Below are 114,558 nucleotides of genomic sequence, written 5' to 3'. Positions count from 1 at the left end.
GGTCGGGGCTGTCCATCAGTTCCAGAAACAGCGCCCGTTCAACGCCCATGCCTTCGCCAATCGGCCGCCCCGCCGCCGCGATCGCGTCGATGCATTTCAACGGCGCCGCAAGCTGCGGCCGCTTGCCACGCAAAACCTCGCGCGCCGCATCAAGACGATCCGCATCGGCCCGAAACACAATCTCACCAGTCCGACGCGTCGGGAGCTCTTTGGCAAGGATGTCGCGGCCCAGTTTCAGCGCCGCGCCGCGCGGTGTGCCATAATCGAAGCCATCTATGATCCCGAGAGCGATCGCCTCGCCCACAGGCACATTACGTCCTGTCGTTATAATTTCGATAGCGCTGTCGAGCGCGATCAGGCGGGGTAACCGCTGCGTGCCACCAGCACCGGGAAGAAGCCCCAGCGTAACTTCCGGCAATGAAACACGTGCGCCGGGCATTCCGACGCGGGCATGGGCCGCAAGCGCCAGTTCCAGCCCGCCACCGATGGCTGCGCCGTGAATGACCGCGCCCACTGGCTTGACGTTCGATTCAATCGCGTTCAGCACATCTGGCAGAAACGGCCGCTTGGGCTTCTTGCCGAATTCGCGGATATCGGCGCCGCCCGACAGCAATTTCCCCACCCCGTAGATGCAGATGACCTTTACATCCTCATCAGCGTTCAGCACATCAATCGCGTCGAGCAAAGCTTGCCGCATCGCCGTGCCAAGCGCATTTACCGGCGGGCTATCAAGTGCGATCAGCCCGATATTGTCGGCGATCTCGATGCTCAGCGGTGTGTGTTCCGTGTAAGCCTTGTCCATTCCCAATTCTCCACCCCGATCACCAGCGACGTTTTGTTCGGCCTGAACAGCAGCCAATTTACGTTCGCTATGCAATCTGTATGTCCGCATAGCGAACATCGCTTAAAATTAACCTAGGGTCAAGATTTTCCAATCTTTTCAACGCAAGAATTCCAGATACTTGAGCAAATATCGGGGAATAGTCGCATATATCTGTTTGTAATAAATGGATTTTTATACATATTCGCGGCACGCTGACATGTGCCATTGCCGCAGATAAACAGCGTGCCGGCGAGGCAATTTTGTGTCGAGATCATGGAACGAAAGCCGCTCGAATGCGTTTCGTTCTAATTCGCAGTGCAAAACGAATGAACACAAAGCGAAATTGATTCGCCCCGAACTCTGTGTTAGCGCTGGCACACGGCGCGAGCGGGCGATAGAGAACTCAATTGTGACAGGATCGAATGGACGGTATGACAGGATGAACGAACTCAGCAATGAACCGCAAGGCGCTGAAGAGGGAGACCGACAGTTTGTCACAGCCCTTGCTCGCGGGCTGGATATCCTGACCTCCTTCGGAAAAACCGACCGCTACCTTTCGAACCAGGAAATCGCACAGCGAACCGGACTGGCGCGCCCGACCGTGTCGAGGCTGACCTATACCCTCATGAAGACGGGCTTTCTTATCCGAAGCGATGACAGCGGCGAATACCGGCTGGGACCGAAGGTTCTGCAACTCGGCTTCAGTGCACTGGCGGCAACGGATATCTCGGAACGTTTCAACGACCAGATGTCGGAACTGTGCCGGGGGCCGAACCCCTATATCACCGTCGCGCTTGCCGAGCGCAGCGGGACGCGCGCCGTGTATCTGGCGGTCCGCCGGTCGCGGCAGGCTGTGACGCTGTCCATCGACGTCGGCGCGCGCTTGCCGTTGTTCTATTCCGGGATCGGGCGCGCCATTCTTGCCGGGCTGAGCGAGGAGAAGCAGCAGGCGGTTCTGCAAAAAGCCATCGCCGAGTTTCCCGGCCAGCGCGAGCGGATGGAGCGCAGTCTGAATCAGGCGGTCGAAGACTATGAGCGCTATGGTTACTGCACCAGTTTCGGCGCATGGAAGCCCGAGATCAATTCGATCGCTGCTCCGCTTCGCTCTCTGGATGGATCGTCGGTCTATGGTGTGAATATTGGCGGGCCGTCCTTCATGATCTCGCCCGAGGAACTGCACGAACAATATGGCGACCGCCTGCGCAGCGCAGTGTCGGGTCTGGGCGCCACCTGACCCGGCGGGCGTACTGGCGCGCCGTTCACCCGTTCATGGCCTTATCAAGCCGTTCGACGACCAGACTGTTCAGCGACTGCGGACCGGGGCGATCAATGCCGTCCCAGCCGCGTTCAATGGCGCGGCGCGTCCCTATTTCGGATGCCTTGCTGAATGATGAAAGCTCATCCCAGGCGACCGGCGCGGCAACGGGCGCACCGGGTCGGGCGCGGACAGAAAACGGCGCGATGGCCGTTGCGCCACGTTCGTTACGCAGCCAGTCGACAAAGATGCGGCCCTTGCGCTTTGCCTTCGACATTTCTGCAATGAAGCGCGCCGGCTCGGTCTGCTCCAGCAGGGTCGCGACGCTGCGCGAGAAAAGCTTGACGGTATCCCAGCCGACCGTGCGGCGCAGCGGGACGACAAGATGTATCCCCTTGCCGCCCGACAGCATGGCCCAACTTTCCAGGCCAAGTTCGCGCAGCCGGTCGCGCAAGTCTGTGGCGGCAGCCTTCACGTCGCCGAAACCCAAACCTTCGTCGGGGTCAAGATCGAAGACCATGCGGTCAGGCCGATCCAGCCGGTCGCGCCGTGCGCCCCAAATGTGAAATTCGACCGTTCCCATCTGAACCGCGCTGACCAGCCCGGCGGCATTCGTGACATAGGCATAGGGCTCGGTCGTGCCGCTTTTGTCCGCAATCTCGACGGTTCGAATGGCATCGGGAAAGCCCTTGCCGGGGTGCTTCTGAAAGAAGCGTTCGCCCGCCATCCCTTCCGGCAGGCGCAGAAGCGACAGTGGGCGGTCCGCGACCTCCTGCAACATCGCGGGCGAAATCGCGTCGTAATACCGGGCAAGATCGCCCTTGGTCAGCACCGGGCTTTCGAAGATCTCGCGCGCTGCGCTGCTGACCGAAACGCCGGCGATATTCTCACGCTCATCCATCGGAACCTCCGCCTCGACCCGGACCTCGCTGGCTGGCTTATCTTCGCGAAGACCCAGAAACACCGCATGCCGCAGCCGCCCCCGCCGCGTCGTTTCCGCATATTCGACTTCTGCCACCAGTTCCGGCTTCACCCATGTGACGCCAGCAGTTTCTGATGCGGGGGCCGGGACCGTCGCGCTCTTGCGGGAAAGCGGGCGCAGGAACGCGGCAATTTCCTGCATCTGCGTTTCGTCAAAGCCGGTTCCAACCTTGCCGACATAGCGCAGGCCGCCATCGTCATCATGCGCCGCCAGCAGAAGAGAGGCGAAGGGGCGGGCACGACTTTCGCTGCGCAGCCAGCCCACGATCACAAATTCAGCACGGCGGCGGCACTTGATCTTCAGCCAGTCATCGCTGCGGCCGGACATATAGCGTGCGTCGCGTCGCTTGGCGATCAATCCCTCACCCCCGGCACCGCAGATCATCCGGAACGCGTCTGCCGGATCGCCCTGAATCAGCGGCGAAAGCTGCAGCGAACCCATCGGCGGCAGCTTCGCGAAAAGCTTCTCCAGCGTGGCGCGGCGCTTCGTCAGTGGCTCATCTCGCAGATCGGTGCCGTTCAGGGACAGAAGATCGAAGGCGACATAGCCAAACGGGCCACCGGACTTGATCGCGTCCTGCAATGCCCCGAAACCCTGCATCCCGGCACCCGCCACGATCTCTCCGTCGATCAGCGCCGACGCGCAGATCAGGTCGTCGAATGCGACCAGAAGCGAAGAAAAGCGATCCGACCAATCGTGCCCGTTCCGGGTATAGACGCGCGGCCCACCCTGCCCGACCGCAACAAGCGCGCGATAGCCGTCAAGCTTCAACTCGTGCCAGAACCGCGCGGAATCAGCCAGATCATCCGACAGCGAGGCAAGCTGGGGCGCCACCCGACCCGGTAACTTTCCGTCGCGATCCAGCGCGATCGGTGCGGCGTCCTGCCGGATCGCGCTGAAACTGCGTCCGGTCGAGACGCTTTTGCGATATCGCGCGACCGGATCACGCTGGTCCGCGGCCTCATCCTCGGCCTTGATGAGAAGCCAGTTCTCGCGCTTGCTGTCGGCGGGCCGGCGACCCTTCATTCTGACGAGGTTCCATTCACCCGTCAGCCGCCGCCCGAACAGCCGAAATCGCAGATGCCCTTTTTTCAGGCCACGCGACACCGGGTCAAGCGGCTGCCACCAGCCGATGTCCCACAGCATGACAGTTCCCGCACCGTAATTCCCTTTCGGAATCTCGCCCTCGAACCCGAGATAGCTGAGCGGATGATCTTCGGTCCGCACGGCAAGGCGCTTTTCGGATATGTCGAATGATGGGCCACGCGTAATCGCCCAGCTGAGCAGAGCGCCGTCCCATTCAAGGCGCAGATCCCAATGCAGTCTGGTCGCGCGGTGGTTCTGGATCGAATAGCGCAGTCCGGTGCCAGAGGGACGGCCTTCGCTCGCCGGCTCTGGTGTGCGGTCGAAATCGCGCTTCTCAAGATAAGTCCGCAGCCGCGCCATCAGGCCGACTTCGATTTTGCGCTTCCGCGCCCCGCCTTCCCGGACTTGCCGCCATCCTTCTTGAGGCTTTCCTTCAGCGCCGACATCAGGTCGACGACATTCTCGCCCGAGGGCCGCTCGACCTCATCCTCAACCTTGGCGCGCGGGCTTTTTTTGTTCTTGCGCTTCTTCTCGATCAGGTCGCGCAACGCGGCATCATAGTGGTCCTTGAAGGCTTCGGCCTTGAAGGGCGCGGTCTTTCGGTCGATCAGCTGAGTTGCGACCTCCAGCAAATCCTTGTCGATCTTGTCATCCTCGATCCCCGCGAACATCGGCTCTGCCGCGCGGATCTCGTCTGCATAGCGAAGCGTTTCCAGCAGCAGGCCGTCGCCGCAGGGCCGTATCGCACACAGATATTCGCGACCACGCATCGTCAACTGGCCGAGACCAGCCTTCTTTTCCGCGCGCAGCGCGTCGCGCACCACGCGATAGGCGTCCTCGGCCAGTTCATCCGTAGGGACAACATAATATGGCTTGTCAAAATAAAGCGGCGCGATCTCCGTCTGGTCGACGAACTGAACAAGTTCCAGCGTCTTTTTCGTTTCCAGCTTGATCGCGTCAACCTCGTCAGGGTCAAGAAGCAGATAGTTGCCGTCGTCCGTCTCAAACCCTTTCAGAATATCGTCTTTCTTCACGGGGCCGACGCCCGGAACAACCTTTTCATAGCGGACGGGCTTGCCGGAGGGTTCGTGAATCTGGCGAAACGAAACCCGCGCACCCGTCTTCGTTGCCGAATGAAGTTCGACCGGGATCGAAACAAGCGACAGACGAAGCTGCCCTTTCCAAACCGCGCGTGACGCCATGTGGTCCCTCTTTTTCTGGCCGAAGCGAACTGGCCCTGCCATCCGCACACAAGACGCGCGGCACATCATGCCGCGACAAAAACCAACCGGAACGGCGTGCAGAAGTTCCGCATCGCGCCTTAAGGACGACGCGCCGATCCGATGCGGCAGAAATTAATAAATGCCAATCCGCGCGCGGAGCGATTTACAGGAACAAACATCGAACATAAAATCGGAAGATGGCACAGAAAACGCTGCAACAGAAACTCGCGATCCTGTCGGACGCCGCGAAATATGACGCCTCCTGCGCATCGAGCGGGACGACGCGACGCGATTCGCGCAATGGCGGCATCGGCTCTGCCGGTGGGACAGGTATCTGTCACGCCTACACGCCCGACGGTCGCTGCGTGAGCCTGTTGAAAATCCTGATGACGAACTTCTGCATCTATGACTGCGCATTCTGCATCAACCGCGTCAGCAGTAATGTCGAACGCGCGCGCTTCACCCCGGAAGAGGTCGTGACGCTGACGCTGGAATTCTATCGCCGCAATATGATCGAAGGGCTTTTCCTGTCGTCCGGGATCATCAAAAGCCCGGACCAGACAATGGGCGACATCGTTCGCATCGCCCGGATGCTGAGGATGGACCACGGCTTCAAAGGCTATATTCATCTGAAAACCATCCCCGATGCCGCGCCCGAACTCGTGGCAGAGGCCGGTCTTTATGCCGACCGGCTGTCAGTAAATATCGAGCTGCCAAAGGATCACAGTCTTAAAGAACTCGCCCCAGAAAAGCGCCCCGAGACCATTCGCGCATCAATGGCCGATATGCGCCTGTCACGAGAGGCCGCCAAGGATCGCAGCTTTACCGGCAAGCGCGCGCCGAAATTCGCACCGGCCGGCCAATCGACGCAAATGATCGTCGGCGCTGACAAGACCTCGGATCGTGATATCTTGCGGACATCGGCCAATCTTTACGCAGGCTATGATCTGAAGCGCGTCTATTACTCCGCCTTCAGTCCTATCCCCGATGCCTCGGCAACGCTGCCGCTTATCAAACCGCCGCTTATGCGCGAGCATCGGTTGTATCAGGCCGACTGGCTGATGCGGTTTTACGGCTTTGACGCGGAAGAGATCGGCGGCGCACGCCCCGACGGAAATCTTGATCTGGAGATTGATCCAAAGCTTGCCTGGGCGCTTGCCAATCGCGCCCGATTTCCGGTCACCGTGGCGCACGCCCCCCGCGAGATGCTGTTGCGCGTGCCCGGTTTCGGCACCAAGACCGTCAACCGCATTCTGGCTGCACGTCGTTGCGGATCTGTCCGTTACGCAGACCTTTTGCGAATGGGCGCGATCATGTCGAAAGCACGTGCCTTCGTCTCGTTGCCCGATTGGCACCCCGGCGCACTGACCGACAGCGCCGATCTTCGGGCCCGCTTCGCGCCCGCGCCGGAACAGCTTTCGCTGTTCGGATGATCAGGGTCGATCTGCCCCGCTTCGATCGTTTCGAGGCATGGCGCAGCGCTGCACGTCGCCTTGCCGGGGCCGGCATTGCTGCTGCTGATGTCACATGGGCGGATCGGAACTGCGCCACGAATGATCTGTTCGGGTCCGACCCCCTGCCGCCTGAAAACGATCGCAAGATCGCGGTCAGCCGCGATTTCATCGCGCTTGCGCGCAGCGTCAGCTTTCATTCCGATCCTGAAAGATGGGCGCTGCTTCATGCTGCGTTAATGCGCTTTCAGGCAGATCGGAGGTTTATGTCGAACCCCGCTGACCCGATGGTCGTCCGCCTTCAGATGATGTCGAAATCGGTCCGGCGCGACATTCACAAGATGCACGCCTTCGTGCGCTTCCACGAAATGCCCTCGGACGGCCCGCGCCGCGCATTTGCCGCGTGGTTCGAACCCGAGCATCCGATCCTTCAGGTTGCCACACCCTTCTTCGCCAGGCGATTCGCCGATATGGATTGGATGATCGCCACGCCCGAGGGGGTTGCGCGCTTCGACGGAGAACTGCATTTCCTGGACCCTGTGGCGCGCCCGGATCTGCCGGCTGATGCCAGCCATGCGCTTTGGCAGACCTATTTCGCGAATATTTTTAACCCGGCACGGATCAATACGCAGGCGATGCGTTCGGAAATGCCGCTGAAATACTGGAAGAACCTGCCCGAAACGCGGCTGATCGCCGATATGCTTGCTGACGCGCCGCGCCGGGTCGATGCGATGGCTGCAGCGGGGGCAAGCAACGCGCCTGCCTTCGCCGCCAAAGTTACGGCAAGGCTGCGAATTCCCGCCGACGAAACCCCGCCTGAAACGATGGATGCGGCCCGCGATCAGGCGGCGCGCTGCACACGCTGCGATCTTTGTCACGCCGCCACGCGAACGGTTTGGGGCGAAGGAAATCCGAAGGCGGATCTGATGATCGTGGGCGAGGCTCCTGGCGATCAGGAAGATCTTCAGGGCCGGCCATTCGTTGGCCCCGCCGGCAAGCTTTTGCGCGACAATCTGGACCAACTTGGCATCGATCAGGATCGCATCTGGTTCACAAACGCGGTCAAACATTTTAAATTCGCCCCGCGCGGCAAACGCCGGCTGCACCAGAACCCCGATGCGGGCGAGATTTCGCATTGCCGCTGGTGGCTCGGCCTCGAACGGCGCTTTGTCAGACCGCGCTTAACGCTGGCCTTGGGGGCGAGCGCCGCATTCGCGCTGACCGGGCGGCGCGATCCGCTGTCACCGCGTCGCGGTAAGGTCGAGGTCGCGCTCGACGGTGGTGCTGTTTTACTGACATGGCATCCCAGCCGCATCCTGCGCCTTGCGGACACCGAGGCAAGCGCCGCATTAGAAGAATTCCGCAGCGATCTGCGCCTCGGCGCGCATCAGGCAATCGGCGGGCCCGGCCACTGACCACAGCGCAAATCGGTCACACGAAGACGATAGTCGCCATCAAAATTCACTTCTCAAGTTAATATATAAATTGACATAAGTAAATATTCTGATAGATCCTTGTGCAGCAGGGGGAGGCGAGGATGCGCAAGGTTCTGACGATCGGCGAAGTGCTGGTGGAAATCGTTGCGACGACGAAAGGAAACGGCTTCATTGAGGCTCAGCCTCTGATCGGGCCGTTTCCGTCCGGCGCACCGGCAATCTTCTTAGACCAGTTGGGCAAATTAGGCACGCCATGCGCGATCATCTCTCGGGTCGGTGATGACGATTTCGGGCATGTGAACCTGACGCGTCTGCGTGCGGACGGGGTTGATGTGTCCGGCGTGGAAATCGCGCCCGGCGAAAGCACGGGAAGTGCATTCGTGCGCTATCGCGAAGATGGTAGCCGGTCGTTCGTTTACAATATTCGTCACAGCGCCTGCGGAAACCTGAAGCCGACCGACGCCTCCGAGGCGCTTATAGAAAGCTGCGATCACCTGCATGTCATGGGCACGGCCCTATCCGCGCCGGGGCTGGGCGAGATGGTCATGGATGCTGCGCGACGCATGAAGGCGCGCGGCGGGACAATTTCGTTCGACCCGAACCTGCGGCCCGAAATCCTGAACAGTCCCGGCCTGCGAGAGCGGCTGGAAGCGGTGCTGGCCATGACCGATCTGTTCATGCCCTCGGGCGACGAGTTGTTCCTGTTCGAGCCGTCGCGGTCAGAGACAGATGCTGCAGAAGCGCTGCTCAGCCGGGGCATCCGCACAATCGTCCTGAAGCGCGGCGCGGGCGGCGCCAGCCTGTTTGAAGACGGCCTTCGCATCGACGCGACGCCCTTGACGGTCGAAGAGCTTGACCCGACCGGCGCCGGCGACAGTTTCGGCGGCGCGTTTCTCAGCTTCTGGCTCGCAGATGCGAAGCCGGAACTTGCGTTGCGCTATGCCAATGCAGCCGGTGCGCGGGCGGTGACAAGAATTGGTCCGATGGAAGGCACTTCGACCCGCGCGGAACTGGACGCCCTGCTGACCCTACAGAAAGGCTGAGACATCATGACCGACAACCCCCTGCAGGACATCGCCCAATGGCGCGGCCGTCCCGGCCCGTCGGGCATACCGTCGATCTGCACCGCCCATCCGATGGCGATCGAGGCCGCGATGCGCTGCACATTGCCCACGGAACTGCCCTTGCTGATCGAAGCGACCTGCAATCAGGTCAATCAGGACGGCGGCTATACCGGCATGACGCCTGAAGATTTTCGTGTTTTCGTCGAAAAAATCGCGACGCGCATCGGATTTCCCGCCGACCGGCTGATCCTCGGCGGCGATCATCTTGGGCCTAACCCGTGGAAGGACCAGCCCGCCGATCAGGCGATGGAAAAGGCCGAGGTCATGATCCGCGCCTATGCGGCAGCCGGGTTCACGAAGCTGCATCTCGACTGCTCGATGGGGTGCGCGGGCGAGGCGGTGGCGCTGGATGACACAGAAACAGCCGCGCGCGCGGCGCGACTGGCGGCGGCTGCCGAGGACGCACGGCCCGAGGGTGGGCTTCCACCAGTCTATATCATCGGCACCGAGGTTCCGATCCCCGGTGGCGCGATGGAAGAGATCGAAGGGCTGGAGCTCACCAGTCCCGATGCAGCCCTGACGACCTATGAGGTTCATCGCGAAGCCTTCACGCAGGCCGGGCTTCAGGAAGCTTTTTCCCGCGTGATCGGGCTGGTTGTGCAGCCGGGTGTCGAGTTTGGCAATCACAACGTCATCGGCTACGACCCCGACGCCGCGCAGGACCTCAGCAACGCGCTGCCGCGAATGGCCGGCCTCGTCTACGAAGCCCATTCCACCGACTATCAGACGCGCGAGGCACTGGCGGCACTTGTCGCTGACGGCTTTGCAATCCTGAAGGTCGGTCCCGGCTTGACCTTCGTATTGCGAGAGGCGCTTTACGGTCTGGACGCCATCGCCGAGGAGCTGTTTCCAGGCGCGCGCGCGCACCGACTGCGCGACGTGATGGAAGCCAGCATGCAGGCCGCGCCGAAAAACTGGGACAGGTATTATCACGGCAGCGACGCAGAGCGCGCATTGCAGCGCCATTTCTCATACAGTGACCGTATACGCTATTACTGGCCCGATCCGGCAGCCAGGGACGCAGTGGCAGAATTGTTCGATCTGCTCGGAGATCGGGACCTGCCCGAGACGTTGATCGGCCAATATCTTGGCGCGCTTTATGCGGATGTGCGCGCCGGACGGCTGGCACCGCGCGCGAATGATCTTGCCCTAGCCGCTGTCGAGCGGCTAACGCAGGACTACATATTCGCCTGCGGCGGTGCCTGACCGGCACCTTAGGATGGGAACAGACGGCATTGGCTTCGAGTAGCGCCACGGAAAAGGCCAGCGGCATCCGCACGATGGAAGATTTCGCGGCACATGTCGGCCTGTCGCGCCCGACGGTTTCCAAATATTTCAACGACCCCCAGTCCGTCCGCGAAAAGACCCGGAAGCGGATCGAGAAAGCGATCACGGATTCAGGCTTCAGGCCGAACATGTTCGCCGTGAACCTGAAGCGCCAGCGCACCAAGATACTGGGCGTCATCATCCCGAACGCGATCGACCCGTTCTATATGGAACTGACCCGCCGGATCGAGGAAATTGCCAGCGAAGCAGGTTATTTCGCCATTGTCCTGAGTTCCAACGGCAGCCCGGATCTGGAAGCCGAGGCGATTGAACGCTTTGAATCGATGAATGTCGCAGGTGCCATTGTCGCGCCATTGGGCCAGCCACGCGGGCAATCAAAGCTCGATTCCCTGGCCAGCAGAGTGCCATTGATCTATGTGGATGCCCCCGGCCATGAAGGCATGCCCTATGTCGGGACCGACAACCGGCAGAGCATGGGTCTGATCGTCGATTACCTGTGCCGCTCTGGAACGCCGCCGTGCTTTCTGGACATGCCCGATGTCAACCTGAATGCGCGACTTCGACGTGCAGCCTATGAACAGGCGATGGAACAGGCCGGCTTTGAGCCGCGCGTGCTGCCGGTTGCGCCGACAAAAAGCTGGGATTTCGAAGCCTTTGCCCATCGCGCGGTCAGCGAGCATCTTGCGGCCGGGCTGCCTTCATCGACATTGCTTTGCGCGAATGACCGCCTGGCGTTCGGCGCGTTGCTGGCCGCGTGGGAGGCCGGGCTGAAGGTCGGGCGAGACGCCGATTGTCGCCTGAGGATCGCAGGTCACGACGATCACCCGCTGGCGCGCTATACCTGCCCGCCGCTGACGACCGTCGCGCAGGATTACGCTGAAATCGCACGGCTCGCGACGAACCGCTTGCTGGAAAATCTGGGGGGGCAGGCTGCGGATAGTGCGACCGGGGCTTCGGGCGATGCCTTGTTGCTGAAGGCCAGCATCATGCTGCGCGCCTCTGCCTGAGGACGCGCGTCAGGATAGTTGCGCCTGTATCTTCAGACTGCCTGCAGGGGCACGGCTTGCCATTACCTCGGCCATTTCCGCCAGCGTCATCTTATGAGAGACGACGCCCGCAATCCCTGCCCCGAAGCTGCGGATCGCCGAAATCGCCTCGGGGATGTTGCGGTTCAGTGAATGGGTTCCGGCAAGGCGAAGCTGACGTCTGAACAGCTCAAACGGGCTGATGCTGATCTTTGCATCCGGCGGGCAGACGCCGAAGAACAGCACGCTGCCGCCGTCTGCGGAATAATCCACCAGCGACGCAGCCACATCGGGGCGTCCGGTGGCATCGACACAGATATCCATTTCGCGCCGCAATGCACGCATCGGATCGCCGCCGCTTTCCACGGCATCAAAGCCGAAACCGCGCGCCAGATCGAGCCGCGAGTGATCAATATCTGCCAGCGTGATCCGCGTCAGCCCCTTGGTCCGCAGCGCAATTGCAAGCAACAGACCGATCGGTCCCGCGCCGACAATCAGCGCCTCATCCTGCGGCTTCGGCGCCAGCGCGCCGACGCCGTTCAGAACGCAGCCCATCGGCTCGGCGAGTGCGGCCTGCTCGAACGGCAGATCGCCGATCAGGTGCAGGTTGCGCATATCGACCGCGCTGTATTCGGCAAAACCGCCATTCCGGGTGACGCCATAAGCGCCCAAGGTCGCGCAGAGGTTATGATTACCGCGCCGGCAAGCGCGGCATTCGCCGCAGGACAGGTTCGGATCGACAACGACATGATCGCCCACAGCGAAACCCGAAACCTCGCTGCCGGTCTGAACCACGACCCCGGCATATTCATGCCCCGGCACGACCGGAAAGGCCCCCGTGCCATAGCGCGCATGCATAACGTCGATATCCGTGTGGCACATCCCGCTGCTGCGCACCTTTATCAGAACCTCGTTCGGGGCGGGTTCCGGATCGGCAAGGTCGCAGAGCGTCACCTGCCCGCTGGCCGGAAAGGTTATGGCTTTCATGCAATAGTCCCGGTCAACTCATCCATTGTCCGCCATCGACATTGTAGCATTGCGAGACGATGTAATTGGCGTCGTCCGACGCCAGAAAGACGGCCATACCGGTCAGGTCATCCGGCGTCGCAAAGCGCCCGGCGGGCACACCGGCCTCGACCTCGGCCTTCTTCTGACCGGGCTGCTTTCCTTCCAGTTTCGCAAACATGGAATCGACATGCTGCCAATGCGCGCCATCGACGACGCCCGGCGCAATGGCGTTCACGTTGATGCCGTGTTTTATCAGGTTCAGCCCAGCCGATTGCGTCATGCTGATGACAGCGGCCTTGGTGGAACAATAGACCAGCACAAGCGGCTCGCCCCGCCTGCCCGCCTGACTGGCCATGTTGATGATCTTGCCGCCATGCCCCTGCGCGATCATCTGGCGCGCCGCCGCCTGCATGGTGAACAGCGTGCCCGCCACATTCACGGCATAGAGCTTGTCATAGCTTGCCCGCGTGATGTCGACCGTCTCGGCCGCATCGAACAGGGCCGCATTGTTAATCAGGATGTCCAGTTTGCCTGCCCGGTCCACGACCGACGCGATTGCCGCGTCGATGCTGTCCTGCTGACTGACATCAAGTTGCACCGCATATGCCGCATCGCCGATTTCGGCGGCTGCCGCCTTTGCGGCATCCAGATTGATATCGGCAATGGCGACAGTTGCGCCTTCGCGGATATAGGCTTCGGCGAAGCCGCGCCCGATCCCTTGTGCTGCGCCTGTTATGATCGCGGATTTTCCTTCAAGACGCTTCATTGCTCTCCTGCTCCTGTGTGGGGTCCGGGCGGTTTGACAAGCACGCCATTCAGGCGGCTGTCCCGTTTTGGGTGAACTTGCAGACGGGCGCGGATATCGCCCGGATTGCGTGTCGTGGCGCCGCCCGATCAGACGGGCGGCGCTGGTGTCACAGTCAGAACGGACTACTTCGGATAACCAGCACGTGCCATCTCGCGCGTCGCAACCGCCTGAGACGCCGCAAGTGCGTCCTCTGCCGACATCTGACCAGCAAGCGCGGCGGAAATATTCTGCCCGACACTTGTTCCAATTCCCTGGAATTCGGGGATCGAGACATACTGGATGCCCGAATAAGGCACAGGTACGGCAGTCGCGTCATCCGGGTTCGCATTTTCGATCGCGCTCAGCACCGTGGCGGCGAAAGGTGCTGCATCGACATAGTTCTGGTTATCGTATGTTGACTGACGCGTGCCGGGCGGAACCGCGACCCAGCCCTTTTCCTCGCCAACCAGATTCACATAGTCTTCGCTGGTCGCCCAGGCCACGAAGTCCTTCGCGACCTCTGCCTTGTTCGAACTTGCCGGAATGGCCAGCGACCAGGCCCAGAACCACGCATTCCCCTTGTCGACGGAGGCGACCGGCGCGACGGTGAAGCCGACGCTTTCGGCGACCTTGGACTGCGTCGGGTCGAACACCCTGCCCGCCGCCGAGGTCGCGTCAATCCATATCGCGCATTTGCCCGTCTGGAACAGCGCCTGATTCTCGTTGAACCCGTTAGACGTCGCGCCGGGCGGGCCGTAATTGCTCATCACATCAAGATAATAGGACAGCGCATCGGCCCAGGGCTGCTGATCCAGCTGCGGGGTCCAGCTTTCGTCGAACCAGATCCCACCATTCGTGTTCACCAGCGTGCCGAAGAAGGCCATATTCTCGCCCCAGCCGGGCTTACCGCGCAGACAGATGCCGTATTGTTCCTTGCTTTTATCGGTAAGCTTCTCTGCAAATTCGGCGATCTGCGCATAGGTCGGCTGATCGGGCATCGTCAGACCAGCCTCTTCGAACAGATCCTTTCGATACATGGTGAAGGAGCTTTCGGCGTAGAAGGGCAGCGCAAACAGCTGGCCGTCGCTTGAAAGACCGGCTTTGACCGCCGGAATCAGGTCGTCGTAATCGTAGCCCTCGATCCCGTCCAGTGGCGTCAGCCACCCCTGCTGGCCCCAGATCGGGGCCTCGTACGAGCCGATGGTCATGATGTCATATTGCCCGCCATTGGTGGCGATGTCGGTGGTCACACGTTCGCGCAGGATGTTTTCTTCCAGGGTCACCCAATTGATGGTGTTCCCCGTCTCTTCCTCCCATTTCGATGAGAGCTCCTGCATGATGATCATGTCACCATTGTTGACGGTGGCGATGGTAATGTTCTCGGCATGTGCCGCCAGACCGGCAGCCGTCAAAACGGTCGCACCGCAGAATGCTTTCTTCAATGTCATCGGATAGCCTCCCTTTCTCCTCTGCAGGCAAATTTTCAGATAAATGTTATCGCGTCAATATAAAAATTGACACGAGTAAATTTTATCAGGCACGAGACGTGCGATCTCCTTCGGCACACAGCGCGTATCAGGCCGATGATGCCACATGCGTTCACCATGCCATGACTTGAGCATGGCAGAGAAAACACGCCCGCTGCAACGGGGCGGAACGCAGGATGGCAGATCACGCGGGATTTTGCGCGCAGAAGGCCGCGACAGGCTGGTTGTCTGTGCGTGCGCCTGACCCGGCAAGGACCGGGTCCGTTAATTCACTCGGATGGAATGGCAGCGAATGGCGCGGGCGCGATCATCTGCGCCCGCCCCTCTGGTCAGGCCGTCAGTACGGGCTGTCCTCGAAATAGAAGTCCTCGGCATTGTCCGCGGTAATCAGTTCAGAGGCGATGATGAACTCTCCGCTGACCGGCGCCGCGCCAGAGACACCAAGCGCCGTCATCTCGATTGCGGTCGAGATCATGGCCGGCGGATAGGTCACATCGACCGGAACCGTCGTGTCATTGTCGCGGATACGGGCGACCATTTCCTTCATGCCCGCGCCGCCGACAACGATCATTTCACCCGTACGACCTGCCTGTTCGATCGCGGCAAGCGCGCCAACTGCCATATCGTCATCAGCCGCCCATACGGCGTCGATTTCTGGGAAGCGGGACAGATAGTCCTGCATCAGACCGAAAGCGGTGTCACGGTTCCAGTTGCCGTGATCCATGGCCAGAACCTCGATCCCCGAACCTTCCAGCGCGGCCTCAAAACCTGCGACGCGTTCGTTATCGACTTCGGAAGCGATGCCGCGCATGACGACGACCTTCGCGCCATCGTCGAGGTTTTCAGCGAAATAGGTGCCGGCGGTGCGGCCAAAGCTGTCATTGTCGCCCGCGACATAAAGGTCCTCGATCCCTTCCTGGGCCAGCCCACGGTCGACGACCGTGACCCAGACACCGCCATCGGCGACGCGCTGGATCGGGGCGGTCAGCGGCTCGGATTCGAAGGGCAGCACCACCAGCGCGTCGATATTCCGGGTCGCGACCATATCCTCGATATCAGAGACCTGCTGGCTGGGCCCCGACGTCGTCGTCAATACGAAGTCCAGATCGGGATTGGCCGCCTCAAGGCGCTCGATGGTGCGCTCGGCGTGGTAGTTCAGTGCTCCGGCCCAGCCATGCGTCGCGGCGGGGATGGAAACGCCGATCGTCTCTGCCAGCAATGGCGACGCAAACAGGCCGGTCAGGGCGGTCGCGGTAATCAGGGTCTTGTGCATTTGGTCTCTCCTCCTTGGATTTTCGTTATCGTGCGGGGCCGCTATTGCGTTGCAATACGACGGCCAGAATGATGACGACGCCCTGAATGGCACCGTTCAGATACGGGCTGACGAAGTCGGTCAGGTTCAGCAGGTTGCTGATCAGCGACAGGATCAGCACCCCGACCACGGTGCCCCAGACGCGGCCGAAGCCGCCCTTCAGCAGGGTGCCGCCGATAATGACCGCGGCAATCGCCTCAAGCTCCCACAAAAGGCCGGTGGTCGCCGAGGCAGAACCGAGGCGCGGCACATACATGACCACCGCGATCCCGACCGACAGCCCCAGCAGCACATAGGTTGCAAGCTTGACGCGCTGCACATGGACCGAGGAATAGCGCGCGACCTTTTCGTTCGATCCGATTGCCGCGCAATGGCGTCCGAACGCGGTATGGCGCATCACGATCTCGCCCAGGATCGCCAGCAGCGCGAATACGATGATCGGCCAGCTCAACCCCAGAATGCCGCCGTAATAGACCGGGCTGTATAGACTGCTCAGCCCGCTGCCGAGCGACAGCGTGCCGCCATCGGCCAGCCAGGTAATCAGGCTGCGATAGATGCCCATGGTCCCGAGCGTCAGGATGAATGCCTCGATCCCGGCGCGCGTGATCAGGATGCCGTTGATAAAGCCCGCCGCAAGTCCGGCACCCAAGGCCAGCACGATGCCCAGCAGGATCACGACGACGCTGTCGCCCATGCTGACGCTCAGCCAGTTCATCGCCATGATCATCAGCCCGGCGACGAAAGCTGCCATTGAGCCGACCGACAGGTCCAGCCCCCCGGCGGTAATGACAAAGGTCATGCCAATGGCGATGATGCCGATAAAGGCCGAGCGCGCCAGCACGTTGGTGACGTTGGAATAGCTGAGGAAATTCGGATTCAGCATGACCCCGATCAGGATCAGCACCACCAGTGCCACCAGCGGGCCGATGACCCGAAGATCAACCTTGCGGGCGCGCGCGGCACCGGTATTCGAGATACTTTCCGCGCTCATGCCGCGTTCTCCTTTCCGCTCTGCTCCATACCCATCGCCAGTCGCACGATCCCGTTTTCGGTCACGGCGTCGCCTGCCAGTTCGCCCGCGACGCGGCCCGCATGCATGACGACGACACGCGAGGCGAGGCCGATCAGTTCGGGCATTTCGGATGAGATGACGATGATGCTGCGCCCGCCGGCTGCAAGATCGGCGATCAGGTTATAGACCTGTTGCTTCGTGCCGATATCAATGCCCCGCGTCGGCTCGTCTATGATGACGACATCGGGGTCGCTGAGAAGCGTCTTGGCCAGCAGAAGCTTCTGCTGGTTGCCCCCCGACAGATCGCCCACCGCCATGTTGCGGGCCGGAACCTTGATGGCGAAATCCTCGATGGCGCGGTCAAGCGCCGCCTCCTCGCGCTTGCGGTCGATTAGCGGGCGGCCAAAATCCTTGAGCAACGGCAGGGTAAGGTTCTCGCGCAGCGATTTTTCCAACAGCAGGCCCGCGCCCTTGCGGTCTTCGGTCAGATAGACCAGCCCGGCTTTCATCGCCTGCGCAACCTGCCCGGCGGCCAGCGGCTGACCCTTCAGCATGACAGTGCCGGTGCGCGGGCGCAGCCCTGCAATCGCTTCTGCCAGCTCGGTGCGGCCCGACCCGACAAGACCGCCAATGCCCAGCACTTCGCCACGATGCAGGGTCAGGCTTGCATTCTCTACAACGCCGCGGACGCTGACATTGCTGACTTCAAGGATCGGCTCCGCCCCGCGGTCCGACTTGGGCGGGTAAAGGTCCGAAAGCTCGCGCCCGACCATGGCGGTGGCCATGTCATCCTCTGTCACGTCGTCGATCAGGTCCGAACGGACCATGATCCCGTCGCGCAGCACCGTCACCCGGTCGGCAATCCGCTTGACCTCGCCCAGCTTGTGAGAGGTGTAAAGGATTGCCACGCCCTCGTCGCGCAGACGTTCGACCTGACGAAACAGAACCTCTGTCTCGCGTTCGGTCAGCACCGCAGTCGGTTCGTCCATGATCAGCACACGCGCCTGACGCGAAAGCGCCTTTGCGATTTCGACCATCTGCTTTTCCGGGACAGAGATTTCGCTGACCGGCGTCGCCGGGTCCGCCCGGCTTTCCAGTCGCGACATCAGCTCTGCCGTGCGCGTTCGCATCGCGCGGTGATCCAGCCGCCAGCCGCGCTTCAGCTCTCGCCCCAGGAACACGTTCTGATCGACAGAGAGATGTTCGGCGAGGTTGAATTCCTGGTGGATCATGATGATCCCCAGATCCTCGACCTGATCGGACCCGGTAAACTCGATCGGTTTACCGTCAAGGATGATCTCGCCCCTGGTCTGCGACAGATAGCCGGCAAGAATTTTCATCGTCGTGGACTTGCCGGCACCATTCTCGCCGATCAGGGCGTGGACCTCGCCGGGGCGCAGCGCAAAATCCACGCCGTGCAGAACCTCGATCGGGCCGAACGACTTCGTCACGCCCTTCAGCGCAAGTATCGGCTCGCTCATGGCATCACCGTCACGAATGCCGCGTTTTGCGCGTTGGAACGGATGCAGGCGTCGATGAAGAACAGTCCCGTCAGCCCGTCATCGACGCCCGGTGTGGCCAATCCGTCAGGCGGGGCCTCGCCAGCCTGACGGGCGCGGATCGCTGTCGCGGCTTCGGCATAAATGTTTGCAAAGCCTTCCAGATAGCCTTCGGGGTGACCGGCAGGCGTACGGCTGAGACGCCCCAGCCCCTCGACCGTCTCCGGCCCATTGCGGCGCAGCTTCTGCGCTGGCTGGCCGAATGGCGTGAACCACAACGTTTCGGGCGTCTCATGCGACCATTCCAGACCGCCCTTGTCACCGTACACCCGCAGCTTCAGCCCGTTTTCGGTGCCCGGCGCGACCTGCGACGCCCAAAGCATCCCGCGCGCACCAGATGCATAGCGCATCAGGATATTGGCATTGTCGTCCAGCTTGCGACCGGGAACGAAGCTGGACAGGTCGGCGGCAATCTGGTCGGGCGCCATGCCGGTGACGAAATTCGCCAACTGGAAGGCATGGGTGCCGATATCGCCAATCGCGCCGCCCGCCCCCGCCTTGGCGGGATCGCCGCGCCATTCCGCCTGCTTGCTGCCCGACGCTTCCGTCAGCCAGTCCTGCGCATATTCGACCTGCACCAGCCGCAGATCGCCCAGATCGCCGCGTTCGATCATCGCCCGCGCCTGCCGGATCTGCGGATAGGCAGAATAGTTGTGGGTCAGCACGAAAAGCGCATCCGACTGGCGCACCAGTTCGGCAAGCTCATGCGCCTGTTCCAGCGATACCGTCATCGGCTTGTCGCAGATGACGTGGATGCCCTGCGCGAGAAACGCCCGCGCCGCGGGGAAATGAAGGTGGTTCGGCGTGCAGATGGTCACAGCCTCGATCCCGTCATCGCGCGCCGCCTCTGCACGCGCCATGTCGTCGAAGTCTGCGTAGCTGCGGTCCGAAGCGATACCCAGCCGGGCCGCGCTTTCGGCGGATCTTTCCGGTGTGGACGACAGCGCCCCGGCCACCAGCACATATTCGCCGTCCATCCGCGCGGCGATGCGGTGGACATTTCCGATCAGCGCGCCGGCACCTCCGCCGACCATTCCCAGTCTGATAGGTCTGTGTCTATCCACTCTTATCCCTCCAGGCCCAGCATCCGGCGGTTGGCTGCCGCGTCTGTGCCGCTGTCGGCGAAGTCGTCGAAACTGCGGTCTGTCACACGGATGATATGATCGCGCACGAACTGCGCGCCTTCCCGCGCGCCGTCTTCGGGGTGCTTCAGCGCGCATTCCCATTCGACGACCGCCCAGCCGTCGAAGTCATATTGCGTGAGCTTGGAAAAGACGGCCTTGAAGTCAACCTGACCGTCGCCGGGGCTGCGGAAGCGACCGGCGCGATCGCTCCAGCCCTGATACCCGCCATAGACACCCTGCCGGCCGGTCGGATTGAATTCGGCATCCTTGACATGGAACATGCCGATGCGCTCGGCGTAGATGTCGATATTTTCCAGATAATCAAGCTGTTGAAGGATATAGTGCGACGGGTCGTAAAGCATGCGTGCGCGCGGGTGCTGATCCACGCGGTCAAGGAACATCTCGAATGTGGTGCCGTCGTGCAGATCCTCTCCGGGATGGATCTCGAAACAGATATCGACGCCGCGTTCCTCGGCATGGTCAAGGATCGGGCGCCATCTGGTCGCCAGTTCATCGAATGCTGCCTCGACCAGCCCCGGTTGACGCTGAGGCCAAGGGTAAAGATACGGCCATGCCAACGCGCCCGAGAACGCGGCCATTCTGTCGAGGCCCAGATTGGCCGAGGCATCCACGGTTTTCGTGACCTGCTCGACACCCCAGGCTTGCCGAGCCTTGGGATTGCCCCGAACAGATGCCGGTGCAAAACCGTCGAACGCCTCGTCATAGGCCGGGTGAACAGCGACAAGCTGCCCCTGAATATGGGCCGAAAGCTCCGTGATTTCGACGCCACTTTTGCGGGCGCGGCCAAGCAGTTCATCACAGTAGTCTTGAGAGGTCGCAGCAAGATCAAGGTCCATCAGCGCCGCTTCGCCCGACGGCACCTGTACACCCAGATAGCCCTGATCGGCAGCCCATCGGGTTATCGCATCGAAGCTGTCGAACGGCGTTTTCGTGCCGACGAACTGGGCCAGAAACAGCCCAGGACCCTTGATCGTTTTCATATTCCCCCCGGTCTCCGCCCCAGAACCGATTCTTGATATGTAATCGGTTTCACGGCAATCTGTCACAGAATGAAAAGGTTTACAATACCCCCGTTTTCGCGAATCAATAGCCGACAGACACAAAGGGCAGCATCGCGTGACACAGCAGAAAAGACCGCCCAGAATTCACGACGTTGCGCAGCGCGCGGGCGTTTCGGTCGCGACCGTCAGCAGGGTTATGTCGAACCCCGCAATCGTCGCCGAGGCGACACGGATCGCGGTGGAAAGCGCGATTGCAGAGACTGGCTATACGCTGAACGTCACCGCGCGCAACCTGCGCCAGCAGCAGGTTGGCGCGGTGCTGGCGCTGGTTCCGAAGCTTGCCAATCCGTTCTTCTCGGTCATTCTATCGGGCATCGCGGACGTGCTGCGCGGAAAGGGCCTTAATCTTCTTGTGCTCGATACGATGGTGGGCGACGCGAATGCCCCGCAAGGCATCGGCAGCTATCTGACCCGCTCACATTCGGACGGTGTGATCGTTCTTGACGGCAGGCTCAGCCCGGATCTGTTCCAGAGGCCCAATTGTCCGCCGGTCGTGCAAGCCTGCGAATGGATCAAGGGGCTTTCCGCGCCGAAGGTTCTTGCCGACAATGCCGCTGGAAGCAATCTCGCGATACAGCATCTGGCAGGGCTGGGGCATCACGACATTCTCCATCTGACGGGGCCGCTGATGAACTCGCTGACCACATCCCGGCGCGCGGGCGTTCAGCAGGGGCTCGCCGAGGCCGGGCTGAACATCACTGCCGATGATCGCGTGATCCACGGCGATTTCTCGCTGCGCTCGGGCCACCAGGCGGCTCTGCAGATCCTGTCGATGACGACCATGCCAACCGCCGTCTTCTGCGACAATGACGAGATGGCAATCGGCCTGATGAACGGGCTTACCCAAGGCGGACGCCGCGTGCCGCAGGACATCTCGGTTGTCGGCTTCGACAATATCGAGATGTCCGCCTACACCCTGCCCCCGCTGACGACGATCCGCCAGCACCGCGCCGAGCTTGGCCGGCAGGCCGCCGAAACGCTGCTGGCACTGATTGAGGGCAAGGAGGGCGAGGAGGAAAAGATCCTGCCGGTCGAACTGGTGATCCGCGACAGCACCTCGGCGCATCCGGGTTGAACCTGTCCGTCAGCCCCGACCCTGATCATTTTGTTGAACACCGGCACCTGACCCATGAAGGATCAGATTTGCCGGGCCGCATTGACAGAACTCTGCCGCGACCCTAGTTAAACTGCATTCTCAGGGCGGGGCGGAACTCCCCACCGGCGGTCACAGCCCGCGAGCGCCTTCCGGAAGGAAGGGTCAGCAGATCCGGTGAAATTCCGGGGCCGACGGTTACAGTCCGGATGAGAGAGAATGGAGCGGTCGGACCAGCGGTCCGGGCGCTTTTGAAGCCCTGGGATCTTGTCATGTTGAAAGGACCTGGAGCTATGACAAAATCCCTTAAATTCGCCTTCATCAAGGCGCGCTGGCATGCCGATATCGTCGATCAGGCGCTCACCGGATTCGAGCAGCGTCTGCAGGAACTTGGCGTGACCGCCACGGTCGACAGTTTTGACGTGCCTGGCGCGTTTGAAATGCCGCTGCTGGCACAGAAGCTGGCGCAAAGCGGCGACTATGCCGCCGTCGCGGCGGCGGCTCTGGTGGTCGATGGAGGCATCTACCGGCACGATTTCGTCGCACAGGCGGTGGTGTCCGGGCTGATGGAGGCCGGCATGAAGACCGGCGTGCCAGTGCTTTCGGTTTCGTTGACACCACACCATTTCCAGCCCTCATCCGAACATCATGGCTTCTTCATGGATCATTTCGTGAAAAAGGGCCGCGAGGCGGCGGATGCAGCGGTGCAGATCGTGGCCTGCCATGATGGTCTGAAAGCCGGGGCGCTGGCAGCAGCGTGACGACGACCGGCGCCGCGCCCGCGGGCGCGGCACAGTGTTCAGGCGATAATGCCCTTAATCCCGTGCCATCGCTGTGCTCATGCTGTCACAAGGGAAGCGTGGGCCACAACGCTGGACGTCGTCCACGCTGTGGATGGACGGTCACCTGCTGTTGAGGGCGGAAGACGTTGCTGGCCGACGAGGGTTCAGGTTGTTGAGACAGGCCAACCTGCAGCTCAAGGAACGCCGTGACTGCAGGCCGCAGTTTCTCACCAGAATCCGCCGTTCGCGCCGGTTCATATGTTGAGACGACATCGACGAAATCGGCGCGTCCATAACGAAAGCATGAAAGCTGGTGGAGCCGAGGGGAATCGAACCCCTGGCCTCGTCATTGCGAACGACGCGCTCTACCAACTGAGCTACGGCCCCATCAGGCGGCTAATTGGACCCGAGCAAAGTTATTGTCAAGCCGCGAATCATGGCACTTGCGCCCCTTGCGCCGGCAGGCCATGACGTTCCCGAAAGGGGATCGTCATGAATATCGTGATACTCGGCGCGGGACAGGCGGCCGCGTCCTTGGCAGCGAAGCTTCGCGGGATCGGACATGATGGCGGCATCACCATCATAGGCGAGGAAGCGGCGTTTCCGTATCAGCGCCCGCCTTTGTCGAAGGCCTATCTTCTTGGTGACATGCCACTCGAACGGCTGACCCTTCGCGCTGATGACTGGTGGCAGGAGCAGGGGATCACGATGCTGACGGGGACACGCGCGACCCGGATCGACCGTATTGCTGGCCATATTGAGACGACGGCGGGGCCCGTGCCTTACGATCAGCTCGCGCTGACGCTTGGTGCGGTTCCGCATCGCCTTCCCGGACAGATTGGCGGCGATCTCGGCAGGGTTCACACGCTGCGCAATCTGGACGATATTGCGCAATTGCGACCGGACCTACAGGCCGGGCGAAGGCTTGTCGTCATCGGTGGCGGCTATATCGGGCTGGAAGCGGCGGCGGTCGCGCGAAAGCTGGGGCTTGATGTAACGCTGGTCGAGGCCGCCCCGCGTATCCTGGGACGTGTCGCGGCGCCCGAAACTGCGGACATGATCCGCGAACTGCATCGTGCGCATGGCGTCGACATCATCGAAGGCGCGAGCGTGAACCGGTTGCTGGGTGCGGACCGCGTCACCAGCATTGAACTGGCGGATGGGCGCAGCCTGCCCGCCGATCTGGTCGTGCTGGGGATCGGTATAGCGCCCGAAACAGGGCTGGCAGCCGATGCGGGTCTGGTGGTCGACAATGGCATCGCCTGCAATGCCCGCGGTCAGACATCCGACCCGGCGATCTGGGCTGCCGGCGATTGCGCATCCTTCCCGTGGCGCGGCCAGAGGATCAGGCTGGAAAGTGTTGGCAACGCAATCGACATGGCTGAACTTGTCGCCGACAACATGCTGGGCGCGGCGCGCGATTATGACCCCAAGCCCTGGTTCTGGTCCGATCAGTATGACGCAAAGCTGCAGATTGCCGGTCTGAATGCGGGCTATGACCGGACTGTATCGCGTCCGGGCGAAGGCGCCCAAAGCGGTTCGGTCTGGTATTACGCGCAGGACAGGCTGATCGCGGTGGATGCACTGAACGATGCCCGCGCCTATATGGTCGGCAAGCGGTTGATCGAGGCCGGGCGCAGCCCGGACCCCGCGCGGGTCGGCGATCCGTCCACGCCTGTAAAGGAGTTGCTTTGAGGATCATCGGCGGCAATCTTCGCGGCCTGAAACTGGCCGAAATCGGCGCGGGCGACCCGGCCGCGCATCTGCGGCCGACGACGGACCGGGTGCGCGAGACGATGTTCAATCTTCTCATCAACAGCCTTGGTATCACGATCAGCGGGCGTCGCGTGCTGGACCTGTTCGCGGGAACCGGCGCGCTCGGGCTTGAGGCGTTGTCGCGTGGCGCTGCGCGGGTTGCCTTCGTCGATGACGGCACCGCCGCGCGCGCCCTGCTTCGCAGCAATATAGAAAAAGCCCGCGCCATGGGTGTCACGGATGTCTGGCGACGCGATGCAACGCGTCTGGGTCCGAACCGGGGCTCAGGCTACGATCTGGTTTTCATGGACCCGCCCTATGGCCACAGCAAGGGCGAGGCGGCACTGCAATCAGCGATAGATGGTGGCTGGCTCGCGTCCGATGCGATCATCGTTTGGGAAGAAAGCAGTCCACCCCGCCTGCCCGGCGGGTTCGACCTTCTCGACCAGCGGCGCTATGGCGATACGCTTGTCACGATATTGCAAAGGCGCGCGGCGGGCTGACAGGCAGGCCGCGCGCCACAGCCGCGCTCAGTCGCGCAGCAGTTCGTTGATCGACGTCTTGGACCGGGTCTTTTCATCGACGCGCTTCACGATCACGGCGCAGTAAAGGTTGATGCCGTTCTTCGACGGCATGGAGCCCGCGACCACGACCGAACCGGCCGGAACCTCGCCATACATGACCTCGCCCGTTTCACGATCGACGATCTTGGTGGATTTGCCGATGAACACCCCCATCCCGAGAACCGAGCCTTCGCGGATGATGCAGCCCTCGACCACTTCGGAACGGGCACCGATGAAGCAGTTATCCTCGATGATGGTCGGACCTGCCTGCATGGGTTCCAGCACACCGCCGATGCCGACACCGCCGGAAAGATGGACGTTTTTGCCGATCTGCGCGCAGGAACCCACCGTGGCCCAGGTGTCAACCATCGCACCTTCATCGACATAGGCGCCCAGGTTCACGAAGCTGGGCATCAGCACCACGCCCCTAGCGATAAAGGCGGATTTGCGCACGATGCAGTTCGGCACAGCGCGGAAACCTGCCTCGCGCCACTGGTTGTCGCCCCAGTCCGCGAACTTGCTGTCGACCTTGTCCCACCAGCCGCCGCCCTGCGGGCCGCCCGACTGCATTTCCATGTCCTTGATCCGGAAGCCAAGCAGCACCGCCTTCTTGGCCCATTGGTTCACATGCCAATCCCCGCCACGCTTTTCGGCCACGCGAAGCGCACCGCTGTCGAGCGCGTTGAGGGTGTCCTCGATCGCCTCGCGCGTCTCGCCGGTGGTGGCGGGGGTGATCGCGTCGCGGTCTTCCCAAGCGGTCTCGATGGCCTTTTCCAGCGCGTCGTTCGACATGAATCTCTCCTCGGTCAGGGTGGAAACTGGTTGCACAGGGCTATAAGCGTGAGAGAACACTGGCGCAATGCGCCTGCCCCTATCAGAGGCCGACATGACCGAAGACGAAGCCCGCGCCCACCCCTTCCCGCATAGCCGCGAAGACGCCAAATCGGCCGAAAAGACCCCGGACACACCGCAGACCCGCGCGCCTGCCTACAAACTGGCCTTTGCGGATACAGAATTCCTGCTGCGCGAGGAGTTGCGAGCCGTCCGCCTGCAGCTGGAGCTGCTGAAGCCGCAGATGATCCTGGACGAACGCGGCATCGAATCGACCGTGGTGATGTTCGGCGGCGCGCGCATCCCGGCCCCGGACCACCGCGAGGACGCGCGCACCGAAGCGCTTGCGGAGATGTCGAAATATTACGAAGAGGCCTATGAATTCGCCAAATTGATGACGGAACGCAGCCTGGAAACCTATGGCCGCGATTTCGTCATCTGCACGGGCGGCGGGCCGGGCGTGATGGAGGCAGGGAACCGCGGCGCGCATGATGCCGGCGGGCAGTCGATCGGGCTTGGGATCGTGCTGCCGCACGAGCAGGCACCGAACGAATTCGTGACGCCGGACCTGTCATTCAACTTCCACTATTTCGCGATCCGGAAGATGCATTTCCTGCTGCGCGCGCGCGCCATTACGGTTTTCCCGGGCGGGTTTGGCACCCTGGATGAGCTGTTCGAAACACTGACCCTGATGCAGACCGGGCGTATGAAGCGCGTGCCGATGCTGCTGTTCGGTCGCGAATTCTGGGATCAGGTCATCAACTGGGAAGCGCTTGCCAAAGCCGGCACGATCAGCGAAGGCGATCTTGATCTTTTCCGCTATGTCGAGACGGCGCGCGAAGCTGTCGAGATCATCGACGATTTCGACCCGAACGGCTGCGACTGAGCGCAGGCGGCCCGGTTAAAACCTTCCGGGCCGCTTCCGATGCGTTCGGGCGGCTTCAGGCCAGTCTGTCGCGAAAGGCCGCAAAGACCTGTTCATAGACCGCGCGCTTGAAGGGCACGATCGTCTTGACAAGATCGTCTGCCCGCATCCAGGTCCATTTGTGGAACTCGGGATGCTCGGTCGCGATATTGATCTGCGCGTCGTCGCCGGTCAGACGCATCAGCACCCATTTCTGGCGCTGACCGCCATATTTGCCCTTCCAGATCTTGCCGACAAGTTCGGGCGGCAAGTCGTAATAGACCCAGTCTTCGGCCTCGGCCTCTATCTCGACCGACTCGGGGGGCAGGCCCGTTTCCTCGCCCAATTCGCGGATCGCGGCCTCGACCGGGGTTTCTCCCTTGTCGATACCGCCCTGCGGCATCTGCCACGCCTCGGCGGTGGTATCTATGCGCAGTCCGGCAAAGACGAGGCCGTCATCGTTGACCAGAACCACACCTGCGCAGGGCCGGTATGGCAGCCCTGCCGGGCCAAGCCGCGCGCCGCCATCCGCCTCGGTCATTGTGCGCCGGCCGGGGCTTCTGCAGCACCGTCGCCCGGTGCGGTGCCATCGTCCTGCATTTCCGGCGCGTCCGTGGCCGGTTGGCCTTCGGTGCCCGAATCCTCGCCGGTCACGGCGGGCTTTGCGCCTTCCGGCACGGCGTCGGCACTGAATTCGACCGCAGCCAATCCCTTGAGGATGTCGATGGCGTAGGCAAGCTGGTAATCCTCCTCGCGCAGCTTGGCTGTCGCCTCGACCTCTGCGGCTTCCTCTTCAAGCTGGCGCTTTTCCTCGTCAGAATAGCTGTCATTGTTCAGCGCCCCGCGCAGGTCGGCTTCAGAAGTGCTGAAGCTCGATTCCGTCCGGGGTGTGTCAGCTTCGGCATCCGTCGGTTTCGGCGTCGGTTGCGCGACCAGAATGTCGGGGTTGATGCCAAGCGCCTGGATCGAGCGGCCCGACGGCGTGTAATACCGCGCCGTCGTAAGTCGCATGGCGCTGTCGGATGTGACAGGCAGCACGGTCTGAACCGAGCCCTTGCCGAAGGATTTCTCGCCCACCACAATTGCGCGGCGGTGATCCTGAAGCGCACCTGTCACGATCTCGGACGCACTGGCCGAACCGCGATTGATCAGAACCACGATCGGCTTGCCGCCCGCCAGATCGCCCGGCGTCGCATTCCACGCTTCGCTCTCGTCCGGGGTCCGGCCCCGTGTCGAGACGATCTCGCCCTTGTCGAGGAACGCGTCTGACACATAGATCGCCTGATCCAGCAAACCGCCGGGATTGTTTCGAAGATCCAGCACGAAGCCCGTGACCTTGTCGATACCGCCAAGTTCCTCGACCGCTTTTTTCAGATCGGCTTCAAGTGACGACATGGTTTCGTCGTTGAAGGTCGCGATGCGCAGGACGACGGCATGGCCTTCGGTCCGGCCTTTCACCGCGGTCAGCTTGATCGTGTCGCGCACCATCTTCAGATCGAACGGCTCCTGCTCGCCTTCGCGCAGGATCGTGACAGTGACTTCCGAGCCGACCTCGCCACGCATCATGTCCACCGATTGGTCCAGCGTCAGGCCCATCAGCGGCTCGCCATTCACGTGGGTGATGAAATCGCCCGCCTTCACCCCCGCTTCGGCCGCAGGCGTGTCGTCCATCGGGGTGATGACCTTGACCAGCCCGTCTTCCTGGCTGACCTCTATCCCCAGCCCACCAAAGCTGCCCCGCGTCTGGGTCTGCATATCGGCGTAATCGTCTGCCGGCAGAAATGAGGAATGCGGGTCGAGCGATTGCAGCATGCCGTTGATGGCCGCCTCAATCAGCTTCTTGGGCTCTGTTTCCTCGACATACTGGCTGCGCACCTGTTCGAACACATTGCCGAACAGATCCAGTTGCTCGTAAACCGAAGTATTCGGCCCGGAATCCTGCGCCAGAAGGGGTTCGGCCAGTTGCGTTGTCAACAGCAGACCGGCCAAGCCTCCGCCTATGCCCGCGATCAGATATTTCTTCATTGCGTGTCCGCCTGTTCTTCTGCCTGCGTCTGCTTATCATCAACGATGTGATTGAGCACGAACCATTCCGCCGGGTCCAGCGTCTGCTTGTCCTTGCGAAGTTCGAGATAAAGGGTTTCCGTCTGGTCAGCATTCTTGCCGGTCGCGGCATTTACCACGAAATCAATGCCAAATTCCTGCGATGACGGCTCTGTGCCGCCCATCAGCCCGACCGGCTCGCCCGCCGCGAGAACGTCGCCGACCTCGCCGAAGACCTGCGCCAGACCGGCCAGCACGATCAGATAATCCTTTGACGGCTCAAGAATCATCACATTGCCATAGTCCAGCAGTGGCCCGCGATAGCGGATCGTTGCCGCCCACGGGGCCGTCACCAGCGCGGCCGGCGGCGTGGAGATCACGAGGCCGGGCCGTTCGATGCCCGCCGCATCAGGTTCGTCATAGCGGCGAAGGACCTGGCCCATGACCGGCAGCGGCAGCGATCCCTGTGCGCCTTCGAAATCAGCGAGTGGGGGGCCGACATCGGATTCCATATCCGCAATGCCCTCGGCGAAGGCATCAAGCGTCGAGGCCGACTTTTCCAGCGCCTGCAACTCTGCCGGGTCCTCGGCAAAACGCTTCGGCATGGTCGAGCGATCCTTGACCGCACTGGCCAGCAGGCGACGCGCCTCCTGCACCCGGCCCAGACCTTCGGCAAGCGTATCTGCCGCGTCCTGCTGAAGCGCGCGGACATCCGCGATCTTGTCAAGACCGGCTTTCAACTCGTCGGCTTCCTCGCGCAGCCCCGGCACGACTGTGGACAGGATCATCCCTGACTGCGCCGTCGCCTCGGGGCCTGCCGGATGCAGAAGCATCAGCGTTTCGGGGGATTGCTGCATCGCGGTCATGACCCCGATGATCTTCGACAATTCGCCGCGGCGCGCTTCCCATTCGCTGCGCACTTCCTGCTCGCGGATGCCGGCCTGACGCAACCCGACGCGAAGGGCAGTCAGCCCGGTTTCATAGGCATGTATCATGTCGGTCAGCGCGGTCACCTGATCGTCCTTGCTGAGCGCGGCTTCCAGCCGTCCGGTCGCCTCGCGCAGCTGATATGCGGCGCGCGCGGCGTCGTCGCCGGCAGGGGTTTCGGCGACGGCAGAACCGACGGGCAGTGCCAGCATCGCGGCAGCAAGCAGGGACGATGCGATCCTCATGCCCGCTCGATCAGGCTCTGGCCCGTCATTTCGGGCGGAAGATCCAGCCCCATCAGGTCCAGAACCGTTGGCGCGACATCGGCCAGCCGGCCACCCGCGCGAAGTGCCGTGGCAGCAGGATCACCATAGACGATCACCGGCACCGGGTTCGTCGTATGCGCCGTGTGCGGGCCCCCGGTTTCGGGGTCGATCATCGTTTCGCAATTGCCGTGATCGGCGATGATGACCGCCGCCCCGTCCGCCTTTTCAAGCGCCGCGATCGCCCGACCGAGATTGCGGTCCACTGCTTCGCACGCTTTCACCGCGGCAGGCAGGCTGCCGGTATGGCCGACCATGTCGGGATTGGCGAAATTCACGACGATCAGGTCATATCCGTCCTCGATCGCCTTCACGAGCCAGTCGCCAACCTCGTCCGCTGCCATCTCCGGTTCCAGATCATAGGTCGCGACTTTGGGGCTGGCCGGCATGTGGCGATCCTCGCCATGTTCAGGCGCTTCCTTGCCGCCGTTCAGGAAGAAGGTGACATGCGGATACTTCTCTGTCTCGGCCAAGTGGAACTGGCGCAACCCCTTCGATGCCACCCACGCGCCAAGCGTGTTCTGCACCTGCCGCTTGGGATAGGCCGCATTCATGAAAGCGTCGTGCGCAGCAGAATAATCGACCATTCCCAACAGAGCCGCCCATTTCGGGCGCACCCCGGTATCGAAAGCATCGAACTTCGGGGCGCCAATGGCGGATAGTATTTCCCTTGCTCGGTCGGCGCGGAAGTTCAGGCAGAAGAAGCCGTCGCCGTCCTGCGCGCCTTTGTAATCGCCGATCACGGTGGGCTTGATGAATTCATCGGTTTCTTCGCGCGCGTAAGCCAATTCGACTCCCTGCGCGGCATCGGGGGCGCTGAACTCTGCCTGACCGGCCACCATTGCGGCATAGGCGCGGCCAACGCGGTCCCAGCGATTATCGCGATCCATCGCGAAATAGCGCCCGATGACCGTGCCGATGCGCGCGCCCTTGGGTAAGCTGCCCTGCAATTCCGTGATGAAGCCCATCGCCGATTTCGGCGGCACGTCGCGTCCGTCGGTAATCGCGTGGATGACCACCGGCACGCCCTTTTCCGCGACCGCGCGGGCCGAAGCGATGACATGCTGGATATGCCCATGCACGCCCCCGTCCGAAACGACGCCCATGAGATGCGCGGTGCCCCCGGTTTCCTTCAGCTTGGCGACGAAATCACCAAGGCCGGTATTTTCGTAATAACTGCCATCTTCGATGGCGAGGTCGATCTGGCCCAGATCCATCGCCACCACCCGACCGGCACCGATATTGGTGTGACCGACCTCGGAATTGCCCATCTGGCCCTTCGGCAGCCCCACATCGGGGCCATAGGTAATCAGCGTGGAGTTCGGGCAGGTGGACAGCAGGCGGTCCATTGTCGGGGTTTCGGCCTGATCCGGCGCGCTCTGTTCCGGGCGGTCGGAAATCCCCCAACCGTCGAGAATGCAAAGGACAACTGGTTTCCTGCCGCTCATAGCCCTGCCCCTTCGTCGATGCCCAGCATGATGTTCATGTTCTGAACCGCCGCGCCGGACGCACCCTTGCCAAGATTGTCCAACACCGCGACCACAACCGCGCAACCCGCCGCGTCGTCACCATGAACAGAGATTTCCAGCATGTTCGTGCCATTCAGGGCCGTGGCGTCGATACGCGCGCCGATTTCTTCGGCCTCGCGGACGCGGACGAATTCGGCACCGGCATAATGCTGGGACAATGCGCCATGCAGCGATGACAGCGTGCGCGCGCCGCCCAGATGCAGCGGCAGCGAAACCGCCATGCCCTGCGCGAAGGTTCCGACCGAGGGCGCAAAGACCGGCTGAACGGCCAGCCCGGTCATCGCCATGACTTCCGGGATATGTTTGTGGTGCTGGCTTAGCGCGTAAAGAAATTGCGGCGCGGCATCACCCCTCTCGAACTCGGCGATCATCGCGTTCCCGCCGCCCGTGTAACCCGATACGGCATTGATCGAAGCGCCCTCCTCGGGTCCGATCAGTCCGGCATCCAGCAGCGGGCGGATCATTGCAATCGCCCCGGTCGCATAGCAGCCGGGATTGGCGACCCGCCCTGCATCGGCGATGCGCTGGCGCGCGCCAGCGGTCAGTTCGGGAAAGCCATAGACCCAGTCCGGATCGACCCGATGCGCGGTCGAGGCGTCGATCAGACGCACCGGCAGGTCAGCCGCCAATGCTACCGCCTCGCGCGCGGCATCGTCGGGAAGGCAAAGAATCGCCACGTCGGCAGCCTCGAAACAGGCGCGGCGAGCATTGGCGTCCTTGCGAAGGTCATGGTCGATCTGAATCAACTGAATGTCGTCGCGCCCGGCAAGCCGATCGCGGATCTGAAGTCCGGTCGTGCCAGCCTCTCCGTCGATGAAGACCTTATGTGCCATCGCTGCCCTTTCCTGACTGCGTCCATGACATAACGCCCTGCCGGTCCGGGGGCAATGCAGGCAGCCCCTTGCCAAGCAGGATCGCGCATAGTTGAAAAAACCCTGCCGCTTCGCGTATCACCCCATCATGACCGAGCCATACGCCCCCACCGCCACCGCCACGCGCCCGCAAGCCGGGCAACCCTCGCGGCTTTATCACACGCCGCTCTCACCATTTTCGCGTAAGGTGCGGCTGGTGCTGGCCGAAAAGCGCATCGAGGTCGAACTGGCCGAAGAACGCTATTGGGAACAGGGGCCGGAGCTGTTCCGCCGCAATCCTGCCGGGAAGATCCCGGTTCTGCGTCATGACGGGATGCTTCTGGCGGAAAGTCAGGCGATTTGCGAATATCTGGATGAAACGGTGCCGAACCCGCCGCTGATGCCGGAAAGCGCCGCCGGACGGTACGAGGTGCGCCGCCTTTGCGCGTGGTTCGACGACAAGTTCAACGCCGAGGCAACGCGCCCGGTCCTGAACGAGCGGGTCTGGAAGAAAGTTCAGAAAACCGGCTATCCGGATTCGCGCATGGTCAAGACCGGGCTGGCGGCGATCAAGGCGCATATTGATTACATGCACAGCCTGCTGGAAGAACGTCGCTGGCTGGCCGGGCCCTCGCTGACCATCGCCGATTTTGCTGCGGCGGCCCATTTCTCATGTCTGGATTACATCTCGGACGTGGACTGGGACCGTTCGGATCTGGTGCGGCAATGGTATGCGACGATCAAGTCGCGCCCGGCGTTCCGGGGCGTTCTTGCCGATCAGGTGCCGGGACTGCACCCGGCACCACATTACGCGCAGCTCGATTTTTAGACGGCGCAGCCCGATCCCTCAGCCGAGCGCATAGCCGGTACCGCGCACTGTCCGCACCGGATTGTCGCCGCCATTCTGCATCAATGCCTTGCGCAGCCTGCCGACATGGACATCTATGGTCCGGGTATCGACATAGATGTCGCGCCCCCAGACACGGTCCAGCAATTGCTCTCGGGTCCAGACGCGGCCCGGTTTTTCCATCAGCGTGGACAACAGCCGGAACTCGGTCGGGCCCAGATGCAGCGCCTGACCGGCCCGAAAGACCCGATGTTCGCCCGCGTCAAGGATGATGTCGCTGAAGCTCAGCCTTTCGCCCATCGTCGCCGGACGGGTGCGGCGCAACTGCGTCCGCAGGCGCGCCATCAGTTCGACGACCGAATAGGGTTTGACGACATAGTCATCGGCGCCGGTTTCCAGCCCGCGGACACGATCAACCTCGTCACCGCGCGCTGACAGCATGACAATCGGAATCTGCCGAGTGGCCGGGTCCGCCTTCACACGGCGGCAGATCTCGATCCCGGATACGTTGGGAAGCATCCAGTCGAGCACGATAAGGTCGGGCAGTTCTTCCTGAACAAGCAGCAGCGCCTCATCGCCGTTCTCGGCCATGACCACGTCAAAGCCCTCGGCTTCAAGATTGTATTTCAGCACCTCGCGCTGCGCACCCTCATCCTCGACTATCAGAACGCACGGACTCTGGCGGCGGGCCATGGCATCATTCCTCGATCTGGTTCAGCAAAGTCTCGGGGGCATCGGCGCCGGCGGTCTGGACGACACCATCCTTCTTCGGCCGCGAATCCTCGGGCATCTCGCCGGTCACGAGATAGATCACCTGTTCCGCGATAGAGGTCGCGTGATCGCCCATGCGCTCGATATTCTTTGCGATGAAATGCAGGTGCATGCAGGGGGTGATGTTGCGCGGGTCTTCCATCATGTAGGTCAGGAATTCGCGGAACAGCGCGTTATACATCTGGTCCACTTCGAGATCGCGCTCGCGCACATCGCCGGCAAGCACCGCATCGCGCTGGATATAACTGTCGAGCGCGTCTTTCAGCATCCGGTCAACGGTCAGCGACATGCGCCGAAGCGCCATTCCCGCCCCGTCGATTGCGGGCAGGCCAGCCAGCACATGGCTGCGCTTGGCCATGTTCTTGGCGTAATCGCCGACCCGTTCAAGCGATGCCGAGATCTTGATGACGGTCAGCACCAGCCGAAGATCGGTCGCGGTCGGCGCGCGCAGTGCGATCAGCCGGGCCGCTTCCTCGTTCACTTGGGCATCCAGCGCGTCGATCTGCTTGTCGCGGCGACGGACGTCTTCGGCCAGGTCTTCGTCCATTTTTTCCAGCGCGGTCGCAGCATCGGCAATCGCGCGCTCGACCATGCCGCCCATGCGCACCACCAGCGCCTGAATTGTTTCCAGATCGCGGTCGAAGGCCGAGGCGATATGTCTTTCGTTCTGCATCCTGCTTCCTCTCCCTCGCTCAGCCGATGCGGCCCGAGATATAGCTTTCCGTCCGCGGGTCCTGCGGGCGGGTGAAAATGTCGTCCGTGTCGCCGTATTCGACCAGATTCCCAAGGTGGAAGAACGCGGTCTTCTGGCTGACACGGGCGGCCTGCTGCATCGAATGGGTCACGATCACGACCGAGAAATCCTCGCGAAGCTGGTCAATCAGTTCTTCAACCTGACTGGTGGCGATCGGGTCGAGCGCCGAGCAGGGTTCGTCCATCAGCAGCACCTCGGGCGCGGTAGCGACGGCGCGCGCAATGCACAGACGCTGCTGCTGGCCACCCGACAGGCCGGTGCCGGGTTCGTGCAGGCGGTCCTTGACCTCGTTCCAGAGCGCCGATCCGCGCAGCGATTTCTCCACGATCTCGTCCAGATCGGCGCGATTGCGGGCAAGGCCGTGGATGCGGGGGCCGTAAGCGACGTTATCATAGATCGACTTCGGGAAGGGGTTCGGCTTCTGAAAGACCATCCCGACCTTGGCGCGCAACTGCACCGGATCGACGCGCTTGTCATAGATGTCCTCGCCATCAAGCGCGATCTTTCCCTCGATCCGCGCAATGTCGATGGTGTCGTTCATGCGGTTTATGCAGCGCAGAAAGGTCGATTTCCCGCAGCCCGACGGCCCGATGAATGCCGTTACGGTCTTGTCGAGAATATCGACATTCACATCCTTGATGGCGTGTTTGTCGCCATAATAGACCTGCACGTCACGCGCCGTGATCTTGATGTCGTCCTGGGTCACTTCGCGCTCCACAAGGCTCATATCGTTCATGTTTTCACCCTCCACCGTAATTTACCAGCGGCGTTCGAACTTGCGGCGCAGGAAGATCGCCAGCAGGTTCATGCAAAGAAGGAAGACCAGCAGCACGATGATCGCCCCCGATGCCCGTTCGAAAAAGGCCGGGTCGGCGCGCTGTGTCCAGTTATAGACCTGCACCGGCAGCGCCGAGGCGGGGTCAAAGAAACCTTCCGGCGGGGCCGATGGGTAGGTGGTGACAAACGCCACCATCCCGATCAGCAGAAGCGGCGCGGTTTCGCCAAGCGCCTGCGCCAGCCCGATGATGGTGCCAGTCAGGATACCAGGCATCGCCAGCGGCAGAACATGATGGAACACGGTCTGCATCTTCGACGCGCCGACGCCAAGTGCCGCATCGCGGATCGAGGGCGGCACCGATTTCAGCGCCGCGCGCGTCGAGATGATGATCGTCGGCAGCGTCATCAGCGTCAGAACCAGCCCGCCCACAATCGGCGTTGATCGCGGCAGGCCGACAAAGTTGATGAAGGCCGCCAGACCAAGAATGCCGAACACGATGGAAGGCACCGCCGCGAGATTGGCGATATTCACCTCGATCACGTCGGTGAAGCGGTTCTTTGGCGCGAATTCCTCCAGATAGATCGAGGCCGCGACACCTATCGGCAGTGCCAGCACCAGAACGATCAGCATCATGTAGAACGACCCCAGGATCGCCACCCCGATCCCCGCGGCCTCGGCCCTGTTGTCGGATGCGTCGGGCTTGGTGATGAAGGCGGTATTGAACTTCGTCACCAGCGCGCCCTTGTCCTTCATCGCCTGCGCAAGCTGGTATTGCGCGACCGAGGTCTTGGCATCCAGCGCGGCCGATGCTTCGGTCACGCGCCCCTTGAACATGCCATCCACCCGGCTGGAGGTCAGCGCCGTCATGTCCAGCGTTTCCCCGATGATCGACGGATCGGCCAGCACCATTTCCCGCAGACGCGCCTGCGCCTCGTTCGAGAAGAAGGATTTGATGTCTGCTTCGGACAGATCGGGGATCTGAATGTTTTCAGCCGCGATCCATGCCTTCAGGGAATCGTCCAGCACCTTGCCATAGGACATCGAAATGACCTTTGCCATTTCTGCCGGATCGCGGTTTCCCTTCGGATCAACGACCTCTGCCGAGATCGTCACGGGAAGGGACACATAGGTCTGCTGAAACGCGCTCGCCCCGTCGCGGACAATCGAATACAGCAGGAACATCAGGGCCAGAACCGCAATCGCGATAGCGGCGATACCGTAAGCCTTGAAGCGCGTCTCGGCGGCGTTGCGGCGCTTTGTGCGGGCCGATGCGGTCAGCAGTGATCCGCTGGTATGACGCGCGGCGGGCGCGCTCATCGGGGTCATGTCGGTCGCGTCGGTCATTCGTACTGCTCCCGGTATTTGCGCACGATATAGAGCGCGAAGATATTCAGCCCCAGCGTCAGCACGAACAGCGTCAGGCCAAGGGCAAAGGCAACCAGCGTTTCAGGGCTGGCAAAGTCGTTGTCGCCGGTCAGCTGACCGACGATCTTGACGGTGATTGTGGTCATCGCTTCGAACGGGTTGCCGCTGATCTGGGCCATCGCACCGGCCCCCAGCACGACGATCATCGTCTCGCCAATGGCGCGCGACGCGGCCAGAAGCACCGCACCGACGATGCCCGGCAGGGCGGCAGGCAACACGACCTGGCGGATTGTTTCCGAATGGGTCGAGCCAAGCCCGAGACTGCCATCGCGCAGGGATTGCGGCACCGCATTGATGATGTCGTCCGACAAGGAACTGACGAAGGGGATCAGCATCACCCCCATCACGAGGCCCGCCGTCATGACCGATGAGCCGCTGTTGCCAAGCCCCATCGGCTGCGCCAGCCAGTCGCGGATCAGCGGGCCGACGGTGACAAGCGCGAACAGACCATAAACGATTGTCGGGATACCCGCGAGGATCTCGATTGCAGGCTTCACGACCGAGCGGACACGGGGGCTCGCATATTCCGACATATAGATCGCCGCGAACAGGCCGACCGGCACCGCGAACAGAAGCGCGATGACCGAGATGTAAAGCGTCCCCCAAAGCAGCGGCAGCATCCCCAGCTTCGAGCCGCCGCCAAAACTGGGCGTCCATTCGGTGCCGAAGAAGAAGTCCTGCCACGGATAAAGGCGGAAGAAGCTGATGGATTCGAAAACCAGCGACAATACGATCCCTGCGGTCGTGGCAATCGCGATGGTCGAACAGCCGATCAGCAGGCCACGCATCACGCGCTCTACCACGTTGCGCGCGCGGAAATCGGGGCGGATGCGCAAAAGGGCAAAGACCAGCCCTGCCCCCGACAGCGCCAGCGTCACGATCCCCAGCCAGAGCGATCCGATATGCGTTGCGCGCAGATATTGCTGGGCCGCGCGAAGCACATCAGGCTTGGTCAGCACCGGCAATTGCGCCGCCTTCAGACGGTCCAGCCGCTCGGTATCGTCCATCGTCAGGGTCAGCGCCTCGGGCCGGGTCAGAACGTCCTGCCCGACGGCCACCGACAGGGTCGAGGCGATCTTGCTGGCTTCGCCCATGACAATGCCGCGCGTCTGACCTTCGGCAATCGCCTCATCCGGGATGTATTTGCTGACCGACCGCTGGATGATGACCGGCTGGACAAACAGCCATATCAGCAGCACCAGAAAGGCGGGAAGCGCGGTGTAAAGCGCAACGCTCCAGCCGTAATAGACCGGACGCGAATGCAGCTTTCGGCTGTCGCCCTGGGCCTGCGCCATGACGCGGCCGCGACCCAGAACAAAACCTGCCGCCGACAGCGCCAGAACGATCAGGACAATCCAGAAAACGGGCATGTTATCCCCCGAAAAGGCGCAGGGGGCCGGGCAACGCGGGGCTGCCCGGCCGGGTGCATTACTGCATCACCGCTTCGTCGGCGACACCGGCCTGAACATCGGCCAGCTTCGGATCGGGAACCAAGCCATAGGTCGCCAGCGGGCCGCCCGGGCCGGCAATCGCGTCCGAGACGAAGAATTCCGCATATTCCTTCAGGCCGGGGATCACGCCGATATGGTCCTTCTTGACGTAGAAGAACAGCGGGCGGGACACCGGATATTCACCCGACGCAACGGTATCGACCGAAGGCGTGACGCCGTTCATGGTCGCGACCTTCAGCTTGTCGGTGTTGTTTTCGTAGAAGGAAAGACCGAACACCCCGACACCGTTCTTGTCGCTGTCGATACGGGCCAGCGTCTCGGTATAGTCGCCGTCGATATCGACCGACTTGCCGTCGGTGCGGATCGCGATGCAGGCGGCTTCGGCGGCATCTTCGTCATCGGGATGCGCAGCCTTGAACGCGTCCAGTGCACCGGATTCCTCGCAGCCGGCCATCATGACCTTTTCTTCGAAGACTTCACGGGTGCCGTGCTTGGTTCCCGGAATGAAGGCCATGATCGGCTGTGCGGGCAGATCGGGGTTTACGTCCGACCAGTTCGCGGCAGCGTTCGCGGCAACCGCGCCGTCGGCCGGAACCTCGGCGGCGAGCGCCAGGAACACGTCTTTCGGGGTCAGCACGAAATCGGGGCCATTGATGTCGCTGGCAAAGACGATGCCGTCATAGCCGAACTGGACTTCCATGATATTGGCGACGCCATTGGCCTTGCAGGTCTCGACTTCCGAGTCCTTGATCTTGCGGCTTGCATTGGCGACGTCGATGGTGTTTTCGCCCACGCCTTCACAGAACTGCTTCAGCCCGGCCGAGGAACCGCCGCCTTCGACGACGGGTGCCGCGAACTCGGTGTTTTCGGCGAAAGCCTCGGCCACGATGGTGGCATAGGGCAGAACGGTCGAGGAACCGGCGACCTGGACCTGGTCACGCGCAGCGGCGGCCGAGGCCGAGGCGGCGATGACGGCAATGGCCGAAACGGTGAGCTTGACGGATTTCATAGGATCACTCCTGAACGTTATTGAGGGGCACGATTTGCCTGCGCCTTCCCTAGGCGGGGAGTGCGACGCTTATGCGACGGGTTTGCGACAGTTTCGTGACAGCCAACGCCGGGCAGATTATTCATATGAAATAAAACGGGATTCTTTCGCATTCCGACGACCAGAGGCCCGGAATCAACGCTTCTTTCCGGCCTTCTTTGGCAGGTTTGCGACAGTCAGCGACAGGATTCGCGCCATATGGCCCGGATCATCCAGATCTTCAGGCTCGATTCGCAGATGCGGTCGGGCGTTGTGATAGGGAATCCCCTCGGCGGGATTGCGCAGGACGGCACGCGCTGCGTCGGTCGGCTTGATGAAAAGCTGCCCATCGCAGATTACGCCAAAGATCACCCCGTCGAGATAGATGCCGTAATCGCCGAACATGGGTCTAGCGACGACCTCGCCTGCCGGTGTCAGCTTGGCGACGATCGCCGCAGCCTGTTCCTTTGTCGTGCCCATCAGCCAATTTGTCCGCGCACACCACCTGTCTGCGCGCGGTCCAGCAAAAGCTGATCAAGGACCACACAGGCGGCCATCGCCTCGGCCACGGGAACGGCGCGGATGCCGACGCAGGGGTCGTGACGGCCCTTGGTAATCAGCTCGATTTCTTCGCCCTTGGCATTGATGGTGCGGCGCGGCGTCAGGATCGACGAGGTCGGCTTGACCGAAAAGCGCACCACGATGTCCTGCCCGGTCGAAATACCGCCCAGAATGCCGCCCGCATGGTTCGACAGATATTCCGGCCCATCCGGGCCCATGCGGATTTCGTCGGCATTCGCGGTACCGGTCAGGGCGGCGGCGGCCATGCCCTCGCCGATCTCGACCCCTTTGACGGCGTTGATCGACATCATCGCGGCAGCAAGGTCCGTGTCCAGCTTGCCATAGACGGGCGCACCAAGACCGGGTGGGCAGCCACGGATCAGCACTTCAAGCGCGGCACCAACGCTGTTCTGCGCCTTGCGGATGCCGGTCAGATAATCCTCCCATGCCTGCGCGGCGCTGGCGTCAGGCAGGAAGAACGGGTTTTCGCGAATGGCGCTTTCGTCGAAATTTGCGCGATCCAGATGCATCTCGCCCATCTGGACCATATAGCCGATGATCTGCACCTTCGGCGCCAGATCTCGCAGCACGGCCTGCGCCACGGCACCCGCCGCGACCCGCGCCGCCGTTTCGCGCGCCGACGACCGCCCGCCGCCGCGATAATCCCTGATGCCATATTTCTGGTGATACGTGATGTCCGCATGACCCGGCCGGAAAGCCTTCGCGATCTCGCCATAATCCTTTGACCGCTGATCGGTGTTCTCGATCATCAGCATGATGGGAGTGCCTGTGGTCTTTCCCTCGAACACGCCCGACAGGATGCGGACCTGATCGGCTTCCTGCCGCTGGGTTGTGTTCTTCGACGTGCCTGGGCGGCGGCGGTCCATGAAGGGCTGAATCCAGCCCTCGTCAAGCGCGACGCCGGGGGGGCAGCCGTCAATAACGCAGCCAAGCGCCGGCCCGTGACTTTCGCCCCAGGTGGTGACGCGGAAAACATGGCCGAAGCTGTTAAGGCTCATCACGGATCTCCTTTGGCCCTTGGTTAGCGATCCCGCCGCGCCCCGGCAAGCCGACGCGATGCAACATTCGCTTGCGCATCGCGCGCCGATTGCCCATCTTGGTCGCGCCTCGGGGGGCCTGTCACGGCTGAGACGCGCAATGCGGACCCGCAGAACCTGATCCGGCTAACACCGGCGGAGGGAAGGTTTCGCTGCCCTTTCTTTCCGAAACATCATTGAAGGAGGAAAGCGATGCGAAACGCCCTGTTCGCCCTTTTGACGACCGCCTCGCCCGCGCTTGCCGCAGGCCCGGAACTGACCATCTATGCGCCGGAATATTTCGCATCAGAATGGGGGCCGGGCCCGAAGATAGAGCAAGGCTTCGAAGCCGTCTGCGAATGCGACCTCGTTTTCGTGACGGGTGACGTGCTGCCCCGCATCCTGCTGGAAGGTCAGGGAACCGAAGCCGACGCGGTTATCGGCCTGAGCATGGACCAGACGCTGCGGGCCCGCGAAAGCGGGCTGTTCGCACCGCATAATCAGGATACATCCGGGCTGACCATGCCGATCGCTTGGACAGATCAGACCTTTTTGCCCTTCAACTGGTCGGAAACCGCGTTCGTCTATGACGAAACCCGACTGGCCAGCCCACCGCAAAGCTTTCAGGCGCTGCTGGATGCACCCGACGATCTCAAGATCGTCATTCAGGACCCGCGCAGCTCCGTCTCTGGTCTGGCGCTGCTGCTGTGGGTCAAGGCCGTGTTCGGCGATGACAGCAAGCAGGCGTGGGAAAAGCTGCGCCCGAAGGTGCTGACCGTGACGCAGGACTGGTCCGAAGCCTATGGCATGTTCACCGATGGCGAGGCAGATATGGTCCTCAGCTTCACGACCTCGCCCGCCTATCACATCGGGGCCGAGGATGACAAAACCAAGCATGCTGCGATCTTCCCGGAAGGACATTACCTGCTGGCCGAACTTGCCGCGCAGCTCAAGGATACCGACCAGCCCGAGCTGGCGCAGAAATTCATGGATTATATCCTTTCGCCCGAGTTTCAGGGGATGATCGCCGAAGCGAACTGGTCCTATCCGTCGAAGCTGCCGGACGATCAGCTTCCAGCTTATTTCGCGGATCTGCCGCGCCCTGAAAAGACGCTTTCCTTCCCCGAGCAGGAAGCCGAGGCGATACGCAAACCCGCGCTGGATGAATGGCTGAGCGTTTTCGCAGGCTGAACAAGATGCCGCGCGCGCTTTCTGCCGGGGGCGCGGTTGCGGCCTTCATGTTCGCACTGATCCTCGGGACGCTTGGTATCGTCGCTGTTCATGCCGGCGGCCTTTCGGCTCTTGGGCCGTGGGATCTGCGCGCAATCTGGTTCACGATTTGGCAGGCGGCGCTGTCAGCGACGCTTTCGGCGCTGCTGGCGGTGCCGGTCGCGCGAGCGCTGGCACGGCGTCGGTTCGCTGGTCGCGGTCTGCTTATCACCCTTCTGGGCGCACCGTTCATCCTGCCGGTGATCGTCGCGGTCATGGGCCTCGTTTCCGTGTTCGGGCGCAGCGGCGTCGTCAACGAGGTGCTTGCATGGGCGGGGTTCCCGCCGGTCAGCATCTACGGCTGGCAGGGCGTCATCATCGCGCATGTCTTTTTTAACCTGCCGCTTTCCGTGCGGATGATCCTGCACGGCTGGCAGGCCATCCCGTCAGAACGCTTCCGGCTGGCGACATCGCTGGGCTTCGAGCCAGGCGATATTGGCAGGCATCTTGAGCGCCCGATGCTGCGAGAGGTCCTGCCCGGCGCATGGCTGGCCGTTTTTCTGGTGTGCCTGACCAGTTTCGCTGTCGCACTGGCGCTTGGCGGTGGACCACGAGCGACGACCGTGGAACTGGCAATCTATCAGGCCTTCCGGTTCGATTTCGACATGGGCAAGGCCGCGACGCTGGCCCTTGTGCAGGTGGGCCTCTGTGTGGCGGCACTGCTTCTGGCCAGCCGGGTAAGCCGACCCGCCGAATTCGGCGCGGGGCTGGATCGTGACGACGTGATACCGGCACCCGGCGGCTGGCGGTGCCACGCCGACGGCGCGGCGATCGTGCTGGCAGCCGGGTTTCTGCTTGTGCCGATGCTGTCGGTGATCGCACAGGGCGCGCCCGGCATCGCTTCGCTTCCCGGCGCGGTCTGGGTCGCGACCCTGCGCTCCTTCGTCATGGCGCTGATCTCGGCGGTGCTGGCAATCTCGCTGTCGCTGGCGCTGGCACAAAGCGTCGCACGCGGGCAGAGATGGACGGAATTCGCGGGGATGCTGCCGCTTGTCGCGTCGCCGCTGGTGCTGGGGACTGGTCTGTTCCTTCTGCTGCGCAATGTAACCTCGCCCACGCAGCTTGCATTGCCGGTGACGGTCGCGATCAACGCGATCATGGCGCTGCCGTTCGCGCTGCGCATCCTGATCCCGGCGGCACGCGCGCTGCAGCGCGACTATGGCAGGCTCGCGGATTCGCTGGGGCTGCGCGGGCTTGCCCGACTTCGCATCCTGACGCTTCCGCGCCTTGCCCGCCCTTTGGGTTTCGCGGGCGGGCTTTCGGCGGCGCTGGCGATGGGCGATCTGGGCGTCATCACGCTGTTCGCCGACAGCCGGAACCCGACCTTGCCGCTGAAGCTTTACCAGTTGATGAACAGCTACCGCATGGATGATGCCGCCGCCTGCGCGGTGCTGCTGATGACAGTCAGCTTTGCGCTGTTCTGGCTGTTCGACCGGGGAGGACGTATCCGTGCTGCGCTTTGACCGGGCCGAGGCAACGCTTGGCAGCTTTCGCCTTTCGGCTGATTTCGAGATCGCTGCCGGCGCGCGCATTGCAGTCATCGGGCCTTCGGGCTCGGGCAAATCAACGCTTCTGGGGATGGTTGCGGGTTTTGTCCCCCTCAGCGCCGGGCGCGTGCTTTGGGCCGGGAAGGATCTTTCACAAATCCCGCCGGGCGACAGGCCGGTGTCGACCCTGTTTCAGGATCAGAACCTTTTTCCGCATCTGAGCGTGGCGCAGAATGTCGGCCTTGGCCTGCGCCCCGATCTGCGCCTTTCGCCTGAGCAGCAGGCTCGAGTCGCCGATGCGCTTCGCCAGGTCGGACTTGAAGGCATGGCGGACCGTCGCCCGGCGCAACTCTCTGGCGGGCAGCAAAGCCGCGTCGCACTGGCGCGCGTGGCCCTTCGTGCCCGGCCGATCCTGCTGCTGGACGAGGCTTTCGCGGCCCTCGGTCCCGCGCTCAAAACCGATATGCTGCAACTGCTGGAACGGATCGCCGGTGAAACCGGCACGACAGTGCTGATGGTGACACATGACCCCGATGACGCCCGCGCCTTCGCGCCGGAAACCGTTGTCGTTGTCGACGGCATCGCGCAGCCCCCTGCCATGACCGGCCCGCTTCTGGACGACCCACCACCTGCGCTTCGCGCCTATCTGGGTTAGCTGATCGGGCGGATCATCTTGCGGTCGAACACCCGCATGACCTGCTTGAGGTCGTGACCGCGCTTCAGAATGCGCCCGTCCATCCCGATGACCGAATACATGCCCTGCGCCGCGCGCAGCTTCGGGCGTTTCTCGACGCGATAGATCGGCGTTTCGGCCGCGTGGCGGAAGATCGAAAATACCGCGACATCGCTGAGAAACGCCATGGCGTAATCGCGCCACTCGCCAGCGGCGACCATTCGGCCATATGTTGACAGGATCGAGGCAAGCTCTGCCCGGTCGAAAGCGACACGGTCGGGCTGCGGGACGAACGGCTGCGTCGGGTTCTGCATGACGGAATGGTGACAGTCCGCGCGGCGGTGTCAACGGAAATTTCGCCACTCGCCTTTGCCCGCGATGCCGGAAGCAGGAAACAGCCGCGACAGGGCGGTTGGCCCCTGCCACGGACCGCAGCATATCAGTAGCAGGCCACTTTCGTGATGATATTGCTGCCATTGTATTCGACGTTCAGCCGATCGGGCTGATAATCTGCCGTCACGGCCATATCAGGTCCGATCTGGCGCGGCGCGCTTGGCAGGGACTTGACGTCGATTGCCCCCAGCGGCTTTCCAACCAGCACCTGCAGCCCGGCTGCGCCGCAAGCATCCGAAGGCGGCGGCACCGAGGTTGCGCCCGCAAGTTCTTCCTCGGTGCAAGCGCCAAGAAGCGCCAACGCAGCCAGCGGCGCCGCCAGACGCAGCAGCATCAGCCGCAATCCACGCCGGAAATGTTCCCGGCCGCGTCCAGACGGAAGACCATGCGGTTCGGATCATAGTTCTGCGGCTCGATCCCGCGATATTCGACGATCCGGTATTCCTTGCTGATTCCCAGCGTCGGGATCACACTGCCCGGCTGACCGACATAGTTGGCATAGGTCGAGGATTTGCACAGGTCGGGCTTGCGTTCCTGCAGGCCGTCATCGGCGGCGGTCGGCAGCGGCTCGATCCCCGGCGGCTGAACTGGCTCCTGCGCGGCCGGGCCGGCCATACAGCCGGCAAGCGCTGCAACGGCGGCGAGGGGGGCGATCAGTCGAAACGTCGTCGTCGTCATGTTGTTCATCTGTCCCTTGAGGGTTCCTGAATTTCTGCTCTCTGACCCGCCACCGCGCAGCATGCGCGCCGCCAGACCATTCCGAATCTATACGCGTCGGCGCGGCGTCTGTTAAGCCCGCAAGAACATGCGCTTCGCACGTTCGCGCAAGTTCTGCGTCATCACTGCGCCCCCGCGCGAAGGAGAGCCGCGCCACAACAATCCTTTGACTCTGGCCCGCGCGGGCGATAGGGCGACGGATCGGCTGTTTTGGCTGCATGCGGATGGGCCGCATGCAAGCAGGACCGGGCCGAGAACCCGGCACGCGGGCCAATCAGGCAGACAATCAATGATCCAGAACGAAATTGCCGCGCCACTGGCGGCGGCCCTGGCCGAACGAGGCTATGACAAACTTACTTCTGTTCAGCAGGCCGTGCTGAACCCCGAGGCAGAAGGGCGCGATCTGCTTGTCTCGGCCCAGACCGGGTCCGGCAAGACCGTGGCCTTCGGCCTTGCGGCGGCGCCCGATCTGCTGGACGAAACTGGCGCGCTGCCGCAGGCAGACAGCCCGCTTGCCCTTGCCATCGCACCCACGCGCGAACTGGCCCTGCAGGTCGCAGCCGAACTCAACTGGCTATATGCGGCGACCGGCGCGCGCATTGCCACCTGTGTCGGCGGCATGGATTACCGGACCGAGCGCCGCGCATTGGCGCGGGGCGCGCAGATCGTTGTCGGCACGCCGGGACGCCTGCGCGATCATATCGAAAAGGGCGCGCTCGATCTGTCCGGTCTGCGCGTCGCGGTGCTGGACGAAGCCGACGAAATGCTCGATCTCGGGTTTCGCGAGGATCTGGAATTCATCCTGGGTTCTGCGCCCGAAACGCGCCGCAGTCTCATGTTTTCGGCGACGGTGCCGCCCGCCATCGAAGCCCTTGCCCGCGACTTCCAGCGCGACAGCCTGCGCGTCGTCGCAACTGGCGAGGCGCGCCAGCACGGCGATATCGCCTATCGCGCGCTGTCGGTCACGGCGCGGGACAAGGAAAACGCGATCTTCAACCTGCTGCGCTACTATGAGGCACGAACCGCAATCATTTTCTGCAAGACGCGCGCCAATGTGAACCATCTGCTGGCGCGGATGGGCAATCGCGGTTTCCGCGTCGTCGCGCTGTCGGGCGAGCTGTCGCAACAGGAACGCACACATGCGCTTCAGGCGCTGCGTGACGGGCGCGCGCGGGTCTGTATCGCCACCGATGTCGCAGCACGCGGGATCGACCTGCCCGGTCTGGAACTGGTGATTCACGCGGACCTGCCAACCAATTCCGAAACTCTGCTGCACCGTTCTGGCCGGACCGGGCGGGCGGGCGCGAAGGGCGTTTCGGCGCTGATCGTCACGCCGTCCGAATACAAGAAGGCGCAGCGACTGCTGCAAGGCGCGAAAGTCACTGCGGAATGGGGCAAGGCACCCTCCGCCGAGGAAGTCAGCGCGCGCGACGATGAACGGATGCTGGCCGATCCGGTGCTGCAAGCGGCGCTTGATGATATGGGCGTCGCGAACGCGCTTCTGGAACAGCTTGGCCCCGAGCAGCTTGCCGCAGCCTTCGTCCAGCTTTGGCGAGAAGGCCGCCCCCCACCCGAGGAGTTGAGCGATACGGCACCGCTCGCGGATGCAAAACCGCGTCCGCCGCGCGAATTCGGCGCCTCGATCTGGTTCACGCTGTCAGTCGGCCATACCGGGCGCGCCGAGGCACGCTGGCTGCTGCCCAAGATATGCGAAGCAGGCGGCATCACCCGCGACGCGATTGGCGCAATTCGGGTGCGCGAGAACGAAACCCACGTCCAGATCGCGACGGGTGATGCACCGCGCTTCGGCGAGGTGATCGAGATCGAGCCGGGCCTGACAATGCGGCGTCTTCGCGGCGAACCGGCACCCGAGGCGAGGACCGAGCGTCGTGCGCCATCGAAAGGGCCGCGCCCCGCCACAGCGCGACCGGCGCGATCATCGGCAAAGCCGACCACCGACGGTGATAAACCGGATTTTGAAGCGAAGCCGAAGCCCGAAAGGAAGCAGGCACCCTCCAAACCAGCGCAGGCGTGGTCGCCGACCGAAGGCGAAAACCCTTTGCAGGGTGACAAGCCGCGCAAGAAAGCGCGGTGGAGCACCGATAAGAAGGCGGCGCGCAGCGGTAAACCGGGCGCGCCTAACCCACGCGCGAAAGGTAAACCGTCACGCGACGCGAAGCCGCCGCTTTCACAGGATGCGAAGCCGGGCGCAGGGCGATCCGCCGGCGCGAAAGGCACGAAAAGCTTCAGATCCGACAAGCCCAAGGGCAGCCGCCCGGCTACGACCGGCCGCGGCCGTCAGGGCGGCGACGCGGTCCCGCGCCGACCCAAGGGGCGTTCGTAAACGAAGCTCTGGCCGGCGCGTTTCAGAACGCGCCGGTCATCAGCGCCACGAGTTATCCTGTTGCCGGCGCATCGCTTGAGTGCGCCGGAACAGGGTCAGCGCCGCCAGCGTGCCAAGCGCACCTGACAGCAGATAAGCCCCCGCCGACCACAGACCGAATGTCTCGGTCAGGTAAAGCGCCACGAAGGGCGCGAAGCCTGCGCCGAACATCCAGGACAGATCAGCCGTCAGATTGGACGCGGTATAGCGGTTCTTCATCTGGAACCCCGAGGCGACCGCACCCGAGGACTGGCCGAAGGAAAGGCCAAGAAGCGCGAAGCCGATGAAGACGTAAAGCGCCTCACCCGAGAAGCCGAGGCTTAGCAGCAAGGGCGAGATCACCGCATAAACGGCAATGCCGATGGCGCAGTTGCGCAGCAATGTCCGTCGTCCTGTCCGGTCTGCAATGAATCCCGAGGCGATGATACCGCCAAGCCCGATCAACGCGCCCACGATCTCGATCAGAAGGAAGCCGGTGATGTTTTCAGGGGCGTTCAGATAGATCCAGGCAAGCGGAAACACCGTGACCATGTGGAACAGCGCAAGCGTCGCCAGCGGGATGAAGGCACCGGCGATGATGTTCGTTGCCTCTTCGCGCAGCAGGCGCGGGTTGATCCGGGGGCGCAGCTCTGCTTCGGCATACAGCGTGTCGAACTCTTCGCTGACGGCAAGGCGCAGGCGCGCGAAAAGCGCGACGACGTTGATCGCGAAGGCGACGAAGAACGGATAGCGCCAGCCGAAGGACAGGAATTCACCCTCTGACAGCGAGGTGCGCAGAAAGATGAACAGGCCGCTGGCAAGGATAAGACCCAAAGGCGCGCCGATCTGCGGGATGGTCGCATAGCGCCCCTTCTTCCCTTCGGGCGCCTTCATCGCCAGAAGCGACGACATGCCGTCCCACGCACCGCCCAATGCCGCGCCCTGCCCCATCCGGAACAGGCACAGGCTGGCGACGGTCAGCCAGCCTTCATCGTCATAGCTGGGCAAAAAGGAAATCGCGACGGTCGACAGGCCCAGCAGGAAAAGCGCCGTGGTCAGCTTTGTGCCACGACCCCAGCGGCGGTCGATTTCGGTAAAGACGAAGCTGCCTACCGGACGGGCCACGAATCCCAGCGCCAGAACGAGAAAGGCAAACAGAATCCCGTTCACCGGAGAGGCGAACGAAAAGATGAATCGCGGGAAGACCAGCACCGAGGCGATGGCGAAAACGAAGAAATCGAAGAACTCCGAGGTGCGACCAATCACCACACCTATGGCAATATCGCTGAGTCGCACATGCTCCTCAGGCGCTTTTTTCGCGGGATCGTTCGGGGCGGAATCAGCAGTTGCGTCCATGATTTATACCTTATTGGCCGCTCGGCCGTCGATTTGGGGCCACACCCGTAAGGATCAGGTCCGGTCACGGCATGTCAAGTCAGATGATACATGGACATTTTGTCCGCGCTTTGCTTTTCTGCATCCGAGGTCCGGTGCCTCTGCACTCGCGAGCAGCGTCGCAGATTTGTCGGGCAATGTCATGATCCGTACCGGAAACGTGCGAGCTTTCAGTATGAACCTGATCCGAAATTCTGTCGTTGCATCGCTGTTCCTGGCCCTTGCGGGCTGCGGTTCCGAGGTGCTGTCGCCCGGTGGCGATGTCGCCGCGAAGACACGCGATGTGCTGGGCATCACCACGGCGCTGATTCTGGTCATCGTGCTGCCGGTGCTGGTCGCGATCATCTGGTTCGCCATCCGCTATCGCAGTGGCAGCGAGGATGCCGAAAGCGAATATGACCCCAGTTTCCATCATTCGGTCCAGCTCGAACTGCTGATCTGGGCAGCGCCTCTGGTCATCATCATCTGGCTTGGTGCGCTGACCTGGGTCAGCACACACAAGCTGGACCCGTACCGCCCGCTTGACAGCGAGACGCAGGGCGTCACCGACGGGGCAGAACCGCTGGTTGTGCAGGTCGTGTCGATGGACTGGAAATGGCTGTTCTTCTATCCGCAATACGGCATTGCGACGGTCAACGACCTAGCCGCGCCGCTTGACCGGCCGATCCGGTTCGAACTGACCTCGACCGAGGTGATGAACGCCTTTTACGTCCCCACGCTGGCCGGGATGATCTATACCATGCCCGGCATGCAGACCCAGCTTCATGCGGTCATCAACGAAACCGGCGAATACAAGGGCATGTCCTCGCATTACAGCGGCGCTGGTTTTTCGGGGATGAACTTCCCCTTCCACGGTCTTGAGGAAGCCGATTTCGACGCCTGGGTTCAGAAGGCCCGCAGCTCGGGCCAGGTTCTTGACCGCGACGCATATCGCGAATTGCTGAAGCCGAGCGAGAATGTCCCCTCTGCCTTCTACGCGCTTGGCGACGAAGAACTTTACCACGACATTCTGAACCGCTGCGTCGAGCCGGGGCAGGTCTGCATGGACGAAGTCATGGCGGCCGATCATGGCGGGATGGACCATGCCGGCGCGGCGCATGCCGGAACAGGCGACGCCGCCTCGGGCGAGGAAGCCGCCAGGGCCGAGGCCGCCGTGACCGCCAGCCCTGACGGCCACGCGGGTCATGAGCCTGCGGCGTCTGATACTACAGCGCCTGATGCGGGCAGCGCCACGCCCGCGCCGTTGATGCAGCAGGAGGCCGCGCCCGCTGACGCCGCACATTGGGGCGAAGGCGCCGCCGCCCCTGAAAGCGCCCCCGCCGCTGCTGCGGCGGAACAGGACCAATCTACCCATCAGGGCATGAACCACGCGCCCGCAAATGCCGCCCCGGCGGCAGCGAACTGACAGGTGAAGCCATGGCTGTCGAAGCAAACGTAACCGATTCCACCTTCCTGTTCGGGCGTCTCGCCTGGAGCAAGCTGCCCATCACAGAGCCGGTGGTGGTCTATACATTCGTTGCCGTCGTGATCCTTGGTGCGGCTGTGGTCGCGGCGCTGACCTATTTCAAGCTCTGGGGTTATCTCTGGAAAGAGTGGTTCACCAGCGTCGATCACAAGAAGATCGGCATCATGTACATGATCCTGGGCCTGGTCATGTTCCTGCGCGGGTTCGCGGATGCGATCATGATGCGCCTTCAGCAGGTCATGGCCTTCAACGGGTCTGAAGGCTATCTGAACGCGCATCACTACGATCAGGTCTTTACCGCGCATGGCACGATCATGATCTTCTTCGTGGCCATGCCCTTCGTGACCGGATTGATGAACTTTGTCGTGCCGTTGCAGATCGGCGCGCGCGATGTGGCCTTCCCGTTCCTGAACAATTTCAGCTTCTGGATGACGGTCGGCGGCGCGGTGCTGACGATGGTGTCGCTGTTCATCGGCGAATTCGCCCAGACCGGCTGGCTGGCCTTCCCGCCACTGTCAGGGGTCGTCGCCAGCCCGAGGGAGGGGGTCGATTACTATATCTGGGGCCTGCAGATTGCCGGGGTCGGGACGACATTATCAGGCATCAACCTGATCGTGACGATCCTGAAGATGCGCTGCCCTGGCATGGGCCTGATGAGAATGCCTGTCTTCACCTGGACATCGCTTTGCGCGAACATTCTGATCGTCGCCACCTTCCCGGTGCTGACCGCGACTCTGGTTCTGCTGTCGCTCGACCGCTATCTGGGGATGAACTTCTTCACCAATGACCTTGGCGGCAACCCGATGCTCTATATCAACCTGATATGGATCTGGGGCCATCCGGAGGTCTATATCCTGATCCTCCCCGCCTTCGGCATCTTTTCCGAGGTCGTTGCGACCTTCTGCGGGAAACGGCTGTTCGGCTATAACTCGATGGTTTATGCGACGGTCTGCATTACCATCCTCAGCTACCTCGTCTGGCTGCACCACTTCTTCACGATGGGTTCGGGTGCTTCGGTGAACTCGTTCTTCGGGATTGCGACGATGATTATCTCGATCCCGACGGGCGCGAAGATCTTCAACTGGCTGTTCACCATGTACAAGGGCAAGATCCGCTATGAACTGCCCATGATGTGGGCGGTGGCCTTCATGCTGACCTTCGTGATCGGCGGGATGACGGGGGTCATGCTGGCCGTGCCGCCTGCGGACTTCATCGTCCACAACTCGCTGTTTCTTGTCGCGCATTTCCACAACGTCATCATCGGCGGCGTGGTCTATGGGGTTTTCGCGGGCATCAACTACTGGTGGCCCAAAGCCTTCGGCTTCAAGATGAACCAGTTCTGGGGCCATGTCAGCTTCTGGTGCTGGGTCGTGGGCTTCTGGCTCGCCTTCATGCCGCTTTACGTCATGGGCCTGATGGGCGTGACGCGCCGTCTGCGCGTGTTCGACGACCCCTCGCTGCAGATCTGGTTTGCCATTGCAGCACTAGGTGCGGCGGTCATTGCCTTCGGCATCTTCGCGCTCATCATGCAGATCTTCACCTCGATCCGCGACCGCGAGAAGCTGCGCGACGTGACGGGCGATCCGTGGGACGCGCGCACGCTGGAATGGGCGACATCCTCGCCCCCGCCAGCCTATAACTTCGCCTTCACGCCGGTCGTCTATGATGTCGATGCCTGGCACGACATGAAGGAACATGGCTACAAGCGCCCGCTTTCCGGCTTCAAGCCGATTCATATGCCGAAGAATACCGGCACCGGGGTTGTGCTGGCGGCGATCAGCGTCGTGCTGGGCTTTGCACTGGTCTGGCATATCTGGTGGCTGGTCGTGCTGTCCTTCCCGGCACTGATTGCCGCGGCGATCTGGCATACCTTCGATTACAACCGGGACTTCTACATCCCCGAGGCGACGGTGACCGAAACCGAAGACGCCCGGACCAAGGCCCTCAGCAACGCGGTGTGAGCAAGACATGAGTTCAGAAATCGTAACCGATCCCGGCGACGAGCGCGTCTTCCACCCCGCCGAGGAGCCGCATCACCCCGAAGGCCATTCGACGCCGCTCGGCTTCTGGATCTATCTGATGAGCGACTGCCTCATCTTCGCGATCCTGTTCGCCACTTTCGGGGTGCTCGGGACGCGCTATGCGGGAGGGCCCGACCCGAAAGAGCTGTTCGACCTGCCGCTTGTGGCGCTGAACACGGCGATGCTGCTGATCTCGTCGATCACCTATGGCTTCGCCATGCTTCAGATGCACGAGGGCAACCAGAAGGGCACGATCAAGTGGCTTGGCATAACGGCGGCGTTCGGCGCGGCCTTCCTGTGCATCGAGCTTTACGAATTCAGCCATATGATCCACGAAGGTGCGGGACCGGGCCGGTCGGCCTTCCTGTCGGCCTTCTTCACGCTGGTCGGCACGCATGGGCTGCATGTGACATTCGGGCTTGTCTGGCTGGCCGTTCTGGTCGTGCAGGTCAGAAAGCACGGGCTGACCTTGGCCAACCAGCGGCGCATCAACTGCCTGTCCTTGTTCTGGCACTTCCTTGACGTCATCTGGATCGGCGTTTTCACCTTCGTTTACCTGATGGGAATGATCTGATGAGCAGCACGGAACATCACGGCGAACATCACGACACCCACGCCGCGCAATTCCCGCATGGCACAAGGCGCGACTATGTTACCGGCTTCATCCTTTCGGTCATCCTGACGGTGATTCCGTTCGCGACCGTGATGTCGGGCGGGCTTGGCACCACGCGGGCGACAGCGTTCCTGATCCTTGGATGCGCCGTCGTGCAGATGGTCGTCCACATGATTTTCTTCCTGCACATGACGCCCCGCCAGGAAGGCGGCTGGACGCTGATCTCGCTTGTGTTCACGCTGATCGTTCTGATTATCGCCGTCGCCGGGACGATCTGGGTCATGTATCACATGGACAGCAACATGATGCCGGGCATGGCACCGGCCGTGCCTGATACCTCGCAGATCACACCTTGAGCAATGGGACGACCGAACGCCGCCGCCCGCTTTGGCAGGTGGCGGCGGTTCTTTTTATCGGCGCCTTACTGGTTGCGGGCTTTGCCGGGCTTGGCGTCTGGCAGATGCAGCGCCTTGGCTGGAAGCGGGATCTGATTGCCCGTGTCGATGCACGCATCAGCGCGCCGCCCGCACCGATTGCGGCCGTCGCGGACCTGCCCCCGGACGAGGCAGAATATCGCCATGTCACCGCGACCGGCCGGTTCGATCACTCGAAAGAGGTTCTGGTTCAGGCTGTCACCGAACTCGGCGGCGGGTTCTGGGTGCTGACCCCGCTTGAGACGTCGGCTGGCCCTACCCTGTTCATCAATCGCGGTTTTGTTCTGCCAGAGCGGCGCGATCCCGCCACCCGGCGCGAGGCGCTGCCTGCGGGCGATGTCACGATCACCGGCCTCGCCCGCGTGACAGAACCCGGCGGCGCTTTCCTGCGCAGCAATGATCCGGGTGCAGACCGCTGGTATTCGCGCGATCTTGCCGCGATGGCGCAAGCGCGCGGCACAGGCCCGGTCGCGCCGATTTTCATCGACGCGGATGCCACGCCCAATCCCGGCGGCTGGCCGGTCGGCGGGCTGACCGTGGTGCGGTTCCGCAATTCGCATCTGTCCTATGCGCTGACATGGTTCGCGCTTGCGATCATGGTTGCGGGTGGCATGGCCATCCTGATCCGCCATGAATACCGCCTTCGAAACGCGGACAAGCGGCTCGGATAAGAGCGCGATCCTTTGCTTGCCCATAGGGCAGCTTCCCCCTATAGTTGCCCCACGCAGGGGAGTCCCGCCGAGGGGACTGAGAGGCTGACAGGGCATTTGCCCGGTGATGCGACCCTTTGAACCTGACCCAGTTGATACTGGCGTAGGAAGCTAGGTTTGCATCTGACGGGGCTCGTTTCCCGTCGTCCGGACCGAACAAGGGCGCGCCCTGTTTCCAGCCAAAATTCACCTGGTGTCTTTTTGAGTGGAAGCTTGAGGAGCACCGACATGAATATCCCTACCCCCCGCATCAGCACGGGCGAGTTGCCTGCATCGCGCAAGATCCACGTGGCCGGGACGCTATACCCCGAGATCCGCGTGCCGATGCGCGAGATCTCGGTGCATCCGACCGCAGGCGAGCCGCCGCTTTCGGTCTATGACAGCTCTGGACCCTATACCGATCCCGGCGTGACAACCGACATCCGCAAGGGGCTTGCGCCCCTGCGCCTGTCCTGGATCAGGGCGCGCGCAGATGTCGAGGAATATGCAGGCCGCAAGGTCGAAGCTGCGGATAACGGCTTTGCCGAGGGCGACCGGCTGGTGCCGGAATTCCCGATACGCGCGCGGCCCCTGCGCGCGTGCGGTGACACGGCGGTGACACAGCTTGCCTATGCCCGCGCCGGGATCATCACACCCGAGATGGAGTTCGTCGCAATTCGCGAAAACCAGCTGCGTGACGCCGTGGCAGAAGAACGTGGCGGGCAGGATTTCGGCGCCAGCATACCCGATTACGTCACGCCCGAATTCGTCCGCTCAGAAGTCGCAGCGGGCCGCGCCATCATCCCTGCGAATATCAACCATCCCGAGCTGGAGCCGATGATCATCGGTCGCAACTTCCTTGTGAAGATCAACGCCAATATGGGCACCTCCGCCGTGACCTCCTCGATGGAAGAAGAGGTCGAAAAGATGGTCTGGGCGATCCGCTGGGGCGCGGATACCGTGATGGACCTGTCAACCGGGCGCAATATCCACAACACCCGCGAATGGATCATCCGCAACAGCCCGGTGCCTATCGGAACGGTGCCGATCTATCAGGCGCTGGAAAAGGTGGGTGGCATCGCCGAGGACCTTACATGGGAAGTCTTCCGCGACACGCTGATCGAACAGGCAGAACAGGGCGTCGATTACTTCACCATTCATGCCGGCGTGCGGCTGCACATGGTGCCGATGACGGTGAACCGCGTGACCGGGATCGTCTCGCGTGGCGGCTCTATCATGGCGAAATGGTGCCTGCATCACCACAAGGAAAGCTTCCTTTACGAACATTTCGAGGAGATCTGCCAGATCTGCCGGAAATACGATGTCAGCTTCTCGCTTGGCGACGGGCTGCGCCCCGGCTCTATCGCGGATGCCAATGACGAGGCGCAGTTTGCCGAACTGGAAACGCTGGGGGAACTGACCGAAATCGCATGGGCGCATGATTGTCAGGTGATGATCGAAGGGCCGGGCCATGTCGCCATGCACAAGATCAAGGAGAACATGGAGAAGCAGCTTGAATGCTGCCATGAGGCCCCGTTCTATACGCTTGGGCCGCTGACGACCGATATCGCGCCGGGCTATGACCACATTACCAGCGGCATCGGGGCGGCGATGATCGGCTGGTTCGGCTGCGCGATGCTTTGCTATGTGACGCCGAAGGAACATCTGGGCCTGCCCGACCGCGACGATGTGAAAACCGGCGTCATCACCTATAAGATCGCGGCTCATGCCGCCGATCTGGCCAAGGGCTTGCCGGGCGCGCAGCGCCGCGACGATGCGCTGTCACGCGCGCGCTTCGAGTTTCGCTGGGAGGATCAGTTCAACCTCTCGCTCGACCCCGACACGGCGCGGCAATTCCATGATGAGACGATGCCAAAAGAGGCGCATAAGGTGGCGCATTTCTGTTCCATGTGCGGGCCGAAATTCTGCTCGATGCGGATCAGCCACGATATCCGGGCCGAAGCACGCGAGCAGGGCATGGCCGATATGGCCGCGAAGTTTCGCGAGGGCGGCGCGCTTTACGTTCCCGCCGGGCAGTCCGAAGAATGACCGGGCCTGTCAGGATCGCCGGGGCGGGACTGGCCGGGCTCGCCTGCGGCTATGAGCTTGCGCGGCGCGGAATGGATGTGATCCTTTACGAACGAAACGAGCCCGCAGAGGCGGGCGGCGTCGCGCGCTTTGCGGGCGGCATGCTCGCCCCGTGGTGCGAGGCGGAAAGCGCCGACGCGCAGGTGATCGCGCTTGGCGCAGGCGCGGCAGATTGGTGGGAGCGTGTTACCCCGGTTACCCGTCGCGGCACGCTGGTTCTTGCGCCTGCCCGCGACCGCGCCGAGCTTGATCGCTTCGCACGTCGCAGCACAAACCATCGCAGGCTTCGCGCACCAGAAATCGCAGAACTGGAACCCGCTTTGGCCGGACGCTTCGAAAGCGGCCTGCATTTCGGTGCCGAGGCGCATCTTCATCCGCGCAACGCGCTTGCCGATCTTGCAGCGGCAGTGATCGGCTTGGGCGGTGAAATCCGCTATGGGACGGCGGCACCACCGCGTGTCGATCTGGACTGCACCGGTGTCGCCGCCGCCCTGCCCGATCTGCGACCGGTGCGCGGCGAAATGGCGCTGCTGGACTGTCCCGAGGTGCAGCTGAGCCGCACGATACGCCTGCTGCATCCGCGCATCCCGGTCTATCTCGTGCCGCGCGGCGCCGGAATTTACATGATCGGCGCAACGATGATCGAAAGCGGCTCCACACGGCCTGCATCGCTGCGCTCTCTGGTCGAGATGCTCTCTGCGGCCTTTACACTCGATCCCGGTTTCGCCGAAGCCGCAGTGATCGAGACAGGCACCGGCCTGCGGCCAGCCTTTCCCGACAATCTGCCGCGCATCGTGCAACGCGACAGGACATGGCATCTCAACGGTCTTTACCGTCATGGCTTTCTGCTGGCACCGGCCATGGCCACAGCATTCGCCCGCAATTTCCTTCAGGAGGATCGCCATGAAGATCACTGTGAACGCAGAACCGCATGACATTCCCGCGGCGAACCTGTGCGACGCGCTCGCGCAGCTTGGCTATTCAGGCCGCACTGTCGCGACCGCGCTGAACGGCAGCTTCGTATCCCGCGATACCCGCGCGACAACCCCCATCCGCGACGGCGACCGGATCGAAGTTCTGGCTCCAAGGCAGGGTGGCTGACATGCGCCTGTATGATGAGGAAATTTCGTCAAGGCTTCTTCTCGGGACGGCACAGTATCCATCACCGAGCATTCTGCAGCGCGCGATCCGTGACAGCGGCGCAGAGATCGTGACCGTCTCGCTGCGGCGCGAAGGTGCCGACGGTGCAGACGGATTTCGCGACTGCATTCGCCAGACAGGAGTGCGCGTGCTGCCGAATACCGCGGGTTGTCACACCGCGCGCGACGCAATCACCACCGCCCATATGGCCCGCGAACTTTTCAGCACAAGCTGGATCAAGCTGGAGGTGATCGGCCATGCCGACAACCTGCAACCCGACATATTCGGCCTGATCGAGGCGGCGCGCGTCCTTTCCGCCGACGGTTTCAGCGTATTCCCCTATACGACCGACGATCTTGTCGTTGGCGAAAAGCTGATCGATGCCGGGTGTCGCGTGCTGATGCCCTGGGGCGCGCCCATCGGCTCTGCCCAGGGGCTGCGCAATGCCGACGCGCTGCGTTCGATGCGGTCGCATTTCGCTGATGTGCCGCTGATCGTCGATGCCGGGATCGGTCGCCCGTCGGATGCGGCGGAAGCGATGGAAATCGGGATGGATGCGGTTCTGACAAACACCGCTGTCGCGAAAGCCGGTGATCCTGCGCTGATGGCGCGCGCCATGGCCATGGCGGTCGAGGCCGGGCACATCGGCTTTTGCGCCGACCCGATGAACAGGCGTGAAACGGCGGTGCCATCGACACCCGTGCTGGGACTGGCGGATTTCGGATGATGCAGCGTTTTTATCTGATCGTCGGCCATGTCGGCCCGCTGGAACGCCTTGTTCCGCAGGGCGTCAAACTGGTTCAGCTGCGCCTGAAGGATCAGCCGGACGCCGAAATTCGCCGCCAGATCGCCCGCGCGCGCAATATCTGTGCGGTCGAAGGCGCGCAGCTTGTCGTCAACGATCACTGGCAGGCGGCGCTGGATCTCGGGTGCGCGCATGTCCATCTTGGGCAGGAGGATATGGATCGCGCCGATTTCGCCGCGCTGCGCCGCGCGGGCGTTCGTTTCGGGCTCTCCACGCATGACCGGGCAGAGCTTGACCGCGCGCTCGCGCTGGAACCTGCTTATGTCGCGCTCGGGCCGGTTTATCCGACGAAGCTGAAGAAGATGAAATGGGAGCCGCAAGGGCTTCAGCGCCTCAGCGAATGGAAGCGCCTTGCTGGCAGAACGCCGCTTGTCGCGATTGGCGGCATGACCCCCGATCGTGCGCCCGCCGCTTTCGCCGCTGGTGCAGACAGTATCGCAGTCGTGACCGATATTCAGCAGGCGCGCGATCCGGCAGGGCGCATCGCAGAGTGGCTGGAATGTTGTGCGAAATGAGCCGCTATGATCGCCAAATGATCCTTCCCTTTATCGGGGCCGAGGGGCAGGAACGGATCGGTCAAGCCCATGTCGTCGTGATCGGGGCCGGGGGGCTTGGCTGTCCGGTGCTGCAATATCTCGCAGGGGCGGGTATCGGCCACATCACGCTGCTCGATCCTGACCATGTCGAGGAATCGAACCTGCACCGCCAACCCCTGTTCACGATGGCCGATCTGGGACGCAGCAAGGCTGTCGCGGCGCGCGACCGGATTCTGGCTTCCAATCCCGGCATCCGGATCGACGCCCGGATCGCCGCGCTGACACCCGCAAATGCCCCGGCTCTTGTTGCCACCGCAGATGTCGTCATCGACGCGGCGGACAGCTTTGCGGTGTCCTATACGCTGTCGGATGCCTGCCTTGCCGCGCGTATCCCGCTGATTTCGGCAAGCGTGCTGGGCCAGTCTGGCTATGTCGGCGGCTTCTGCGGGCCTGCCCCATCGCTGCGCGCGGTCTTTCCCGACCCGCCCGAAACCTCCGAGAGTTGCGCGACTGCCGGCGTGCTTGGCCCTGCGGTCGGCGCGATCGGCGCAGTGCAGGCACAACTGGCGCTGCGCACCGTCATCGACGCATCACCGGGGCCACTTGGCAGGATGCTGACGCTCGATTTCGGGACATTCAGCTTCGGCGGCTTCGGTTTCATGGGCCAGCCAGAACCAGCATGCCCTCTCCCCTTCATCGCAAGCTCGATGCTGCGCGATGGCGACCGCGTCATCGAATTGCGTGGCCGCGCCGAAGCGCCAAAGGCGATTACCCGCGACGCTGTCCGTATTTCGCCCGATGCTGTCGCCCGCCTGCCCGCAGGTACCGCCGGGCGCACGGTGCTTTGCTGCGCGACAGGGCTGCGCGCGTGGCGTGCGGCGCAGGTCTTGCAGAACCGAGGTTTTCGCGACCTCGCCCTGATCGCGGCCCGCGCAGACGCATGACCACGATCCTTGTCATCGCCGGCACCGATAGCAGCGGGGGCGCGGGGCTCAGCCGCGACACGGCAATATCGACCGCCCTGCATTGCAGCGTCAGACCGGTCGTGACCGCCGTGACGGTGCAGACCGACAAGGCTTTATCGGCCATTCAGCCCATGCCGGCAGGGCTTGTCGCGGCGCAGATCCGGGCCGCCCTGTCAGACGACACCCCAAGGGCGGTCAAGATCGGCATGACCGCGACCCCCGCGATTGCCGAGGCCATATTCACCGAACTGCAAGACTGCGCCCTGCCCATCGTGATCGACCCGGTTCTGGATGCGTCTTCCGGCGGCAGGCTGACCGGCGGCGCGCCTGATTGGCGACTGCTGAGGCTGGCGCGGCTGCTGACGCCCAACCTGCCCGAGGCAGCAGCGCTGACACACAGCCTTCCCGTAGAAGACGATGCGGACATTGCCGCGCAGGCGCATCAGATCCTTGATCGCGGTGTTGGGGCGGTTCTTGTCAAAGGCGGGCATGGCGCGGGGAATGTCATCACCGACCACCTGTTTCAGCAGGGCAGCCACATCCGGCTTTCCTGCACACGCATTGCCCGCGGCCGACGCGGCACGGGCTGCGCGCTTTCGACCGCAATTGCCTGTCACCTCGCGAGGGGCATGGATCTCGGCGCAGCCTGCCACGCCGCGAAAGAGCATGTCACGCGCTGGATCGGTGGCGAGCCCTTGCGTCCGGCATGATACGCCCGCAATCATGGTTCCGGCGACATCGCGGACTGAGAAGGCACAGGCATGACAGAGACAGCCGAAAACTGGACCGAAAGCGCGTCGCGCCGTCTGGTCAGAACAGGCTTCGGGACGATCCCGGTGGTGATCGCTGGCGCCGATAGCCCCGCCGGCACGGTGCTGCTGGTGCACGGCCGAAACGGCGCGCCCGGACAAGCCCAGATTGCCGAAATCGCTGACGCCTACCTGTCACGGGGGTGGCGGGTTGTTGCGCCGGAACTGCCGAATTCAATCGCTCTGCCGGATTCCGGGCCAGCCGATCAGGTCCGCTTTTCAACGCATACCAAAGCGGCAGGTGCAGTCTGGGACTGGCTTTGTGATGAGTTTTCCGATGAGCGGCTGGCGCTTGCCGGCCACAGCATCGGTGCCTATGCGATCGCTCATCTGGCCGCAGGATCAACGCGTGCAGATCATGTCCTTGCCGTCTCGCCGCCGATGTCCGGCATGGTTCTTCTGCGCGCGCGCGAAGCGATGGGTCCCGCGGCAATCAAGGCGGTGATCGCCGAGGCCCCGCTGTTTCATGCCGAAATGACCAGTGCCGATGCAAGCGATGCGCTTGGCCGGATCACGGCACCGCTTGGCGTCGTCACCGGGGCGTCTGACGGGCTGGTACCGTTGAAGGATGCCCGCGCCTATTTCAACGCAGCGCCCGACGGGCGTTTCTTCGCGGCCATCCCGGACGAACACCATTGCCCCGCAGGCCCCCGCTGCGCCGCGATGCTGGCCGCCGCGCTATCCGCGCTCGGTGCCTGAGCGATGCCTGTGCCGGATGCCGACTGGATCGCTGCGCGCTGCCGTTCCGCAGCAGGCGCGATGAAGGCCGCATGTTCGGCAACGCATCTTGTTCGCAATCGCGACGGCTTCGGCTGGGTCGTGCGCCCCGCGCCCGGCTCTGTCCTCGCCTCGACCCGGATCGCGAGCTGGCAGCCCGAGCCGGATTATTTCCACCACTGGGTCCGCGATTCCGCGATTGTCCTGCGCGCGGTGCCGCTGGCTGTCGCCGCCGATCCTGCCTCGGCGGATTTCTGGCGCGGCTTCGTCAGCGATTTCATTGACTTCTCGCTGGTAACGACTGACCCCGAGCGGCACGGCCCTGCGGCAAACCCGCTGAAATCGACCGCTTCACCCAGCCATGCGAAATTTCTGCGTCCGGACGCAGAACTTGCTGCGCTGCACGGGCCTCGCTGGCTGGAGGAGCCGCGCCTGTCGGCGGACGGCTCCCCCGATCTGGAGCAATGGGGGCGTCCGCAAGATGACGGCCCGGCGCTGCGTGCCTCTGCGCTGATGTCGCTGATCGACGCGGTGCCGGAGGCAGGTTCGGCGCAGGCCGAAGCGATGATCGCGCGCGATCTCGCACATCTGTTGCAGGTCGCGGGTCGCCCCTGCATCGGTCCGTGGGAGGAATGGCCCCCGCGACGATGCAGCTTCACGGTGATCGTGCAATGGGACGCGCTTGAACGCGGCAGCCGGCGCGGCAAGGGCTGCGACCGTCTGGCGGCGAAAGCGCGCGAGCTGGCCGCACTTCTTGAAATGGCGGCCGATCCCGAAACCGGCGGCTGGCGCGAAAGTATCGAGGCCGACGCTGGCACGCTGGACGCCGCGACCTGCCTGGCTATTCTGCACGCGCATCGCGACACTGGCCCATTCGCAATGACAGCCCCGCGCACAGCCGCGACCGCAGCCGGGCTGGAACGGATCTTCGCCGGGATTTACCCGATCAACCGGGATCGCAGCGTCCCGGCCATCGGACGATGGGAAAGCGATGTCTATTTCGACGGCAACCCGTGGTATCCGACGACACTCGGCTTCGCTGCACTGCATTACCGGATCGCCGCGCTGACCGGCGATGCCAGCGCGTTCGCAAAGGCCGACGGCTGGATGAGCATCGTTCAGCACTACGCGCCAGACCCGGACACCCCCCTGCCCGAACAATTCGACCGCAGAACGGGCGCGCCGACATCATGCCTGAACTTGACTTGGTCCGCCGCCGCATTTCTGGAAGCAGCCGCGGCGCGCGATGCGGCAATTCAGGCGACGTTTCGCATCAGGTAGGGCGCGGAAAAGCCAAGCGTGCGCAGACCGCGCCGGATCTCAGGCCTGCCCGAAACCAGCCGCCAGATCAGCCCCGAGCGTTGATTTTCCAGCCCGACCACAATCGGGGCCTGATCTATGGCCAGACGGCTTTCGGCGACCCAGTCACGCACCGGGCTGAACGCATCGACAAAGCCCGCCTCGCCCCAGACCTGTTCGCCCAGATCATCATGCATGTGACGCAGCACCCGCATCGCCTCATCCGGTGCATAAGGAAGCGAGGACAGCGCCGCTGTCGGGGTGATGGTGCCGGTATCCTCGGTCGGGGAATGCGCGACATAGCCCGTCGGGTCGTCGCTGGCGGTCAGCCCCCACAGATCCGGGCCGTATCCGGGCCAGCCATGCGGGTTCGTCAGGCAATGGTGCCGGTTTATGAGCGCATGATGTCTCGTCTGCTGCCCATAATCGGCATAGCGATCGCGCAATCCTCGGGGGTCGATGCCAAGAAACGGGTATTGCGATAGGAACAGCGGCCCACCCCAGTGTGGCCCTAACGGAAGGACGATCCCGCCATAATCCTGCCCGTTCACGAAGGAAGGCGCCTGTGCCCAGCTTTGGTGATAGCAGCTTGCCGGTATCGGGTGACTGCGCGATCCGGCGCCAAGGACGAAGACCGGCAGCGCCTCGTTCCAGCCGCGAATGGGCAGCGCATCAGCGGCCCAGTCCCGTGCTGGATTGCGATGCCACATCACGGCACCGTCGTCACGGATATGGGCGGCCCAGTTGACGGCATCGTAAAGTGCCTCGATCCGCGCAACGATCGACGTTTCCTCGGAATAGAAGGCGGCCGCGCCAAGCAGCCCGAGCATCAGAAAGGCTGTCTCGACCAGATCGCCGCCGTCATCGCCGGGACCGAAAGGCTGGACGCGGCCGGTCGCGCCATTGAGGAAATGCGGAAAGACGCCATCGAAACGGTCGGCGCGCTCCAGAAAGCCCAGCAGCCGTTCGAGGCGGTCGAGGATCTCGCGCCGTGGCCGCCAGCCACGTTCGGCGGCGACAATCTGTGCCAGCAACCCGAAGCCCGTGCCGCCGGTCGTAGTCGTTTCTTCGACATCATAGCCGAAGGCACCGCCGCTGCGTTCACGGGCCATACCGCTGGACGGATGACTCCAATCCAGAAAATACAGCGCGGTCGCCTGTGCGACGCGGTCACGCAGCGCAGCGTCGTCAAGTCCCCGGATCAGTTGAGCCATGTCAGCCCGACTGTTTGGGTATCGCGGCTGTTCGGACCCACATGCAAGCGGATCAGGCCGGGATCGCGCACCCACTCTGCCGCCTCCAGCGAGGGGGCAAGGGGATAGGAGAACTGATCGGCACGGATACGGAAGCTGATCTCGCGGCTTTCGCCGGACGCAAGCGTAAGCTGTTGAAAATCGATCAGCCAGCGACCGGGACGGGTAATGCGGGCGACCGGATCGCTTGCATAAAGCTGCACGGTTTCGACCGCCTCACCGGGGCCGCGATTGGTGACGGTGACAACCAGTTCGACCTCCTCGCTGCTCAGCGCCTGATCCGATGACAGCGCAGGCTGGCCATAGGCGACGTCGCCATAGCCCAGGCCGAAGCCGAACGGAAAGCTTGGCCGATCATCCGGCAGGTCAAGCCATCCAGTGCGGAACTTCGCGAAGCGTCCGGGGTCGGGACGGCCGGTCGGCTCTCTGGCATAGCTTTGCGGGGCCTCGCCGGGATGGGCGGGCAAGGTTACAGCCAGCCGCCCCGAGGGCGAGGCCACGCCGAACAGCAGATCGGCCACGCCTTCCGGGCCAGCCACCCCGCCATGCCAGGCGTAGATCACCGCATCGGCCTTGTCGGCGATATCGCCGATGGCCAGGGGACGCCCCGCAAATACCACCAGAACCATCGGCTTTTCGACGGCGGCAAGCGCGGTAATCAGCCGCTTTTGCGAAACCGGCAGCTCGGGCGACAGGACCGAGGACGACTCGCCCGCATGTTCTTTCGCCTCGCCCACCGCGACGACAATCACATCGGCAGCGCGCGCGGCGGCCACGGCCTCGGCAAGCTGCGCATGCATGTCGCGGGGATCGCGCATCACGGTGACGCCGTGAACGTTCAGGCGCTGTTCCAGCCACGGTTCATCAACGATATTCGCGCCCCACGAGGTCGCGGGTTTCAGGCCGGTCAATGCTTCGATCGCGCGATCAAGCGGCACGACATCCTCGGCCCGGCCCGAAACGGCCCACGTCCCCAGCATATTCGCCCGGTCAGAGGCGAACGGCCCCACCAGCGCCACCTTTGCAGTTCCGTTCAGCGGCAGCACATCATCATTTTTCAGCAGCACCGCCGAGCGCGCCGCAGCTTTGCGCGCCAGTTCACGCCCGGCCAGCCGTGACAGCGCTTTCGGCTCTCCCTCCAGACCGCGGAACGGGTTGTCGAGAAGTCCGAGCCGCTTCTTGAAGCGCAGAACGCGGCGGCAGGCACGGTCGATCAGGGCCGCAATGTCATCAGCGGTCAGGCTGAAGCCTGCGTCCGGCGCGTCGAGGCCGTTTCGCGCAAGCAAGGGCAGCTCGCGCAGATAGTCCTCGCCCACCATATCCATATCGACGCCGCCATGCAGCGCGCGCGCGACCGCAACCGGTGCCGGGCCAAGCCCGTGTTCGACCAGTTCGGCAACGCCCGTGTAATCGGAAACGACCAGCCCGTCGAAACCCGCCTGCCCGCGCAGCCAACCTTCAATAAGGCTCTCATTCGCGTGCATCGGCACCTTGTTCAGCGCATTGAAGGCGATCATGACGCTGGCAGCACCCGCGTCGATGCCGGCGCGGAACGGGGGCAAGTAGATCGACAGAATGTCCTCCCATGACAGGCTGACATTATCGTAATCGCGCCCGCTTTCCGGCGCACCATAGGCGACGAAATGTTTCAGGCACGCCGCGACACGTCCCGGCGCGCCGGTATCCGCGCCCTGAAAACCGCGCGTCGCGGCCACCGCGATCCGCGAGGCCAGCAGCGGGTCTTCGCCCGGACCTTCCGCGACCCGACCCCAGCGCGGGTCACGACAGACGTCGATCATCGGCGCAAAGACGTGGTGCAGCCCTTCCGACGCTGCCTCGGCCCCGGCATGGGCGGCGGTGGCCTCGATCAGTCCCATATCCCAGCTGCAGGCAAGCGCGATATTCAACGGAAACACGGTGCGGTGGCCGTGAATGACGTCCTCGGCAAAGAAAAGCGGGATCTTCAGGCGCGATCCGGCAAGCGCGCGTTCCTGCAATGCCCGCGCCGTCGCCAGTGACTTGGTGCCGAAAATCGCCCCGACCTGACCGGCGGCCAACCGCGCCGCCAAAGATGTCTGCTGCTGCTCACCCGTGACAAGTCCCTCGCCAGCGGCAAGCAGGTTCAATTGCCCGATCTTTTCGTCGAGCGTCATTTCAGCCAACAGGCGCTCGACATCGTCGATCTCGATACGGTCGTCCATCTGGCGGTGCCTCTATTCGGCCGCGTGCCGGGCCGGCTGGAAATCGTTCGGCAGCATGGGTTTCAACTGCCCGACACCTGCCCCGATGTCGAGAGCCGACGCGTAGAAGGGCAGCCCATCGGGGTCGGTCGGCGTGGTTTCGCCGTGCATGACCGCCAGAACAGCCGTTTCCGGCAAGGCATCGCGCAGGATCTGGTGAAAATCGTCGACGCCGTCGCTGTCCATCGCTGCAGTCGCCTCGTCCAGCAAAAGGATTTCTGGCCGGGCGAGCAGGATGCGCGCCAGAACAAGCCGCTGCTTCTGCCCGCCGGACAGGACATTGCGCCAGATCCGGCCCTGATACAGCGCGGCGTCCAGCGTGTTGATGAACTCGCCTAGCCCAACGCGAGACAGCACGGCTGCAACCGCGATGTCGCTGTGCTGTTCCGCATGATCGGGATAGGTCGTCAGCGCCTTGAGCGACAGACGGTCGGGCAGATCGGCCTCTTGCCCGGCGAAGAACATGCGCGCACCCTCGCGCATCGCCACGCGCCCGCCGCCATAGGGCCAAAGTCCCGCTACGGCTTTCAGAAGACTGCTTTTGCCGCATCCGTTCTGGCCACGCAGGCACACCCGGTCGCCCGGATAAAGCCGCAGCTGTTCGACGTTCAGAAATGGGGTGGCGTCATGGCCGCGATGACACAGGCGCAGCGCCTCAAGCGTCAGTAGCGGACCGGCCGCGCGACGTTCGCGTTCAAATTCGCTGATCCCCGTCTCGGCATAGAAGGCCTGACGCGCGCGCACCCGCTCTACCGCCTGGGCCAACTCCGTCAGCCGCCCGGCATTGGCCTTCAGCGTCGCGATCGCGGGCATCACATTGATGAACCAGGACACATCGCCGATCAGTTCTGCTGTCAATTCGCCATTCGCGGCAAAGTCGCGGAAGCTGAGATTGCCCGCCATATAGGCCGGCAGCGCCGGAAGATAAGACAGAAGCCGCGCCGACAGAAAGTTGTAGACGCTGCCGAACATCATCATGCCAGAGCTTAGCCAGTTCTGCTTGCCCCATGTCTGGTCAAGTTCGCTGTAAAGTTCACCGTTGATGCGGCTTTGTGCGCGTTCGCCGCGTGATGCGGCCATGCGCCCGACACGGTTTAAAAGCCCCGCCCATTCCGCGCGCCAGGCCCCGTCGCGGCGCTGGCGCTGGATGCTTAGCCGTTCGATGATGCGGCCCAGCTTCCACGCGATATAGGTGATCGTGGGGACGTAGACGACGATCAGACCCAGCGCCAGCAGCGCAGACCCGAGGTACCGGGCACGAGGTTCACAGGAATATGCCCGAACCAGCCCGTCATCGCGGCATTCGCATTCTCGCCCCATCGGTCAAGGAAGGGGACCGGACGGCTGCGTTCGATCAGGGCGGAAAAAACGAAGAAGATCGAGGTGACTGCCCCCCAAAGGCCCATCGCAAGCCCGATCACCCCACCGTAAAGCCCGCCGGAGCATTCATCTATCCGCTGATCGATGGCATCCGGCATGCGTGATCGGCCACCCGCTGCGGACCGGTCGCTCATCAGGTCAAGCGCGACGCGCTCATCCGACAGGATCGCGTCGTTGAACTGCGCGACCATCCAGCCGCGCGCCCGTCGGTGCAGGGTCGTCGACAGGTAGTGCCGAAGCGCGACCCCCGCCGTCCGGGCAAGGAAGATGCCAAGATACGCGCCCGCGGCAAGCAGCACGACCTGCGCAGGGTCCACACCTTCCTGCTGGTCATGGAAGTTCGTCAGCGAGGCAAGAAAGTCGGCGCTGGCAAGCGCGACCCAGACGCTCGCCTTGCTGAGCAATGTGGTGATGCCGAAGACCAGCACGGTCAGCAACCATGCTTCACGCCAGCGTTCGGACACCCAATATGCGGTCAGAAGACCCCAAAACCCGGTTAAACGTTTCACAACCCTGCCTCACTGGTACCGTCACATACCCGCCCCTCCCCACGGCAACAAAAGTTGCGCGCGGGCCGATCTTCGGCACGTTTTTTTTGATTTTCGCGGTCCTTTGCGCTTTTTCGCGTCTTTTGGACCAACTGGTAAAACCAGCTTAGCAAACAAACCCGTCGGCGGTAAACCGCCGATGCACAAATCGAAGCATTTTTCTGGTGAATCGTCGATTTCCGCTTCTGCCGGGCGATTCGCTCTTGGCAGGTTGCGCGTCGCCCCACATAATTCGCGGCGACGCCGGACCGGGGCGCATGGCGCATGTTGTGCCGACGAAAAAGCAGCGATCTTTCGCGCTGCGCCGCATTTACGGGTGGCGTTTGCCCCAGCAGTCGCGACAGATTGGCATGACGGGACATAAGCCGCCGCCGTGACCTTACGCGCGTCGGCCACACGCGCGGAGGAGCGGGACATGGCCAATGCAACGAACATCTATGACATCGGGCTGGATGCGAATCCGTCGAATTTCGTGCAGCTTTCGCCGCTGTCCTTCATCGCGCGGACGGCGGCGATCTATCCCGATCTGGATGCGGTCAGCTATGGTGCGGTACGCCGGAACTGGGCGGAAACCTATGCCCGGACACGGCAGCTTGCTTCTGCCCTTGCGCAGCGCGGGATCGGCAAGGGCGACACCGTGTCGATCATTGCCGCCAATATCCCCGAAATGTTCGAGGCCCATTTCGGCGTCCCCATGTCTGGCGCGGTGCTGAATACGATCAATACGAGGCTGGACCCCGAAGCGGTAGCCTTCATCCTCAATCATGCCGAAACCAAGGTGCTGCTGGTCGATCCCGAATTCGCGGATGTGGCCGGGCGCGCCGCGCAGATGGCCAACCGCCCCGATCTGCTGATCGTGGACATCGAGGACCCAAGCTTCGATGGCGGCAGCCGGATCGGCAGCCTGACCTATGACGAATTGCTGGCGACAGGCAATCCGGACTTCGACTGGTCGCTGCCCGCCAGCGAATGGGATGCGATCAGCCTGAATTATACCTCTGGCACCACCGGCGATCCCAAGGGCGTCGTCTATCACCACCGTGGCGCGGCGCTGAACGCGATGTCGAACATCATGACCTGGGGCATGGCCCAGCATGCGCATTACCTGTGGACGCTGCCGATGTTCCATTGCAACGGTTGGTGCTTTCCCTGGACCATTGCCGCCAATGCGGGCCTGTGCGTCTGCCTGCGTGCCGTTCGGCCCGAGGCGATCTTCCCGCTGATCCGGGACGAGAGGGTGACCCATTTCTGCGGCGCGCCCATCGTGTTGCAGATGCTGGTCAACGCCCCCGACGAGCTGAAGGATTTCACCCATGAGGTGAAGGTAATGACCGCAGGCGCCCCGCCCCCCGCAGCCGTCATCGCCAATATGGAGGCGATGGGCGTCGAGGTGACGCAGGTTTACGGGCTGACCGAAACCTATGGCCCCTCGGTCGTCAGCGCCTGGCAGTCGAAATGGGACGGGGTCGATGCCGATCAGCGCGCCCGGCTGAAATCGCGTCAGGGGGTCAGGAATATCGCGCTGGAAGGATTGATGGTGGCCGATCCTGAGACGCTGGAACCGCTTCCGCCTGACGGCAAGACCATCGGCGAGATCTTCATGCGCGGCAATAACGTTATGCGCGGATACCTCAAGAACCCGTCGGCCACTGAAAAATCCTTCAGGGGCGGCTGGTTCGCGTCGGGCGATCTGGGGGTGATGCATCCCGACGGCTATGTCGAGATCAAGGACCGGCTGAAGGACATCATCATCTCGGGCGGCGAGAATATCTCGTCAGTCGAGGTCGAGGATGTACTTTACCGCCACCCCGACGTGCTGGAGGCTGCCGTCGTTGCCCGCCCGGACGAAAAATGGGGCGAAACCCCCTGTGCCTTCGTGACGGTCAAACCCGGCCGCACCCTGACGGAGGCCGACCTGATCGCATTCTGCCGCGACAACATGGCCCGCTTCAAGGTGCCGAAAACCATCATCTTTGAAGACCTGCCGAAGACATCCACGGGAAAAATCCAGAAATTCATGTTGCGCGACCGCGCAAGGACACTGGACGATCAGGGCTGAGGGAATCGTCACTGCGGCCGCGCGGGGCGAGAGGAGCGAAACAACGGAGGGATGCATGGATCAGAGCACGATTGCCGAGCAGACGACGGAATTCGTCGAATTGCTGCAAAGGGCGCAGGCGCTTGCACAACGCGCCGGTGCCAACGCTGCCGCGAAGGCCAGCGGAAAGGAGTTCTCGGTCCTTGATGCGGGCACCATCGCGCAGGCTTACGCGCGTGCGGGGATGCAGCTTGCCGCGGACCCGTTCGCGATCTCGCGCTTTCAGGTTTCGCTGATGACAGATACCACGAAAGCCTGGATGAAAGCATGGTCGGGCGGCACGACCACGACCGCCGACCGCCGTTTTCGCGACGAGAAATGGGCCGGCGACCCGTTCAGCCGGGCCTTGCGCGACGTGCATCTGGCCATCGAAGGTGCTGCGGAACAACTGATCGGCGACCTGCCGGACGCCGACAAGGACAGCCTGCGCGTCCGTTTTTACACACGCCAGCTTCTCAGCGCGCTGTCGCCGACCAACTATCTCGCGCTCAATCCCGTTGCCCGCGACCGCTTTCTGGAAACCGAAGGCCGCAGCCTGCTGGACGGGTTCCGCAACCTGCTGGACGATCTGGAACGCGGCGACGGGCGGCTGGATATCGACATGACCGACCGCGCCGCGTTCGAGGTCGGGCGCCATCTGGCCACCACGCCCGGCGAGGTCATCTATCAGAACGACCTGATGCAACTGATCCATTATCGGCCGCTGACCGAAACCCAGCACAAGCGACCGCTGCTGTTCGTGCCGCCCTGGATCAACAAATACTATATCTTCGACATGAAGCCCGATAACAGCATGGTCCGCTTCATGCTGGAACAAGGCCACTCGGTCTTTCTGATTTCCTGGGTCAACCCGACAAAAAAGCACGCGCGCCTGAGCTTCGAAGATTACATGCGCCTCGGCCCGCTGGAAGCGCTCGACCGGATCGAGGAATCGACCGGCCGCAAGGAATTCGACATTCTTGGCTTCTGCATCGGCGGCATTCTGGTGACGGCGACGCTCGCCTATATGGCGGCCAAGGGCGACAAGCGGGTCAAGACCGCGACCACATTGGCGACCATGGTCGACTTCACGGATGTCGGCGAAATCGGCGTGTTCATCGACCGCGAACGGCTTGAGGTCCTGCGCGAACACATGGCCGAGAAGGGCTATCTGGAAAATCACCACCTGCAGGATATGTTTTCCATGATCCGGGAAAACGACCTGATCTGGTCCTTCCACGTCATGAACTATCTGATGGGTCGCAAGCCGCCGGCATTCGACCTGCTGTTCTGGAACGGCGACAGCACCCGCCTGCCAGCGGACATGCTGCTGTGGTATCTGGAAAAGATCTATATCGAGAACGGCTTGCGCCAGCCCGGCCACCTGACCATGGACGGGGTCCCCATCGACATCAGCAAGATCAAGATCCCGTTCTATGTGCTGGCGACCAAGGAAGACCACATCGCGCCCTGGCGGTCCATCTATCCGACGACCGGGCTTCTGGGCGGCGATACCAGCTTCGTTCTGGGTGGGTCCGGCCATATCGCCGGCGTCATCAACCCGCCCGGCAAGCGGCCGAAATACGGCTTCTGGACCGGCGATGACTATGCCGAGGATCCGGGCGAATGGCTGGCGGGCGCCGAAAAGCACGAGGGATCATGGTGGCCGCATTGGGCCAACTGGATCGAAGGCCACAGCCCGGCAAAGCGTGTTGCGGCGCTTGACCCCGACAAGGGCAAGCTGGCACCGGTCGAGGCTGCGCCGGGCAGTTACGTCAGGGCAGGCTGAAACGAGCGCACAGCTTAGGGCTGACTGACACAATCCTGTGCAGCCCGCTTTGGAAGGGGCATAACGCTCGTCACGTTGGGTCACGTCAGCGCGAAATGCCTGTCTGCGCCTTGACCCCTGTCGCTGCCGATCCATACTTTCTGCGTTGCAGCAATTCTTCGCGTATGCAGCGAAGACCCAGCAGCAAGGCAGGAAGGGTTCACGATGAACGGCTCCGACAGCGTCGAAGCACATACCGACCACGACCGGCCCGCCCCCCGGCGGGTCGAGCTGCGCGGCCTGACCAGCCGCGACCAGCCTGCCCACGCGGCGCATCTGCTTCGGCTGTCCGACCGGGACCGCCGCGCGCGCTTTCACGCGACCGCCAAAGATGCCGCGATCGAGGCTTATTCGCGCAATCTCGACTGGCACAAGGTTCTGATCTTCGGGCTTTTCGTCGACGGGACCCTGCGCGGCGTCGGCGAATTGCTGCGCGACGGCGATGAACCGGCGGCAGAAATATCACTTTCGGTCGAAAGCCCGTGGCAGCGCGACGGCTTCGGCAAGACCCTGCTGCTGGCACTTGTGCTGGCCGCGCGGCGCGTGGGCATCACCGAACTGACGATGAGCTTTCTCAGCGACAATATCTCGATGCGCGCGCTGTCGCGCGACCTTGGCGCGGTATCCGGGCCGCTGGCCCCCGTCATCGATTCGATCAAGACCATTCCAATGACGGCACGGCAAGCGACGACCGGACAGGATTAATCCGTCGGGCCTGCCAGACTGGTGCCAAGCCGATGCTGCGTCCAGTCCGCGATTGCCGCATCGGCTGCCGCCTCGCGCGCCGTAATCCATGCAGGATCGCCCCGAAAACGCGCATCGAGCCGCGCGAGCAATGCCTGCGAAGCCCCGTCGCCTGCCGCAGCCGCGGAACTCGCCAGACGCCATGCCAGCGCATAGCTGCGCGGCACGCCCTCGCCCTGTTCGCGCGCAAGTGCCGCATCGCGGATCGTGGCAAGGTTCGCGAAGGTTTCATCCGTCAAAGGCGTCCCCGCCGCCTGCTGCGCTGCCATAAGCGCTGCTGTCGGCATCCGCCCCTCAAGCGCGCTCAGCAGCACGGATGCGCCTGCCACACCCCCCTGCGCCGCCGCCATCGCATGCGGATAAGCCGCCGTGGCGTCAGCCTCGCCGATCAGCTTTGCAAGCGTCAGCGACACTTCGGGATCGCCCTTGATCGGCGACAGAAGCCCGATTGCCCGCCTGCGGTTCTGCGGCACACCTTCGCCGCGCGCCAGCGCCAGCCCAAGCGAACGCGCGTCACCAGCATCGGAAGGATCGGCGATCAGGCTGACCGGCGGCACGGGCGCACTGTTGGTAAATTCCGGCGCCAGTGCCACCACCGCATCTTCAATTGCCGGCCACGCGGCACTGTCGAATGCGACAGGGGTTTCGGCGCGGATCTGGGCCGTCACACGCCCCGGCGACGCGATAAAGGCCACAAGGGAATCCACTAGATCCTGCTGGATCTGCGCCATTTCGCTTCCCGGCGTCGCAGAAACAAGGCCGGACAATCCTTCGACGCTGGTCGCCTCGGGCGGAAGAATGACCTTCACGCGATCCCACAGGCCCATATCCTCGAAGGAAAGATCGGCTGAACGCAATGTCCCGCGCACACCGACTTCCGGGGTTTTGTCCTCCGCCGCCATGCCATCCTGCGAGATACCATCGGTCGGATCGTTTATCCCGTCGCCCGGCGCGTCCGGGCCGGCACCATCAACGCCTGCGCCCATGCCAGAGACATCCTCGTCCTCGGCAAGGCGTTCGAAAAAGTCTGGTATGTAGAAAGCGAAGTAGTCCAGATCTGCGCTGCCCTCCAGACGACCGATCGCCGGGCTGACAAGTTCGAGGTCGAACCTTGCAGCACCGCTGCCGGTGACCTGGCGCGCATCCAGCGACAGCCGCTGCACCGGGATCGTGTCGCCCCCCGTCACAACCCCGATCATTGCGGCCTGCGGCCCAAAGCAGCCATTCGCGATCGACATGTCGGAAATATCAAGGCGGGTCCGTGTCTCTTCGCCGGGCAGGAATTGCAGCCCCGAGACATTCAGTCTGCCGACCGCGATGCGGCAGCGCGCATCGTCGTCGATCCCCACGATCTCCAGCCCGTGAAGCGCAATCGCGCCCCGCCGTGCATCGACATCCATCGACGCATAGCGGATGTCGGCGATCATGCGGCCATAAGGCAGCACCATCCGCACCACGCCCGCTGCCAGCTGAGCGGCGCTGAACCCCGGTTCAGGCGCGGTATCGGCGGATGCAGACAAAGGCAGCGCCGCGATGGCGGAAGCGGCAAAGGTGCCGACGATGCGGCTGGCAAACGAACTCATCACAATCCCCCGAAATGACACATATCGACAGGTGACGGCAGCGATGCACAAAAATCAACCCGCAGGCTGATCGTGCAAGTCATGGCAGATTCCCGCTGCCGGGTAACCAAGTCCCGCAGCAGGGCATTGATAATGTCGAAAAAATTCTGATAGTTATATCAGTTAGTATGTTACGGGCATGTTTGTTTCCTTAAGAGAGCCCCTTGTCGCGACCCGATTCCGAACTCATCCCGCGCAATAAGCTTGCCCAGCATCTGGCCGAATCCGGCGATGTTGTCGCAATCCTTGACGCGGCAAGCCTGCCGGGCTTGCCCGAGCGCATCGAAAGCCGTCAGATAGCCGCCCTGTGTCTTTTTACGGGCGATCTGACGGAAACACTGCGCGACGTTGCGCCGTATCTGATGCGGCTTGCGCCGGAAAATCCGCTGCTGCGCGATTATGTCAATGACGGCGACGTGCCGTGGGCGATGTGGAAGAAGCGCGCGGGCATCCTGATGCGCACCGATCTTGGGCTGTCGGAACTTCAGCGCCATTTCCGCCGTATGCTGCGCGTGCGCACGGAAAGCGGCACATTCTTTTTCCGGTTCTGGGAACCGGCGACAGCGCATGCCTATTTCAGCGAAATCGCGCTCAGCGAAGATCGCGGGCGCTGGTTCTATCCGCGCGAAGGCGGTCAGATCGACGCCTATCTGGTCCCCGATCTGAAGAATGACGGGCTGCGCATTTATCGCGCCGACGGGCCGCGCCCCGATCATCGTCCCTGGGAAAACCGGCCGTTCACGCTGCATCCCTCGGAAGTCGCCGCACTTCGGGCGACGCGGATCAATCTCAACCTTGAACAGATGGTCCGGATGATGACCCAGACCTTCCCGTCCAAGGTCGCCACCATCTCGCCGGCCGATCTGGAACGTGGTTTGCGCCGCTCGGTCGCCCGCGCGGCGGAATTCGGGATCAGGCAGCGCCCGAATGCGTTCAGGCTGGCGGCATGGGATCTGCATGCCGACGGCGATTTCGAGGATGTCGATCCGGTGGGCGAACTCAGGCAGATCCTCGAAGCCGATCTTCTTGAACAGGACAAGATGCAGCGCCTGCTGGACCGCATCGCCGATCTGGGACCGGCGAACAGCGACGAAAAGACCTAGATCGCCCTGCCCGGAATGTTTGGCGCCCAGCCCCTTATGTGATTGGCCGCTGGCCGGTGGCCAAGCCGATTACCCGATATCCACGCGCCGTCTTTCATCGAGACATGACCGAAATTGCGCAGCACCTGGGCACGCCGGGCGCCTGACAGGCGACCGCTGCGTATCTCGGCCTCGTAGGGGCGCAGCGCAGCTGGAATAACGTAATTCGGGTCACTCGTCGGCAGCGGCAGGAACGCGCCGTTCACAAAGCGCATCGCCCGTTCATGCATCATGTGAAGCGCGATGCGCGACAAACCGACGCGAACCCAGGGCCGATCCAGCGCAAGCCACTCGTCATAGTAATAGCGCGTCACCATCGACTGCATGGCGTGGCTGTAAGATGTCACCGCCCTGATCGGTGACATCTTGCGAACAATGCCGCCCTGCGTTTCATTCGCGGTCAGCCATCCCTCGCGCACGAAAACCGCTTCATCGGCGCGGTTCGCCCCCCGCGCAAGGTCTTCGGCGCGCGTCCTCGCCTGCGCGCGCTCTGCCTCGGCGCGGGTTCGGAACGGACGGCGGGACTTTCCGCTCATCTCCGCTGCGTCGCCCGCATCGCGGTAGCCCCCGCCGACGTCGGAATGCGCGCCTGGCAGATGAATATATTCGCCGCCGCTCGGCCAGTTCCGGTTGAGGCGGAAGTTCAGGCGGTATTCGTCCGAGGCGACCAGATGATAGATCTGGCCTGTCACCTGAGCGGGTTTCAGGTGAACATTGACCGGTTCATTATCATCGTCGCTTGCATCGCCGATCGCGGCGACAGTGTCGAAAATGCCCAGAAACCTGATCTCGACCTTCAGCCCTCGTGGCAGTTCTTCGCGGAAATCGCCGACGCCGAAAGGATCATAGCGGATGCGCCCCGCGCGGATGCAGTTGACGAAGTATCGTGCAGATGCAGCGCCCCTGCTGAAGCCGAATACATCCAGAACCACTTTGCGGATGTTCGGCGGCCCACCGCTTTGGCCGATCCTTGCGAGAACCTGCCTGAACCCCCACAGCACCCGCGATTCCACGCCGCTGCGTCGTCCCATGCCGGTCGCATAGCCGACCATGTCGTCGCCTTCGCCCCGGACCGAACCCGCGCCCTGGACATAAATACTGCTGAAGCGCCGGTCGACGCCGCCGCAAGAGTTCTTGACGTCATAGCGCGTGCCATTCTTGTAGCGCGCCCAAAGCAACGCCGGATTGGAAAGCGCCGACTGATAGCTGGCATCCTCGCGATTTCGGAGGGCAACATTGAAGCGATTATTCAATGTCCCGTCGAAAAACACGCCGATCTCCAGCGTTACTTTCGGGCATGACTGCGCGATATTGCCGGTCTCGCCGGCCATATCCTCGGCATTGGCGGCATCGGCGGCGGCGGCATCTATGTCAGCAAGCAAACTCATCTGTTCATCCTGCCGGTGCCGGGCAGTTCGCCTTGCCAGAGGGCGAGCCCGCATAGGCAAGCACATCGGCCACTTCCGGAAAAATTCCGGTTTCATTTCGCCATGCGTGGTCTGACGCGGGCACCCGCTGCCCGCATTCCGCCGCGACATTCAGCCGGTCGGCGGCGCCGTTGCCTGGCTTGTCCGAGCCGATCAGAAGCAGCCCGTTCGGCCCGAAGATCACGGTCAGCATCGCCATGTCATAGGCCACATTCAGCTTCGAAAGCGGCACCTTGACCTCGTTTCGCCATGCCCGGTCGGTCTGAAGTTCCACCCATTCTGCGCGGACCGTCCAATAGCCGTCGCCATCGACATCGCGCGGAAGGCTCAGCGCGCTGGACCTTCCGTCATCGCGCGGCATGCTGCGTTCCGCGTCGCTGGAAACGATCACGCGTTGCGTCGGCGCAAGGGGTTTCTCGATCGAGAAATGCGTGAGGACGACTGGCGAAGACCTGTAGGACCCGAATGCGAGCGACAGCGAATCCGCCGCGATCACAGGTCTGCACCCGAGCAGCAGAAGCGAGGCGATCAGCAGCGCACGTCTCACGACTTTCCCCCCCGAAGCTGCTGCGGCCTTTCAGGCTGCCAGGGCTGCCCGATCATCCGAAGCTCAATCGGGTTCCGGGACATATCGACAAGCATCACGTTCATTTCGGTATAGACGGCCTCCAGCCATTCAAGGGCGTCTGCGACGATATAGTCAGGCTCTGGCGTACCACCGAGCTGCGACGGCGCCGGTGTTGCTGCGTAAATATCATCATGATCAAGACGTCCAAGCCGCGCCAAAAGCCGCGCATGCAGCGGCTCTCCAGCCGGATCGAACGCTTCTATCGCTGCTTCCGGCATCGCAATCAGCATGTCCGCGATCTGCGCATCGGAGGGCGGAGGGTCGGTTGCCAGCAGGAACGGTGCCTCGACCGAGGCCAGCTGCGGATTCAGGAATGCGAAGCCATGACGTTCGGACCACAGCGCCAGCCCGCCGAAATCGCCCAGCGCGATGGCATGGGTATCGCCTTCAAAATCGGGATCGCCGTGAAAGATATAGGCCATCAGCGGCGCGTAGCGTGACGGCTCGATCAGCCGCAAACGCCTGCCCGCAAGGCGCACCAGGCCGTACCGACGCCAGATGTCCAGAAGCAGTGGTGGCAAACGTCCAGACCATCTCGCAATCTCGGATGCTGGCGCGGCCCGAGTCGGATCTGCTGCTTTCGACAGCAGTGATTCGAGATTCCCCCGGTCAGATGAATCACCTTCGGACAATACTCACGCTCCAAATTTCAGCACAACTTCCGGGCGAAATCCCGGCAACGCTTCAACGCAACTCAGTTACATAATCATCGTCCACCGCAGGATTTCAACCGCAAGATAACCTGTGCAGGGGCAGGAAAGGACGAATCTGCAACATCTTCTGCGCTGTCCCGGTTGCGCATGCCACTGTTGCCTTGACCGGCGCAGCGTCTGCGCGCATTCAGGCGTCGCTCAGGTTCCGGCGGCAAGCCCGTCGGTGAAAAGGGAACACGGTCAAAGCCGTGGCTGCCCCCGCAACTGTAAGCGACGAGCGACGCCGACGACGCCACTGGGAAACCGGGAAGGCCGGCGAAGCTGTGACCCGCGAGCCAGGAGACCTGCCAGGGCGATCACCCTTTTCGTGGTGCGGGGCGCGCCAGGGAAGCGGCATGACCGCAGCGGTGACGATTCCCCGTCTGCGGTTTTCCGCAGGCATATCCTCGCCACGGTCCCGGACTTCACGGGCCAAATGGAAAGACATGCCAATGCGCCTTGCCCTGTTCCTTCTTACCAGCGCCCTGCCCGTCACCGTGCTGGCACAGCAAACCGACACGTTCAATCTCGGCACGATCTATCTCGATGCCGGTCTCAGCCCGATAGATGCGCGCAGCTATGGCCGTGCGAATACGGTCATCACCGGCCAGCAGATGCAGGAACGTGGCATCGCGACGGTTCAGGACGCCCTGCGCCAGGTGCCGGGACTGTCCGTCGGCGCGACCGGCGAATCCAACACCCAGATCCGCATTCGCGGTGCCGAGGGCAACCACACTCTGGTGCTGATCGACGGCATCCGCGCGCAGGCGGGGGATCAGGAATATTACTTCTCGGGCCTCTCGGCGGCGAATATCGAACGGATCGAGGTTCTGCGGGGGCCGCAATCGGTTTTCTTCGGCGCGGATGCGTCCGCAGGGGTCATCAACATCATCACCGACAGCGGAGCCGAGGGCAGTCAGGCCCGTGCAGGGGTCGAATACGGCGATGGCTGGTCGGGCTATGCGCATGTCAGTCGCAGAACCACGCGCGGCGGCGTGGCGCTGAATTTCAGCCGACGCAACGATCATGGGTATGATATCTCTGGCAGCGGAGGCGAGGACGACGGCCTGCGCGCCTCCAGCATTCAGCTTTCGGGCGATTATCAGCTGACCGACGCCCTTCGCGCCGGGCTTCATCTGCGCCGCGTGGATGAGGAATATGATTACGACGCCTCGAACTGGGCGGCCACCAGCGCCGATGACTACCTGATCGACAGCGACGCCCGCGCTGACCGAGAGGAGCGCACCGGTCAGCTTTGGCTGGAGGCGGAAACTCTGGGTGGCCGGCTGACCCATCGGTTGTCCTATGACCAGACCCGCTATCGCTTCGACGATCATCAATGGAGCGAAGCAGAGGCCCGGACCGAGCTTTGGAAATATCGTGCGCTTTACGGGATCGACGGCCGGGCTGACGACGCCAGCCAGTCGATTGCCTTCGGGCTGGAGCGGCGCAAGGACGAGAACAGCCTTTCAGACGAGCAGCGCCGCCGCTCCACTTCGGCAATCATGGAATATCGCGCGGCGCTGGCATCAGGGCTGGATCTGCAGCTTGGCCTGCGCCACGACGATAACGACGTTTTCAACGACGCAACCACCTGGTCGCTTGGCGTATCGTATCAGCTTCCCAACGCACCGCTTCGGCTGCACGCATCTGCGGGCACAGGCGTGGTCAATCCGTCCTATCTGGAACTGTTCGGCGGCTATGGCTATGCCGGTAATCCGAACCTCACGCCCGAGGAAAATCGTGGCTTCGACCTTGGTGCAGAGGCGACGCTTCTGGACGGGCGCGCGGTCGTCGATGTGACCTATTTCAACGAACGCCTGGAAAATGAGATCACATTCAGCAGCGTGACCCTGCCTGACGGGACGAATTACTATAATCAACGTGGCACCAGCCGTCGCGAGGGCGTCGAAATCAGCGGCGATTATCAGGCGACGGACGACTTGAGCCTCGGTGCCAGCTACACCTATCTGGACGCGAAGAACCCCGACGGCAGCGTGGAATTGCGCCGCCCGCGCCACCAGCTTGGGCTGAACGCGACATTGCTTTTCGCCGAAGGGCGCGGAAGCATTTCGGGCGATGTGGTCCACTCATCAGGCAGCTACGATGCCGAAAGCTGGGGAAGCTACAGCGTGAAGGAATTGCCCAGCTATACCGTGGTCAATGTCGCATCAGGCTATGACCTGACCGACCGCGTGCGACTGACGGGTCGGGTCACGAACCTGTTAGACGAAGATTATAGCGACGCATGGGGCTATCCGGCGCGCGGGCGCGCGGCCTATCTGGGCCTTCACGCGAAATGGTAAAGATCGCCGCCGCGCTGCTGATCGCTTTAGCAAGCGCGGCGGTGGCTGCACCCCAGCGAGTGGTGTCGATGAACCTCTGCACCGATCAGCTTGCCATGCTGATCGCCGCGCCGGGGCAGTTGGTGTCGGTGTCCTGGCTGGCCGCCGATCCGTCGGTTTCGGTCATGGCGGATAAGGCTGCCGATTTTCCCCTGAACCACGGCGCGGCAGAGGAGTTGTTTCTGGATGCCCCCGATCTGGTCCTTGCCGGCACCTATTCGACCGGCCCTGCAACCGACATGCTGCGCCGTCTTGGCATCCGGGTCGAAACGCTGCCGCCCGCGAATTCGGTGTCGGATATCCGCCACGGCATCACCGATATGGGCGCTTTGCTGGACCAGCCCGAACGCGCGGCGCGGGTGCTGGCGCAATTCGATGCCGATCTTGCGGCGATCAGGCCCGGTCAGGCGCGGTTGGCCGCGACCTATGCGGCAAACGGGTTCACCACTGGGCCCGAAAGCCTGTCGGGCGACGCGATGAGCCGCGCAGGTCTGGTTCTGCTGGCTGACCGGTTGGGCTTGGCGGGCGGACAGATCGCGCTGGAGCAACTGGTCATGGCAGCGCCCGAACTGCTGGTCACAGGCAGCCGCTACAGCACGCCGTCTCGGGCGGAAAGCGTTTTGGATCATCCGGCGTTCACCGCCATCCCCACGACGCGACGCACCGTGCCCGACCGCGACTGGATCTGCGGATTGCCCGCCATCGCCGGCACGATCGCGGACTTGTCGGAATGAGGCTGCTTCTGTCCCTGTCCGTCCTGTGTCTGTTGCTGATGCTGGCATCCATCCTGATCGGTCCGGCGGGCGCGGGCATCGGCGAAAGCATCCGCGCGCTGTGGACGGGCGACGACGCGCTTGGGCTGGTGATGCGCGAAATCCGATTGCCCCGCGCCGTGCTGGGCGCGGCGGTCGGCGCGTCGCTGGGGCTGTCTGGCGCCGCGATGCAGGGCTATCTGCGCAACCCGCTGGCAGAGCCGGGGCTGATCGGCGTTTCCGCGTCTGCCGCGCTTGGCGCGGTAATCGCATTGCAGACTGGTCTTGCAACAGCCCTCGCATTGGCGCTGCCGCTTTCGGCGCTGACGGGCGCGGTCATCGCGGTCGGTCTGATCCTGCTGCTGGCAGGACCGGGCGGCGGATCGCTGGGGCTGATCCTTGCCGGGGTGGCAATTTCCGCCTTTGCGGGTGCGCTGACCTCGCTGGTGCTGAATCTGTCGCCCAATCCCTTTGCGGCGGGCGAGATCGTGTTCTGGATGATGGGATCGCTGGCGGATCGGTCATGGCTGCATGTCGCCATCGCCGCCCCCATCATGGCGGCAGGTGCGGCGCTTTTGTGGGGCAGCGGGCGCGGGCTTGATGCGCTGACACTGGGCGAAGATGGGGCAGCGTCCATGGGCATCAACCTGCGTGCGCTGCGCCTTCGGGTCGTGTTGGGGGTCGCGGCGATGGTCGGTGCGGCGACGGCGGTCGCGGGCGCCATCGGTTTTGTCGGGTTGGTCGTGCCGCATCTGCTGCGCGGGGCTGTCGGCGGCAGGCCGGGGCGGCTGCTGGCGGCTTCGGCACTTGGCGGTGCGGCGCTGGTGCTGGCTGCCGACATCGCGGTGCGCGTGGTCATGCCGGGCCGCGATCTGAAACTTGGCGTGGTCATGGCGTTGATCGGCGCGCCGGTCTTTCTGCAACTGATCTGGCGGCAAAGGCGGGGGCTTTGATGCGGATCGAGATTTCCGACCTGACCGTCAAGCGCGGAGGGCGGCTGACCCTCGACCACGCCAGCCTGTCCCTGGAACCGGGCGAACTCATCGGCCTGATCGGACCGAACGGCGCTGGTAAAACAACCCTGATGCGCGCCATGCTTGGCCTGATCCCGGCCAGTGGCCTGTCCAGCCTTGCCGCACTGCCGCCCGCAAAGCGCGCACTGATCGCCGCTTGGCTGCCGCAGGAACGCGAGGCCGCGTGGCCCATCAGCGTCGAAAACCTGATCCGCCTTGGCCGCATCCCCCATCGCCGCCCCGATGCCGATGCAGCCCATATCGAGGCCGCGCTGTCCCGCATGGGCCTGCAATCGCTGCGTCACCGCGCCGTCACCGAACTGTCGGGCGGAGAGCGCGCCCGCACCCTGATCGCCCGCGCGCTGGCGCAAGATACGCCCGTTCTGATGGCGGATGAGCCGATTGCCGGCCTCGACCCCGCATATCAGATCGCCACGATGCAGCTTTTCCGCGACCTCGCCGATGAAGGGCGTACCGTCATTGCGTCGCTGCACGATCTTGGTCTGGCCGCGCGGCATTGCACGCGGCTGGTGTTGATGGATCAGGGCCGGATCGTAGCTGACGGCAAGCCCGTCGATGTGCTGACGCCCGACAATCTGGCCCACACCTTCGGAATCGAGGGGCATTTCGCCCAAACAAAAGAGGGGCCGGTGTTCCAGCCCCTCCGAGTGTTGAGCTGAGGCGCCCCAACAGGGGGCGCCCAAGGCTCAGGCTGCGGCTTTGACGTCGTAGCGGTCGTTATCCATGACCTTGGACCACGCCGAAACGAAGTCGTTGACGAATTTTTCCGCGTTGTCGTCCTGTGCATAAACCTCGGAATAGGCGCGCAGGATCGAGTTCGAGCCGAAGACCAGATCGGCACTGGTCGCGGTCCATTTCGTGTCGCCCGTGGCGCGGTCGCGGATTTCGAACGTGCCATCCTTGGCGGGGTGCCAAGAATAATCCATGTCGGTCAGGTTGACGAAGAAGTCATTCGTCAACGCGCCTTCACGGTCGGTCAGAACGCCGTGCTTGTTGCCGCCATGATTGGTGCCCATGGCCCGCATGCCGCCGACCAGCACGGTCATTTCGGGTGCAGTCAGGCCCAGAAGCTGGGCGCGGTCCAGCATCATTTCCTCGGGCGAGACGACATATTTCTTCTTTTCCCAATTGCGGAAACCATCGGCCAAGGGCTCCATCGGCTCAAAACTTTCGGCATCGGTCTGTTCGGCCGTCGCATCGCCGCGACCGGGCGTGAATGGCACTTTCACATCGAAACCAGCCGCTTTCGCCGCCTGCTCGACCCCGACATTGCCAGCCAGCACGATCACGTCAGCGACGCTTGCGCCGGTTTCTTCGGCGATCGGTTCCAGCTTTGCCAATACGCGATACAGGCGGTCGGGTTCGTTGCCTTCCCAGCTGCGCTGCGGAGCCAGACGGATGCGTGCCCCATTGGCACCGCCCCGCTTGTCCGAGCCGCGATAGGTCCGGGCACTGTCCCACGCGGTCGCGACCATGTCGGCAACCGACAAGCCGCTGTCGGCGATCTTTGCCTTCACCGCCTCGACATCATAGCCGGTCGGGCCATGCGGCACCGGGTCCTGCCAGATCAGATCTTCTTCCGGCACGTCCGGTCCGAAATAATTGTCCTTCGGCCCCAGATCGCGGTGGGTCAGCTTGAACCATGCGCGCGCGAATGTGTCGCGGAAATATTCGGGATCTGCGCGGAACTTCTCTAGATAGCTGCGATAGATCGGGTCGACCTTCATCGCCATATCGGCATCGGACATCATCGGCATGGTGCGGATCGATGGATCTTCCACATCCGGGGGCATGTCGCCTTCAGCGATGTTCACGGGCTTCCACTGGTTGGCACCGGCGGGGGATTTGGTCAGTTCCCACTCGTGATCCATCAGCATGCGGAAATAGCCGTCATCGAATTCGATCGGGTTCGATGTCCAGGCCCCTTCCGGGCCACCCACGACCTGATCGCGACCGATGCCGCGCGTGCGCTTGTTCAGCCAGCCAAGGCCCTGATCTTCCAGCCCCGCACCTTCCGGTTCCGGGCCAAGGTCTTCGGCGCTGCCATTGCCGTGACACTTGCCGACCGTGTGGCCACCGGCAGTCAGCGCGGCGGTTTCTTCGTCGTTCATCGCCATGCGCTTGAACGTCTCGCGCACCTGATCGGCGGTCTTCTGCGGGTCGGGGACACCGTTCACGCCTTCGGGGTTCACATAGATCAGGCCCATCTGGACGGCGGCCAGCGGGTTTTCCATGGTCGCGGGCTTGTCCACATCGTCATACCGCTGATCGGACGGCGCCAGCCACTGCTTTTCATTGCCCCAATAGGTGTCCTTTTCGGGATGCCAGATATCCTCGCGTCCGAAGCCGAAGCCAAAGGTCTTCAGACCCATCGATTCGTAAGCCACGGTGCCGACAAGCGCGATCAGGTCGGCCCAGGAAATCTTGTTGCCGTATTTCTTCTTGATCGGCCACAGCAGGCGGCGGCCCTTGTCGGTGCCGCTGTTATCCGGCCAGCTGTTCAGCGGTGCAAAGCGCTGGTTGCCTGTGGCAGCACCACCCCGGCCATCGGCCAGACGGTAAGACCCGGCCGCGTGCCACGAAACACGCACCATCATCGGGCCGTAATGTCCGTAATCCGCAGGCCACCAGTCCTTGCTGTCGGTCAGCAGCGCCAACACATCGGCCTTCAGCGCCTCGACATCCAGCTTTTTCAGCTCTTCGCGATAGTCATAGCCCTTGGACATGGGATCGGTGCGGGTATCATGCTGGCTGAGAATGTCCAGATTCAGCGTTTTGGGCCACCAGCTAGTGACCGAATCGCCCATCTCGGTATTGCCGCCATGCATGACGGGGCATTTGCCCTGCGGAATGTCGTTGCCGTCCATGAAATTCTCCTTGCTGGCGAGGCAGTTGCCATAAAATAAGGGCAAACTGCTGCTTACGTCTGCGTTTCGGCGGACATCGTAGCACCGCAGTCAGATAATGAATAATTGCATTTTCTTAATGATAGTATAATTTATTCTGATGAATTCGCTGACCCTCAAACAGCTCCGCTATTTCGAGGCACTTGCCCGCACCGGCCAGTTCGGACGCGCGGCCGAGGATTGCGCGATCACTCAGCCCGCGCTGTCGATGCAGATCAAAGAGCTTGAGGCCCAGCTTGGCGCGCCGCTGGTCGAACGCGGCGCGCGTCAGGTCCGGCTGACCGCGCTTGGGCATCAATTTGCGGCCCGCGCGCGCGAGATCCTGCGCTCGGTCGATGAGCTGGGCGATCTGGCCCGTGCAGATGGGGACAGCCTGTCCGGCCCGCTGCGCATCGGGGTCATCCCGACAGTCGCGCCCTATCTGCTGCCACGGCTGATTCAGGCACTGCACCGCCAGTTCCCGGCGCTTGATCCGCAGCCGCGTGAAACCGTGACGCAGCGGCTGATCGAGGATCTGCTGGAATCGCGTCTGGACATCGCCATCGTCGCGTTGCCGGTATCGGAACCAGCGCTGCACGAGGTTGCGCTGTTCGACGAAGAGTTCGTGCTTGTCCGCCCGCTTGCCGATGCCGAAAAGCCTGTGCCGAACGCCGAGGGGCTGCAGCAGATGCGCCTTCTGCTGCTGGAGGAGGGGCACTGCTTCCGCGATCAGGCGCTGTCCTTCTGCAAATTGCCCCAGCCGGCGCGCGGCCTGATGGAGGGAAGTTCGCTTTCGACGCTGGTGCAGATGGTGGGTGCGGGGATCGGCGTCACCCTGATCCCGGAAATGGCGGTCGAGGTTGAAACGCGGCTGGCCAGCGTTTCAACCGCAAAACTGCCGCGACCTGCGCCTGTCCGAACCATCGGGATGGTCTGGCGGAAGTCGAACCCCCTGGCTGACCGCTTCGCCCAGATCGCGCAGATCGTGGCAGAGATCGGCACCGCCTAGCGGCCGGCCGTGCCCATCCGCCTTGCGCCGCGGCTTTCAAGCGCCTGAAAGCCCTCATAGATCAGGATCGCCAGAAGCCCCACGACCAGACCACCCTGCGCAACGAAGGCAGTGTTCGAGGACAGAAGCCCGGCGATAATCACCTCTCCCAGTGTCTTGGCAGCGACCGTCGATCCGATGGTCGCCGTCGCGAGCGAGATCACCGCCGACAGCCTTATCCCGGCCAGAATAAGCGGAAGGGCCAACGGCAATTCGACCTGCCACAGCCGCTGCCGGCGGGTCAGGCCCATGCCGCGCGCGGCTTCGGTGACGTCAGGCGGCTGGCTGGTCAGTCCGGTCAGGGTATTTTCGAAGATCGGCAGAAGGCCATAAAGGAACAGCGCAACCAGCGTCGGCCCGGCCCCGAACCCCATGACCGGAACCGCCAGCGCCAGCACCGCCACCGGCGGGAAAGTCTGGCCGACCGAGGTGATCGTGCGGGCAAGCGGCAGAAACTCCCGGCCCGCCGGTCGCGTGACAAGGATGCCCAGACCGACCGCAACAATCGTCGACGCGATGACCGCCAACGCCACCAGCCCCAAATGTGAAAGCGTCAGGCTGAGAAGGCTCGTCTGTGTATAGATGGCGGGCGCATTATTGCTGGTCAGTGGACGGAACAGCCATGCGAAACTGTCCGGGCTGAGCAGGAAGGCCACCAGAAACAGCGCCGCCAATCCAAGAAGCAGCCGGGCGATCATGTCGTCGCCGCCCCCGCACCCGTCGCGCATTCGCGAAGCCGGGCAAGCGTCACGATCCCGCCGCCTTCGACGGGCAGCAGCTCGCGCCCCGACCACAGGCATTCCGCAAGCGCATCGCGCAGGCTGGCCTCGGGCGGAATTGCCGGGCCGGGTGCCTCGCCGGGCTGGACCAGATCAGCGACCGTGGACAGTGACAGCAGACGGAACGGACGCTCGCCCTCGCCGATCAGTGCCTGAACGAAAGGCGTGGCGGGCGCGGTCAGGATCTCGTCGGGCGGGCCGTATTGAAGAAGCCTTCCCTTGTCCATGACAGCGATCCGGTCGCCAAGGGCCACGGCCTCTTCCATGTCATGGGTGACAATGACCAGTGTCGTGCCAAGCTGACGCTGAAGCGCGCGCAGATCCTCTTGCGCCTTGGCACGGATCACGGGGTCGAGCGCGCCGAAAGGCTCATCCATCAGCAAAAGCTCTGGCCGGGCCGCCAGCGCGCGCGCCACGCCGACGCGCTGCTGCTGACCACCCGAAAGTTCGTGCGGCATGCGGTCGCGAAACTGCGCGGGGTCAAGCTGGAACAACTCCAGCAGTTCGTCCACGCGGGCGCGGATCTCTGCCTCGGGCCATTTCAGCAGGGTCGGCACCGTCGCGATATTCTGCCCAACGGTGCGGTGCGGGAACAGCCCGTGGCCTTGAATGGCATAGCCGATACGACGCCGCAGGATATGCGGTGCGATGGTGGCGGTGTCGGTCCCGTCGATCAGAACGGTGCCCGAAGTCGGCTCTACCAGACGGTTTATCATGCGCAGAAGCGTTGTCTTGCCAGACCCTGACGTGCCGACAAGCGCCGCGATCTGCCCGGTCTCGACGGTCAGGCTGACATCGTCCACGACCGTCGTTTCGTCATACCGCTTGGTCAGGTTCCTGATCTCGATCATGCCTCGGTCCTTTCGGGCTTGTGGCGATCCAGCGCCTCGACAAGCAGGTCAAGCGCGATCCCCGCGATCAGCGCCAGCGCGATGGTCGGCAGCGCACCCAGAAGCACAAGGTCCATCGCCGTCTGATTCAGTCCCTGAAACACGAATGTCCCGAAGCCGCCGCCCCCGATCAGCCCGGCGATGACCGCAAGGCCGATATTCTGCACCAGCACGATCCGCACCGCCGCGATGATGACCGGAAGCGCCAGCGGCAGCAGAACCCCGCGCAGCACCTGCGCCTCTGTCATCCCAAGCCCGAAGGCCGCGTCGCGCGCCGCCGGCGAGACCCCGTTCAGCCCCACAAGCGTGTTCGATACGACCGGCAGCAGCGAATACAGAAACAGCGCGACCAATGCCGGAAAGATCCCGATCCCCGCGATCCCGGCAGAGGCCGCGCCGGGCACATTGGCGGCGATCCAGCCGAAAATCGGGATCATGATCCCGAAAAGTGCCAGCGACGGGATGGTTTGCAGGATATTCAGCACTCCCAGCACCGGGCGACGCAGACGCGGGGACTGGTAGATGCCGATCCCGATCGGCAAGCCGACAACCAGCGCCGCGCCAAGCGAGCCAAAGGCGAGAATCAGATGCCGCCAGGCCTCGCGCCAGAACAGATCCTTGCGCGCGGCATATTCTCGCATGACCGAAACACCGTCGAGCCAGCCCGACCACAGGATCGCGCCTATGACCACGCCCGCACCGGCCAGCATCAGCCAGCGCTGCGCCAGGCTGAGATGCATGCGCGACAAGGCGTCGGTGGCCATAAGCGCGAATGCCAGCATCAGAAGCCAGAAGCCGGTGGCAGGGGCGACGCGGGCCATGTTGTTATCGGGCGGGGTCAGCGCCTGCGCCGTCGCGCCAAGCGCCAGAAGGGCTGCAACCACCCCGGCGCAGCCGATCAGCAGCCGCAATCTGTAGTCAAGCCGGGCCGAGATACCTGCAAGCAGACCGACAGCAAAAGCCGCAGCCAGCAGCCAACCCGCGGCGCCAAGCGCGCCGGGAAGAAGCACGCCTTCGCCCAGAACGATCCGGTTGGCTTTGAACTGCACCAGAGGGACGACCAGACCAACAAATCCAAGCGCCGCGAACAGAAGTCCCGGCCGGCTGATCGCCGGTGTCGATGCTGTGCCTGCAGGGCTGGCAAGGTCGGTCATGGCGCTCCGCTCTGATCGGCGGACAGGTCGGTGCGCCTGCGCACCGACCCGCCTGCGTTACTTAAGGATACCCTGCTGGGTCAGATAATCCTTCGCCACGGCATTCGCCGGCTCTCCGCCGATCTGAATGCGGCCATTCAGTTCCTGCAGGGTTTCCAGCGACAGGCCCTGGAAGATCGGGTTCAGCACCTCGGCAATCTGGGGATGTTCCTCCAGCACGGCGGCGCGGACGACCGGCGCAGGCTGGTAGACCGGCTCAACCGCCTTGTCATCCTCCATCACGACAAGGCCGGCTGGCTGAATACCGCCGTCAGTGCCATAGACCATCGCCGCGTTCACACCCGAGGTCTGCTGCGCCGCCGCAGCAATCGTCGCCGCCGTATCGCCCCCCGAAAGCTGGACAAGTTGATCCGGGGTCAGCTCAAACCCATAGGTGGATTGAAACGCCGGAAGCGCCGCAGGAGAGGTCACAAATTCGGTCGACGCCGCCAGTTTCACGTCACCGCCATCGGCGACGTATTTGCCGAAATCCGACATGGTCTTCAGGCTGCCGCCATCTGCCACATCCTGTCGCACCGCAATGGCCCAGGTATTGTTGGCCGGCGAGGGTTCCAGCCAGATCAGACCCGCATCCTTGTCGAGTTCGGCCGCGCGGGCGTAACCCTCGGCCGCGTTCTTCCAGACCTCGCTGTCGGCCTCGTTATGGAAGAAGGCGGCGTTGCCGGTATATTCGGGATAGATGTCGATCTGTCCTGATGTCAGCGCGTCGCGAACGATCGGGGTGCCGCCAAGCTGCAGCTTGTCCTGCACCGGCAAACCAGCGTTCTGAAGGGCGAGGAAGATGATGTTGCCCAGCAGGCCACCCTCAGTGTCGATCTTCGATGAGACGACGATGTCCTTGGCGCTGGCGGCGCTGCCCAGCCCGATCAGGGTGGCTGCGGCAAGAGTGGTAAGGCGCTTCATTGCATATGCTCCTGTTTCGGTCGCGTAGAGGCATTGCGTTCGGTTTCCGGCTCGGGCGCAATACCCAAAATGTCATCGAATGGCGAAAGTGGCGCAAGCTCCAGCAATTCTGCCTGCAATCCGTGCGAGCAAAGCGCTTCCCGAACCGCTGTGATCCCCGCCGATTGCGGTATATCGCGCGTCAACGTCGGAACGTGCCTGCGGGTTTCGCGATACAGATGTTCGACAACGCCGGGTGCCGGGGCGACACCGCGCAGATCCAGCGCCTGCGCCGACAGGATCGCCTCGACCGCCTGCAACCAGTCCAGTGCGTCAAGCTGTTCGGCCAGACGCCACGCGGTCAGCGAGATGAAGGCGGCCTCGTCCTCCAGCCCTGCGGCGACGGCCTGGTTCAGCACCGATACCGGGGTCGAGGCATCGGTCACGCGCACGACCTGTTCCAGCGCCAGCTTCATGATCGGGCCGTATCCGGTGGCGACGACTCCGGGCGGGACCAGATTGACAGGCAGTCCCTCAAGCTGACCGTTGACCATAAGAAGGCATCGGTTGAAGGCGTTGCGGGCAAGATGTGCCAGCGCAAGCTGGACCGAGGCCATGCGCATCGAAAGCGACAGCAACAGGCTGCCGCCCGAGGTTACGACCCGGCCATCAACGACAATCGGATTGTCGTCGACATGCGCCGTTTCCGCCCGCACCGCGCGGCCCGCCTCCAGAATCGCATTTGCCGAGGCACCGAATATCTGTGCGATCATCCGCGCCGATAGCGGGTCATGCACGCGATTCGCTTTCGGCCAGTCGCAGTCAGCGGAACTGGCCAGCAGCCACAGCGCGACCCAGCGTTCCTGCGGAAGCCCGTTATGGCCGGCTGCCAGCCAGACGTCGCGGCTCTGCCCCATCGCCTGTGCCGCCATAAGCGCCAGCGCCATTTCGCGCCGCAGCGTGCATCCCGCACGGATGATATACATCGCCGCCTTGGCCAACCCGAAAGAGTTCGTGGCGACCGCCGCAAGGCCGTCGCGCGGCGGCATCGGATATGGCGCCATTCCCGCCAGCGCCAGCGCTTCGGCAGCGGGCATCTTTCTGCCGTTCAGCCTCGCCATGCCCTCGCCCGCCATGACCGTCGCAAGCTGGCCCATCTGGCCCAGATCGGCCGCCCCGGCGGTGCCGCGCACGTTCATCACCGGCAGAAGCCCCTTCTCCAGCATCTTCTGCAGAAAGCGCACAAAGCCGACCGAAACCCCGACCTGCCCGGTCAGCGCCGAATTCAGCCGCAAGGCCATTGTCAGGCGCACAAGGCCATCAGGCACGTCTTCACCCACGGCGACCTGATGGGCAAAGGGCAGAGAGCGGGTATATTCGACCATCTCCGAGCCATGCTGTTCGACATCCTTCAGCGCACCGACCCCTGTGGTCGATCCGTAAATCGCCTGCCCGCGGTCAAGCGCCGCCATGAAGCTGTCGCGCCCGGCCTGCACACGGTCTATCGCTGTGTCTGCAATCTCTATGCGAACATCGCCCGCGGCAATGCGCCGCAGCGTGGCGAGGTCGATCTCCGTCCCGTCCAGGACAATTTGGTTAGAATTCAAGGCATCCTCATCCGCAACAGCCTAGTTTCGCATCGCGCGCGGGCATGTCAACTGGCCTGAAAGGGGATGACGGCGCAACCGGTGCCCGCCCTATATCAAAGAAATTTACTCAGGCACTGGACCCAAGGGCAGCACGCGACTAGAAGCAGGGGCGTCGCGTGAAGCCAGCCTCAGCCACACGCCCATCATTGACCCCATGAGGAGCCGATAATGCGCCCATTCGCCGCCGCCCTTTTCACCAGCGCCATGCTTGCCTTTCCCGCACTGGCCGAGGATGTCACCATCGCGACCGCGCAGGGTGACGTGACGCTGCCCGCGCCGCCTGCCAATGTGGTGGCATTCGACGTGGCGGCAATCGACAGCCTGAACGCGCTTGGCGTGACGCCCGCAGCCGTGCCTGACCAACTGTATGTCCCCGCGCTTGTCGAGAACGAGGCGCTGAAACTTGACACCGTCGGCACCCTTTTCGAGCCTGATCTGGAAAAGCTGGCGGGTCTGGCACCGGACCTTATCATCGTCGGCGGCCGTTCCGCCGCGCAGAAAGACGCCGTCGCACAGGTCGCGCCCGCGATCAACATGACGATCGGCCCGGACCTGATCGGCGATGCCAAGGCGCGCATTGACGCTTATGGCAGCCTGTTCGCCAAGTCCGAGGACGCAGCCAAGCTGAACGATTCCATCGACACCCGCCTGGCAGAGCTGAAAGCCGCGGGCGAAGGAAAAGGCACCGCGCTGGTGCTGATGACCAACGGGCCGAAAATCGCGGCCTATGGCACCGGCTCGCGTTTCGGCTGGCTGCATGACGCAACCGGCATGGCCCCGGCAATCGCCGATCTGTCAAACGAGGACCGCCACGGCAATGCCCTGACGCCCGAAGCTATTGCCGATGCGAATCCCGACTGGCTGCTGGTGCTGGATCGCGGTGCCGCCGTCGGCGAAGAAGGCCAGAGCGCCGAGGCGACGCTGAAAACCCCGCTGATCGAAGGCACAACGGCCTGGCAGAAAGGTCAGGTGGTCTATCTGCCGGCGGCAGAGATGTATATCGGCGGCGGCGGCTATGGCTCGCTGATGTCGGTGACGGATGCGCTGCTTGCAGCCCTGACCAAGTGAAGTATGCGCTTGGCGTGATGATTGCGGCGCTTCTGCCGCTGTCGCTTGCGAGCCTCATGACCGGGGCCGCAAGCATCGACATATTCACCGCGCCAAGCGATCCTTGGGCGCTGCTGGTTCTGATGGAGTCGCGGCTGCCGCGCACACTGGCGGTGCTGCTGACGGGCGCGGCTCTTTCCGTTGCCGGGATGCTGTTGCAGGCGCTGGTGCGCAACCGTTTTGTCGGACCCGATACGGTCGGCACATCCGAAAGCGCGGCGCTCGGCCTGCTGGCGATCACCTTTCTGGCCCCGGCAGCGCCGATCTGGATAAAGATCGCCGTTGCCGCCGCGACCGGCCTTGCCGGCACGGCGCTGTTCGTCGCACTGATCCGCCGCCTTCCCCCGCGAGAGATCATGCTGGTGCCGATCACAGGCATCGTGCTGTCCGGCGTGATCGGCGCGGTCGTCACGTGGATCGCCTGGCAGGCCGATCTCGTCCAGCTTATCACCACATGGCTCATGACCGGCGAATTCTCGGGCGTGGTTGCCGGGCGGTACGAGGTGCTGTGGATCGCCGGGGCGGCGGCCGCGCTGGCATGGTTCGCGGCCGATCGTTTCGCGATCCTCAGCCTGGGTGACGAGGTCGCGACCGGTCTGGGGCTGGGCACACGCGGCGTCATGCGGCTTGGTCTGGTCGTCGTCTCGCTGGTTTCGGCGATGGTTGTGGCGACGGTCGGCATGATCCCGTTCATCGGTCTGGTCGTGCCGAATATCGTGTCCCGCATCATGGGCGACAATCTGCGCCAGTCGCTGCCCGTGGCCGCGGCGGGCGGGGCGGCGCTTTTGCTGTTCTGCGACCTGATCGGCCGGCTGGTGCGCTATCCGTTCGAGATCCCGGTCGGCACGGTCATGGGATTCGTGGGCGCGGGCATTTTCCTGTTCCTGTTATATCGCAAGCCGGCCCATGTCTGACGCCGCGCTGCATATCGCCGCACGCCCGCCCCTTGGCGGGCTGCGCCTTCTGACCGGGCTTGCGTCGCTGCTGGCCGTAGCATCGGCGCTGTGGCTTTTTCAGGGTCTGGCAGACGGAAATCGCGGTTTCATCCTGCATCTGCGCGCGCTCAAGCTGGGCACGATGCTGGTCGTTGCATGCGGAATCGGCGTGTCGACGGTGCTGTTTCAGACAGTCGCGGCGAACCGGGTGCTGACCCCGTCGATCATGGGCTTCGATTCGCTGTATGTGCTGCTTCAGACCAGCCTGATCGCCAGCTTCGGCATTGCCGGCTTTGCCGCCGTACCCGTCGTCGCAAAGTTTCTGGCTGAGGTCGCCGTCATGTGTGCGCTTGCCATCCTGCTGTTCGGATCGCTGCTGGGGCGTGGTTCCCGAGATATTGGCCGCACGATCCTGACGGGTGTGATTCTGGGCGTCATGTTCCGCTCTGCCTCGGGGCTGATGATCCGGCTGATCGACCCGAACGAATTTGCCGTCGTTCAGGCCTCGACCGTTGTCAGCTTCACCCGCGCGAACGAGGCGCTGCTGCCGGTCGGTGCGCTGCTGTGCGGGATCGGCGTTGCTGCCGCCTTGTGGCTTGCCCCGCGGCTCGACGTTCTCGCACTTGGTCGTGACAGCGCCGTATCGCTGGGGCTGCGCCACGCCCCGATGGTGGCGGCAACGCTGGGACTGGTGGCGCTGCTGATTTCTGTCTCGACGGCGCTTGTCGGCCCGCTGGCGGTGTTCGGTCCGGCGGCCTTCTTTGGCCTGATTGTAACCGGCATGACACATGGACTGGTCCGGTCGCATCGCCACGCCCTGCTGCTGCCGGCAAGCGCATTGATCGCCGCGAATATCCTCGTGTTCGGGCAGATGCTGTTCGAACGCGTGCTTCACCAGCAGACCGCGCTATCTGTGGTGATAGAGTTCGCCGGCGGGCTGTTCTTCCTTTACCTGCTTCTGAAAGGGCGTGTCCGATGATCCGGCTTTCAGGCGTCAGCCACCAGATTGGCGGCGCATCCATCCTTAACGACATCACCGCCGATCTGCCGCGCGGCAGGCTGACCGCATTGATCGGGCCGAATGGCGCGGGAAAGTCCACGCTCCTGCGCCTGATCGGCCGGCTGGAACCGCTCCAGACCGGCAGCATCCATATCGACGACCTCGATCTTGCCCGCACGCCAAGCGCCGAGATCGCGCGCCGCATGGCCGTGCTGGGACAGCAGACGGTTATCGCAAGCAGGCTGCGATTGTCCGATCTGGTCGCTTTCGGTCGCTGGCCGCATCATCAGGGTCGGCCCCGGCCGCAGGACCGCGCGATCACCGCCGACGCGTTAGAGGCGTTCGGCCTGACGCCGCTTGCCCACCGCTTCCTGGACGAGGTTTCCGGCGGCCAGGCGCAGCGCGCCTATCTGGCGATGACCTTCGCACAGGATACCGACTGGCTGCTGCTGGACGAACCACTGAACAATCTCGACATGTCTCATGCCCGCAGCCTGATGGCGCGCCTGTCGCAGCTTGTCCGCGCGTCGGGCAAAAGTGTCGTCGTCGTGCTGCACGAGGTGAATTACGCCGCCGCATGGGCCGACCATATCGTCGCGCTGAAGGATGGCCGCATTCTTGCCGAGGGCGCGCCGCAGGACGTGCTGACCGAAAACGGGCTTGGCGCGCTTTACGATACCCCGGTTATGGTGACACAGCATGACGGTCGGCCTCTGGTGCTGCACCATTTCTGAGGGCGGACGCTACGCAGAGATCAGCACAGGCGGGTCAAGCCAGCATTCTTCCAGATTGCTGCCCTCTCCGATCCTGTCGATGACACCGTAAAGCCCGCTGCCGTCCAGCGGACACAGAACGCCATGCCAGACATTGCGATGCAGGTTAACGCCCTGCCCTGCCCGCGCGATAAAGGCACGCGGCGTCCCCGGCCTGCCGCCCATATCCTCGGCGACAGTCACCAGAAATCGCGATGGGGACATCGGGATAAACGCCTGCGAGCCAAGCGGATGACGCTCCAGCAGGTCCAGCGTATAGGGCATTTCGCGCAGTTCGGCGTGAAACAGGCTTATCCCTGCGCGGCCACCGCCGTTCTCTGCGGCGAAATCCATCGCGGCGAGGTCGTGATACCGCCCGCATTTGCCCTGATTGATGATCTTGTCGGGGCTGCCACTGATTTCCAGCACCTCGCCGAATGGGGCGAATGCCTCTGCGGTCAGCGCCTCGGCGGTAATCCCGCTCATGGCAGAACCGCCGCCAGCCGCAGCCCGGCAATGCGTTCGACCTGTCGGCACGCCTCGGCAAATTCGGTCGCGCGGTCATTGTCGATGCGGCGTCGGAATGCGGACAGGATGCCGTCCTTGTCGTGATCGCGCACCGCGATGATGAAGGGAAAGCCGTGCTTGGCGACGTAATCGTCATTCAGCCGGGTGAACTCGGCGCGTTCCGCATCGGTCAGTGCATCCAGCCCGGCGCTCGCCTGCTCCTCGGTCGATTCCGCGGTCAGCCTTTTGGCTTGCGCAAGCTTGCCCGCCAGATCCGGGTGCGCGGTCAGCACGCCCAGCCGTTCTTCCTCGGAGGCGGAGCGAAAGACGCGGCAGAGCGCATTATGCAGACCGACCGCGCTATCGTGCGCAGGCCCGAGTTCCAGATCGAAGGCCCGGTCCGCGATCCAAGGCGAGTGTTCGAAAATGCCGCCATACAGCTCGACAAAGCGGGCGCGTTCCATTTCTGATGGGCGTTCGTATTGCTGGGGCGGATGGGTCGCCGCCCAGTGCCGGGCAATGTCGATGCGGCGCGGCGTCCAGACGCCATCAAAGCCCTGAATATATTCGATAAAGCGCTTCAGTCCCGCAAGCTTGCCCGGTCGCCCGATCAGGCGGCAATGCAGGCCGACGCTCATCATCTTGGGCGCGCCCGCCTCGCCTTCCGCGTAAAGCACGTCAAAAGCATCCTTGAGATACTGGAAGAACTGCTCGCCGGTGATATAGCCCGGCGCGGTGGCGAAGCGCATGTCATTGGCTTCCAGCGTATAGGGGATGACCAGTTGGTCGCGCCCCCTGATCCGCTTCCAGTAAGGCAGATCGTCATCATAGGTATCCGAGATATAGGCGAACTGCCCGGTCTGGGCGGTCAGTTCGACCGTATTGCAACTGCATCGCCCGGTATACCAGCCCTCGGGCGGTTGGCCCACGACCTCTGTGTGAAGCCGGATCGCCTCGGCGATGCTTTCGCGCTCGTCAGCTTCGGACATGTCCTTGTGCTCGACCCATTTCAGGCCGTGGCTGGCGATTTCCCAGCCGGCATCCTTCATCGCCGCGACCTGTTCCGGACTGCGCGCAAGTGCCGTGGCAACGCCGTAGATCGTGACCGGAACGCCTGCGCCGGTGAACAGCCGGTGCAGACGCCAGAAGCCGGCCCGCGCGCCGTATTCATAGATGGATTCCATGTTCCAGTGCCGTTGCCCCGGCCACATCGCCGCCCCGGCAATGTCGGACAGAAATGCCTCGGACGCGGCATCGCCATGCAGAATGGAATTCTCTCCGCCCTCCTCATAGTTCAGCACGAACTGAACTGCGACCTTCGCGCCGCCGGGCCATTTCGCATCGGGCGGGGTCGGGCCGTGGCCACGCATATCGCGAGGGTAACGATTCATGAAAGCCTCCATTTGTGACCTGTTCTAGCGCAGGTCTATCGCATTGACTTTCGCCTTTTTGCAGAATGACCTTCTTGTGTGTTCAATATGGGATGGGCGGCTGAACTCGTCCAGACTTGACCGGCGCCGGGTGACGGCGCTTACCAGCAACAGGGGCAACCATGGCCGGATATCTGACAACGCATGTTCTCGACACCGCGAAGGGTATTCCTGCCGCGGGTCTGAAGATCGAACTTTTCAGGCTGGACGGCGAGATGCGAGAGCATCTGAAGACCGTAACCACCAACGCCGACGGCCGCACTGACGAACAGATCCTGCCGGAAACCGAGTTCGCCACCGGAACTTACGAACTGGTCTTTCACGCCGGCGACTATATCGGCAGCCGCGATTTTCTGGACGTGATCCCGCTGCGCTTTACCATGTCAGAGGCGAGCCATTACCACGTACCGCTGCTGCTGTCGCCTTACGGGTATTCGACCTATCGGGGGAGTTGAGGGCGGTTTTCCACCCGACTTTGTTCGTCTGCCGAATGTCCGATTTGAGCCTTGGTAGACCAATGCTGCTTCTTGCGCGAATGGCTGCTTCCAGCGATGTTGGGTCATTCAGTTCGTCGAACGACCTGGCGCATGTCGGAAGAAGCGAGTTGCCGTGGATTTATGAGGTCATTGGGAATCGTATGAAGAAGGAAGTTCGTCAGCTTCGCGAAAAGGCGATAAACGCGCTGGTGCTTTCTATCGACCACTTCAACCGCCCTTGGGATCGCGGCAGGGCGGAGGCCGTTCTCATCTTGCTGGACCACTCCTTCGAGATGCTCCTCAAATCGGCAATTCGGCAGAAGGGTGGGCAGATTAGGAAGGCGCGCGAGAAACAGACGATCGGTTTTGACGCCTGCGTCCGCAGGGGGTTGACCGACGCTGGCATGAAATTCCTGACCGACGAGCAGGCGCTTACACTTCAAACGATTAACGGGCAGCGGGATGCAGCCCAGCACTACCTCGTCGATATGTCAGAGCATCAGTTGTATTTCTATGCTCAGGCGGGCGTTACGCTCTTTCGCGATATTCACGACGACATCTTTGAGGAGAAGCTTTTGCTCGAACTGCCGGAGCGCGTCCTTCCAATTTCCACGACGGCGCCAAAGGACTTGGCGGCCCTATTTGACAAGGAGATCGAGGAAATAAAGGGGCTCTTGGCTCCCGGCACCCGAAGGAGAATGGATGCCGTAGCAAAGGCACGGAGCTTGGCTGTGCTAGAGAGCGCGGTGAACGGCGATTACGAACAGCCTAGCGACCGAGAACTGCAGAAGGTCTGTAGGCGCATCGCCGATGGCGAGGCATGGTCCACCGTCTTCCCCGGCGTGGCGTCGATCAACATCACGGCAGAAGGAGATGGCCCAACCCTTTGCCTTCGCCTCACGAAGAACGAGGGAACGCCAGTCCAACTCCTAAAGGAGGGCGAAGGGGCTGGTGCGGTCGTAGCAATACGACGTGTGAATGAGTTGGGCTACTACAGCCTGGGAGCGAAAGATTTGGCAGAAAAGGTGGGGCTCACTCCGCCGAAATCTCGCGCCGTGGTAGATTATCTCGCCCTCCGTGAAGACCCCGACTGTTTTAAGGAATTTCAGATCAGCGGCGTCACACACGCACGATACTCGCCCACGGCCATCAAGCGGATACAAGAAACTTTGGCGGTTGAATCCATCGACGACATCTGGGCTGCAGACAGGGCGAAGCGGAGAGGGGCAGCGTGAATTCGTCGGAATAGGGCGCGGATATTACAGATCGGACATTCGTGCCCAGCTTGGCAACGACAACTCTGTCCGCATAAACCTTCATACAAGACGATAGTCCCGACTCGAAGACGACTGACGAGCGCGCTTGAATTTTACGCAGCAAGGATCGGCGCGATCAGGCGCCGATACCTTTACTGCAGCCACCTACGCGACGCCGTGCTGTTCCTTGAACTTGCGGCGATACGCATGCAGCAGCGGCTCGGTATAGCCTGAGGGCTGTTCGCGGCCCTTGAAGACCAGATCGCAGGCGGCCTGGAAGGCCAGCGAGTCCGAGCCGTCGCCCATCGGAAGATAATCCGGATCGCCCTCGTTCTGGCGGTCCACGATAGCGGCGGCTTTCTTCATCGCCTCCATCACGCGATCCTCGGTGACGATGCCGTGATGCAGCCAGTTCGCAAGCATCTGCGACGAAATCCGGCAGGTCGCGCGGTCCTCCATCTGGCCGACATCGTTGATGTCCGGCACCTTTGAACAGCCGACGCCCTGATCGACCCAACGGACGACATAGCCAAGAATGCCCTGCGCGTTGTTCAGGATTTCGGCGTCGATCTCGTCCTCGGGATAGCCGTTTGACGGCGCAAGCGGGATCGTCAGCAGTTCTGACAGCTTGCGGCGCGGGGCCGCCTTCATGATCTCGTCCTGCCGGTCCTTCACATTGACCTGGTGGTAATGCGTCGCGTGCAGGGTGGCGGCGGTCGGCGACGGCACCCATGCGCAGTTTGCGCCTGATTTCGGGTGGCCGATCTTGGCTTCCAGCATCGCTTGCATCCGGTCGGGCATGGCCCACATGCCCTTGCCGATCTGGCCCTTGCCCTGAAAGCCGCACGCAAGCGCGATATCGACATTGCGGTCCTCATAGCTGGACAGCCACGGCTCATCCTTCATCTGCGCCTTGCGCTTCATCAGGCCCGCTTCCATCGAGGTGTGGATCTCGTCCCCCGTACGGTCAAGGAAGCCGGTATTGACGAAGGCGGCGCGATGGCGCGCGGCGCGGATGCATTCCTTGAGATTGGCCGACGTCCGGCGCTCCTCGTCCATGATGCCGATCTTGATCGTGTGGCGCGGCAGGCCGAGAATGTCTTCGACGGCGCCGAAAATCTCGTCCGCCAGCGCAACCTCGTCCGGGCCGTGCATCTTCGGCTTCACGATATAGACCGAGGCTTCGGAATTGGCCTGCGCGCTATTCAGGTCGTGCATCGTGGCCGCGACCGTGAACAGCGCATCCATGATCCCTTCCGGAATCTCCTGCCCTTCGGCGGTCAGCACCGCGGGGTTGGTCATCAGGTGGCCGACATTGCGCACGAACATCAGCGCACGGCCTTTCAGCTTGGCTGCGGTGCCGTCCTGCGCGGTATAGGCAATGTCGGGGTTCAGACTGCGCGTCATTTGCTTGCCGCCCTTTTCGAACGATTCCTCAAGCGAGCCGTCCATCAGACCCAGCCAGTTCCCATAGGCCAGCACCTTGTCGGTGGCATCGACGGCGGCAACGGAATCCTCGCAATCCATGATCGCAGAGATCGCAGATTCCAGCCGCACATCGCTGACGCCGGCCTTGTCGGTCTTGCCGATCGCATGATCGGGGTCGATGTCGATGATGATATGCAGGCCGTTATGGACAAGAACGATGCCGTCAGGCTTTGACGCATCGCCGATATGGCCCGCGAAATTCGACGGATCGGCAAGCGCTGCCTCGCCATTGTCGGTCGTGGCGACCAGTTTGCCGTCCTTGACGGTATAGCCGGTCACATCGGCGTGGCTGGCATCTTTCAGCGGCACGGCCTGATCCAGAAAATCCTTCGCCCAGGCGATCACCTGCGCACCCCGCGCCGCGTCATACCCCTTGCCCTCAGGCAGAGAACCCATCGCGTCCGAGCCGTAAAGCGCATCATAAAGGCTGCCCCAGCGGGCATTGGCGGCGTTCAGCGCGAAACGGGCATTCATCACCGGCACGACCAGTTGCGGACCGCTGATGGTCGCGACCTCGGGATCGACATTGGCAGTATCGATGGTGAAATCGGGGCCTTCGGGCTTCAGATAGCCGATCTGTTCGAGAAAGGCGCGATAGGCTTCGGCATCGAAATCGGCATTGCGATGCGCGACATGCCATTTGTCGATGGCTGCCTGCAGTTCCTCCCGCTTTTCCAGCGCCTCGGCATTTTTGGGGGCGAACCGCGCCACCAGATCGGCGAGACCGGCCCAGAAATCGTCCGCAGATACGTCGATACCTGCCAAAAGCTTGTTCTCGGCAAAATCGGCCAGTTCTGTGGCGACCTGAAGGCCAGCCTTGTCAACATATGCCATATCGGCGTCTCCCTTATCGTTAAATGGGCGCGGCAGAAACCTGCCGCACCCTTGTGGTGGCTCGTCGCGGGCAGGGCAAGCCCTGTTAGCCCAAACAGGACCTGTGCCGCACCGTCAGTGACCGCTATCTGCCTGCATCGCCGCCTCGCGCAGTTCATCATCCGACAGCGGCGCCGCGCCGTTGAAGACCATGTTCAGAACCAGCGCGGTGATTGATGCCAGAAGGATACCGGAATCGATCAGCGGGTGGATGGCATGGGGGATGTGCATCTTGAAGTCGGGGGCGATCAGCGGGATCATCCCCATCCCAAGCGACACCGCGACGATAAACGCGTTGCTGCGGTTGGTCTTGAAGTCCACCCCGGTCAGGATGCGGATGCCCGTCGCGGCGACCATTCCGAACATGACCAGCCCGGCCCCACCCAGAACAACGGTCGGCAGCGCCTCGACCAATGCGCCCATCTTCGGCACAAGACCCAGCACGATCATGATCGCGCCGCCGGCCACACAGACAAAGCGGGACCGCACGCCGGTGACACCGACCAGCCCGACATTCTGGCTGAACGACGTGTAGGGGAAGGTGTTGAACAGGCCGCCGATCAGCGTGCCAAGCCCGTCGGTCCGAAGACCGGCGGCAAGCGCCTGCTGGGTCGGATGGCGGCCGCACATCTCTCCCAGTGCCAGGAACATGCCCAGCGATTCGATCATTACGACGATCATCACCAGCGTCATCGTCAGGATCATGATCGGATCGAAGATCGGCATACCGAAATGGAAGGGTGTGATCAGCGCGAACCAGCCTGCCGTATCGACGCGGTCGAAATGCATCAGCCCCAGTGCGGCGGCGACAAGCGCGCCCACGACGATGCCGGCCAGCACCGCGATATTGCCCAGAAAACCGCGCGCATATTTCATCACCAGAATGATCGTTCCCAGCACGATGGCCGCGATCAGAAAGTTCTGGGGCGCGGCATATGCCGGGTTGTCGACGGTCGGCGCCAGGGCAAAACCCGCCGGGACCGGCGGCGCGCCGTTCAGGCTGGTGACGGTATCGACCCATGCCTGCGCGTCAGGGTTCACGGTCTTTGGCGCGGTCGGCCCGACCGGCAGCCCGAAGATCCAGTTGATCCCGATCCGCATCAGGCTGACCCCGATCACGAGGATGATCGAGCCCGTCACGATTGGCGGGAAAAAGCGGATCAGGCGCGACATCAGCGGCGCAATCAGCATCGAGATGACGCCCGCCGCCATGATTGCCCCGAAAAGCATCCGCGCGCCCTCGGTGCCGGGATTGGCAAGCGCGATTGACACCATCGGCCCGACAGAGGCGAAGGTCACGCCCATCATAACCGGCAGCTTGACCCCGAAATACGGGGTCATTCCGTAGGACTGGATGATCGTGACCAGACCGCAAACGAACAAGTCGGCAGAGATCAGAAAGGCCACCTGCTCCGGCTCCAGCGCAAGGGCGCGACCAATGATCAGCGGCACGGCGATGGCGCCGGCATACATCACCAGCACATGTTGAAGGCCAAGCGTGAACAGCCTGGCGGGCGGAAGAACCTCATCGACGGTATTTGCCGTAATATCCGAGGCCATAATGTCCCCTCCTGTTGCGATTGTTGATGTGTTTTTCTTGTTTTTGGGCTGCCAGACGGCAGCCGGTCAGTTCATTTCTGTCATCTGTGCCAAGGTGCCGGGCGATTTGCCAGACGACACGGATGAACTCGTGGCCCGGCAACCCCAACGATCAGCAATTGACGGCAGCCGATACGTTCGTGCTGAAAAATAAGGCGCTTCGTTGCGCCGATAATACCCGGTCGGGCCGGGACCGGACCCCTTGAAGCAACTTGCCTGCTGCCACGGCACGAACGCGGCTTCACACTATCGTAGTGTAAATTTTACGAATGATTATCGCATAGCATTTGATGCTGCTTCGGCAATTTCAAGAATGTCCTGACTGGCATGAAAGGAAGGCAGAAGGCGCAGGCTTTGCCAGCTACAGCGGCATGTGCCTGTTCACGTCCTTATACAGCAGATAGCGGAACGGCCCCGGCCCACCGGCATAGCACGCCTGCGGGCAAAAGGCGCGCAGCCACATGAAATCGCCGGCCTCGACCTCGACCCAGTCTTGGTTCAGGCGATAGACGGCCTTGCCTTCCAGCACATAAAGCCCGTGCTCCATCACATGCGTTTCCGCAAACGGAATCACACCGCCCGGCTGGAACGTCACGATGGTCACATGCATGTCGTGGCGCAGATCGGCCGGGTCCACGAAACGGGTCGTGGCCCATGCGCCATTGGTATCGGGCATCGCGGTCGGCTCGATCAGGGTTTCATTGGTGACGATCGGATCGGGCGCGTCCAGCCCCTCTACATATTGATATGCCTTTCTGATCCAGTGGAATCGCGCCGGCGCATCGCTTTCGTTTTTAAGCGACCAATCCACGCCCGGCGGGATATATGCATAGCCGCCCGGTTCCAGCCGGTCAGTCTTTCCGGCGACGGTCAGGGTGATCTGACCTTCGACCACGAACAGCACCGCTTCGACGCCCTCATCCGTCTCGGGCCGGTCGCTTCCACCGCCGGGCTGAACCTCGGCGATATATTGCGAGAACGTCTCGGCAAAGCCCGACAGCGGGCGCGCGATTACCCAGAAGCGCGATTTATCCCAGAACGGCAGGAACGAGGTGACGATATCGCTGAACGTGCCCTTCGGGATCACGGCATAGGCTTCCGTGAACATGGCCCTGTCGGTCAGAAGCTGCGTCTGCGGCGGCAAGCCGCCCTTGGGTGCGTAATAGCTGCGATCCGACATGCTCAAACTCCTTCGCGGGCATGTCGCCCATAAGAGCAGCCGCAACAGGCGATTGCTATCCGATTCCGATGCGGCAGGGCAGGAAAGATTTATCGTCTTTTGTTGAAAATCAGGCCCGAGCCTTCATCGGCTTGCCGGCGACGAAGGTTTCCACAACCGCACGGTCATCGCCCATGATCTGAAGCAGGAACAGCTCTTCTGCCAGCGTTTCCATGCGCTCGGCGCGCAGCGCCATGGCAGGCGTGGCCCGACTGTCCAGCACCACCAGATCGGCGTCGAAGCCCGGCGCGATGCGCCCTATCCGGTCATCCATGCCCAACGCAATCGCATTTCCGCGCGTGGCCCAGTGGAAGGCTTGCAACGCGGGCAGGTTCTGCCCGCGCATCTGCAGAACCTTATAGGCCTCGTTCAATGTCTGCAGCATGGAATAGCTGGTGCCGCCGCCCACATCTGTCGCAACCCCGGTGACGACGCCCGCCTTGCGCAGCCCGGCCTCGTCAAACAGGCCGGACCCGAGAAACAGGTTCGAGGTCGGGCAGTGGATCGCCCGTGTTCCGGTTTCCGCCATCCGCGCGATTTCGCGCTCAGACAGGTGGATAGAATGCCCCATCAGGCTGCGCGGCCCCAGCAGCCCGAAACGGTCATAGATATCCAGATAGTCCCGCGCCTGCGGGTACAGGCTGAGGGTAAAATCAATCTCGGCAAGGTTCTCTGACAGGTGCGTCTGGATCGGCAGGTCGGGATGTTCTTCCGCCAGCACGCCCGCCGCTGCCAGCTGATCGGGGGTCGAGGTGATCGCGAAACGCGGCGTGATCGCATAGGTGATCCGCCCCCGGCCGTGCCACCGTTCGATCAGCGCTTTCGTGTCGTCATAGCTTTGCTGGGCCGTGTCCTGCACCGCCAGGATGGCGTTACGGTCCATCATCACCTTGCCGCCCAGCATCGCCATGCCGCGCGCTTCCGCCGCCGTGAACAGCGCATCGACGCTGCCCGGATGGACAGAGGCGAAGGCGCAGGCCGTGGTCGTGCCATGCGTCAGAAGCTGATCGCAGAACGCGCCCGCCATGCGGGTCGCATGGCCTTCATCGGCAAAGCGCGCTTCCTCGGGGAAGGTGTAATTCTGCAGCCAGTCCAGCAGCTGCGCGCCCCAGCTCGCGATGACCTGCACCTGCGGGAAATGGATATGCGGGTCGATGAAACCGGGCAGGATCAGATGCGGGCGATGGTCGATTTCCTGCGCATCGTCGCGCCGCAGTTCGGCATAGTCGCCAACCGCCACGACCTTGGCGTCCTGCACCAGCACTGCGCCATCGTTCAAATAGGTGAAGGCGTCCGCGACCTCTGCCGGATCGGCGTGGAAGGTCAGCACACGCCCACGGATCAGCACGGTCATGCGCGGCCCCGGATGCGTTCAACAGCCTTCAGCACCTCTTCGGGCGTGGCGGGCGCATCCAGATGCGGCGCGACCTTGTAATCCGCGATGGACGCGACCGCATGGCCCAGCGCCTCCCACACGGAAATGCCCAGCATGAAAGGCGGCTCGCCCACGGCCTTGGACCGCTTGATCGTGCGTTCAGGGTTCACCGACCATTCCGCCAGCTTTACGTTGAAAATCTTGGGTCGGTCCGAAGCCAGCGGGATTTTATAGGTGGACGGCGCATGCGTCCGAAGCTGGCCCTTGTCGTCCCACCACAATTCCTCGGTCGTCAGCCAGCCCGTGCCCTGCACGAACCCGCCTTCGACCTGGCCCAGATCAATCGCCGGGTTCAGCGAACGGCCGACATCGTGCAGCACGTCCACGCGTTCGATCACATATTCGCCGGTCAGGGTATCCACGCTGACCTCGGAACAGGCGGCGCCATAGGCGAAATAGAAGAAGGGCCGTCCGGTGCCGGTCTTGCGGTCCCAATGGATTTTCGGCGTCGCATAGAAGCCATCCGACCACAGCTGCACGCGGGCCAGATAGGCCTTTTCGATCACCTCGGCGAAGGGAATATCCTCGCCTTTCACGCGGATATGGTCGGCCACGAATTCGACCTGATCGGGCGTCGCCTCGCGCGCATCGCACAGGAATGCGACCAGCCGCGCCTTGATCTGTTCGCAGGCATCCAGTGCCGCCATCCCGTTCAGGTCCGTGCCGCTCGACGCCGCCGTGGCCGAGGTATTCGGCACCTTTTCCGTCGTCGTCCGCGTCATGCGGATGCGGTTCACATCGACCTGAAAGGCATCTGCAACGACCTGCGCGACCTTGGTGTGCAGGCCCTGCCCCATTTCTGTCCCGCCGTGGTTCACCATGATCGAGCCGTCATTATAGATATGAACCAGCGCGCCCGCCTGATTGAACCATGTCGCGGTGAAGCTGATCCCGAACTTGACCGGCGTCAGCGCGATCCCGCGCCGGATGACGCCGCCCTTCGCGTTATGATCCAGCACCGCCTGACGCCGCGCGGCATAATCGCAGGACGCCTCCAGCTCCTCAAATATCCGAGGCAGGATCTGATCTTCGATTTCCTGATGATAGGGCGTCAGCTGGCCGTTCTGATACAGATTGCGCTTGCGCACCTCCAGCGTGTCCAGACCCAGATCATAGGCGATGTCTTCCATAAGACGTTCCGCCATGATGACGCCTTGCGGCCCGCCGAAGCCCCGGAAGGCCGTGTTGCTGACGGTATTCGTGCGCATCGGGTGACTGCGCAGGACCACATCGGGATAGTAATAGGCGTTATCGGCATGAAACAGCGCCCGATCGGTCACCGGGCCAGACAGATCCGCCGAAAAGCCGCAGCGAGCGTAGAAGTCCCCCTCGACCGACAGAATGCGGCCCTGATCGTCATAGCCCGCCTTATAGTCGATGACGAAATCATGGCGCTTGCCTGTGGCGCTCATATCCTCGTCGCGGTCGGGGCGCAGCTTGACCGGGCGGCCCAGCTTCTTCGCGGCAATCGCGGCCACGCAGGCGAACAGGTTCATCTGCGTTTCCTTGCCGCCGAAGCCGCCGCCCATGCGCCGCACATTCACCACGACGGCATTGGCGGGCACATCCAGCGCATGCGCCACCATATGCTGCACCTCGCTGGGATGCTGGGTGGACACATAGATCTGCATTTCCTCGGCATCCGGCACGGCCATCGCGATCTGGCCTTCCAGATAGAAGTGATCCTGCCCGCCGACCTTCATCCGTCCAGCAGCATGGCGCGGCGCATTTGCCAGCCCCGCCAGCGCATCGCCACGCTTCAAGGTCAGCGGCTCAGTGACATAGCCCATCCCCGCATCCCGCGCGGCAATGGGGTCGAGCGCATGGGGCAGCGCCTCATATTCCACCTTGGCCTTTGCCGCAGCGCGGCGCGCCAGATCACGGGTTTCCGCGATTACGGCAAACAAGGGTTGCCCCCAGAACATCACCGTGTCTGCAGCAAAGATCGGGTCGTCGTTCAGGCCATTGGGGCTGATGTCGTTATGGCCGGGAATGTCCTCGGCCGTCAGCACCGCCACCACGCCCGGCGCATTGCGCACAGGGTCGAGGTCCAGCGACGCGATCCGCCCATGCGCACATTTCGACAGGCCAAGCGCCGCGTGCAGCGTGCCTTTGGGTTCACGCAGATCGTCGGTGTAATCAGCGCGCCCCGTAACATGCAGCTTTGCGGATTCATGCGCGATGGGCTGGTGGGCAAGGCCGGTAACGGCGCTGTCGCTGCGATCCTTCATCTTACTCTCCTGCGGCGCGGGTCAGGCGCACGTCCTCGCCGTCCTGTTCCAGCCAGAAGCGGCGGATCAGGTTGCCCGCCACCGCGCTGCGATAACCTTCGCTGGCGCGCCAGTCGGATAGCGGCGTGAAATCCTCGGCCACGGCCGTCGCAGCCGCCTCGAAACTGTCGCGGGCAAAGGGGCGGCCGCGCAGGGCGGCTTCAGCCTTCGTGGCGCGTTTCGGGGTGCCGGCCATGCCGCCATAGGCGATGCGGGCTTCAACGATCATGCCATGCTCCTCATGCAGCATGATAGCACAGGCGACGGCGGTAATATCGGAATGCGCGCGTTTCGAGACCTTGTAGCCCGCGATCCGTCCCTGCGGCCGAGGGATGATGATGCTCTCCAGAAACTCGCCGCGCTGGCGGTCCTGCTTGCCATATTCGATGAAGAAGCTTTCCAGCGGGATTTCCCGCCGCGTATCGCCACGGCGCAGCACGATCCGTGCGCCAAGCGCGATCAGCACCGGCGGCATTTCCCCGATGGGCGAGCCATTGGCGATATTGCCGCCGACGGTGCCCGCATTCCTCACCTGCCAGCCGCCGATCCGTTCGATATAGTCGACCAGCGACGGAAAGGCGTCCGCGACCACGGGCAGGAATTCAGAATAGGTCACGCCCGCGCCAATGCGGATCTCGCTGTCCGAAACCCCGATCCCCTTCATCAGATGCCCGATGAAAATGGCGGGCGCGATGGGGCGCAGGAATTTCGTCACCCAAAGGCCAACATCGGTTGCACCCGCGACGATGGTGGCATCGGGGTTGTCCGTCAGCGCCTGCGCAAAGGCGTCGGTATCGGCGGGCAGGATCGCGCGCTTGCCGTCTTTCACCACGTCCGCGCCGGGCGGGATCGCAGCCAGCGTCGCCGCGACGCGGTCCCTTTCTGCCGCCAGCGCATCCATCGCCTGCCCGCCCGCCTGCGCAGCCGCGCGCGCCGCCCGCACGATGGGCGCATAGCCGGTGCAGCGGCACAGATTGCCTTGCAGCGCCGTTTCAATCTCGATCACCGAGGGATCGGGATTGCCCATCCACAACGCATACAGCGCCATGACGAAACCGGGCGTGCAGAAGCCGCATTGGCTGCCGTGATGATCGACCATGGCCTGCTGGACCGGATGCAGATCATCGCCCCGCGCAAGATGTTCGACCGTCACGATATGGCAACCATGACAGGCGGCCAGAAAGCGGATACAGGCGTTGATCGGTTCATAGCGCAACGCGCCGTCATGCAGACGCCCGACCAGCACCGTGCAGGCCCCGCAATCGCCTTCCGCGCAGCCTTCCTTGGTGCCGGTCAGGTGGCGGTTCAGGCGCAGGAAATCCAGCAGCGTGTCGTCGGGCGCGACCTCGGGCAGGGTCACTTCGGTATGGTTCAAAAGAAAGCGGATCGGGCTGGACATGGGTTCACTCTGGCTCAACCTTGCCAGCATAAACGCGTTGCGGCCAAGATAAAGCCCCGCGTCAGCTAACCTTACGCCGCGGCAAGGTTTGCCAGCCGGTTATGCAGCGCATCACGCTGCAGATCGGCCTTGGGACCGGCCATCACCACCTGCCCGCGTTCCAGCACGCTGAAACTGTCGCCCAGATCCCAAGCAAAGTCGAAATACTGTTCGACCAGCACGATCGCCATATCGCCCCGGTCGCGCAGGGCCGCGATGACGCGGCCGATCTGGGCAATGATATTGGGCTGGATGCCCTCGGTCGGTTCGTCCATCAGCAGAACCTTGGGCTTGATGACCAAGGCCCGTGCAATGGCCAACTGTTGTTGCTGCCCGCCCGACAGATCGCCGCCGCGCCGCCCGGCCATTTCGGCCAGCACCGGGAAGCTGTCATAGATATCACCCGGCACCTTGCGATCGCCCGCAGGCAGGCAGCCGAAGCCGGTTTCAAGGTTTTCGCGCACTGTCAGCAGCGGAAAGATTGCGCGACCCTGCGGAACATAGCCCACCCCGCGCCGCGCCATTTCCTGCGCGGTGACGCGGCCAAGGCTTTCGCCCATCAGCCGCAATTCCCCGCCGGATCGCGGATGCCGTCCGGCCAGCAGGTTCATCAGGCTGGTCTTGCCAACGCCATTATTGCCCATGACGCAGGTGACGCGGCCCGGTTCGGCCAGCAGGGACACGCCATGCAGGATCTGGCTGCCGCCGTAATGCAGGGTGACGTTGTCAGCTTCGATCATCTCAGCGCCCCAGATAAACTTCGATCACGTCGGAATTGGCCGACACATGGTCAAGCGAGCCTTCAGCCAGCACCGCCCCCTGATGCAGCACCGTCACCTTGCAGTTCAGGCGGCGCACGAATTCCATGTCATGTTCCACGACAACCACCGCCCGCGTCTCGGCCAGCCGTTTCAGCAGCGTCGTCGTCTGTTCACGTTCCGCCAGCGTCATGCCCGCCGCCGGTTCATCGACCAGCAGAAGGCGTGGCTCCTGCGCCAGCAGCATGCCGATTTCCAGCCATTGCTTCTGACCGTGCGAAAGCTCTCCGGCCTTGCGGTGAAGCTGTTCAGCAAGGCCAACTTCTGCCGCCAGTTCCTCGACACGGGCACGCGACGCCTTCCCCGCCTTCCAGACCAGCACCGAAAACGCACCGCGCGGGGCCTTCAGCGCCATGGTCAAGTTGTCGGCCACGCTCTGATCCTCGAACACGGTCGGGCGCTGGAATTTGCGGCCGATGCCTTCGCGGGCAATCTGGGCCTCGGACATTTTCAGCAGCGAACGCGAGGTTTCGCCCCAGCGAACCTGCCCCTCGTCGGGCCGGGTCTTGCCGGTGACGATGTCCATGAAGGTCGTCTTGCCAGCACCGTTCGGGCCGATGATGGCGCGCAGTTCCGCCTCGGCGATGGAAAAGGACAGGTTGTTGATCGCTTTGAACCCGTCGAAGGACTTGGAAATGCCCGAGACTTCCAGAAGATCGCTCATGCCTCTGCCTCCTTCTCGCGCAGGGCACCCAGATCGGGGCCGAGGTCCTTGCCGCGCCGCATCGGGTGGCGCAACCCGGCCACGGCGTCGATGATGGATGATAGCCCGCGCGGCGCGAACAGCGTGACCAGCACGAAGGCCACGCCCAGCAGAACCTGCCACCAGTCCACCCAGTTGATCGTGTAGAAACCAAGGTTCCCATCGGGCGCCTTGCCGCCGGTGAACCAGCTTGACAGAAGCGACACGAAGATCGCCCCGATGACTGCGCCATACAGGCGGCCCCGCCCGCCGATGGCAACCCAGACGGCCAGATAAATCGACGCGATTGGGGCCAGTTCCGCCGGGTTGATGATGCCGGCCTGCGGGTAATACAGCGCGCCTGCAATGGCGCAGATCATCGCGGTCAGGGTGAAGATGAACAGCTTGTAGCCCTCGACCGAATAGCCGAGGAAACGGACCCGCGCCTCGTCATCGCGGATGGCGCGGATGACGCTGCCGAATTTGCCGCTGACCAGCCAGCTTGCCAGAATATAGGCAAGCCCAAGCGCCAGCGCCGAAGCCCACAGGAACCAGATCGAGATGGTGGATTGCGGCACGTCGGTCAGGCCGGGGATGTTCTGCAACCCCGACAGGCCGTTATTGCCCCGAAAGCCGCTGTCATTCTGGAACAGCCACAAGGCCAGTGCCAGCGTCATTGCCTGCGTCAGGATCGACAGATAGACGCCGTTCACGCGCGACCGGAAAGCCAGCCAGCCGAACAGAAAGGCGAAGAGGCCCGGCACCAGCAGCACCAGCAGAAGCTGGATCTTCAGGTCGCCCGCGAAGGTCCAGGTCAGCGGCAGATCGGTTGAGCCCACGACACCGAAGATCTGGCCTGCAATGCCCTGCTGAACCTCGTCCGGGGTCGCGGGGATGGGCGCATTGGCCAGCGTCGCCGTCACGATCTCCTCGGTCCGGGCATACATCAGCCACATGCCGATCATATAGCCACCAAGGGCAAAGAAGGCCATGTGGCCGAGGCTGAGGATCCCCGCATAGCCCCAGACCAGATCCATCGCCAAGGCCGCCAGCGCCAGACACAGGGTCTTGCCGAACAGCTTGACGGTCGAGGTCGGGATGGCGCCGGTGCCATAAGCCTGCGACATGATGGTGACGACCAGCGTGAAGATCGCCAGCACGGCAAGGAAGATCAGCACGGACGGATATTTGCGGATCAGCATGGATCAGCCCTCCACAAAGCGGCCACGGGTCGGGAAGATGCCGCGCGGACGGAACTGGATGAAAATGATGATGAACAGGATCATCCATGTCTGCGCGGCCAGCGTATTCGCGGGGTTCAGAACCTCGATCCCCTTTTGCAGTCCGCCGATCATCGCAGCACCCGCCAGCGTCCCCCAGATATTGCCGACGCCGCCGACAACCACGGTCATGAAGCTTTGCACGATATAGTCGCTGCCAAGCTCGGACGTGACCTTGGCGAACAGCCCGATGGCGACACCCGCGATCCCCGCAATGCCCGAACCAAGCCCGAAGGTCAGCATCGCCACCCGGTCGGGGTTGATGCCCATGCTGGCCGCCATGCCGGGGTTCTGCGTCACGGCGCGCATGTTCAGGCCCATCCGGGTGCGCTTGGTGATATACAGGAACAGGCACAGAAACAGCAGCGCCAACACGAAAATCGCGACGCGGATCGTGGAAATCGAGATAATCTCGCCAAAGCCTACGGACCCGCCCAGCCAGTCGGGCGCGGTCAGCGGTCGCGCCTGCGTGCCGAAAATGTTCTTTGCAAGCTGCTGCAGCGCGATGGACACGCCGAAGGTTGCCAGCAGCGTTTCCAGCGGACGTTTGGCAAGATGCCGGATGACCAGACGATACAGCACGATCCCCGCCAGCGCGGTGACGATGAAGGCCGCAGGCAGCGCCACGATCAGCGACACGGTCTTGTTGGCGATAAAGCCCTGCACGACATAGCCGGTATAGGCCCCCATCATGATGAATTCGCCATGCGCCATATTGATGACGCCCATCACCCCGAAGGTGATCGCAAGCCCGATTGCCGCAAGGAAATAGATGGATGCCAGCGACAGCGCGTCCAGCGTAATATCGACGCTTTGCTGCGCACGCTCGCGAAAGACAAGGCCGTTCAGCGTGCCGCGCGCGGCATCCGTGACCTCGGCCGAAGGTTCGTCGTAAATATCGGCGAAAACGTGGCTTTCCAGCGCCGCATCGACATCGTCAGCACTTGCAGCGGGGCGGACGGTGCCAGCGGCGGCCAGCGCGCGATAAGCGCGGTCGCGGGCATCCGGGCTGTCCAGATTTGCGACGGGGATATTACCGACCTGCCCGTCCGAGATATTCGCAGAAAGCGCCGATTTCTGTTCGGCATCGCTCAGCCGGGGCCGGGCGAGTTCGGCATCGACCAGCAGCCGGTAAGCCTCCTCTCGGGTCAGATCGCTGCCGACGCCAAGATTGCGGGCGATATTGGCATCTGCGGGCAGTTCGGTCGCCGCGATGCGGGTGGTGGACAGCAGCGGGTTCAGCGCCGCCTGCACATCCGCCCCGGTATCGCCGGCGAAGCTTTCGATTGCCGCGACCCGCGCGGCGGGATCGGGGTCGAAGCGGACGGTCAGCAGACGTTCCAGCCGCGTCTTGCGGGCGGCTAGGCCGGGGTCGGGATCGTCCAGCGAAGCCCGCAGCGCCGGCAGATGTTCCGCCGTGGCATCGCGGCCAAGCGCATCAAGTGCTGCGCGACGGCGCGCGGTATCGGGATCGGCAAGCTGCGCTGGCACCAGCGCCGCCGCAATCAGCCCGCGCACGCCGGAATTGGGCTTCAGCGCCTTCACATCGCCTGCGACCGCGGCACCTGTCACCGCATCCGCCGCCGCATCGCCGTCGATGATCGCAAAGCGCCCGTCATCCGTCACGCCGACGCGCCGGTCGCCCCATGCCTCCAGAAACGCGACCGCACCTTCGCCGCTGGCCGCGATTTCGGCAATGACCGGCCCGATGGTCTGGCGCGAGGGCTTTTCGATCTGGTCGC

At 62.9% G+C, this 114,558-nt stretch carries 100 protein-coding genes, 1 tRNA gene and 4 riboswitches (2 of these 105 only partly in view); of the genes, 45 read left to right on the top strand and 56 right to left on the bottom strand.

What is annotated here, in order from left to right:
• On the bottom strand, positions 1 to 802 hold part of the coding region annotated (locus FQV27_RS13875; protein WP_186827307.1) for a 3-hydroxyacyl-CoA dehydrogenase NAD-binding domain-containing protein (this coding region is incomplete at its 3' end). Its footprint begins 562 nt before the window's first position; 802 of 1,364 annotated nt are visible.
• A gap of 460 nt (positions 803 to 1,262) precedes the next feature.
• Here FQV27_RS13875 and FQV27_RS13870 point away from each other — a divergent pair.
• On the top strand, positions 1,263 to 2,057 hold the full coding sequence (locus tag FQV27_RS13870) for an IclR family transcriptional regulator (protein WP_147099546.1): 795 nt from the start codon (positions 1,263 to 1,265) through the stop codon (positions 2,055 to 2,057).
• A 25-nt stretch (positions 2,058 to 2,082) separates the two neighbouring features.
• Here the strand turns inward: FQV27_RS13870 and ligD are convergent, their stop codons facing one another.
• Both ligD and ku read right to left on the bottom strand, forming a co-directional pair.
• Positions 2,083 to 4,506 (bottom strand): DNA ligase D, encoded by a 2,424-nt coding sequence (gene ligD / locus FQV27_RS13865; RefSeq protein ID WP_147099543.1) that lies wholly within the window; start codon positions 4,504 to 4,506, stop codon positions 2,083 to 2,085.
• Positions 4,506 to 5,348 carry a non-homologous end joining protein Ku gene (ku, locus tag FQV27_RS13860; RefSeq protein WP_147099541.1) on the bottom strand — a complete coding sequence of 281 codons (843 nt, stop codon included), beginning with the start codon at positions 5,346 to 5,348 and terminating at the stop codon, positions 4,506 to 4,508. Before ku ends, ligD begins: the two co-directional genes overlap by 1 nt.
• A gap of 218 nt (positions 5,349 to 5,566) precedes the next feature.
• Between ku and FQV27_RS13855 the strand changes: the two genes are divergently transcribed.
• The 5 genes from FQV27_RS13855 to FQV27_RS13835 all read left to right on the top strand — a co-directional run bounded on the left by FQV27_RS13855 (position 5,567) and on the right by FQV27_RS13835 (position 11,674).
• A complete protein-coding gene (locus FQV27_RS13855) occupies positions 5,567 to 6,802 on the top strand; it encodes a putative DNA modification/repair radical SAM protein (RefSeq protein ID WP_147099539.1) in 1,236 nt (411 codons plus the stop codon).
• The gene (locus FQV27_RS13850; protein WP_147099537.1) at positions 6,799 to 8,235 is read left to right on the top strand and encodes a UdgX family uracil-DNA binding protein; all 1,437 of its coding nucleotides are present in this window, start codon (positions 6,799 to 6,801) and stop codon (positions 8,233 to 8,235) included. The genes FQV27_RS13855 and FQV27_RS13850 overlap by 4 nt, the downstream gene beginning before the upstream one ends.
• Before the next feature lie 122 nt (positions 8,236 to 8,357).
• The gene (locus FQV27_RS13845) at positions 8,358 to 9,299 is read left to right on the top strand and encodes a tagatose kinase (RefSeq protein ID WP_147099535.1); all 942 of its coding nucleotides are present in this window, start codon (positions 8,358 to 8,360) and stop codon (positions 9,297 to 9,299) included.
• Positions 9,300 to 9,305: 6 nt separating this feature from the next.
• A complete protein-coding gene (locus FQV27_RS13840; RefSeq protein ID WP_147099533.1) occupies positions 9,306 to 10,586 on the top strand; it encodes a D-tagatose-bisphosphate aldolase, class II, non-catalytic subunit in 1,281 nt (426 codons plus the stop codon).
• Positions 10,587 to 10,615: 29 nt separating this feature from the next.
• Positions 10,616 to 11,674 (top strand): LacI family DNA-binding transcriptional regulator, encoded by a 1,059-nt coding sequence (locus tag FQV27_RS13835; RefSeq protein WP_222611702.1) that lies wholly within the window; start codon positions 10,616 to 10,618, stop codon positions 11,672 to 11,674.
• Positions 11,675 to 11,683: 9 nt separating this feature from the next.
• Here FQV27_RS13835 and FQV27_RS13830 read toward each other — a convergent pair whose 3' ends face one another.
• The 8 genes from FQV27_RS13830 to FQV27_RS13795 all read right to left on the bottom strand — a co-directional run bounded on the left by FQV27_RS13830 (position 11,684) and on the right by FQV27_RS13795 (position 20,982).
• Positions 11,684 to 12,679, bottom strand: a complete 996-nt coding sequence (locus tag FQV27_RS13830; protein WP_147099530.1) for a zinc-dependent alcohol dehydrogenase family protein — start codon at positions 12,677 to 12,679, stop codon at positions 11,684 to 11,686.
• Positions 12,680 to 12,692: 13 nt separating this feature from the next.
• On the bottom strand, positions 12,693 to 13,466 hold the full coding sequence (locus tag FQV27_RS13825) for an L-iditol 2-dehydrogenase (protein ID WP_147099528.1): 774 nt from the start codon (positions 13,464 to 13,466) through the stop codon (positions 12,693 to 12,695).
• Between the two features lie 164 nt (positions 13,467 to 13,630).
• Positions 13,631 to 14,935 (bottom strand): ABC transporter substrate-binding protein, encoded by a 1,305-nt coding sequence (locus FQV27_RS13820; RefSeq protein WP_147099526.1) that lies wholly within the window; start codon positions 14,933 to 14,935, stop codon positions 13,631 to 13,633.
• Positions 14,936 to 15,311: 376 nt separating this feature from the next.
• A complete protein-coding gene (locus FQV27_RS13815) occupies positions 15,312 to 16,247 on the bottom strand; it encodes an ABC transporter substrate-binding protein (RefSeq protein ID WP_147099523.1) in 936 nt (311 codons plus the stop codon).
• A 25-nt stretch (positions 16,248 to 16,272) separates the two neighbouring features.
• Positions 16,273 to 17,277 carry an ABC transporter permease gene (locus tag FQV27_RS13810; protein ID WP_147099521.1) on the bottom strand — a complete coding sequence of 335 codons (1,005 nt, stop codon included), beginning with the start codon at positions 17,275 to 17,277 and terminating at the stop codon, positions 16,273 to 16,275.
• Positions 17,274 to 18,779: a sugar ABC transporter ATP-binding protein gene (locus tag FQV27_RS13805; RefSeq protein WP_147099519.1), complete on the bottom strand. Its 1,506-nt coding sequence runs from the start codon at positions 18,777 to 18,779 to the stop codon at positions 17,274 to 17,276. Before FQV27_RS13805 ends, FQV27_RS13810 begins: the two co-directional genes overlap by 4 nt.
• The gene (locus FQV27_RS13800) at positions 18,776 to 19,891 is read right to left on the bottom strand and encodes a Gfo/Idh/MocA family protein (protein ID WP_147099518.1); all 1,116 of its coding nucleotides are present in this window, start codon (positions 19,889 to 19,891) and stop codon (positions 18,776 to 18,778) included. Before FQV27_RS13800 ends, FQV27_RS13805 begins: the two co-directional genes overlap by 4 nt.
• A 32-nt stretch (positions 19,892 to 19,923) precedes the next feature.
• Positions 19,924 to 20,982 (bottom strand): sugar phosphate isomerase/epimerase family protein, encoded by a 1,059-nt coding sequence (locus tag FQV27_RS13795; RefSeq protein WP_147099516.1) that lies wholly within the window; start codon positions 20,980 to 20,982, stop codon positions 19,924 to 19,926.
• Between the two features lie 136 nt (positions 20,983 to 21,118).
• Between FQV27_RS13795 and FQV27_RS13790 the strand changes: the two genes are divergently transcribed.
• Both FQV27_RS13790 and FQV27_RS13785 read left to right on the top strand, forming a co-directional pair.
• Entirely contained in the window at positions 21,119 to 22,138 is a 1,020-nt protein-coding gene (locus FQV27_RS13790) for a LacI family DNA-binding transcriptional regulator (RefSeq protein ID WP_147099515.1), read from the top strand.
• 112 nt (positions 22,139 to 22,250) lie between these two features.
• Positions 22,251 to 22,381, top strand: a riboswitch (FMN riboswitch).
• A gap of 68 nt (positions 22,382 to 22,449) precedes the next feature.
• Positions 22,450 to 22,917, top strand: a complete 468-nt coding sequence (locus FQV27_RS13785; RefSeq protein ID WP_147099513.1) for a 6,7-dimethyl-8-ribityllumazine synthase — start codon at positions 22,450 to 22,452, stop codon at positions 22,915 to 22,917.
• Positions 22,918 to 23,249: 332 nt separating this feature from the next.
• Here FQV27_RS13785 and FQV27_RS13780 read toward each other — a convergent pair.
• Positions 23,250 to 23,325 (bottom strand) — tRNA-Ala (locus tag FQV27_RS13780).
• 105 nt (positions 23,326 to 23,430) lie between these two features.
• Between FQV27_RS13780 and FQV27_RS13775 the strand changes: the two genes are divergently transcribed.
• Together FQV27_RS13775 and rsmD are read left to right on the top strand one after the other, a co-directional pair.
• The gene (locus FQV27_RS13775; RefSeq protein WP_147099511.1) at positions 23,431 to 24,633 is read left to right on the top strand and encodes an NAD(P)/FAD-dependent oxidoreductase; all 1,203 of its coding nucleotides are present in this window, start codon (positions 23,431 to 23,433) and stop codon (positions 24,631 to 24,633) included.
• Positions 24,630 to 25,196, top strand: coding sequence for a 16S rRNA (guanine(966)-N(2))-methyltransferase RsmD (rsmD, locus tag FQV27_RS13770; protein WP_147099509.1), 567 nt, complete (start codon positions 24,630 to 24,632; stop codon positions 25,194 to 25,196). Before FQV27_RS13775 ends, rsmD begins: the two co-directional genes overlap by 4 nt.
• A 27-nt stretch (positions 25,197 to 25,223) precedes the next feature.
• Here the strand turns inward: rsmD and dapD are convergent, their stop codons facing one another.
• Positions 25,224 to 26,048 (bottom strand): 2,3,4,5-tetrahydropyridine-2,6-dicarboxylate N-succinyltransferase, encoded by an 825-nt coding sequence (gene dapD, locus FQV27_RS13765; protein ID WP_147099507.1) that lies wholly within the window; start codon positions 26,046 to 26,048, stop codon positions 25,224 to 25,226.
• Positions 26,049 to 26,142: 94 nt separating this feature from the next.
• Here dapD and FQV27_RS13760 point away from each other — a divergent pair, with 94 nt between their 5' ends.
• Entirely contained in the window at positions 26,143 to 26,973 is an 831-nt protein-coding gene (locus FQV27_RS13760) for an LOG family protein (RefSeq protein ID WP_147099505.1), read from the top strand.
• Between the two features lie 55 nt (positions 26,974 to 27,028).
• Here FQV27_RS13760 and FQV27_RS13755 read toward each other — a convergent pair whose 3' ends face one another.
• The 5 genes from FQV27_RS13755 to argC are packed head-to-tail and all read right to left on the bottom strand — an operon-like array spanning position 27,029 to position 32,646.
• Positions 27,029 to 27,532 carry an RNA pyrophosphohydrolase gene (locus tag FQV27_RS13755; RefSeq protein WP_147099503.1) on the bottom strand — a complete coding sequence of 168 codons (504 nt, stop codon included), beginning with the start codon at positions 27,530 to 27,532 and terminating at the stop codon, positions 27,029 to 27,031.
• Positions 27,529 to 29,016 carry a S41 family peptidase gene (locus tag FQV27_RS13750; protein WP_147099501.1) on the bottom strand — a complete coding sequence of 496 codons (1,488 nt, stop codon included), beginning with the start codon at positions 29,014 to 29,016 and terminating at the stop codon, positions 27,529 to 27,531. Before FQV27_RS13750 ends, FQV27_RS13755 begins: the two co-directional genes overlap by 4 nt.
• On the bottom strand, positions 29,013 to 30,206 hold the full coding sequence (locus FQV27_RS13745) for a murein hydrolase activator EnvC family protein (RefSeq protein ID WP_147099499.1): 1,194 nt from the start codon (positions 30,204 to 30,206) through the stop codon (positions 29,013 to 29,015). The genes FQV27_RS13750 and FQV27_RS13745 overlap by 4 nt, the downstream gene beginning before the upstream one ends.
• Complete coding sequence (gpmI, locus tag FQV27_RS13740; RefSeq protein WP_147099497.1) at positions 30,203 to 31,732, bottom strand: 2,3-bisphosphoglycerate-independent phosphoglycerate mutase; 1,530 nt, start codon at positions 31,730 to 31,732, stop codon at positions 30,203 to 30,205. The genes FQV27_RS13745 and gpmI overlap by 4 nt, the downstream gene beginning before the upstream one ends.
• Positions 31,729 to 32,646: an N-acetyl-gamma-glutamyl-phosphate reductase gene (gene argC, locus FQV27_RS13735; protein WP_147099495.1), complete on the bottom strand. Its 918-nt coding sequence runs from the start codon at positions 32,644 to 32,646 to the stop codon at positions 31,729 to 31,731. The genes gpmI and argC overlap by 4 nt, the downstream gene beginning before the upstream one ends.
• A 127-nt stretch (positions 32,647 to 32,773) precedes the next feature.
• On the opposite strand from argC, the gene fzlA reads away from it, so the two are divergent.
• Positions 32,774 to 33,493, top strand: a complete 720-nt coding sequence (gene fzlA / locus FQV27_RS13730) for an FtsZ-binding protein FzlA (RefSeq protein WP_147099592.1) — start codon at positions 32,774 to 32,776, stop codon at positions 33,491 to 33,493.
• An 18-nt stretch (positions 33,494 to 33,511) separates the two neighbouring features.
• On the opposite strand, the gene phoB is transcribed toward fzlA, so the two are convergent.
• The 8 genes from phoB to aroC form a co-directional block, all read right to left on the bottom strand.
• Entirely contained in the window at positions 33,512 to 34,204 is a 693-nt protein-coding gene (gene phoB / locus FQV27_RS13725) for a phosphate regulon transcriptional regulator PhoB (protein WP_147099493.1), read from the bottom strand.
• A 4-nt stretch (positions 34,205 to 34,208) separates the two neighbouring features.
• On the bottom strand, positions 34,209 to 34,955 hold the full coding sequence (gene phoU, locus FQV27_RS13720; RefSeq protein ID WP_147099491.1) for a phosphate signaling complex protein PhoU: 747 nt from the start codon (positions 34,953 to 34,955) through the stop codon (positions 34,209 to 34,211).
• A 19-nt stretch (positions 34,956 to 34,974) separates the two neighbouring features.
• Positions 34,975 to 35,772, bottom strand: a complete 798-nt coding sequence (pstB, locus tag FQV27_RS13715; protein WP_147099489.1) for a phosphate ABC transporter ATP-binding protein PstB — start codon at positions 35,770 to 35,772, stop codon at positions 34,975 to 34,977.
• A 21-nt stretch (positions 35,773 to 35,793) separates the two neighbouring features.
• Positions 35,794 to 37,140: a phosphate ABC transporter permease PstA gene (gene pstA, locus FQV27_RS13710; protein WP_147099591.1), complete on the bottom strand. Its 1,347-nt coding sequence runs from the start codon at positions 37,138 to 37,140 to the stop codon at positions 35,794 to 35,796.
• A 14-nt stretch (positions 37,141 to 37,154) separates the two neighbouring features.
• Positions 37,155 to 38,609 (bottom strand): phosphate ABC transporter permease subunit PstC, encoded by a 1,455-nt coding sequence (gene pstC, locus FQV27_RS13705; protein ID WP_147099487.1) that lies wholly within the window; start codon positions 38,607 to 38,609, stop codon positions 37,155 to 37,157.
• A gap of 58 nt (positions 38,610 to 38,667) precedes the next feature.
• Positions 38,668 to 39,699, bottom strand: a complete 1,032-nt coding sequence (locus FQV27_RS13700; protein WP_147099485.1) for a substrate-binding domain-containing protein — start codon at positions 39,697 to 39,699, stop codon at positions 38,668 to 38,670.
• A gap of 174 nt (positions 39,700 to 39,873) precedes the next feature.
• Positions 39,874 to 40,197: a TfoX/Sxy family protein gene (locus FQV27_RS13695; RefSeq protein WP_147099483.1), complete on the bottom strand. Its 324-nt coding sequence runs from the start codon at positions 40,195 to 40,197 to the stop codon at positions 39,874 to 39,876.
• Positions 40,197 to 41,297 carry a chorismate synthase gene (gene aroC, locus FQV27_RS13690; protein WP_147099481.1) on the bottom strand — a complete coding sequence of 367 codons (1,101 nt, stop codon included), beginning with the start codon at positions 41,295 to 41,297 and terminating at the stop codon, positions 40,197 to 40,199. The genes FQV27_RS13695 and aroC overlap by 1 nt, the downstream gene beginning before the upstream one ends.
• A gap of 100 nt (positions 41,298 to 41,397) precedes the next feature.
• Positions 41,398 to 41,497, top strand: a riboswitch (TPP riboswitch).
• Positions 41,498 to 41,528: 31 nt separating this feature from the next.
• On the opposite strand from aroC, the gene FQV27_RS13685 reads away from it, so the two are divergent.
• The 3 genes from FQV27_RS13685 to FQV27_RS13675 are packed head-to-tail and all read left to right on the top strand — an operon-like array spanning position 41,529 to position 44,726.
• The gene (locus FQV27_RS13685; protein ID WP_147099479.1) at positions 41,529 to 42,506 is read left to right on the top strand and encodes a thiamine ABC transporter substrate-binding protein; all 978 of its coding nucleotides are present in this window, start codon (positions 41,529 to 41,531) and stop codon (positions 42,504 to 42,506) included.
• Positions 42,482 to 44,047, top strand: coding sequence for a thiamine/thiamine pyrophosphate ABC transporter permease ThiP (locus tag FQV27_RS13680; RefSeq protein ID WP_147099477.1), 1,566 nt, complete (start codon positions 42,482 to 42,484; stop codon positions 44,045 to 44,047). Before FQV27_RS13685 ends, FQV27_RS13680 begins: the two co-directional genes overlap by 25 nt.
• Entirely contained in the window at positions 44,034 to 44,726 is a 693-nt protein-coding gene (locus FQV27_RS13675; RefSeq protein ID WP_147099476.1) for a thiamine ABC transporter ATP-binding protein, read from the top strand. Before FQV27_RS13680 ends, FQV27_RS13675 begins: the two co-directional genes overlap by 14 nt.
• Here FQV27_RS13675 and FQV27_RS13670 read toward each other — a convergent pair.
• The 3 genes from FQV27_RS13670 to FQV27_RS13660 form a co-directional block, all read right to left on the bottom strand.
• A complete protein-coding gene (locus FQV27_RS13670; RefSeq protein WP_147099475.1) occupies positions 44,723 to 45,058 on the bottom strand; it encodes a DUF2794 domain-containing protein in 336 nt (111 codons plus the stop codon). The two genes, FQV27_RS13675 and FQV27_RS13670, sit on opposite strands and share 4 nt — an antisense overlap.
• Before the next feature lie 125 nt (positions 45,059 to 45,183).
• Positions 45,184 to 45,471: an I78 family peptidase inhibitor gene (locus FQV27_RS13665; RefSeq protein WP_147099474.1), complete on the bottom strand. Its 288-nt coding sequence runs from the start codon at positions 45,469 to 45,471 to the stop codon at positions 45,184 to 45,186.
• A complete protein-coding gene (locus tag FQV27_RS13660) occupies positions 45,471 to 45,815 on the bottom strand; it encodes a hypothetical protein (RefSeq protein ID WP_147099471.1) in 345 nt (114 codons plus the stop codon). The genes FQV27_RS13665 and FQV27_RS13660 overlap by 1 nt, the downstream gene beginning before the upstream one ends.
• Positions 45,816 to 46,143: 328 nt before the next feature.
• Here FQV27_RS13660 and FQV27_RS13655 point away from each other — a divergent pair, with 328 nt between their 5' ends.
• Positions 46,144 to 48,198 carry a DEAD/DEAH box helicase gene (locus tag FQV27_RS13655; protein WP_147099469.1) on the top strand — a complete coding sequence of 685 codons (2,055 nt, stop codon included), beginning with the start codon at positions 46,144 to 46,146 and terminating at the stop codon, positions 48,196 to 48,198.
• A gap of 39 nt (positions 48,199 to 48,237) precedes the next feature.
• On the opposite strand, the gene FQV27_RS13650 is transcribed toward FQV27_RS13655, so the two are convergent.
• Positions 48,238 to 49,572, bottom strand: a complete 1,335-nt coding sequence (locus FQV27_RS13650) for an MFS transporter (RefSeq protein ID WP_147099465.1) — start codon at positions 49,570 to 49,572, stop codon at positions 48,238 to 48,240.
• A 214-nt stretch (positions 49,573 to 49,786) separates the two neighbouring features.
• On the opposite strand from FQV27_RS13650, the gene cyoA reads away from it, so the two are divergent.
• The 14 genes from cyoA to FQV27_RS13580 all read left to right on the top strand — a co-directional run bounded on the left by cyoA (position 49,787) and on the right by FQV27_RS13580 (position 63,174).
• A complete protein-coding gene (gene cyoA / locus FQV27_RS13645; protein ID WP_222611701.1) occupies positions 49,787 to 51,016 on the top strand; it encodes a ubiquinol oxidase subunit II in 1,230 nt (409 codons plus the stop codon).
• 11 nt (positions 51,017 to 51,027) lie between these two features.
• On the top strand, positions 51,028 to 53,037 hold the full coding sequence (gene cyoB, locus FQV27_RS13640; RefSeq protein WP_147099462.1) for a cytochrome o ubiquinol oxidase subunit I: 2,010 nt from the start codon (positions 51,028 to 51,030) through the stop codon (positions 53,035 to 53,037).
• Positions 53,038 to 53,044: 7 nt separating this feature from the next.
• Positions 53,045 to 53,671 (top strand): cytochrome o ubiquinol oxidase subunit III, encoded by a 627-nt coding sequence (gene cyoC / locus FQV27_RS13635; protein ID WP_147099459.1) that lies wholly within the window; start codon positions 53,045 to 53,047, stop codon positions 53,669 to 53,671.
• Positions 53,671 to 54,066, top strand: a complete 396-nt coding sequence (cyoD, locus tag FQV27_RS13630; RefSeq protein WP_147099457.1) for a cytochrome o ubiquinol oxidase subunit IV — start codon at positions 53,671 to 53,673, stop codon at positions 54,064 to 54,066. The genes cyoC and cyoD overlap by 1 nt, the downstream gene beginning before the upstream one ends.
• Positions 54,063 to 54,815, top strand: a complete 753-nt coding sequence (locus FQV27_RS13625; protein ID WP_147099455.1) for an SURF1 family protein — start codon at positions 54,063 to 54,065, stop codon at positions 54,813 to 54,815. The genes cyoD and FQV27_RS13625 overlap by 4 nt, the downstream gene beginning before the upstream one ends.
• Before the next feature lie 45 nt (positions 54,816 to 54,860).
• Positions 54,861 to 54,981: riboswitch (TPP riboswitch) on the top strand.
• A gap of 101 nt (positions 54,982 to 55,082) precedes the next feature.
• A complete protein-coding gene (gene thiC, locus FQV27_RS13620; protein WP_147099453.1) occupies positions 55,083 to 56,882 on the top strand; it encodes a phosphomethylpyrimidine synthase ThiC in 1,800 nt (599 codons plus the stop codon).
• Positions 56,879 to 57,856 carry an FAD-dependent oxidoreductase gene (locus FQV27_RS13615; protein WP_147099451.1) on the top strand — a complete coding sequence of 326 codons (978 nt, stop codon included), beginning with the start codon at positions 56,879 to 56,881 and terminating at the stop codon, positions 57,854 to 57,856. The genes thiC and FQV27_RS13615 overlap by 4 nt, the downstream gene beginning before the upstream one ends.
• Positions 57,825 to 58,022 carry a sulfur carrier protein ThiS gene (gene thiS, locus FQV27_RS13610; RefSeq protein WP_147099449.1) on the top strand — a complete coding sequence of 66 codons (198 nt, stop codon included), beginning with the start codon at positions 57,825 to 57,827 and terminating at the stop codon, positions 58,020 to 58,022. Before FQV27_RS13615 ends, thiS begins: the two co-directional genes overlap by 32 nt.
• Position 58,023: 1 nt before the next feature.
• Positions 58,024 to 58,788 carry a thiazole synthase gene (locus FQV27_RS13605; RefSeq protein ID WP_147099447.1) on the top strand — a complete coding sequence of 255 codons (765 nt, stop codon included), beginning with the start codon at positions 58,024 to 58,026 and terminating at the stop codon, positions 58,786 to 58,788.
• Complete coding sequence (locus FQV27_RS13600) at positions 58,788 to 59,381, top strand: thiamine phosphate synthase (protein WP_147099587.1); 594 nt, start codon at positions 58,788 to 58,790, stop codon at positions 59,379 to 59,381. The genes FQV27_RS13605 and FQV27_RS13600 overlap by 1 nt, the downstream gene beginning before the upstream one ends.
• Positions 59,378 to 60,346: a HesA/MoeB/ThiF family protein gene (locus tag FQV27_RS13595; protein ID WP_147099444.1), complete on the top strand. Its 969-nt coding sequence runs from the start codon at positions 59,378 to 59,380 to the stop codon at positions 60,344 to 60,346. Before FQV27_RS13600 ends, FQV27_RS13595 begins: the two co-directional genes overlap by 4 nt.
• Positions 60,343 to 61,077, top strand: coding sequence for a bifunctional hydroxymethylpyrimidine kinase/phosphomethylpyrimidine kinase (thiD, locus tag FQV27_RS13590; protein WP_147099442.1), 735 nt, complete (start codon positions 60,343 to 60,345; stop codon positions 61,075 to 61,077). Before FQV27_RS13595 ends, thiD begins: the two co-directional genes overlap by 4 nt.
• Positions 61,078 to 61,128: 51 nt before the next feature.
• Entirely contained in the window at positions 61,129 to 61,875 is a 747-nt protein-coding gene (locus tag FQV27_RS13585; RefSeq protein WP_147099440.1) for an alpha/beta fold hydrolase, read from the top strand.
• A 3-nt stretch (positions 61,876 to 61,878) separates the two neighbouring features.
• Entirely contained in the window at positions 61,879 to 63,174 is a 1,296-nt protein-coding gene (locus tag FQV27_RS13580) for a glycoside hydrolase family 15 protein (protein WP_147099438.1), read from the top strand.
• Here FQV27_RS13580 and FQV27_RS13575 read toward each other — a convergent pair.
• Genes FQV27_RS13575 through FQV27_RS13560 form a run of 4 tightly spaced genes read right to left on the bottom strand, consistent with a single transcriptional unit; the run spans position 63,150 to position 68,529 of the window.
• Positions 63,150 to 64,406 (bottom strand): glucoamylase family protein, encoded by a 1,257-nt coding sequence (locus FQV27_RS13575; protein WP_147099436.1) that lies wholly within the window; start codon positions 64,404 to 64,406, stop codon positions 63,150 to 63,152. The genes FQV27_RS13580 and FQV27_RS13575 overlap by 25 nt on opposite strands.
• Positions 64,394 to 66,646: a glycoside hydrolase family 3 N-terminal domain-containing protein gene (locus FQV27_RS13570; RefSeq protein WP_147099434.1), complete on the bottom strand. Its 2,253-nt coding sequence runs from the start codon at positions 66,644 to 66,646 to the stop codon at positions 64,394 to 64,396. The genes FQV27_RS13575 and FQV27_RS13570 overlap by 13 nt, the downstream gene beginning before the upstream one ends.
• 12 nt (positions 66,647 to 66,658) lie before the next feature.
• Entirely contained in the window at positions 66,659 to 68,005 is a 1,347-nt protein-coding gene (locus tag FQV27_RS13565) for an ATP-binding cassette domain-containing protein (RefSeq protein ID WP_147099432.1), read from the bottom strand.
• Positions 67,903 to 68,529, bottom strand: a complete 627-nt coding sequence (locus tag FQV27_RS13560) for a hypothetical protein (protein WP_147099430.1) — start codon at positions 68,527 to 68,529, stop codon at positions 67,903 to 67,905. The genes FQV27_RS13565 and FQV27_RS13560 overlap by 103 nt, the downstream gene beginning before the upstream one ends.
• Positions 68,530 to 69,028: 499 nt before the next feature.
• Between FQV27_RS13560 and FQV27_RS13555 the strand changes: the two genes are divergently transcribed.
• From FQV27_RS13555 to FQV27_RS13545, 3 genes are all read left to right on the top strand, one after another.
• Entirely contained in the window at positions 69,029 to 70,672 is a 1,644-nt protein-coding gene (locus FQV27_RS13555; protein ID WP_147099428.1) for an acyl-CoA synthetase, read from the top strand.
• Between the two features lie 55 nt (positions 70,673 to 70,727).
• Positions 70,728 to 72,479, top strand: coding sequence for a PHA/PHB synthase family protein (locus FQV27_RS13550; protein WP_147099426.1), 1,752 nt, complete (start codon positions 70,728 to 70,730; stop codon positions 72,477 to 72,479).
• A 204-nt stretch (positions 72,480 to 72,683) separates the two neighbouring features.
• Positions 72,684 to 73,223 carry a GNAT family N-acetyltransferase gene (locus FQV27_RS13545; protein ID WP_147099424.1) on the top strand — a complete coding sequence of 180 codons (540 nt, stop codon included), beginning with the start codon at positions 72,684 to 72,686 and terminating at the stop codon, positions 73,221 to 73,223.
• Here the strand turns inward: FQV27_RS13545 and FQV27_RS13540 are convergent.
• The gene (locus FQV27_RS13540) at positions 73,220 to 74,845 is read right to left on the bottom strand and encodes a hypothetical protein (protein ID WP_147099422.1); all 1,626 of its coding nucleotides are present in this window, start codon (positions 74,843 to 74,845) and stop codon (positions 73,220 to 73,222) included. The two genes, FQV27_RS13545 and FQV27_RS13540, sit on opposite strands and share 4 nt — an antisense overlap.
• A gap of 203 nt (positions 74,846 to 75,048) precedes the next feature.
• Here FQV27_RS13540 and FQV27_RS13535 point away from each other — a divergent pair, with 203 nt between their 5' ends.
• Positions 75,049 to 75,987 (top strand): DUF4123 domain-containing protein, encoded by a 939-nt coding sequence (locus FQV27_RS13535; protein WP_147099420.1) that lies wholly within the window; start codon positions 75,049 to 75,051, stop codon positions 75,985 to 75,987.
• Here the strand turns inward: FQV27_RS13535 and FQV27_RS13530 are convergent.
• From FQV27_RS13530 to FQV27_RS13525, 3 genes are read right to left on the bottom strand one after another with little or no spacing between them, the layout of a single operon-like run.
• Entirely contained in the window at positions 75,984 to 77,414 is a 1,431-nt protein-coding gene (locus FQV27_RS13530; protein ID WP_186827306.1) for a T6SS phospholipase effector Tle1-like catalytic domain-containing protein, read from the bottom strand. The genes FQV27_RS13535 and FQV27_RS13530 overlap by 4 nt on opposite strands.
• 4 nt (positions 77,415 to 77,418) lie before the next feature.
• Entirely contained in the window at positions 77,419 to 78,000 is a 582-nt protein-coding gene (locus FQV27_RS18900; protein WP_186827305.1) for a hypothetical protein, read from the bottom strand.
• Complete coding sequence (locus FQV27_RS13525) at positions 77,997 to 78,713, bottom strand: GAD-like domain-containing protein (RefSeq protein ID WP_147099415.1); 717 nt, start codon at positions 78,711 to 78,713, stop codon at positions 77,997 to 77,999. Before FQV27_RS13525 ends, FQV27_RS18900 begins: the two co-directional genes overlap by 4 nt.
• Before the next feature lie 204 nt (positions 78,714 to 78,917).
• Positions 78,918 to 79,100: riboswitch (cobalamin riboswitch) on the top strand.
• A gap of 125 nt (positions 79,101 to 79,225) precedes the next feature.
• Here FQV27_RS13525 and FQV27_RS13520 point away from each other — a divergent pair.
• Genes FQV27_RS13520 through FQV27_RS13505 form a run of 4 tightly spaced genes read left to right on the top strand, consistent with a single transcriptional unit; the run spans position 79,226 to position 83,563 of the window.
• A complete protein-coding gene (locus tag FQV27_RS13520; RefSeq protein WP_246133106.1) occupies positions 79,226 to 81,079 on the top strand; it encodes a TonB-dependent receptor plug domain-containing protein in 1,854 nt (617 codons plus the stop codon).
• Positions 81,073 to 81,852 (top strand): ABC transporter substrate-binding protein, encoded by a 780-nt coding sequence (locus FQV27_RS13515; protein ID WP_147099411.1) that lies wholly within the window; start codon positions 81,073 to 81,075, stop codon positions 81,850 to 81,852. Before FQV27_RS13520 ends, FQV27_RS13515 begins: the two co-directional genes overlap by 7 nt.
• Positions 81,849 to 82,823 carry a FecCD family ABC transporter permease gene (locus FQV27_RS13510; RefSeq protein ID WP_147099409.1) on the top strand — a complete coding sequence of 325 codons (975 nt, stop codon included), beginning with the start codon at positions 81,849 to 81,851 and terminating at the stop codon, positions 82,821 to 82,823. Before FQV27_RS13515 ends, FQV27_RS13510 begins: the two co-directional genes overlap by 4 nt.
• The gene (locus tag FQV27_RS13505) at positions 82,823 to 83,563 is read left to right on the top strand and encodes an ABC transporter ATP-binding protein (protein ID WP_147099407.1); all 741 of its coding nucleotides are present in this window, start codon (positions 82,823 to 82,825) and stop codon (positions 83,561 to 83,563) included. Before FQV27_RS13510 ends, FQV27_RS13505 begins: the two co-directional genes overlap by 1 nt.
• Before the next feature lie 27 nt (positions 83,564 to 83,590).
• On the opposite strand, the gene katG is transcribed toward FQV27_RS13505, so the two are convergent.
• Positions 83,591 to 85,771, bottom strand: coding sequence for a catalase/peroxidase HPI (gene katG, locus FQV27_RS13500; protein WP_147099405.1), 2,181 nt, complete (start codon positions 85,769 to 85,771; stop codon positions 83,591 to 83,593).
• A 139-nt stretch (positions 85,772 to 85,910) separates the two neighbouring features.
• Here katG and FQV27_RS13495 point away from each other — a divergent pair, with 139 nt between their 5' ends.
• On the top strand, positions 85,911 to 86,798 hold the full coding sequence (locus FQV27_RS13495) for a hydrogen peroxide-inducible genes activator (protein ID WP_147099402.1): 888 nt from the start codon (positions 85,911 to 85,913) through the stop codon (positions 86,796 to 86,798).
• On the opposite strand, the gene FQV27_RS13490 is transcribed toward FQV27_RS13495, so the two are convergent.
• Genes FQV27_RS13490 through FQV27_RS13470 form a run of 5 tightly spaced genes read right to left on the bottom strand, consistent with a single transcriptional unit; the run spans position 86,795 to position 92,209 of the window.
• The gene (locus FQV27_RS13490; RefSeq protein WP_377768728.1) at positions 86,795 to 87,565 is read right to left on the bottom strand and encodes an ABC transporter permease; all 771 of its coding nucleotides are present in this window, start codon (positions 87,563 to 87,565) and stop codon (positions 86,795 to 86,797) included. The two genes, FQV27_RS13495 and FQV27_RS13490, sit on opposite strands and share 4 nt — an antisense overlap.
• Complete coding sequence (locus tag FQV27_RS13485) at positions 87,532 to 88,467, bottom strand: ABC transporter ATP-binding protein (protein WP_147099399.1); 936 nt, start codon at positions 88,465 to 88,467, stop codon at positions 87,532 to 87,534. The genes FQV27_RS13490 and FQV27_RS13485 overlap by 34 nt, the downstream gene beginning before the upstream one ends.
• Positions 88,464 to 89,660 carry an ABC transporter permease gene (locus FQV27_RS13480; protein WP_147099397.1) on the bottom strand — a complete coding sequence of 399 codons (1,197 nt, stop codon included), beginning with the start codon at positions 89,658 to 89,660 and terminating at the stop codon, positions 88,464 to 88,466. Before FQV27_RS13480 ends, FQV27_RS13485 begins: the two co-directional genes overlap by 4 nt.
• A gap of 57 nt (positions 89,661 to 89,717) precedes the next feature.
• Positions 89,718 to 90,623 (bottom strand): glycine betaine ABC transporter substrate-binding protein OsmF, encoded by a 906-nt coding sequence (osmF, locus tag FQV27_RS13475; RefSeq protein WP_147099395.1) that lies wholly within the window; start codon positions 90,621 to 90,623, stop codon positions 89,718 to 89,720.
• Entirely contained in the window at positions 90,620 to 92,209 is a 1,590-nt protein-coding gene (locus tag FQV27_RS13470; protein ID WP_147099392.1) for an aromatic amino acid ammonia-lyase, read from the bottom strand. Before FQV27_RS13470 ends, osmF begins: the two co-directional genes overlap by 4 nt.
• 210 nt (positions 92,210 to 92,419) lie before the next feature.
• Here FQV27_RS13470 and FQV27_RS13465 point away from each other — a divergent pair, with 210 nt between their 5' ends.
• From FQV27_RS13465 to FQV27_RS13450, 4 genes are read left to right on the top strand one after another with little or no spacing between them, the layout of a single operon-like run.
• Positions 92,420 to 93,319 carry a siderophore ABC transporter substrate-binding protein gene (locus FQV27_RS13465; RefSeq protein WP_147099390.1) on the top strand — a complete coding sequence of 300 codons (900 nt, stop codon included), beginning with the start codon at positions 92,420 to 92,422 and terminating at the stop codon, positions 93,317 to 93,319.
• A 17-nt stretch (positions 93,320 to 93,336) separates the two neighbouring features.
• A complete protein-coding gene (locus FQV27_RS13460) occupies positions 93,337 to 94,272 on the top strand; it encodes an ABC transporter permease (protein ID WP_147099583.1) in 936 nt (311 codons plus the stop codon).
• Complete coding sequence (locus FQV27_RS13455) at positions 94,265 to 95,272, top strand: iron chelate uptake ABC transporter family permease subunit (protein WP_147099388.1); 1,008 nt, start codon at positions 94,265 to 94,267, stop codon at positions 95,270 to 95,272. The genes FQV27_RS13460 and FQV27_RS13455 overlap by 8 nt, the downstream gene beginning before the upstream one ends.
• Entirely contained in the window at positions 95,269 to 96,027 is a 759-nt protein-coding gene (locus FQV27_RS13450; RefSeq protein ID WP_147099386.1) for an iron ABC transporter ATP-binding protein, read from the top strand. Before FQV27_RS13455 ends, FQV27_RS13450 begins: the two co-directional genes overlap by 4 nt.
• Before the next feature lie 9 nt (positions 96,028 to 96,036).
• On the opposite strand, the gene FQV27_RS13445 is transcribed toward FQV27_RS13450, so the two are convergent.
• On the bottom strand, positions 96,037 to 96,531 hold the full coding sequence (locus tag FQV27_RS13445) for an ureidoglycolate lyase (RefSeq protein WP_147099384.1): 495 nt from the start codon (positions 96,529 to 96,531) through the stop codon (positions 96,037 to 96,039).
• Positions 96,528 to 97,943, bottom strand: a complete 1,416-nt coding sequence (gene puuE / locus FQV27_RS13440; RefSeq protein WP_147099382.1) for an allantoinase PuuE — start codon at positions 97,941 to 97,943, stop codon at positions 96,528 to 96,530. Before puuE ends, FQV27_RS13445 begins: the two co-directional genes overlap by 4 nt.
• Positions 97,944 to 98,104: 161 nt before the next feature.
• On the opposite strand from puuE, the gene uraH reads away from it, so the two are divergent.
• Positions 98,105 to 98,437 (top strand): hydroxyisourate hydrolase, encoded by a 333-nt coding sequence (uraH, locus tag FQV27_RS13435; RefSeq protein WP_147099380.1) that lies wholly within the window; start codon positions 98,105 to 98,107, stop codon positions 98,435 to 98,437.
• 62 nt (positions 98,438 to 98,499) lie between these two features.
• Positions 98,500 to 99,693, top strand: a complete 1,194-nt coding sequence (locus FQV27_RS13430) for a DUF3644 domain-containing protein (RefSeq protein WP_222611700.1) — start codon at positions 98,500 to 98,502, stop codon at positions 99,691 to 99,693.
• 186 nt (positions 99,694 to 99,879) lie between these two features.
• On the opposite strand, the gene FQV27_RS13425 is transcribed toward FQV27_RS13430, so the two are convergent.
• The 10 genes from FQV27_RS13425 to urtB form a co-directional block, all read right to left on the bottom strand.
• Positions 99,880 to 102,036 (bottom strand): malate synthase G, encoded by a 2,157-nt coding sequence (locus FQV27_RS13425; protein ID WP_147099378.1) that lies wholly within the window; start codon positions 102,034 to 102,036, stop codon positions 99,880 to 99,882.
• A gap of 114 nt (positions 102,037 to 102,150) precedes the next feature.
• Entirely contained in the window at positions 102,151 to 103,635 is a 1,485-nt protein-coding gene (locus FQV27_RS13420) for a nucleobase:cation symporter-2 family protein (protein WP_147099376.1), read from the bottom strand.
• A 400-nt stretch (positions 103,636 to 104,035) separates the two neighbouring features.
• Positions 104,036 to 104,854 carry a bifunctional allantoicase/(S)-ureidoglycine aminohydrolase gene (locus FQV27_RS13415; RefSeq protein WP_147099374.1) on the bottom strand — a complete coding sequence of 273 codons (819 nt, stop codon included), beginning with the start codon at positions 104,852 to 104,854 and terminating at the stop codon, positions 104,036 to 104,038.
• A 109-nt stretch (positions 104,855 to 104,963) separates the two neighbouring features.
• On the bottom strand, positions 104,964 to 106,247 hold the full coding sequence (gene guaD, locus FQV27_RS13410) for a guanine deaminase (RefSeq protein ID WP_147099372.1): 1,284 nt from the start codon (positions 106,245 to 106,247) through the stop codon (positions 104,964 to 104,966).
• Positions 106,244 to 108,559: a xanthine dehydrogenase molybdopterin binding subunit gene (xdhB, locus tag FQV27_RS13405; RefSeq protein ID WP_147099370.1), complete on the bottom strand. Its 2,316-nt coding sequence runs from the start codon at positions 108,557 to 108,559 to the stop codon at positions 106,244 to 106,246. Before xdhB ends, guaD begins: the two co-directional genes overlap by 4 nt.
• 1 nt (position 108,560) lies before the next feature.
• The gene (gene xdhA / locus FQV27_RS13400) at positions 108,561 to 109,997 is read right to left on the bottom strand and encodes a xanthine dehydrogenase small subunit (protein WP_147099368.1); all 1,437 of its coding nucleotides are present in this window, start codon (positions 109,995 to 109,997) and stop codon (positions 108,561 to 108,563) included.
• 71 nt (positions 109,998 to 110,068) lie between these two features.
• Entirely contained in the window at positions 110,069 to 110,776 is a 708-nt protein-coding gene (gene urtE / locus FQV27_RS13395; RefSeq protein ID WP_147099365.1) for an urea ABC transporter ATP-binding subunit UrtE, read from the bottom strand.
• A gap of 1 nt (position 110,777) precedes the next feature.
• Positions 110,778 to 111,518 (bottom strand): urea ABC transporter ATP-binding protein UrtD, encoded by a 741-nt coding sequence (urtD, locus tag FQV27_RS13390; protein WP_147099363.1) that lies wholly within the window; start codon positions 111,516 to 111,518, stop codon positions 110,778 to 110,780.
• Positions 111,515 to 112,738 carry an urea ABC transporter permease subunit UrtC gene (gene urtC, locus FQV27_RS13385; RefSeq protein WP_147099361.1) on the bottom strand — a complete coding sequence of 408 codons (1,224 nt, stop codon included), beginning with the start codon at positions 112,736 to 112,738 and terminating at the stop codon, positions 111,515 to 111,517. The genes urtD and urtC overlap by 4 nt, the downstream gene beginning before the upstream one ends.
• Before the next feature lie 3 nt (positions 112,739 to 112,741).
• On the bottom strand, positions 112,742 to 114,558 hold the 3' portion of the coding sequence (gene urtB / locus FQV27_RS13380) for an urea ABC transporter permease subunit UrtB (protein WP_147099359.1). It continues 85 nt past the right edge of the window; the window shows 1,817 of its 1,902 coding nt (coding positions 86-1,902); its start codon lies beyond the right edge, outside the window; its stop codon occupies positions 112,742 to 112,744.

The sequence above is a fragment of the Paracoccus aurantiacus genome (genome assembly GCF_007993065.1).
Lineage (GTDB): Bacteria > Pseudomonadota > Alphaproteobacteria > Rhodobacterales > Rhodobacteraceae > Paracoccus > Paracoccus aurantiacus.
The sequence above is the reverse complement of the archived record's forward strand: the minus strand, read 5'-3'. Positions and strand labels throughout refer to the sequence as shown.

Bases quoted from the DNA above. Each gene is read 5' to 3' on its own strand.
- FQV27_RS13870 (WP_147099546.1), top strand. From the start codon at position 1,263: ATGAACGAACTCAGCAATGAACCGCAAGGCGCTGAAGAGGGAGACCGA.
- ligD (WP_147099543.1), bottom strand. From the start codon at position 4,506: ATGGCGCGGCTGCGGACTTATCTTGAGAAGCGCGATTTCGACCGCACA.
- ku (WP_147099541.1), bottom strand. From the start codon at position 5,348: ATGGCGTCACGCGCGGTTTGGAAAGGGCAGCTTCGTCTGTCGCTTGTT.
- FQV27_RS13855 (WP_147099539.1), top strand. From the start codon at position 5,567: ATGGCACAGAAAACGCTGCAACAGAAACTCGCGATCCTGTCGGACGCC.
- FQV27_RS13850 (WP_147099537.1), top strand. From the start codon at position 6,799: ATGATCAGGGTCGATCTGCCCCGCTTCGATCGTTTCGAGGCATGGCGC.
- FQV27_RS13845 (WP_147099535.1), top strand. From the start codon at position 8,358: ATGCGCAAGGTTCTGACGATCGGCGAAGTGCTGGTGGAAATCGTTGCG.
- FQV27_RS13840 (WP_147099533.1), top strand. From the start codon at position 9,306: ATGACCGACAACCCCCTGCAGGACATCGCCCAATGGCGCGGCCGTCCC.
- FQV27_RS13830 (WP_147099530.1), bottom strand. From the start codon at position 12,679: ATGAAAGCCATAACCTTTCCGGCCAGCGGGCAGGTGACGCTCTGCGAC.
- FQV27_RS13825 (WP_147099528.1), bottom strand. From the start codon at position 13,466: ATGAAGCGTCTTGAAGGAAAATCCGCGATCATAACAGGCGCAGCACAA.
- FQV27_RS13820 (WP_147099526.1), bottom strand. From the start codon at position 14,935: ATGACATTGAAGAAAGCATTCTGCGGTGCGACCGTTTTGACGGCTGCC.
- FQV27_RS13815 (WP_147099523.1), bottom strand. From the start codon at position 16,247: ATGCACAAGACCCTGATTACCGCGACCGCCCTGACCGGCCTGTTTGCG.
- FQV27_RS13810 (WP_147099521.1), bottom strand. From the start codon at position 17,277: ATGAGCGCGGAAAGTATCTCGAATACCGGTGCCGCGCGCGCCCGCAAG.
- FQV27_RS13805 (WP_147099519.1), bottom strand. From the start codon at position 18,779: ATGAGCGAGCCGATACTTGCGCTGAAGGGCGTGACGAAGTCGTTCGGC.
- FQV27_RS13800 (WP_147099518.1), bottom strand. From the start codon at position 19,891: ATGGTCGGCGGAGGTGCCGGCGCGCTGATCGGAAATGTCCACCGCATC.
- FQV27_RS13795 (WP_147099516.1), bottom strand. From the start codon at position 20,982: ATGAAAACGATCAAGGGTCCTGGGCTGTTTCTGGCCCAGTTCGTCGGC.
- FQV27_RS13785 (WP_147099513.1), top strand. From the start codon at position 22,450: ATGACAAAATCCCTTAAATTCGCCTTCATCAAGGCGCGCTGGCATGCC.
- FQV27_RS13775 (WP_147099511.1), top strand. From the start codon at position 23,431: ATGAATATCGTGATACTCGGCGCGGGACAGGCGGCCGCGTCCTTGGCA.
- dapD (WP_147099507.1), bottom strand. From the start codon at position 26,048: ATGTCGAACGACGCGCTGGAAAAGGCCATCGAGACCGCTTGGGAAGAC.
- FQV27_RS13760 (WP_147099505.1), top strand. From the start codon at position 26,143: ATGACCGAAGACGAAGCCCGCGCCCACCCCTTCCCGCATAGCCGCGAA.
- FQV27_RS13755 (WP_147099503.1), bottom strand. From the start codon at position 27,532: ATGACCGAGGCGGATGGCGGCGCGCGGCTTGGCCCGGCAGGGCTGCCA.
- FQV27_RS13750 (WP_147099501.1), bottom strand. From the start codon at position 29,016: ATGAAGAAATATCTGATCGCGGGCATAGGCGGAGGCTTGGCCGGTCTG.
- FQV27_RS13745 (WP_147099499.1), bottom strand. From the start codon at position 30,206: ATGAGGATCGCATCGTCCCTGCTTGCTGCCGCGATGCTGGCACTGCCC.
- gpmI (WP_147099497.1), bottom strand. From the start codon at position 31,732: ATGAGCGGCAGGAAACCAGTTGTCCTTTGCATTCTCGACGGTTGGGGG.
- argC (WP_147099495.1), bottom strand. From the start codon at position 32,646: ATGGCACATAAGGTCTTCATCGACGGAGAGGCTGGCACGACCGGACTT.
- fzlA (WP_147099592.1), top strand. From the start codon at position 32,774: ATGACCGAGCCATACGCCCCCACCGCCACCGCCACGCGCCCGCAAGCC.
- phoB (WP_147099493.1), bottom strand. From the start codon at position 34,204: ATGGCCCGCCGCCAGAGTCCGTGCGTTCTGATAGTCGAGGATGAGGGT.
- phoU (WP_147099491.1), bottom strand. From the start codon at position 34,955: ATGCAGAACGAAAGACATATCGCCTCGGCCTTCGACCGCGATCTGGAA.
- pstB (WP_147099489.1), bottom strand. From the start codon at position 35,772: ATGAACGATATGAGCCTTGTGGAGCGCGAAGTGACCCAGGACGACATC.
- pstA (WP_147099591.1), bottom strand. From the start codon at position 37,140: ATGACCCCGATGAGCGCGCCCGCCGCGCGTCATACCAGCGGATCACTG.
- pstC (WP_147099487.1), bottom strand. From the start codon at position 38,609: ATGCCCGTTTTCTGGATTGTCCTGATCGTTCTGGCGCTGTCGGCGGCA.
- FQV27_RS13700 (WP_147099485.1), bottom strand. From the start codon at position 39,699: ATGAAATCCGTCAAGCTCACCGTTTCGGCCATTGCCGTCATCGCCGCC.
- FQV27_RS13695 (WP_147099483.1), bottom strand. From the start codon at position 40,197: ATGGGCACGACAAAGGAACAGGCTGCGGCGATCGTCGCCAAGCTGACA.
- aroC (WP_147099481.1), bottom strand. From the start codon at position 41,297: ATGAGCCTTAACAGCTTCGGCCATGTTTTCCGCGTCACCACCTGGGGC.
- FQV27_RS13685 (WP_147099479.1), top strand. From the start codon at position 41,529: ATGCGAAACGCCCTGTTCGCCCTTTTGACGACCGCCTCGCCCGCGCTT.
- FQV27_RS13680 (WP_147099477.1), top strand. From the start codon at position 42,482: ATGGCTGAGCGTTTTCGCAGGCTGAACAAGATGCCGCGCGCGCTTTCT.
- FQV27_RS13670 (WP_147099475.1), bottom strand. From the start codon at position 45,058: ATGCAGAACCCGACGCAGCCGTTCGTCCCGCAGCCCGACCGTGTCGCT.
- FQV27_RS13665 (WP_147099474.1), bottom strand. From the start codon at position 45,471: ATGCTGCTGCGTCTGGCGGCGCCGCTGGCTGCGTTGGCGCTTCTTGGC.
- FQV27_RS13660 (WP_147099471.1), bottom strand. From the start codon at position 45,815: ATGACGACGACGACGTTTCGACTGATCGCCCCCCTCGCCGCCGTTGCA.
- FQV27_RS13655 (WP_147099469.1), top strand. From the start codon at position 46,144: ATGATCCAGAACGAAATTGCCGCGCCACTGGCGGCGGCCCTGGCCGAA.
- FQV27_RS13650 (WP_147099465.1), bottom strand. From the start codon at position 49,572: ATGGACGCAACTGCTGATTCCGCCCCGAACGATCCCGCGAAAAAAGCG.
- cyoA (WP_222611701.1), top strand. From the start codon at position 49,787: ATGAACCTGATCCGAAATTCTGTCGTTGCATCGCTGTTCCTGGCCCTT.
- cyoB (WP_147099462.1), top strand. From the start codon at position 51,028: ATGGCTGTCGAAGCAAACGTAACCGATTCCACCTTCCTGTTCGGGCGT.
- cyoC (WP_147099459.1), top strand. From the start codon at position 53,045: ATGAGTTCAGAAATCGTAACCGATCCCGGCGACGAGCGCGTCTTCCAC.
- cyoD (WP_147099457.1), top strand. From the start codon at position 53,671: ATGAGCAGCACGGAACATCACGGCGAACATCACGACACCCACGCCGCG.
- thiC (WP_147099453.1), top strand. From the start codon at position 55,083: ATGAATATCCCTACCCCCCGCATCAGCACGGGCGAGTTGCCTGCATCG.
- FQV27_RS13615 (WP_147099451.1), top strand. From the start codon at position 56,879: ATGACCGGGCCTGTCAGGATCGCCGGGGCGGGACTGGCCGGGCTCGCC.
- thiS (WP_147099449.1), top strand. From the start codon at position 57,825: ATGAAGATCACTGTGAACGCAGAACCGCATGACATTCCCGCGGCGAAC.
- FQV27_RS13605 (WP_147099447.1), top strand. From the start codon at position 58,024: ATGCGCCTGTATGATGAGGAAATTTCGTCAAGGCTTCTTCTCGGGACG.
- FQV27_RS13600 (WP_147099587.1), top strand. From the start codon at position 58,788: ATGCAGCGTTTTTATCTGATCGTCGGCCATGTCGGCCCGCTGGAACGC.
- FQV27_RS13595 (WP_147099444.1), top strand. From the start codon at position 59,378: ATGAGCCGCTATGATCGCCAAATGATCCTTCCCTTTATCGGGGCCGAG.
- thiD (WP_147099442.1), top strand. From the start codon at position 60,343: ATGACCACGATCCTTGTCATCGCCGGCACCGATAGCAGCGGGGGCGCG.
- FQV27_RS13585 (WP_147099440.1), top strand. From the start codon at position 61,129: ATGACAGAGACAGCCGAAAACTGGACCGAAAGCGCGTCGCGCCGTCTG.
- FQV27_RS13580 (WP_147099438.1), top strand. From the start codon at position 61,879: ATGCCTGTGCCGGATGCCGACTGGATCGCTGCGCGCTGCCGTTCCGCA.
- FQV27_RS13575 (WP_147099436.1), bottom strand. From the start codon at position 64,406: ATGGCTCAACTGATCCGGGGACTTGACGACGCTGCGCTGCGTGACCGC.
- FQV27_RS13570 (WP_147099434.1), bottom strand. From the start codon at position 66,646: ATGGACGACCGTATCGAGATCGACGATGTCGAGCGCCTGTTGGCTGAA.
- FQV27_RS13565 (WP_147099432.1), bottom strand. From the start codon at position 68,005: ATGGGGCGAGAATGCGAATGCCGCGATGACGGGCTGGTTCGGGCATAT.
- FQV27_RS13555 (WP_147099428.1), top strand. From the start codon at position 69,029: ATGGCCAATGCAACGAACATCTATGACATCGGGCTGGATGCGAATCCG.
- FQV27_RS13550 (WP_147099426.1), top strand. From the start codon at position 70,728: ATGGATCAGAGCACGATTGCCGAGCAGACGACGGAATTCGTCGAATTG.
- FQV27_RS13545 (WP_147099424.1), top strand. From the start codon at position 72,684: ATGAACGGCTCCGACAGCGTCGAAGCACATACCGACCACGACCGGCCC.
- FQV27_RS13540 (WP_147099422.1), bottom strand. From the start codon at position 74,845: ATGAGTTCGTTTGCCAGCCGCATCGTCGGCACCTTTGCCGCTTCCGCC.
- FQV27_RS13530 (WP_186827306.1), bottom strand. From the start codon at position 77,414: ATGAGTTTGCTTGCTGACATAGATGCCGCCGCCGCCGATGCCGCCAAT.
- FQV27_RS13520 (WP_246133106.1), top strand. From the start codon at position 79,226: ATGCGCCTTGCCCTGTTCCTTCTTACCAGCGCCCTGCCCGTCACCGTG.
- FQV27_RS13515 (WP_147099411.1), top strand. From the start codon at position 81,073: ATGGTAAAGATCGCCGCCGCGCTGCTGATCGCTTTAGCAAGCGCGGCG.
- FQV27_RS13510 (WP_147099409.1), top strand. From the start codon at position 81,849: ATGAGGCTGCTTCTGTCCCTGTCCGTCCTGTGTCTGTTGCTGATGCTG.
- FQV27_RS13505 (WP_147099407.1), top strand. From the start codon at position 82,823: ATGCGGATCGAGATTTCCGACCTGACCGTCAAGCGCGGAGGGCGGCTG.
- katG (WP_147099405.1), bottom strand. From the start codon at position 85,771: ATGGACGGCAACGACATTCCGCAGGGCAAATGCCCCGTCATGCATGGC.
- FQV27_RS13495 (WP_147099402.1), top strand. From the start codon at position 85,911: ATGAATTCGCTGACCCTCAAACAGCTCCGCTATTTCGAGGCACTTGCC.
- FQV27_RS13490 (WP_377768728.1), bottom strand. From the start codon at position 87,565: ATGCGCGACGGGTGCGGGGGCGGCGACGACATGATCGCCCGGCTGCTT.
- FQV27_RS13485 (WP_147099399.1), bottom strand. From the start codon at position 88,467: ATGATCGAGATCAGGAACCTGACCAAGCGGTATGACGAAACGACGGTC.
- FQV27_RS13480 (WP_147099397.1), bottom strand. From the start codon at position 89,660: ATGACCGACCTTGCCAGCCCTGCAGGCACAGCATCGACACCGGCGATC.
- osmF (WP_147099395.1), bottom strand. From the start codon at position 90,623: ATGAAGCGCCTTACCACTCTTGCCGCAGCCACCCTGATCGGGCTGGGC.
- FQV27_RS13465 (WP_147099390.1), top strand. From the start codon at position 92,420: ATGCGCCCATTCGCCGCCGCCCTTTTCACCAGCGCCATGCTTGCCTTT.
- FQV27_RS13460 (WP_147099583.1), top strand. From the start codon at position 93,337: ATGATTGCGGCGCTTCTGCCGCTGTCGCTTGCGAGCCTCATGACCGGG.
- FQV27_RS13455 (WP_147099388.1), top strand. From the start codon at position 94,265: ATGTCTGACGCCGCGCTGCATATCGCCGCACGCCCGCCCCTTGGCGGG.
- FQV27_RS13450 (WP_147099386.1), top strand. From the start codon at position 95,269: ATGATCCGGCTTTCAGGCGTCAGCCACCAGATTGGCGGCGCATCCATC.
- FQV27_RS13445 (WP_147099384.1), bottom strand. From the start codon at position 96,531: ATGAGCGGGATTACCGCCGAGGCGCTGACCGCAGAGGCATTCGCCCCA.
- puuE (WP_147099382.1), bottom strand. From the start codon at position 97,943: ATGAATCGTTACCCTCGCGATATGCGTGGCCACGGCCCGACCCCGCCC.
- uraH (WP_147099380.1), top strand. From the start codon at position 98,105: ATGGCCGGATATCTGACAACGCATGTTCTCGACACCGCGAAGGGTATT.
- FQV27_RS13430 (WP_222611700.1), top strand. From the start codon at position 98,500: ATGCTGCTTCTTGCGCGAATGGCTGCTTCCAGCGATGTTGGGTCATTC.
- FQV27_RS13425 (WP_147099378.1), bottom strand. From the start codon at position 102,036: ATGGCATATGTTGACAAGGCTGGCCTTCAGGTCGCCACAGAACTGGCC.
- FQV27_RS13420 (WP_147099376.1), bottom strand. From the start codon at position 103,635: ATGGCCTCGGATATTACGGCAAATACCGTCGATGAGGTTCTTCCGCCC.
- FQV27_RS13415 (WP_147099374.1), bottom strand. From the start codon at position 104,854: ATGTCGGATCGCAGCTATTACGCACCCAAGGGCGGCTTGCCGCCGCAG.
- guaD (WP_147099372.1), bottom strand. From the start codon at position 106,247: ATGACCGTGCTGATCCGTGGGCGTGTGCTGACCTTCCACGCCGATCCG.
- xdhB (WP_147099370.1), bottom strand. From the start codon at position 108,559: ATGAAGGATCGCAGCGACAGCGCCGTTACCGGCCTTGCCCACCAGCCC.
- xdhA (WP_147099368.1), bottom strand. From the start codon at position 109,997: ATGTCCAGCCCGATCCGCTTTCTTTTGAACCATACCGAAGTGACCCTG.
- urtE (WP_147099365.1), bottom strand. From the start codon at position 110,776: ATGATCGAAGCTGACAACGTCACCCTGCATTACGGCGGCAGCCAGATC.
- urtD (WP_147099363.1), bottom strand. From the start codon at position 111,518: ATGAGCGATCTTCTGGAAGTCTCGGGCATTTCCAAGTCCTTCGACGGG.
- urtC (WP_147099361.1), bottom strand. From the start codon at position 112,738: ATGCTGATCCGCAAATATCCGTCCGTGCTGATCTTCCTTGCCGTGCTG.